General features: G+C 66.2%; 88 protein-coding genes and 2 riboswitches (2 of these 90 only partly in view). Of the genes, 54 read left to right on the top strand and 34 right to left on the bottom strand.

From position 1 onward, the window contains the following. The 3 genes from mfd to BMX78_RS07845 all read left to right on the top strand — a co-directional run. Positions 1–255, top strand: the final stretch of a protein-coding gene (gene mfd, locus BMX78_RS07855; protein WP_286138846.1) for a transcription-repair coupling factor. The gene continues 3465 nt to the left of window position 1, outside the view; the window shows 255 of its 3720 coding nt (coding positions 3466–3720); its start codon lies beyond the left edge, outside the window; the stop codon is at positions 253–255. Between the two features lie 6 nt (positions 256–261). Next, positions 262–1074: a metal-dependent hydrolase gene (locus tag BMX78_RS07850; RefSeq protein ID WP_091418390.1), complete on the top strand. Its 813-nt coding sequence runs from the start codon at positions 262–264 to the stop codon at positions 1072–1074. A gap of 555 nt (positions 1075–1629) precedes the next feature. Then, the gene (locus BMX78_RS07845; RefSeq protein WP_091418389.1) at positions 1630–2673 is read left to right on the top strand and encodes a LysM peptidoglycan-binding domain-containing protein; all 1044 of its coding nucleotides are present in this window, start codon (positions 1630–1632) and stop codon (positions 2671–2673) included. 1478 nt (positions 2674–4151) lie between these two features. On the opposite strand, the gene BMX78_RS07830 is transcribed toward BMX78_RS07845, so the two are convergent. The 8 genes from BMX78_RS07830 to nirB form a co-directional block, all read right to left on the bottom strand. Then, positions 4152–4325 carry a CsbD family protein gene (locus BMX78_RS07830; RefSeq protein ID WP_091418386.1) on the bottom strand — a complete coding sequence of 58 codons (174 nt, stop codon included), beginning with the start codon at positions 4323–4325 and terminating at the stop codon, positions 4152–4154. A 167-nt stretch (positions 4326–4492) separates the two neighbouring features. Next, positions 4493–5398: a hypothetical protein gene (locus BMX78_RS07825; RefSeq protein ID WP_139204897.1), complete on the bottom strand. Its 906-nt coding sequence runs from the start codon at positions 5396–5398 to the stop codon at positions 4493–4495. A gap of 366 nt (positions 5399–5764) precedes the next feature. Beyond that, the gene (locus BMX78_RS07820) at positions 5765–6028 is read right to left on the bottom strand and encodes a hypothetical protein (RefSeq protein ID WP_091418382.1); all 264 of its coding nucleotides are present in this window, start codon (positions 6026–6028) and stop codon (positions 5765–5767) included. A 52-nt stretch (positions 6029–6080) separates the two neighbouring features. Then, entirely contained in the window at positions 6081–6806 is a 726-nt protein-coding gene (gene deoC, locus BMX78_RS07815; protein WP_091418380.1) for a deoxyribose-phosphate aldolase, read from the bottom strand. Positions 6807–6950: 144 nt separating this feature from the next. Then, positions 6951–7838 (bottom strand): FAD-dependent oxidoreductase, encoded by an 888-nt coding sequence (locus BMX78_RS07810; RefSeq protein WP_091418379.1) that lies wholly within the window; start codon positions 7836–7838, stop codon positions 6951–6953. Positions 7839–8092: 254 nt separating this feature from the next. Then, on the bottom strand, positions 8093–9241 hold the full coding sequence (locus tag BMX78_RS07805) for a uroporphyrinogen-III synthase (protein ID WP_091418377.1): 1149 nt from the start codon (positions 9239–9241) through the stop codon (positions 8093–8095). A 14-nt stretch (positions 9242–9255) separates the two neighbouring features. Continuing rightward, positions 9256–10290, bottom strand: a complete 1035-nt coding sequence (gene cobA, locus BMX78_RS07800; protein WP_091418375.1) for a uroporphyrinogen-III C-methyltransferase — start codon at positions 10288–10290, stop codon at positions 9256–9258. A gap of 2 nt (positions 10291–10292) precedes the next feature. After that, complete coding sequence (nirB, locus tag BMX78_RS07795; protein ID WP_091418374.1) at positions 10293–12935, bottom strand: nitrite reductase large subunit NirB; 2643 nt, start codon at positions 12933–12935, stop codon at positions 10293–10295. Between the two features lie 268 nt (positions 12936–13203). Here nirB and nirD point away from each other — a divergent pair, with 268 nt between their 5' ends. Then, complete coding sequence (gene nirD / locus BMX78_RS07790; RefSeq protein ID WP_091418372.1) at positions 13204–13590, top strand: nitrite reductase small subunit NirD; 387 nt, start codon at positions 13204–13206, stop codon at positions 13588–13590. A gap of 73 nt (positions 13591–13663) precedes the next feature. Here nirD and BMX78_RS07785 read toward each other — a convergent pair whose 3' ends face one another. Together BMX78_RS07785 and BMX78_RS07780 are read right to left on the bottom strand one after the other, a co-directional pair. Further along, the gene (locus BMX78_RS07785) at positions 13664–15424 is read right to left on the bottom strand and encodes a phospho-sugar mutase (protein WP_170850732.1); all 1761 of its coding nucleotides are present in this window, start codon (positions 15422–15424) and stop codon (positions 13664–13666) included. A 155-nt stretch (positions 15425–15579) separates the two neighbouring features. After that, entirely contained in the window at positions 15580–16398 is an 819-nt protein-coding gene (locus BMX78_RS07780; RefSeq protein WP_091418368.1) for a purine-nucleoside phosphorylase, read from the bottom strand. Between the two features lie 106 nt (positions 16399–16504). Here BMX78_RS07780 and BMX78_RS07775 point away from each other — a divergent pair, with 106 nt between their 5' ends. The 7 genes from BMX78_RS07775 to BMX78_RS07745 all read left to right on the top strand — a co-directional run bounded on the left by BMX78_RS07775 (position 16505) and on the right by BMX78_RS07745 (position 21794). Further along, positions 16505–17920, top strand: coding sequence for an NAD(P)H-quinone dehydrogenase (locus tag BMX78_RS07775; protein WP_091418528.1), 1416 nt, complete (start codon positions 16505–16507; stop codon positions 17918–17920). 51 nt (positions 17921–17971) lie between these two features. Further along, positions 17972–18730, top strand: coding sequence for a prolipoprotein diacylglyceryl transferase family protein (locus tag BMX78_RS07770; protein WP_091418367.1), 759 nt, complete (start codon positions 17972–17974; stop codon positions 18728–18730). Beyond that, positions 18727–19056, top strand: coding sequence for a hypothetical protein (locus BMX78_RS07765; RefSeq protein WP_091418365.1), 330 nt, complete (start codon positions 18727–18729; stop codon positions 19054–19056). The genes BMX78_RS07770 and BMX78_RS07765 overlap by 4 nt, the downstream gene beginning before the upstream one ends. 45 nt (positions 19057–19101) lie before the next feature. Continuing rightward, complete coding sequence (locus BMX78_RS07760) at positions 19102–19464, top strand: hypothetical protein (protein ID WP_091418363.1); 363 nt, start codon at positions 19102–19104, stop codon at positions 19462–19464. Next, positions 19461–21065, top strand: coding sequence for a radical SAM protein (locus BMX78_RS07755; protein WP_091418362.1), 1605 nt, complete (start codon positions 19461–19463; stop codon positions 21063–21065). The genes BMX78_RS07760 and BMX78_RS07755 overlap by 4 nt, the downstream gene beginning before the upstream one ends. Before the next feature lie 17 nt (positions 21066–21082). Beyond that, the gene (locus BMX78_RS07750) at positions 21083–21457 is read left to right on the top strand and encodes a hypothetical protein (protein ID WP_286138845.1); all 375 of its coding nucleotides are present in this window, start codon (positions 21083–21085) and stop codon (positions 21455–21457) included. A 157-nt stretch (positions 21458–21614) separates the two neighbouring features. Continuing rightward, positions 21615–21794, top strand: a complete 180-nt coding sequence (locus BMX78_RS07745) for a PspC domain-containing protein (RefSeq protein WP_091418359.1) — start codon at positions 21615–21617, stop codon at positions 21792–21794. Between the two features lie 51 nt (positions 21795–21845). On the opposite strand, the gene BMX78_RS07740 is transcribed toward BMX78_RS07745, so the two are convergent. Genes BMX78_RS07740 through BMX78_RS07730 form a run of 3 tightly spaced genes read right to left on the bottom strand, consistent with a single transcriptional unit; the run spans position 21846 to position 27083 of the window. Continuing rightward, positions 21846–23402: an FAD-dependent oxidoreductase gene (locus BMX78_RS07740; protein WP_091418357.1), complete on the bottom strand. Its 1557-nt coding sequence runs from the start codon at positions 23400–23402 to the stop codon at positions 21846–21848. Beyond that, positions 23399–25612, bottom strand: coding sequence for a molybdopterin oxidoreductase family protein (locus tag BMX78_RS07735; RefSeq protein WP_091418356.1), 2214 nt, complete (start codon positions 25610–25612; stop codon positions 23399–23401). The genes BMX78_RS07740 and BMX78_RS07735 overlap by 4 nt, the downstream gene beginning before the upstream one ends. 1 nt (position 25613) lies before the next feature. Beyond that, positions 25614–27083, bottom strand: a complete 1470-nt coding sequence (locus tag BMX78_RS07730) for an MFS transporter (RefSeq protein WP_091418354.1) — start codon at positions 27081–27083, stop codon at positions 25614–25616. A 277-nt stretch (positions 27084–27360) separates the two neighbouring features. Between BMX78_RS07730 and BMX78_RS07725 the strand changes: the two genes are divergently transcribed. Further along, positions 27361–28770 (top strand): MFS transporter, encoded by a 1410-nt coding sequence (locus BMX78_RS07725; RefSeq protein WP_091418352.1) that lies wholly within the window; start codon positions 27361–27363, stop codon positions 28768–28770. A gap of 139 nt (positions 28771–28909) precedes the next feature. Here BMX78_RS07725 and BMX78_RS07720 read toward each other — a convergent pair whose 3' ends face one another. The 6 genes from BMX78_RS07720 to BMX78_RS07695 all read right to left on the bottom strand — a co-directional run bounded on the left by BMX78_RS07720 (position 28910) and on the right by BMX78_RS07695 (position 36028). Next, entirely contained in the window at positions 28910–29641 is a 732-nt protein-coding gene (locus BMX78_RS07720) for a glutamine amidotransferase (protein ID WP_091418351.1), read from the bottom strand. 99 nt (positions 29642–29740) lie between these two features. After that, entirely contained in the window at positions 29741–30181 is a 441-nt protein-coding gene (locus BMX78_RS07715; RefSeq protein WP_091418349.1) for a YybH family protein, read from the bottom strand. Between the two features lie 15 nt (positions 30182–30196). Beyond that, a complete protein-coding gene (locus BMX78_RS07710) occupies positions 30197–32008 on the bottom strand; it encodes an acetyl/propionyl/methylcrotonyl-CoA carboxylase subunit alpha (RefSeq protein WP_091418348.1) in 1812 nt (603 codons plus the stop codon). A gap of 129 nt (positions 32009–32137) precedes the next feature. Next, positions 32138–32782, bottom strand: a complete 645-nt coding sequence (locus tag BMX78_RS07705; protein ID WP_091418346.1) for a Maf family protein — start codon at positions 32780–32782, stop codon at positions 32138–32140. A 9-nt stretch (positions 32783–32791) separates the two neighbouring features. Further along, a complete protein-coding gene (locus BMX78_RS07700) occupies positions 32792–35314 on the bottom strand; it encodes an MMPL family transporter (protein ID WP_091418345.1) in 2523 nt (840 codons plus the stop codon). An 18-nt stretch (positions 35315–35332) separates the two neighbouring features. Further along, the gene (locus BMX78_RS07695; RefSeq protein WP_091418343.1) at positions 35333–36028 is read right to left on the bottom strand and encodes a TetR/AcrR family transcriptional regulator; all 696 of its coding nucleotides are present in this window, start codon (positions 36026–36028) and stop codon (positions 35333–35335) included. Between the two features lie 174 nt (positions 36029–36202). Here BMX78_RS07695 and BMX78_RS07690 point away from each other — a divergent pair, with 174 nt between their 5' ends. Further along, the gene (locus BMX78_RS07690) at positions 36203–36760 is read left to right on the top strand and encodes a hypothetical protein (RefSeq protein WP_091418341.1); all 558 of its coding nucleotides are present in this window, start codon (positions 36203–36205) and stop codon (positions 36758–36760) included. Between the two features lie 95 nt (positions 36761–36855). Here the strand turns inward: BMX78_RS07690 and BMX78_RS07685 are convergent, their stop codons facing one another. Continuing rightward, entirely contained in the window at positions 36856–38292 is a 1437-nt protein-coding gene (locus BMX78_RS07685; RefSeq protein ID WP_170850731.1) for a dicarboxylate/amino acid:cation symporter, read from the bottom strand. Between the two features lie 258 nt (positions 38293–38550). Further along, the gene (locus tag BMX78_RS07680) at positions 38551–38988 is read right to left on the bottom strand and encodes a winged helix-turn-helix transcriptional regulator (RefSeq protein WP_091418338.1); all 438 of its coding nucleotides are present in this window, start codon (positions 38986–38988) and stop codon (positions 38551–38553) included. Positions 38989–39150: 162 nt separating this feature from the next. On the opposite strand from BMX78_RS07680, the gene BMX78_RS07675 reads away from it, so the two are divergent. After that, positions 39151–39828 carry an FMN-dependent NADH-azoreductase gene (locus BMX78_RS07675; protein ID WP_091418336.1) on the top strand — a complete coding sequence of 226 codons (678 nt, stop codon included), beginning with the start codon at positions 39151–39153 and terminating at the stop codon, positions 39826–39828. A gap of 91 nt (positions 39829–39919) precedes the next feature. On the opposite strand, the gene BMX78_RS07670 is transcribed toward BMX78_RS07675, so the two are convergent. The 3 genes from BMX78_RS07670 to BMX78_RS07660 all read right to left on the bottom strand — a co-directional run bounded on the left by BMX78_RS07670 (position 39920) and on the right by BMX78_RS07660 (position 43534). Next, a complete protein-coding gene (locus BMX78_RS07670; protein ID WP_091418335.1) occupies positions 39920–41602 on the bottom strand; it encodes a DUF885 domain-containing protein in 1683 nt (560 codons plus the stop codon). Between the two features lie 61 nt (positions 41603–41663). Further along, positions 41664–41885, bottom strand: coding sequence for an acyl-CoA carboxylase subunit epsilon (locus BMX78_RS07665; RefSeq protein ID WP_091418333.1), 222 nt, complete (start codon positions 41883–41885; stop codon positions 41664–41666). Positions 41886–41950: 65 nt separating this feature from the next. Beyond that, positions 41951–43534: an acyl-CoA carboxylase subunit beta gene (locus BMX78_RS07660; RefSeq protein ID WP_091418331.1), complete on the bottom strand. Its 1584-nt coding sequence runs from the start codon at positions 43532–43534 to the stop codon at positions 41951–41953. Between the two features lie 221 nt (positions 43535–43755). Here BMX78_RS07660 and BMX78_RS07655 point away from each other — a divergent pair, with 221 nt between their 5' ends. The 20 genes from BMX78_RS07655 to BMX78_RS07560 all read left to right on the top strand — a co-directional run bounded on the left by BMX78_RS07655 (position 43756) and on the right by BMX78_RS07560 (position 81301). Beyond that, positions 43756–44655 (top strand): SDR family oxidoreductase, encoded by a 900-nt coding sequence (locus tag BMX78_RS07655; protein WP_091418330.1) that lies wholly within the window; start codon positions 43756–43758, stop codon positions 44653–44655. Positions 44656–44703: 48 nt separating this feature from the next. Then, positions 44704–45612, top strand: coding sequence for a biotin--[acetyl-CoA-carboxylase] ligase (locus BMX78_RS07650; protein WP_091418328.1), 909 nt, complete (start codon positions 44704–44706; stop codon positions 45610–45612). Beyond that, complete coding sequence (locus BMX78_RS07645; protein ID WP_091418327.1) at positions 45605–46204, top strand: PH domain-containing protein; 600 nt, start codon at positions 45605–45607, stop codon at positions 46202–46204. Before BMX78_RS07650 ends, BMX78_RS07645 begins: the two co-directional genes overlap by 8 nt. Then, positions 46194–47318 carry an adenylate/guanylate cyclase domain-containing protein gene (locus tag BMX78_RS07640; protein WP_091418325.1) on the top strand — a complete coding sequence of 375 codons (1125 nt, stop codon included), beginning with the start codon at positions 46194–46196 and terminating at the stop codon, positions 47316–47318. Before BMX78_RS07645 ends, BMX78_RS07640 begins: the two co-directional genes overlap by 11 nt. Before the next feature lie 131 nt (positions 47319–47449). Then, a complete protein-coding gene (locus BMX78_RS07635) occupies positions 47450–53623 on the top strand; it encodes an Ig-like domain-containing protein (RefSeq protein ID WP_286138844.1) in 6174 nt (2057 codons plus the stop codon). Between the two features lie 155 nt (positions 53624–53778). Next, positions 53779–59886 (top strand): Ig-like domain-containing protein, encoded by a 6108-nt coding sequence (locus BMX78_RS07630; RefSeq protein WP_091418323.1) that lies wholly within the window; start codon positions 53779–53781, stop codon positions 59884–59886. An 84-nt stretch (positions 59887–59970) separates the two neighbouring features. Further along, entirely contained in the window at positions 59971–60942 is a 972-nt protein-coding gene (locus tag BMX78_RS07625; protein WP_091418322.1) for an AAA family ATPase, read from the top strand. A gap of 52 nt (positions 60943–60994) precedes the next feature. Beyond that, a complete protein-coding gene (locus tag BMX78_RS07620; RefSeq protein WP_091418320.1) occupies positions 60995–62326 on the top strand; it encodes a DUF58 domain-containing protein in 1332 nt (443 codons plus the stop codon). Continuing rightward, positions 62323–64905, top strand: a complete 2583-nt coding sequence (locus BMX78_RS07615) for a transglutaminase-like domain-containing protein (RefSeq protein ID WP_091418319.1) — start codon at positions 62323–62325, stop codon at positions 64903–64905. The genes BMX78_RS07620 and BMX78_RS07615 overlap by 4 nt, the downstream gene beginning before the upstream one ends. After that, the gene (locus BMX78_RS07610; RefSeq protein WP_353615431.1) at positions 64902–66431 is read left to right on the top strand and encodes an RDD family protein; all 1530 of its coding nucleotides are present in this window, start codon (positions 64902–64904) and stop codon (positions 66429–66431) included. Before BMX78_RS07615 ends, BMX78_RS07610 begins: the two co-directional genes overlap by 4 nt. Continuing rightward, positions 66428–67468, top strand: coding sequence for a PP2C family protein-serine/threonine phosphatase (locus BMX78_RS07605; RefSeq protein ID WP_091418316.1), 1041 nt, complete (start codon positions 66428–66430; stop codon positions 67466–67468). The genes BMX78_RS07610 and BMX78_RS07605 overlap by 4 nt, the downstream gene beginning before the upstream one ends. Then, on the top strand, positions 67455–69455 hold the full coding sequence (locus BMX78_RS07600) for an FHA domain-containing protein (RefSeq protein WP_091418314.1): 2001 nt from the start codon (positions 67455–67457) through the stop codon (positions 69453–69455). The genes BMX78_RS07605 and BMX78_RS07600 overlap by 14 nt, the downstream gene beginning before the upstream one ends. Next, on the top strand, positions 69452–71155 hold the full coding sequence (locus tag BMX78_RS07595) for a serine/threonine-protein kinase (protein ID WP_091418312.1): 1704 nt from the start codon (positions 69452–69454) through the stop codon (positions 71153–71155). Before BMX78_RS07600 ends, BMX78_RS07595 begins: the two co-directional genes overlap by 4 nt. 69 nt (positions 71156–71224) lie before the next feature. Further along, positions 71225–71929, top strand: a complete 705-nt coding sequence (locus tag BMX78_RS07590) for a hypothetical protein (RefSeq protein ID WP_091418310.1) — start codon at positions 71225–71227, stop codon at positions 71927–71929. After that, complete coding sequence (locus tag BMX78_RS07585; protein WP_091418308.1) at positions 71926–76371, top strand: type VII secretion EssC family protein; 4446 nt, start codon at positions 71926–71928, stop codon at positions 76369–76371. The genes BMX78_RS07590 and BMX78_RS07585 overlap by 4 nt, the downstream gene beginning before the upstream one ends. A gap of 120 nt (positions 76372–76491) precedes the next feature. After that, entirely contained in the window at positions 76492–77106 is a 615-nt protein-coding gene (locus BMX78_RS22725) for a hypothetical protein (protein WP_139204895.1), read from the top strand. 110 nt (positions 77107–77216) lie between these two features. Continuing rightward, on the top strand, positions 77217–79436 hold the full coding sequence (gene ligA / locus BMX78_RS07575) for an NAD-dependent DNA ligase LigA (protein WP_286138857.1): 2220 nt from the start codon (positions 77217–77219) through the stop codon (positions 79434–79436). After that, entirely contained in the window at positions 79433–80263 is an 831-nt protein-coding gene (locus tag BMX78_RS07570; RefSeq protein ID WP_502686278.1) for an inositol monophosphatase family protein, read from the top strand. Before ligA ends, BMX78_RS07570 begins: the two co-directional genes overlap by 4 nt. A 104-nt stretch (positions 80264–80367) precedes the next feature. After that, complete coding sequence (locus BMX78_RS07565) at positions 80368–80871, top strand: GNAT family N-acetyltransferase (protein ID WP_091418303.1); 504 nt, start codon at positions 80368–80370, stop codon at positions 80869–80871. A 46-nt stretch (positions 80872–80917) separates the two neighbouring features. After that, positions 80918–81301: a RidA family protein gene (locus tag BMX78_RS07560; protein ID WP_091418300.1), complete on the top strand. Its 384-nt coding sequence runs from the start codon at positions 80918–80920 to the stop codon at positions 81299–81301. Position 81302: 1 nt separating this feature from the next. On the opposite strand, the gene BMX78_RS07555 is transcribed toward BMX78_RS07560, so the two are convergent. Then, complete coding sequence (locus tag BMX78_RS07555; RefSeq protein WP_091418523.1) at positions 81303–81965, bottom strand: response regulator; 663 nt, start codon at positions 81963–81965, stop codon at positions 81303–81305. Further along, on the bottom strand, positions 81958–83706 hold the full coding sequence (locus BMX78_RS07550) for a sensor histidine kinase (RefSeq protein WP_170850730.1): 1749 nt from the start codon (positions 83704–83706) through the stop codon (positions 81958–81960). Before BMX78_RS07550 ends, BMX78_RS07555 begins: the two co-directional genes overlap by 8 nt. A gap of 184 nt (positions 83707–83890) precedes the next feature. On the opposite strand from BMX78_RS07550, the gene BMX78_RS07545 reads away from it, so the two are divergent. The 5 genes from BMX78_RS07545 to BMX78_RS07525 all read left to right on the top strand — a co-directional run bounded on the left by BMX78_RS07545 (position 83891) and on the right by BMX78_RS07525 (position 89724). Further along, complete coding sequence (locus BMX78_RS07545) at positions 83891–85369, top strand: CitMHS family transporter (RefSeq protein WP_091418298.1); 1479 nt, start codon at positions 83891–83893, stop codon at positions 85367–85369. Positions 85370–85515: 146 nt separating this feature from the next. Continuing rightward, positions 85516–85812 carry an Asp-tRNA(Asn)/Glu-tRNA(Gln) amidotransferase subunit GatC gene (gene gatC / locus BMX78_RS07540; protein WP_091418296.1) on the top strand — a complete coding sequence of 99 codons (297 nt, stop codon included), beginning with the start codon at positions 85516–85518 and terminating at the stop codon, positions 85810–85812. 3 nt (positions 85813–85815) lie between these two features. Then, a complete protein-coding gene (gene gatA, locus BMX78_RS07535) occupies positions 85816–87414 on the top strand; it encodes an Asp-tRNA(Asn)/Glu-tRNA(Gln) amidotransferase subunit GatA (protein WP_091418294.1) in 1599 nt (532 codons plus the stop codon). After that, positions 87414–88922 carry an Asp-tRNA(Asn)/Glu-tRNA(Gln) amidotransferase subunit GatB gene (gatB, locus tag BMX78_RS07530; RefSeq protein WP_091418292.1) on the top strand — a complete coding sequence of 503 codons (1509 nt, stop codon included), beginning with the start codon at positions 87414–87416 and terminating at the stop codon, positions 88920–88922. Before gatA ends, gatB begins: the two co-directional genes overlap by 1 nt. 208 nt (positions 88923–89130) lie before the next feature. Beyond that, entirely contained in the window at positions 89131–89724 is a 594-nt protein-coding gene (locus tag BMX78_RS07525) for a DUF5666 domain-containing protein (RefSeq protein WP_091418290.1), read from the top strand. A gap of 57 nt (positions 89725–89781) precedes the next feature. Here the strand turns inward: BMX78_RS07525 and BMX78_RS07520 are convergent, their stop codons facing one another. Beyond that, complete coding sequence (locus tag BMX78_RS07520; protein WP_091418288.1) at positions 89782–90693, bottom strand: LysR family transcriptional regulator; 912 nt, start codon at positions 90691–90693, stop codon at positions 89782–89784. A gap of 144 nt (positions 90694–90837) precedes the next feature. Here BMX78_RS07520 and tdh point away from each other — a divergent pair, with 144 nt between their 5' ends. The 6 genes from tdh to BMX78_RS07490 all read left to right on the top strand — a co-directional run bounded on the left by tdh (position 90838) and on the right by BMX78_RS07490 (position 97270). After that, positions 90838–91884, top strand: a complete 1047-nt coding sequence (gene tdh / locus BMX78_RS07515) for an L-threonine 3-dehydrogenase (RefSeq protein WP_091418286.1) — start codon at positions 90838–90840, stop codon at positions 91882–91884. 8 nt (positions 91885–91892) lie between these two features. Further along, entirely contained in the window at positions 91893–93089 is a 1197-nt protein-coding gene (locus BMX78_RS07510; RefSeq protein WP_091418285.1) for a glycine C-acetyltransferase, read from the top strand. Between the two features lie 79 nt (positions 93090–93168). Beyond that, positions 93169–94281, top strand: coding sequence for an NAD(P)/FAD-dependent oxidoreductase (locus BMX78_RS07505; RefSeq protein WP_091418283.1), 1113 nt, complete (start codon positions 93169–93171; stop codon positions 94279–94281). A gap of 11 nt (positions 94282–94292) precedes the next feature. Then, positions 94293–95504, top strand: a complete 1212-nt coding sequence (hutI, locus tag BMX78_RS07500; RefSeq protein WP_091418281.1) for an imidazolonepropionase — start codon at positions 94293–94295, stop codon at positions 95502–95504. A 97-nt stretch (positions 95505–95601) separates the two neighbouring features. Next, the gene (locus tag BMX78_RS07495; protein ID WP_091418280.1) at positions 95602–96390 is read left to right on the top strand and encodes a DeoR/GlpR family DNA-binding transcription regulator; all 789 of its coding nucleotides are present in this window, start codon (positions 95602–95604) and stop codon (positions 96388–96390) included. A gap of 100 nt (positions 96391–96490) precedes the next feature. Further along, positions 96491–97270 carry a CPBP family intramembrane glutamic endopeptidase gene (locus BMX78_RS07490; RefSeq protein ID WP_091418278.1) on the top strand — a complete coding sequence of 260 codons (780 nt, stop codon included), beginning with the start codon at positions 96491–96493 and terminating at the stop codon, positions 97268–97270. Between the two features lie 334 nt (positions 97271–97604). Here BMX78_RS07490 and BMX78_RS07485 read toward each other — a convergent pair whose 3' ends face one another. Beyond that, positions 97605–99170, bottom strand: a complete 1566-nt coding sequence (locus tag BMX78_RS07485) for an HNH endonuclease signature motif containing protein (RefSeq protein ID WP_091418276.1) — start codon at positions 99168–99170, stop codon at positions 97605–97607. A gap of 443 nt (positions 99171–99613) precedes the next feature. Continuing rightward, positions 99614–100252, bottom strand: coding sequence for a VOC family protein (locus BMX78_RS07480; protein ID WP_091418275.1), 639 nt, complete (start codon positions 100250–100252; stop codon positions 99614–99616). A gap of 166 nt (positions 100253–100418) precedes the next feature. Then, positions 100419–100535, top strand: a riboswitch (SAM riboswitch). 44 nt (positions 100536–100579) lie between these two features. Between BMX78_RS07480 and BMX78_RS07475 the strand changes: the two genes are divergently transcribed. The 4 genes from BMX78_RS07475 to BMX78_RS07460 all read left to right on the top strand — a co-directional run bounded on the left by BMX78_RS07475 (position 100580) and on the right by BMX78_RS07460 (position 106036). Then, positions 100580–101905 (top strand): bifunctional o-acetylhomoserine/o-acetylserine sulfhydrylase, encoded by a 1326-nt coding sequence (locus BMX78_RS07475; RefSeq protein WP_091418273.1) that lies wholly within the window; start codon positions 100580–100582, stop codon positions 101903–101905. Positions 101906–102014: 109 nt separating this feature from the next. After that, positions 102015–102130: riboswitch (SAM riboswitch) on the top strand. Positions 102131–102142: 12 nt separating this feature from the next. Beyond that, positions 102143–103258 (top strand): homoserine O-acetyltransferase MetX, encoded by a 1116-nt coding sequence (gene metX, locus BMX78_RS07470; RefSeq protein WP_091418271.1) that lies wholly within the window; start codon positions 102143–102145, stop codon positions 103256–103258. Between the two features lie 177 nt (positions 103259–103435). Then, positions 103436–104818, top strand: a complete 1383-nt coding sequence (locus BMX78_RS07465) for an MFS transporter (protein ID WP_091418270.1) — start codon at positions 103436–103438, stop codon at positions 104816–104818. A gap of 99 nt (positions 104819–104917) precedes the next feature. Next, complete coding sequence (locus tag BMX78_RS07460) at positions 104918–106036, top strand: alcohol dehydrogenase catalytic domain-containing protein (protein ID WP_091418520.1); 1119 nt, start codon at positions 104918–104920, stop codon at positions 106034–106036. A gap of 22 nt (positions 106037–106058) precedes the next feature. Here BMX78_RS07460 and BMX78_RS07455 read toward each other — a convergent pair whose 3' ends face one another. Further along, positions 106059–106958 (bottom strand): LysR family transcriptional regulator, encoded by a 900-nt coding sequence (locus BMX78_RS07455; protein WP_091418268.1) that lies wholly within the window; start codon positions 106956–106958, stop codon positions 106059–106061. Between the two features lie 139 nt (positions 106959–107097). On the opposite strand from BMX78_RS07455, the gene mmsB reads away from it, so the two are divergent. Together mmsB and BMX78_RS07445 are read left to right on the top strand one after the other, a co-directional pair. Next, positions 107098–108000 (top strand): 3-hydroxyisobutyrate dehydrogenase, encoded by a 903-nt coding sequence (gene mmsB / locus BMX78_RS07450; protein WP_091418266.1) that lies wholly within the window; start codon positions 107098–107100, stop codon positions 107998–108000. A 13-nt stretch (positions 108001–108013) separates the two neighbouring features. Beyond that, positions 108014–109498, top strand: a complete 1485-nt coding sequence (locus BMX78_RS07445) for a CoA-acylating methylmalonate-semialdehyde dehydrogenase (RefSeq protein WP_091418265.1) — start codon at positions 108014–108016, stop codon at positions 109496–109498. A 94-nt stretch (positions 109499–109592) separates the two neighbouring features. Here BMX78_RS07445 and BMX78_RS07440 read toward each other — a convergent pair whose 3' ends face one another. From BMX78_RS07440 to BMX78_RS07430, 3 genes are read right to left on the bottom strand one after another with little or no spacing between them, the layout of a single operon-like run. Further along, positions 109593–110123 carry a hypothetical protein gene (locus BMX78_RS07440; protein WP_091418263.1) on the bottom strand — a complete coding sequence of 177 codons (531 nt, stop codon included), beginning with the start codon at positions 110121–110123 and terminating at the stop codon, positions 109593–109595. Between the two features lie 32 nt (positions 110124–110155). Continuing rightward, the gene (locus tag BMX78_RS07435) at positions 110156–111319 is read right to left on the bottom strand and encodes a winged helix DNA-binding domain-containing protein (RefSeq protein WP_091418518.1); all 1164 of its coding nucleotides are present in this window, start codon (positions 111317–111319) and stop codon (positions 110156–110158) included. A gap of 49 nt (positions 111320–111368) precedes the next feature. Next, the gene (locus BMX78_RS07430; RefSeq protein ID WP_286138856.1) at positions 111369–112166 is read right to left on the bottom strand and encodes an SGNH/GDSL hydrolase family protein; all 798 of its coding nucleotides are present in this window, start codon (positions 112164–112166) and stop codon (positions 111369–111371) included. Positions 112167–112315: 149 nt separating this feature from the next. On the opposite strand from BMX78_RS07430, the gene BMX78_RS07425 reads away from it, so the two are divergent. Continuing rightward, positions 112316–112966 carry an alpha/beta hydrolase gene (locus tag BMX78_RS07425; RefSeq protein WP_091418259.1) on the top strand — a complete coding sequence of 217 codons (651 nt, stop codon included), beginning with the start codon at positions 112316–112318 and terminating at the stop codon, positions 112964–112966. Between the two features lie 60 nt (positions 112967–113026). Here the strand turns inward: BMX78_RS07425 and BMX78_RS07420 are convergent, their stop codons facing one another. Beyond that, on the bottom strand, positions 113027–113254 hold the full coding sequence (locus tag BMX78_RS07420; RefSeq protein WP_091418257.1) for an RNA-binding S4 domain-containing protein: 228 nt from the start codon (positions 113252–113254) through the stop codon (positions 113027–113029). Positions 113255–113286: 32 nt separating this feature from the next. On the opposite strand from BMX78_RS07420, the gene BMX78_RS07415 reads away from it, so the two are divergent. Together BMX78_RS07415 and BMX78_RS07410 are read left to right on the top strand one after the other, a co-directional pair. Beyond that, complete coding sequence (locus BMX78_RS07415) at positions 113287–114288, top strand: DMT family transporter (RefSeq protein WP_091418255.1); 1002 nt, start codon at positions 113287–113289, stop codon at positions 114286–114288. Between the two features lie 146 nt (positions 114289–114434). Continuing rightward, positions 114435–115343 carry the 5' portion of a glycine--tRNA ligase gene (locus BMX78_RS07410; protein WP_091418254.1) on the top strand. It continues 477 nt past the right edge of the window, so the window shows 909 of its 1386 coding nt (coding positions 1–909); its start codon is at positions 114435–114437; its stop codon lies off the right edge, out of view.

Raw genomic sequence — 115343 nt, 5'->3', positions numbered from 1 at the left:
GCCGGCCTGTCCGACGTCGCACTCCAGGGCAACTTCATCAAGTTCTCGCCGGCCACCCTGCCGGAGTCCAAGGTGATGCGGCTGAACCGGATGTACCCGGGATCCCAGTCCAAGCCGGCCCTCGACGCCGTGCTGATCCCCAAGCCGAAAACGGCCAAGATCGGCGGCCGGGACCTGCAGGACGCGGAAATCCTGGAATGGGCCAACGGCGTCATCCGCAACATTTTCTCGGACGCACCGCTGGCGGTGGGATAGGACTTGATGGGAGGACATCACGCCGCGTCGGGAGCCGCGGCGTGGGTAGCTATTGCCTCAACGGGGCCGTACACCCTTGGCTGGTATCCGCTGGACGCCACCGGGATCCTGATCGGCGGGATGGCGACGGCGGGCACCGCCCTGGTCTGCGACTGGGACCACCGGCACAGCACGGTAGCGAATGCCCTGCCGCCGCTGTCGAATCTGATCGCCGTCGGAATTGAAAATGCCAGCGGCGGGCACCGGCAGGGGACGCACTCCGTCCTCGGAGCCGCCTTCTTTGTGCTGCTGGCCACCTTGGCCGGTCAGTTCCAGCTGCAGACCCAGTGGGGCCTGCTGTCCGTGGGCGCCGGACTGCTGTGCATGTTTATGATCAACATCGCGGCCAAGGCGCTCAAGCTGTTCCCGAAGGCGGGGTTCATCAGCAACTGGATCTTCGCGCTGACCATGGCCGGGCTTGTCACCTGGTTCGCACCGGACCAGTGGACCTGGCTGCCCGTCTCGATGCTCACGGGCGTGCTTGTGCACATTGTGGGGGACCTCATCACCACCAACGGGGTGCCCCTTCTGTGGCCGCTGGTGATCCGGCCGCCCAAGGTGCTGCGCCGGCTGCCGCTGCTGCGCCAGGTGTGGCGGCCCAACGGCGCACTGTCCCTGCCATTGCTCGGCCGGGCGGGGTCCAAGCGCGAATGGCTGCTGCTCATTCCCGTGAGCGCGTACGCAATGGTGGGGTTGTGCGTGGCCGGCTGGGCGATAGCCCGGACCCACTGGACCAGCGTGGCGGCGGCAGCCGAAGCCTGGACCCGCATCTGGTTCTAATGTCGTTTTCAGAAGCCGGCCGCACATAATCCGGCTGAATTCCGGGGGTTTGCGCAGGCGGGTTTTGATGAGTGGCTGGCTGGGACCGCGATGCCTCTCGAAACCTGGGGGATTCGGGGCGCTGAGGTTATGAGACATCCAGATGGGGAACGGATTACTGCCGTTTTCCTCAGCCGGAACCCCTCCAACGACCACGACGGATTGCCCTGAAATGCACATCCGAAATGCTCCAAGTCGCCTGCCCCGACGCTCTAAATCTGTCCGCCGCACGGGCGGGCGTGGCGAAATCCCCGGTGTAAGACAGAGGGTCCCATGCGCCATGTTAAGGAATGGCGACGCCATTGTCAGTTTCCGAAGTCGACTGCACAGAATGTCCGAAGTCATCTGCACAGCCCGTCAAAGGAATGAAAGGTCTATTGGGTATATAAGAAACAGTCCCGCATACGGCTGGCAGCAGGGACGGCCGCTACTGCGGCTCACGGTTTATCCACTAGGCTCGCTTTTGGTCCATTCTGGGCCTTGACTCGGCTACGCCGGACTTATGGGGGCATATCCATGGTGGGAACTGGCAATACAGCAAAGACGACGACTGGCCTGCCCGCGGTTCGGCCAGCGCTGCTTGTTGTGCTGTCGCTGGGACTGGCAGGGTGCACTTACGCGGATGCTCCAACCCAGGCGGAACCGGCCGCCCAGACCACCCCCGCTGCAGTTGCGTCGTCCGCTGCGAAGCCTGCCCTGAGTGGAGAAACCGTGCGGGACTCGTTTGGCAACGCGGACTTCTACACCACCGTTCCAGGAGACACCCTCCCGGCCGTGGCGGCGGCGTACAAGCTATCCGAGGCGAAAGTCGCCGCGTTCAACGGACTCCAGCCAGGAACTCCCCTCACTCCGGACACACGGCTCCGGCTGATTCCGACCGGTCCCATGCCGGGTGCCAAGGGGGCTGCAACGGTTGACGCAAACGGCATTCCAACGGGTTACACAATAGAGCCCGAAGACAGCCTGGCCGGCATCACCTACCGGTTCAACCTGACCTCTGAGCAGTTGGCGGAAGCGAACAAGGTCCCGTTCACCTACGAAAAGGGAAACGTCTTCTTCATCCAGGCCGGCAAGGTCATCCAGCTGCAGAAGAAGCCGGTAGACAGCAGGTCCGGCTCGGGTGCCTCGGTCAACAACTCATTCGGCCAGACGGTCTTCTACACCACGGTGGACGGTGACTCGTTCGACAGCCTTGGCTACAAGTTCCGCTCAACCACGGCACAGATCCTGCTGTACAACCCCTCGCTGTCGGCGGATCAGCCCATCCATGCCGGCACGAAGGTTCGACTGATACCCGGCGAACTGACCATCGAGGGCGCCCAGGGAACGTTCACCACCGATGCCCAAAATATTCCGCTGACCTATACCACCGCCCCAGGGGACACCGAGCGGCAAGTTTCGTTTCGATTCGGCGTGACTGACCTGCGCTCGGCCAATCGTCCGAGCACGGGCACGGCCGGGTCTTGGTATGAATACACAGACCTGCCCAATGGCGAACTTGCGCCAGGGCAGACCATCAGCGTGGCGCTGGACAAGCCCATCAACAGACCCGGGAGCTGACATCCGCCCCGCGGACTCCGGCAGGCATACGAATTGTCGTCATCGCGTAATCCTGTCACTACTCCAGGGCCGTCCGACTAACGTGCACCAACAGTGCGGTGATCGACCGGCTAGCGGGCGCTGGCGGAGCCACCTAGTAGCGCCTGCCAGTCCGGTGGTTCTAGGTGCTCAGATTGAGACCTGGAAACCCCGATATTTTGTTGCCCGCGTGTATGGTCGGTTCATGGACGCAAGTGCAGCGTATCGATCACAGCGGTTGTGGCCTTGGGCGATGGCGATCCTGGGCGTAATCGTCTTAAACGCCTTCTTCATCGGATCAGGGGGAGGTGAGTGCTTTGACTACGTTGTTGAGTCGGGCGCCATCGGTACCTGCACTAGTGGTCCGATGCTCGGGATCGAAGGGACATGGATCTTGGGCGTCGTGAGCGCGGGGGCCGTCGTTTACTTCGCACGTTGCGTCGTGCGCATAGTTAGCGCCCGAGGGACTAGGGAAGAACATCTCTAGCAATCACGTGTGGGACATCGTTCAGCGAGCCGGCTGTTGGCGGCACAAACGGACCCCATGCGCATCTATCCTGCGTATTCCGGGTAAGGATCCTCTACCGGCACAAACCGCCTATCCAGCGACAACGAAGCCAGTTATTGAAGGTCTTAGCCCCAGATGCGCCAAGGGCTTTGACGCGGGCTTATTGGCGAGTGCCCGGACTGCGGCGAGATCCCCACGGCGCGCTAAAACAGCGGCTGGTGGACCCAGCGTCCCCAGCCCCTTACATTCCAGGCAATACGTATACGGGGGAGGACTTCCGCGGTCCTTGTAGCGAAATGGGGCCGCGATTAGTACCAGTACCGTCTTCCGGCAAGGGGTCGTCCGATTGCACCGAGCACGAAAAGCACGAGTCCAATAACAACCAGAATCCACCCAATCGTTATCAGTATTCCAATGCCGAAAATATAACCGAGGATTAGTAGAACAACTCCGAGTGAAAGCACCTTAGTCCTTACCTTCCCAAATATTCGGACCAACCCTAGGCTGCAAGACGGTTGCTTGCGGTCGTCCCATTCGTACCACACCGGGTTCTCCAGGGGAACAGGAACCTTGTACAGGTGTGCCACGCACTTTGAGTGCAGGAAATGCCGGCTACATCGATAGAGCTGCGATGCCTACGGCAGAAGCCGTCCCCCCACCCATAAGCCGGCTCCCAGTCGCCCGCCACAGATTTCCGGCAGCACTCATCCCGCCCCACCACACTGTTGCTGGCCATAGTCCCTGCCATTCATTTATGCGGATTTGCGAGCTCCAGCGTCCTCGCAAACGATTGGCGCTGGGGCAATCTCGGCGAGGAACACCAGGCCGATTGCCGCTAACGGGGTGCATGCCGAAAGTCTAGGACTGTGCCGCGCGGGGTTTGAGGCGCAGCAAAATGAGGGCACGAAAAAGGTGCGCCCCGTTCGCTGAGCGCACCCTTTCGTAAAATCATTCAGTCTTTGAAGGCGTCTTTGACCTTTTCGCCGGCCTGCTTCACGTCGCCTTTGGCCTGGTCCGTCTGGCCTTCAGCCTTCAGGCTGTCATCGCCTGTGGCGTTACCGGCCGCTTCCTTGCCCTTGCCGCCAGCCTTCTCGGCAGCGTTCTCAATCTTGTCGCCTAGTCCCATGGTGTTTCCTCCTCTGGTTGGCAGCCGTTCGCATTCGGCTACACCCATACTAAGCATGCTTAGGATTGATCGCGCAAGTCGGACGAGCCGACTTGCATCCGTCAGTTGATGTGCACAGCCGCAGCGCGAGACGCTCGGTCAGGTGTCGCTGGGCCGTCGACGGGCAGTTATCGGTGACCAAGCAGATGCCTTTTCCAAGTTAATCGCTTGAGATCCTTCAGGCAGCGGCAGGACATCCCTGGGGCGAACTCTGTCCATGCCGGGTTTGCCGTGCCGGGATCAACGGTGGCAAGGAGTGCTCGGACTTCTTCTCCGCCGGTTGAGTCGGGGCCATGGCCAGCTTCCGGGGAGCTGATTTCCGCGATCTTCTCCCCGGCTTCCCGGAAGAGCGTACCGCGGACGAATCGTCCATTTTCAGATTCGAGGATCAGATAGGTGGCGTCCTCATAGGCAGCCAGAACAAGACGGGCGAGCAGCGAGACCTTGGACATCCCCAGTGCCGCGGACGCTTGGTCAAGCATCTGTCCGGTAGCAGTGATGGCCTGCCTGACTTCGTCATTGTCGAGCCGGCCAGGAATCATCTGCAACTCGGGGAAGCCGTGATCGCGCGTCCATTCCCACGCCGCGTCTTCGATACCCGCCCAGTCGTACCCGGGGGAGTTCTTCAGCTTCATGATCGGCCAGCCGCGCCCGTAGAGATTTGTCTCTGCCCAGAATTGAATTGCCTTCACGGTTGCCCAAGGAAGGCTGTAGGCCCATTCCGGGTGATCCTCGCCGGTCTGGTAGTTGTAGCATCTCGCCGCTAAATAGATCTGCACCAAATGCCTGGGCTCGAGCGCCCCGGTCAGGATCTCATCCACCGGGGTGAACGTGTACTCCGGCTCGGCACGTTCTTCCTGATAGTGGTCTGAGACCGCCACGATGTTGAAGTGGGACAATGCTTCCCCGATCGATTGTGCTGTGGCAGTGTCCTCGTAGTCGAAGAAAAGGTCCGGCATTCTGCCGTTTCGGATCCTTCGCGCGGCGGTCGCCAAGAGGTCAATCAGATCGGTGCCGACAATAAATGAGCTCAAAGCGGTCCCCCTGTCTTGCGAGCCGCGGCCGGCCCGGTTTCCGCAGCATATCCACCGCAAATTAGTCCTGAATAGGTTGGGACGGCTTGGAGAATCATTGTTCACTGGCCGCCAGTAGGCCGATCCACTTCCGGGCCAGGAACGGTTGTGCCGACGACTTCTGACATTCCGTGCGGACGACTTCGGAAAACGACTTTTTTCCCACGCCTAATGACACTTGTGCAGAGGACTTCTGACATTCTGTGCGGTCAGCTTCTGAAAATGACGTCTAATCCCGCAAACACCCGGTGCCAGCCTGCCAGCGCGTGCGCCAAATGCAAGAGACCCCCTGGACATCGTCCAGGGGGTCTCTTGTCTGCTGTGGGATTAGTGCTCGCCGGCGGAGTCCGAGCGGCCCAGGATGGTCTGCGGGATCCAGTACGCCAGGGCGAACAGCGCCAGGCAAACAGCCATGGGCCACGGGTTGCCGAGCGTCAGGAAGGACAGGGAATAGATGGCGCCGAGGAACAGGGCCATGCAGACCACAAAGAGGATGATGCTGGTGCCGAGCTTGTTCTCGTTCTGCGGGGTCCGGAGTTCCCCTTCGTGAGACGCCGGGCCGTGGCTGGAAGCCGTGATCTTGCTGGACATTCATTCCTCCTTGGCCGCGGGGGCCTTCAATCTGTGGCGGCTCCGGTTGCCGTCAGTAGGAGGATGAACCCTGTTCACCCTTGACGATGGCGATGCCGGAGCTGGCACCAATACGTGTTGCACCTGCTGCAATCATAGCCTGCGCGTCCTCGAGGGAACGCACGCCGCCGGAGGCCTTGACGCCAAGGCCGGGACCTACCGTGCGGCGCATCAGGGCGATGTCCTCGGCGGTGGCGCCTCCGCCGTTGAAGCCGGTGGAGGTCTTGACGAAATCGGCGCCGGCTTCCACGGCGGCCTCACACGCGAGAACCTTCTGGCTGTCCGTGAGCAGCGCCGTTTCGATGATGACCTTCAGGATGGCACCGCTGGCGTGGACAGCCTCCGCCACCGACGTGATGTCCTCAACCAGCGCGCCCTTGTCCCCGGCCCGGGCGGCTGCGATGTTGATGACCATATCCACTTCGTCGGCGCCGTCCAGCACCGCCCCGCGGGCCTCGAACGTCTTGACGTCCGTGGGCGTGGCGCCCAGCGGGAAACCCACCACGGAGCAAGTGAGGACGCCGGAACCCTTCAGGGCCTTCTTCACGGTCTTGACCCAGATGGGGTTCACGCACACGGACTTGAAGCGGTATTCAGCGGCTTCGGCACACACTTTGAGGACGTCGGACTCACCAGCTTCCGGCTTCAGCAGCGTGTGGTCGATGAATGACGCGATGCTGCCGGAGTCCGGGGCGCCGGATGCGGCTGTTTGAACGGAAGGGGTGGCTTCGTTGCTCATGATGGTCCTCTCGAAGGGGCCGATAGGCCAGGGCGTTGTGACGCCCTGCCTCGTTTCGGAACCATCTTGCCACAGAGCAACGCGGGGTCACTTCCGGCCCTATGCGGACGGATTATCGGGCCGTAAGTGACCGCGCGTTGCTGCTCAGGCGGCGGCCGGCAGTGCGGAGGGTGCGGAAGGAGCGGGAGGAGCGGACGGAGCGGATGCGGCAGTGAGCAGCTGCGTGGCGCAGGCGCCCGCTGCGGAAGCCGCGGCGACCAGCAGGCCCAGCCGGACGCCGTCGAACGCTGCCGCATCGCCGAGGGCCCAGATTCCCGGGACGGACGTCCGGAAGTCCTTGCTGATGACAATCCCGCCGCTGGCCGCTGTCTGCAGTCCCGCGCTGGCAGCCAGCCCGTCCCGGGACACCCGCTCCTCGGCCAGGACCACCAGGTCGCCGTACATGCTGCTGCCGTCTTCGAAGACCACACCGGAAGCCGCGAAGCCTGACTCTGAAGCATGGGGCATAACGGCGGCCGGCCGGGCCGTAGTGCGGATGGGCCGCACGCCCCTGGCACGGAGCACGGCTTCAGCCTGGCCGGCCGCGGCACCCGTGCCCACCAGGATCCCCAGCGGCCGCCGGCCCAGTTCCCGGGTGACTTCGCTGACAGCCTCGCCGATGCGGGCGGCGTCGTCGATGGTGGAGTAGCTCAGGCAGCGGCTGGCGCCCTCCACCGGGCTGGCCACCGGTGCGGATCCGGTGGCGATGACCAGCTGGTCGTAGCTGAATTCCATGCCGTCCGCCGTTGCCACCGTCCGGTTCTCCGGGTCAATGTGGCTGGCCGGCTGGCCAAACCGCACCGAGACCTGGGGGAGCAGCGCCAGCTCCAGCAGCTCCTCGGGAGTGTCGTCCCGGTTGCTCAGCACCGTGATGGTTCCCGTGAACCGTGCACGGTTGAGCTGGCTGACCAGAGCCTGGGCGGCAGGTCCTGCCCCCGCAATGACGATGCGGGTGGCGGGAACAGTGGAGGTGGAGGGTGCCGGAGCGGACATGTGCTGGCCCTTTCGCTGGCGGCCGGTGAACGGCCGGAACTTCGTGATGGACCCAGCGTAGGACCCTGCTTTTTCCGGGGTGTTTCCCCTCAGTTGCCGTTTAGCGGGTCCGTGTTCGCCAGTTTTTACCGGCCGGTAACAGAACCCGTGACGTGCCTCTCATCCAGGCAGAAACGGACACATTCGACGTGCACCCGCCATGTACAAAGTGCCCGGGGCAATGCCCGGGCACTTTGAGCGGTGCACCGCAGGCACTAGACGCGGATACGGTAGCCGCGCTTCACCACAGTTTCCACGAGGCGGCCGTCGGGCAGCGAAGAACGGAGCCGGCTCACGGTCATGTCCAGCGCGTGGACCGAACCTCGGAGTTCCAGCAGGTCGGACAGGGATTCGCGGGACAGGACCGCGCCGCCGGCACCCAGCAGCGCCCGGAGGAGCAGCAGCGGAGCGGGCGCCAGTTCCACCGGCTGGCCATCGATGCGCAGGCTCCTGCCGCGCAGCTCGATCTTGCCGGACCTGGTGTCCAGCCGCCGGACATGGTTCAGTGCGAGGTGCTCGCACACCAGCCTGATCAAGGCGCCCATCCGGAAGCGTTCCGGGATCAGGGGTGTGATGCCGGCGTCCAGCAGCGGCTGCGCGGTCACCGGACCCACCACGGCCGTGGTCACGTTCGTCTTCAGGCTCTCGATCAGCTGCTTGTAGACGCCCATCTCATGGGCAGTGCTCCACAGGGCGTCGACAGCAGGCGCGCTGGTGAAGGTCAGGACGTCCAGGTTTCCACTGCACACCGCCTCGATGAGGCGGGGAAGCTTGTCCTCGCCGTCGGGCTTCACCCAGCGGTATGGGGTGACCGTCAGGACGGTGGCGCCGGACATGCGCAGGCGCTCCAGCTGCCGGACATCCGTGTACCCGTGCAGCTGCACGGCCACGGTCTTGCCGCGGACGCCCTCGGTGAGCAGCATGTCCACCAGCGTTGCGGTGGTTTCGTCGCTGCTGATTCCGACGTCGGCAAGGCCGGCCGCGCGCACGGCACCGCGGGCTTTGGGGCCGCGGACGAACATCCGGCACGCTCCGAGGGTTTCCAGCAGCTCGTCGCCGATGCCGAAGGAATCCGCGGCTTCGCACCAGCGGCGCATGCCGTAAGCGGTGGTGGCGATGCACAGGTCCGGCTTGGCCGCGATGATGGCGCGGGTGTCGTCGATGAGGCGCATGTCCTCCTGCACCGGGGCGATCTTCAGGGCGGGGGCGTGCAGTACCTCAGCGCCGCGGCGTTCGAGGGCCTCGATCAGGTCCTGGGACCGCCGGTCCGAGGTGACACCGATGCGGAAACCCTCCAGCGGTGCTTCGGCTGCCTCTGGCGTTTCCTCGACCTGGGGTGCTTCGGCCGGTGCAAGAGCATTCATGGAGGTCAATCCTTTCACGAGCCCAGCAGCGAGGCCGCCAGCCTGTCCAGGTCGGCGGCGGCCTCAGCATGCCCGCGGTTGGCTTCCGCCACCCGCACCACCTCGCCGATGACCAGCACAGCCGGGTTGCTGCAGCCGGCGGCCGCAGTGGTGATGCTGCCGAGGTCCGCGATGGTGGTGCGCTGTCCGGGCCGGTAGCCACGTTCAACAACGGCCATGGGCATGTCCGTGCGCATTCCTGCCCGGCGGAGGCCTGCGGCAAGCTGGTGCAGGGTGCCGATGCCCATCAGCACAACGATGGTTCCGCCCAGTCCGGCCAGGTGCTGGTGCTCCTTTTCGGTCAGCGGGGCGTGCCCGGAGACCACGGTGAACATGTGGCTCACTTCGCGGTGGGTGACCGGGATTCCGGCCGCCGCGGGGACGGAGATGGCGCTGGTGACACCCGAAATGACGCGGACCGGGACGCCGGCTGCCACGCAGGAGGCGACCTCCTCGCCGCCGCGGCCAAAGACGTACGGATCGCCGCCTTTGAGCCGCACCACGTTGTTGCCCGCGAGGGCGCTTTCCACCATGAGCTTTTCGATGTCGGCCTGGCCGACTTTGTGGTGCCCGGGCTTCTTGCCCACATCCACGAGTTCGGCCGAGGTCAGCTGCGGCAGGTCCTGGCAGGGGGCCAGCCGGTCATAAAAGACGACGTCGGCATCGCGCAGCGCCTTGATGGCGCCCACAGTGAGCAGTTCGGTGGTTCCGGGTCCGCCGCCCACGAGGGTGACGTGGCCGACCGGTCCGGCAGCAGGTTCCACGGCCACGGGGATGCCGGCTGCACGGCACCGGTCCAGCAGCGGCTCCCAGCCCGGCTGGCCGTCGTCGACCGCTGCCACCAGGAAGGGGCGCTCGGGCAGGGGGCCGTCATGGCCTGCGCCCTGCGGGGTGCTGAGGCGGTAGACCACGGCGCCGGCCGCCTGGTAGCGGCGCACCGCCTGCCGGGCTGCGTGGTCCGAGCCGGCCACGAGGACGTCGCGGCCGGTGAGGTCGATGCTGAGCTGCATGTCTATGCCTCGTTCCTGACGGGTTCCGGCGAGCCGGGACGGACCGGGATGGATGCCCCGATCAGGACTTTGCCCTTCTCCTCCGGGGTGGCGGGGCGCATCTGGCCGCGCTCGTCCGGAACGAAGGTGATGGAGTCATCCTTCTGGTCGGGGGCGTTGACGAAGGAGCGGAACCGGCGCAGGCGCTCGGGGTCCTTGAGGGTGTCTGCCCATTCGTCGATGTAGGTGTCAACGTGCTTGGCCATGGCCGCCTCGAGGTCCGCGGCGATGCCCAGGGTGTCCTTGACCACCACGTCCTCGACGTGTTTGATGCCGCCGTCGAGCTCCTCCTGCCAGCGCGCCGTGCGCTGGAGGCGGTCCGCAGTGCGGATGTAGTACATGAAGTAGCGGTCGATGTACTTGATCAGCGTTTCGTCGTCGAGGTCCTTGGCCAGGAGCTGGGCGTGGGCGGGGGTGGCGCCGCCGTTGCCGCCGACGTACAGGTTCCAGCCGTCGGCGGTGGCGATCACGCCCACGTCCTTGCCGCGGGCCTCGGCGCATTCACGGGCACAGCCGGAGACCCCCATTTTGAGCTTGTGCGGGCTGCGCAGGCCGCGGTACCGCAGTTCCAGCTGGATCGCCATGGCCACCGAGTCCTGCACGCCGAACCGGCACCAGGTGGAGCCGACGCAGGACTTCACGGTGCGCAGGCTCTTGCCGTAGGCCTGGCCGGATTCGAAGCCGGCGTCCACCAGTTCCTTCCAGATCTCCGGGAGCTGTTCCAGGCGGGCACCGAACATGTCGATCCGCTGGCCGCCGGTGATCTTGGTGTACAGGTTGTACTTTTCGGCCACTGCCGCGATGACGCCCAGCTTCCTGGGGGTGATCTCGCCGCCGGCGATGCGGGGGACCACCGAGTAGGTGCCGTCCTTCTGCATGTTGGCCAGGGCGCGGTCGTTGGTGTCCTGCAGGGTGCCGCGGCCGGCATCGAGCACGTAGGCGCTGTTCTGGCTGGCCAGGATGTTGGCGATGGTGGGCTTGCAGATATCGCAGCCGGCGCCCGTGCCGTACTTGGCCATGATCTCTTCGAAGGAGGTCAGTTCCAGGACACGGATGGCGTCGAACAGTTCCTGGCGGGACAGTTCGATGTGCTCGCAGAGCGCCTTGGACACCTCGACGCCGGACTTGGTCAGTTCAGTTTCGAGCAGTTTCTTCAGCATGGGAACACAGGAACCGCACTGGGTGCCGGCGCGGGTGCAGCCCTTCAGCTCACCGAGCTCCTGGATCGGGGCGTTGCCATCGCAGGCGCCGCAGCCCTTGATGGCGTCGCGGATGGTCCCGGCGGTGACGTTGTTGCAGGAGCAGAGGGTGGCGTCGTCCGGCAGTTCGGTCTCGGGGGCCTCACCGCCGCCGGCCGCGCTGAGGAACGCGCCGGGCTCGGCGGGAAGTTCGCGGCCCAGGAGCGGGCGCAGGCTCATGTACGGAGAGGCGTCGCCGACGAAGATGCCGCCCAGGAGTGTCTTGGCGTCGTCCGTCGTCACGATCTTCTGGTAGACGCCGCGTGCCGGGTCGGCGTAGACGATTTCGAGGGCGTGTTCGGTCTTGGCGAAAGCGTCGCCGAAGCTGGCGACGTCGACGCCGGACAGCTTGAGCTTGGTGGCGGTGTCAAAGCCGGGGAAGGTGGCATCTCCGCCGTGGAGACGGTCGGCAACGATTTCCGCCATCGTGTTGGCGGGGGCCACCAGGCCAAGGCACATGCCGCCATAGTTGGCGACTTCGCCGATGGCCCAGATGCCGTCCACCTCGGTGGCGCAGTAGTCGTTGATGACCACACCGCCGCGCTGGCCCAGGCTGAACACCTGCTCCTCGCCTTCGGCGGCGCGGAACAGTTCATCGCGGGGCCGCACGCCGATGGCGACAATCACGATGTCCGCATCGATGACCCGGCCGTCAGCCATCAGGACGCCGGTGACCTGGCCGTCGTCGTCCGACAATACTTCCGACGGGAAGACGCCGCCGTGGACCTCAAAGCCCTTGGACTTGATGAGCCGGCCCATGGCCTGGCCCGCGCCTTCGTCCAGCTGCGTGGCCATCAGCCACTGGGAACCGTCAATAACAATGGGGTTGGCGCCAAGTTGTTCGGTGCCGGCCGCGGACTCGAGCCCGAGGAGGCCACCACCGATGGTCACCGCGTTGACCTTGCGGCCCAGCTTTTCCCTGAGGCCGGTGATTGCCTCGTTGATGGCCCACACGTCCTCGAGGGTGCGGTAGACGTGGGTGTGCTCGGCACCGGGGATGGGCAGGCGCGCTGCGTTTGAGCCGGTGGCCACCACCAGCTCGTCGTATTCGAAAATGTTGCCGGCAGCGGTTTCCACCGTCTTGGCTTCGGCATTGATCTTGACTACCCGCTCACCTGTCTTCAGCTCCAGGGAAGGATGGTCCCACATTGAGGCGGTGCCCAAGGTGAGGTCCACGTCCTTTTCGGTGAGGGCCTTGGACAGCGCCACCCTGTCGTAGGGGAGGTGGGCTTCTTCGGTGAGGACCGTGACATGCCAGCCATCGATGCCGCGGGCATGCATGGCGTCCGCAAAACGGTGGGCCGCTGGGCCGCCGCCGGCGACGACGATGCGGCGCGGAGTCTCTGTGCTTGAAGTCTGTTCGGTCACTGTGGGCCTTTCGCATGGGCCGCAGTGTTTCCTGCAGCCTTCTGGTGACGAGTGTCCATCCAGACTAGGGAGACGCAGTTTCGCTTCAGTTTCCCAATTGTTTCGTCAACTTAACTTCTGCATCACGAACGCATTTCCGGCCGCGTGAGGTGTCTTTTACGCACTGGACACATTCACTGCACCCCTCTGAAACACCCGCGGCCTAGCGTGGAACACGGCCGCAGAGGCAGCCAAAGGCAAGGAAAAACGCACAGGAAGAGGAGCCGACATGACGGCAACACTGGAACTTGGGGCACTCGCAGCAGCCACCGACGAGGTCGCACCGGGCATCACCGCCGGTTGGCACCGCGTCTGCCTTGTGGACGACCTGGAGCCCGCCTGGGGTGAAGCCGCCCTCGTGGCCGGCCGCCAGATTGCCCTTTTCCGCACCGGGCCGGCCGAGGTTTTCGCGGTGGCCCATGAGGACCCGGCCACCGGAGCGCACGTGATGGCCCGGGGGATCCTGGGATCACGCGGGGCGCGTCCCACTATCGCCTCGCCGCTGCACAAAGAGGTCTACGACTTGGAAACCGGGGAATGCTTCAGCACCCCGGGTCTGAGCATCGCAGCGTTCAGCACCCGCGTGGTGGACGGCTTCGTCGAAGTCGAGCTGTAGAAACACTGCCGGAAGTTACATTCAGGAAAAAGGGCGCCCGGCAGGGCGCCCTTTTCGCGGTTCGGGGATCCTGCTACAGGCCCAGCGCCTCGCTGACGTCCCGGAGTACTTCATCCAGTTTGGCGCGGACGGCCTGCCGGGCCTCCGGCAGTTCCGCCGCGGACCCAACGTAGTGGATCACCTCGAGGTAGCACTTGAGCTTGGGCTCGGTGCCGCTGGGCCTGATGATCACGCGGGTGAGGTCTCGGGTGAGGTAGAGGAGGCCGTCCGTGGGCGGAAGCTGCCCGCTGCCTTCGGCCAGGTCCGTGAAGACCTCGACGGCGGATGACCCGAACGATTCCGGCGGGCTCACCCGGAGCCGGTTCATCATCGCGTCCAGCAGGCCCAGGTCGGCCACCCTGATGCTGAGCTGGTCGCTGGCGTGCAGGCCGTGCTGCAGGTACAGCTCATCCAGGGTGTCAAAGACGGTCTTCCCGTCAGCCTTCGCGGCGGCGGCAAGTTCGGCGATCAGCACTGCTGCCGAAATCCCGTCCTTATCCTTCACCAGGTCCGGGGCAACGCAGTAGCCCAGCGCCTCCTCGTAGCCGTACAGGAGGCCCGGCACCCGGGAAATCCATTTGAACCCGGTCAGCGTTTCCTCATGCGCGTAACTGGCTGCGGCCGCGATCCGGGCCAGCAGCCGCGAGGATACGATGGAGTTCGCGAACACGCCCTCGCTGCCGGCGGCACTTCCGCTGCCTGCACTTTCGCCGGCCGCGGCCAGCCGCGCTGCCACATGCGCGCCCAGCAGCGCGCCCACTTCGTCCCCGCGGAGCATGCGCCAGGCGCCGGTGTCCGGGTCCTTGGCGGCAACTGCTGCCCGGTCGGCGTCGGGATCATTGGCGATAACAATGTCCGCGTCCAGCCGCCCGGCCGTCTCCAGGGCCAGGTCCAGCGCCCCTGGCTCCTCCGGGTTCGGGAAACTGACGGTGGGAAAGTCCGGGTCCGGCTGGGCCTGTTCGGCCACCAGCGTGACATCGCTGAAACCGGCGGCGTTCAGCACGGCCAGCGCAGTCTCGCCGCCGACGCCATGCATCGGAGTGAGGACGATGCGCAGGTCCCGGGCCGGGAAATATTCGGGCAGGGCCAGCGCGGCCGCCGCCTGCTGGTAACCGGCGGCCACGGACCCGTCCAGGACTGTCCAGCCCTCGGGGGCAAGGGCAATCGTGTCGAGCGGGCCAACGGCGTTGATCCTCGCCGCGATTTCGGCATCATAAGGTGCCACGATCTGGGCCCCGTTGCCGCTGTCCGCCACGGCGTGGCGGCCCAGATAGACCTTGTAGCCGTTGTCCTGCGGAGGGTTGTGGCTTGCCGTGACCATCACGCCGCCGTCGCATTCCAGCGCCCGGACGGCGTATGCCAGCAGGGGAGTGGGCAGCGCCGCCGGCATCAGGAACGTCTCGATGCCGGCAGCCGTAAAGACCGCCGCGGTTTCCGCCGCAAAGATGTCCGAGTTGTACCGGGCGTCATAGCCGACGACGGCGCGCGGCCGGGTCCACGGGGATGCCTCGCCTGTCGCGCGGACCAGGAAGTCCGCCAGTCCGGCAGCAGCGCGCCTCACCACCACGCGGTTCATCCGGTTCGGCCCGGGCCCCAGGGCCGCGCGGAGTCCCGCCGTGCCGAACTGCAGCGTTCCACGGAAGCTGTCCTCGAGTTCCTGGCGGGCTGCCGGGGAACCGTCTTCCACCAGCCGGACCAGCTCAAGCAGGGATGCCGACGTTTCCGGATCCGGGTCTTGGGCAGCCCATTTACGGGCCTCGGTGAGCAGGCGATAATCGGCATCGGAAGACGTCATGGGCACAAACCTATCGTCATTGCTCCCCTACTTCCCGCAACGCGGGGTCAGATGCGGCCCAAAGAACGCGACGGATGGGGCCTGAAGTGTCCCCACCCGCACCCTGGCCTCGCAAGCTCGGTCAGGGAACCCGGCGGGCGTGGCCCCACGCTGCTTTAGAGTTTGGCGATGATTTCGGCGAGCAGTTTGGAGATCCGAGGTCCCGCTGCCTGCCCTGACTCAATGACTTCCTGGTGGCTGAGGGGCTGCGGGCTGATGCCTGCGGCAAGGTTGGTGACCAGCGAAATGCCAAACACCTCCATGCCTGCGTGCCGCCCCGCAATGGCCTCAAGGGCAGTGGACATTCCCACCAGGTCGGCGCCGATGCGTTTGGCGTACTGCACCTCGGCCGGTGTTTCGTAGTGCGGGCCGGGGAACTGGGCGTAGACGCCTTCATCCAGGGTTGCGTCCACGTCGCGGGCGATTTTGCGGATCCGGGCAGAGTAGAGATCTGTCAGGTCGACGAATGTGGCGCCCTCCAGCGGCGAGGCCGCGGTGAGGTTTATGTGATCGCTGATCAGCACCGGAGTGCCCGGCGCCCAATTTTCGTTCAGGCCGCCGCAGCCGTTGGTAAGGACCAGTGTGTTGCAGCCGGCGGCCGCCGCGGCCCGGATTCCGTGGACTACGGCGCGTACGCCCTTGCCTTCGTAATAGTGGGTGCGGGCGCCCAGCACCAGGGCCCGTTTGCCCTCTTTGGTCAGCACAGAGCGGATGGTGCCCACATGCCCTTCCACTGCCGGAGCGTGGAAACCGGGGACTTCCTCGGCGGACAGGGTAGCCGTGGTCTCGCCGATGAGGCTGGCGGCGTCTGCCCAGCCGGAGCCGAGCACCAGGGCCACGTCGTGGCGGTCCACGCCGGTTTCCTCGGCAATGTAGTCGGCGGCGGCGCGGGCGGCAGCGAAGGGATCCGTGTTCAGGAAGTCTGTTGTACTCACTGGTACAAGTTATCCTGCCGCTCCTGCAGGGCCCAGCCTTTGGCGGTTTTCCCCAGAGAACGGTTTCTTTGGCGGTCCGGCCGGGGATGCAGGAGAATGATTGTTTGTGACTACGCATCCTGATTTCAGTTCACCCCGGATCGCAATCCTGGGAGGTGGTCCGGGCGGATACGAGGCCGCCATGGTGGCCGCCTCGCTTGGAGCGCAGGTCACCATCATCGAGCGTGCCGGGCTCGGCGGATCCGCCGTGCTGACCGACGTCGTCCCGTCCAAGACCCTGATCGCCACCGCGGACCTGATGACCCGCGTCGCCGAGGCGGGGGAGCTGGGAGTGAAGTTCGACGTCGACGGCGGCGACTTTGTGCCGGTGATGCGCGCGGACCTCAAGCACATCAACGACCGCCTCCTGAACCTCGCGCGCAGCCAGTCCAAGGACATCTCCGACGGTTTGGCGCAGCAGGGCGTGCGCATCCTGGCCGGATCCGGGCGGCTCCTGGATGACCACACCATCGAGGTCCTCACGGCGGAGGGCACCGAGACCGTGGAGGCGGACACCATCCTGCTGGCGCTCGGCGCCCATCCCCGTGAGCTGCCCACGGCCCGCCCTGACGGTGAGCGGATCCTGAACTGGACCCAGATCTACAACCTGGACGAACTTCCCGAAGACCTGATCGTGGTGGGCTCCGGTGTGACCGGGGCCGAGTTCGCGTCCGCCTACAACGGCCTCGGCTCGAAGGTCACCTTGATCTCCAGCCGTGACCGGGTGCTGCCGGGTTCTGACGTTGACGCGGCCGTGGTTCTCGAGGAAGTGTTTGAACGCCGCGGCGTGCGGGTCCTGTCGCGGTCCCGCGCGGAGCAGGTGGAGCGCACGGACGACGGCGTGGTGGTCACCTTGAGCGACGGGTCCAAAGTGACCGGCAGCCACTGCCTGCTCTGCCTGGGCTCCATCCCGAACACCGCCGGCATCGGGCTGGAAGAAGCGGGCGTTGCGGTCAGCGAAAGTGGCCACATCAAAGTGGACGGCGTCTCCCGCACCACCGCCCCCAATATTTACGCCGCCGGTGACTGCACCGGAGTCCTGCCGCTGGCCTCCGTCGCGGCGATGCAGGGCCGGATTGCCGTTGCCCACTTCATGGGTGACGCCGTTACCCCGCTCAAGCTGCACCAGGTGGCATCCAACATTTTCACCTCACCCGAAATTGCCAATGTGGGCGTGTCCGAGGCCGATATCGACTCCGGCAAGTACCAGGGCGACGTGGTGAAGCTCTCGCTCCGCAGCAATGCACGGGCCAAGATGCGCAACACCAAGGACGGTTTTGTAAAGATTTTCGCCCGGAAGGGCTCGGGAACGGTCATCGGCGGCGTGGTGGTGGGTCCCAACGCCTCCGAGCTGATCTTCCCCATCTCCATCGCCGTCAAGCAGAAGCTGCATGTGGACGACGTCGCCAGCACCTTCACCGTGTACCCGTCACTCACGGGCTCGATCTCGGAGGCTGCGCGCCGGCTGCACGTGCACATGTAGCCCCGGAGTGCCGGCGGGGAGGGCTTGCGGGGGCACTGCTACACTCTGCTCATGATCGGGCTTCCCTTCGCGGGAGACGGGTTGGTGCACGCCAGCCTGTTAGGGCTGGGAATCCTCGCAGCCTTGCTGTTCTACGCGTATGAGAAGCGCCGGCGCGGCCTGTCCGACCCACGGTTGTGGCCCATTGCCGGTTTTGCTCTCGCCTTCGGGGCCATCGGCTCACGGCTCCTCACCTGGGATGTTTCGCGCCAGGTCTCCTTGGCGGACTGGTGGGGCAACGGCGACCGCAGCATCCTCGCGGGCCTTGTGGGCGCGTGGCTCGGCGTGCATTTGGGTAAACGGCTGACAGGTTACCGTGAATCCACGGGGGACTTACTTGCGCCCGCGGTCGCCTTGGCGCTGGCCATCGGACGCGTGGGCTGCCTCCTCACGGAACTGCCCGGCACCCCCACCGGGGGAGGATGGGGTATATCGCTCACGCCCGGGCAGGCGGCAGTGCTGGGTGGACCCGCAGGGGTGGGACTCCACCCGTCCTTTGCTTATGAAATCGTGTTCCATGTGGCCGCATTGGCGCTCATGTGGCGTTATCGGGACCGCCTGCCTCGTCCTGGCGACCTCTTCATCTGCTACGTGACTTCCTACGCGTTGTTCCGCTTCGGCGTCGAATTCGTCCGCGGCAACGAGGTGCTCTGGCTCGGGATGAGCCGTCCCCAGTGGTTCCTCCTGGCGGTTCTGCCGCTGCTGTTCCGGCGGATGCTGCGGGTCTTCGGGGAACCACTCCGCCCGGAGTTGAAAGGAACGGCGGCGTGAGCAAGGACAAGTCGCCTCAAGAAGACGAGGAACTTCCTGAACCAGCGCTCGGCCCCATGGGCTTCGGAATCCTGTTGGGGACTGCTGCCCTTTATGCGGTCTATGTCGGGGTACCGATTGCTTTCGGTGGACCCGCTTCCATGCGTTTCCTCACGGGGCTCTCCGCCTTCATTCCCATCGCCGTCTACCTGGCGGTAGCCGTTGTTCTGGCGGTCCGGCCACGCACGTCACGGTGGGGTGCGGGCTTGCTGATTGGCCTGGGAATCTTCACCCTCCTCGGCGGCGGGATCTGCGTTGGAACACTCGCCGCGCAGACGAGAGCTTGAGATGAATCCTTCACCACTCCGCCCAAAATTGGAGGAAAGAGCAGCATGAGCGAGGACAACCCTGAAGAAGCCTGGAGCCCGCTGCCACCGCCCCATGACGAGGAGCCATCCCCTAAGCCAAAACGTGGCTCCATGGTGCTCGGAATCCTGCTCGGAGCTACTGCCCTTTATGCCCTCTATTTCGGGACGACAGCTGGTATTGCTCCGGATGAAGGCTACAAGACCGACCTCGCCGGGCCGGCAGCGTTAATTCCCATCGGCGCTTATCTTGCGGTCGCCGGTGCCCTGGCCATTTGGCCGCGCACCTCCCGCTGGGGTGCGGGGCTGTTGTTTGGCTTGGGGATCTTCATCCTGCTCGGCGGCGGGATCTGCGTCATGGCCCTCTCCCAGATGAGTAGCCGGATATGAATCCGTCTCCATTTACTTCCCGGCAGGCGCTGCCCGGCCCTGGCCAGCCGCTTCGCGGGGACCGCATCCACCGGTACGTCACAGCCTTCTGTCCCCACTGCCACGAGACAAACCCCCCGCTCGCGCAGGTCCGGCGCCTCTCCGGGGCGCTGCTGATCCGGGATGACCGGGTGTGGCTCGAACGCGGCTGCCCGGACCATGGCCTCGTCAGCACCTTGTACGACGAATCCCCGGAAATTCTGCGATACCTGGAGAAGTGGCAGGCGCCCACCAAACAGCACATCCCGGACCAGGCCGATAATTACCGCCAGGTACCGGAGGCCTACGCCTACGGGCTGCCCGCCATGCAGACCCAGCACACCTGCATCCTCCTGCAGGACATCATCGAGCACTGCAACCTGCGCTGCCCCACCTGCTTCACCGCCTCCGGCCCCCAACTGCAGGGAGTGGCGCCGCTCGGCGAGGTGCTCACGAATATCGACACCCGGCTTGCCCGCGAAAACGGGCGGCTGGACGTGCTGATGCTCTCCGGCGGCGAGCCCACGCTTTACCCTCATCTGGCCGAACTTCTCGATGAGCTCGTCGCCCGGCCGATCGTCCGGATCATGGTGAACAGCAACGGCATGCTCGTAGCCACCGACGACGAACTCCTCGCACTGCTGGCCAGGCACCGGGACCGGGTGGAGGTGTACCTCCAATACGACGGCCCGTCCAAAGCAGCCTCCATCCACCACCGCGGGGGAGACCTGACCCGCTTCAAGGACATGGCCATCGCGCGACTGTCAGAGGCAGGTATTTTCACCACCCTGACGATGACGGCGGCACTTGGCATCAACGACGGCGAGGTCGGCGCCGTCGTGATGAGGGCATTGGAAACCCCGTTCGTGGGTGGCGTTGCGCTTCAGCCAGTGTTCGGTTCAGGGCGCGGCCACGGCATCGATCCCACAGACAGGCTCACCCACACGGGTGTGCTGGAACGGCTCGCGGAGCAAACCGGAGGGGTGGTCTCATGGCACGACCTGACAGCACTGCCGTGTTCACATCCGCATTGCGCGTCCGTGGGCTACATGCTGAAGGACGATGCAGGAGTCTGGCGTTCGCTGACAGCCCTCATCGGGCACGACCAGCTGCTCGCCTGGCTGGAACTCAACCCGGACAGCATCGCCAACCGCATCGCCGACAGCGCGATCCCGCTGGAGTTGCGCAACCTCATGAAGTCCTCCCTGCTGGACCTGCTAAGCGAGCAGTCCTCGCTGTCCCACCCGCGGACAATGGATCTTTGGAAAAACATCTGCACCCAGTGCGACCTCGGAATCGGCACCCTCACCACACTGGCCGCCGGCAAACTTCCAGGCCAGCAACAACGGCTTCGCCGGCTCCTCGCCCAACGAATCACCCGCATCATGGTCAAGCCCTTCATGGACATCTCCACCATGATCGAAGAACGGCTCACCCAATGCTGCGTCCACGTGGGCACAAAGAGCGACGCCGGTGATCACCAGTGCGCTCCGTTCTGTGCTGTCCAGGCATGGCCGTCCCTGGCAAGGCAACGAATCAGCACAGCCACGGGCCGGGAGCTCCTCCCAGTCCGGCAGGTTTGATTAAGCGACAGGGAGGAATGATGAGTTCTGCTTCGGATGCGCGACGCATCGCAGCCGGATCGCTGCCGTCGGAATTCGTGCTTCGCACGCATGCCGGAAACCAGTCCGGTGGCGCGTCCGGTCCAGAGGGCCAGGCAAAAGCACCGTTCGATCCTTTGCGTCTGTGCATCTTTGCCACTATTGCCTTATTGGGTTGGGTGGCAGGTCCGCTGGCGTTGAGCGTGTTTGCAGCCGTCGGAGTCATTGGCTACTGGAAGGCCCGACGGCAAGGACTGAGGAAATCGAAGTGCTTCCTACGTGACACGAGGCTCGTGCTTGCTTATCTGGGAATCCTGCTCGCGCTTGGACTCTATGGAATATACGGGCTGGCAAAAGGACTCTTCAGTTTTTGAGACTGCGGTTGTTCATTGACGTTCGGTGGCCAGGTGTCCCCGCACGCCGAAGCCTTCCGGCGTGCAGACGCCGCGAGGGAGGACGCGGCAGGAATTCTGGACCCTCCCGCTACCATCTGGATAGACTCCTCGAAGGAACTGGGAGGACGGACATGTCATGGCACTTGTTCGACCGCGCCGCGGCAAACTCATCGGCGGCGTCTGCGCTGCCCTGGCGGCCCGGTTCGGGCTTCCGAAGGTCCTGGTCCGGCTGGGCTTCGTCGTTTTCGGATTGGTGGGGATCGGCGAGCTGGTCTACATCGCTCTCTGGATCCTGATCCCCAAGGCACCGGTGTAAACAGCCCAGGTTTCGACGGGCTCAACGACCGGGTGCTTGAGCCCCGGGAGGTCAGGGGACGGCTGGGGAGAAATGTTTTTCGATGAGCCCCTTGATGTCCTCGTGGCAGCCGCCGCAGCCGGTACCCGCCCGGGTGGCTTTGGAAACCTCGGCCACGGTGGAGCAGCCTTCTTCCACGGCCCCCTGGATGGTTGCCCCGCTGACGCCTGCGCAGCGGCATACGGTCCCCTGCGGATCGGCCGCCGCACCGGGCAGCTGGTCCGGCCCGTCAAGGCGCAGCAGCAGCGACCTGTCCGCGGGCAGCTCGGCGCCTCGCTCGAAAAGCCCCACCAGTTCGGCCGCCGTGCGCGGCATGCCCACGGCCACCAGCCCCTCCAGGACGCCGCCCCGGGTGGTCATTTTGACGTAGCGGCCATGCTCCGGGTCCGCCCACTGCGCAATCTGCAGCCGGGCGCGGCCGTTGCCGGCGCCGGCCGTGAGGACCTCCTCGTCCCACGGCTCAGCGGCGTTGTCCCCGGCCACAGCCATGTTCATGCCCCGGGCCTTGAGGACAACAACGCCTGCCTGCTCGGCCGGCAGCTCCGGAAGCAGCCCGGCTTCTTCCGAAGCCCCTGACGCCAGCAGGGTCAGGTATTCGGCCAGCCATTCGGCCTGCCGCCAGCCCGGCCCCACCAGGCCGGACGGGCCCTTGGCATTCCGGCAGCGGGCGCAGTCCGGTTCAGGGCAACGCACCTCCGCGCAGTCGCCGATGGCAAAGATGTGCGGTTCGTGGTGCGCCCGCAGCCGGTGGTCCACCAGGATCCCGCTGGCGGTGGAAAGCCCGCAGCCCTCGGCCAGTTCGGTGCGGGGGCGGACACCGCACGAAATGACCAGGAGGTCGCCGTCGATCGCCGACCCGTCGTCGAGCAGCAATGCCGAGAACCCGCCGTCGGCCGCGTTGTGCTCCACGCCGGTGGAGCGCGCGTTGCCGGCCATCCGGACTCCGCAGCGGCGCAGGCTCGCGGCAAGGACGGCGCCGCCGCCGCGGTCGATGTTGCGTCCCAGCGGGTGCGGTCCGTTGTGGACCACCGTGACCGTGGCGCCTTCTTCAGCCGCTGCCAGCGCCGTCTCCAGGCCCAGGACGCCGCCGCCGAGGACCACCACGCGCTTACCGCCGTCCACCGCCTGCCGCAGCACTTCAGCGTCGCGCAGGTCGCGAAGGGCTGTCACGCCGGCCGGCAGGACCGGCGAGGTGGGATCCGGGTTGATGCCGGTCAGGTTGGGGATCACCGGGCGGGATCCGGTGGCGAATACCAGCCGGTCGTAGTGCGCCACGGAGCCGTCGGTCAGCAGGACCTGCTGCCTTGCGCGGTCCACGCGGCGGACGCGGATGCCCAGCCGGACATCCACGCCGTCGGCGGCCAGGGCATCGGCGTCGGAAAGCGCCAAGGCTTCAGCAGTGGTCCGGCCCACGCCCAGATCGGCCACCAGCACGCGGTTGTAGGCTGCTTCAGCTTCCGCGCCCACCACCGTGAGATGCACATGGCCGTCCCGAACGGCGGGCAGGAGCTCATCAACCAGCCGGGCGGCCACCGGGCCGAATCCCACAATGACAATCTGCTCGCTCATGAGGCCTCCGTCGTTTGCAGCAAGTTGGTTGACAGGGGGGTGGCGGCAGGCCGCACCCACACCTTGTTGAACTTGAACTCGGGCATTCCGGACGTAGGGTCCGTGGCCGCTTCCGTGAGGCGGTTGGCGCTCTCTAGTTCAGGAAAATGGAAGGGCAGGAACACTGTGTCCATGCGGATCGCCGTGCTCAGCTCGGCCCGGCACAGCACCTCGCCGCGCTCATTCGCCACAGAGACGAGTGCACCTTCGTTAATGCCCATCGATGCCGCGGCGGCCGGGTGGACCTGCAGCTTCGCCTCCGGCCGGGTTTCCAGCAGCTCGGCCACCCGGCGGGTCTGGGCGCCGGACTGGTAATGCTCCAGGAGGCGGCCGGTGATGAGGGTCATGGTCGTGGCGGCCGGGTCAGGATTTGCGGCGGGCGTCCGACGGCGGCGGGGCGCCACCGGGACCATTACGGCTTTGCCGTCGGCGTGCGCGAAGGTGTCCCGGAACAGGCGCGGGGTTCCGGCGCTGCCTTTCGGGTACGGCCAGTAGGCGGCCTCGCCGCGGTCCAGCATGGCGTAGTCGATGCCGGAGTAGTCGGCCAGCCCGCCGGCGGAGGCCAGCCGGAGTTCCTCGAAGACCGTTTCCGGGTCCTCGCTGTAGGTGGACGGCGCATCAAGGGCCTCGGCCAGCCGTGCCATGATCCACAGTTCACTGCGGGCGCCAGCGGGCGGCGTGAGGGCCCGGCGGCGGCGCAGGACCCGGCCTTCAAGGTTGGTCAGTGTGCCCTCTTCCTCGGCCCACTGAAGCACGGGAAGAATGAGGTCTGCCTCGGCCGCGGTTTCGGACATAAAGAAGTCGCAGACCACCAGGAAATCCAGGCTGCGCAGTCCTTGAATCACCGCGTTGGCGTCGGGGGAGGCCACGGCAATGTTGGAGGCGTGGACGAAAAGGCAACGGACGCCGTCGGGCTGGCCCAACGACTTGAGAAGCTGGACGGCCGGCAGCCCCGGCCCGGGGATCAGCTGTTCCGGGACACCCCACACCTTGGCCACGTGCTCACGGGCGGCGGGATCGGTGATTTTGCGGTAGCCCGGGAGCTGGTCGGCCTTCTGGCCGTGCTCGCGGCCGCCCTGGCCGTTGCCCTGGCCGGTGAGGGTGCCGTAGCCGCTCCGGGCCGAACCCGGCAGGCCCAGCAGGAGGCTGAGGTTGATGGCAGCGGTGGCGGTATCGGTGCCGTCCACGTGCTGCTCCACGCCGCGGCCGGTGAGGACGTAGCTGCCGCCCGCACGTGCGCCGGAAGCGAGACGGCGGGCGGTTTCGCGGATGAGCTCGGCAGGCACTCCTGTGATGGACTGGACACGTTCGGGCCAGAAGGAGTTCACGCTGCGGACCACGGCGCTGTAGCCCGATGTGCGTTCCTCGATGTACGCGGCGTCTACCAGGTCCTCATGGATGACCACGTGCGAAATTCCCAGGAGCAGGGCGAGATCGGTGCCCGGCAGGGGCTGGAGGTGCAGGCCGCCGCCGTCGGCCGTAAAAGCCGCCGTGGCGGAACGGCGCGGATCCACCACAATCAGCCCGCCGGCGTCGCGCGTGCCTTTCAGGTGCTGGACGAAGGGAGGCATGGTTTCGGCAACATTGGAGCCCAGCATCAGGATGGTGCTGGCGGTGTCCAAGGCTTCGAGCGGGAACGGCAGGCCGCGGTCCACCCCGAAGGCGCGCATTCCGGCCGCCGCGGCGGAGGACATGCAGAAGCGTCCGTTGTAGTCGATGCGGGAGGTTCCCAGGGCGAGCCGGGCAAACTTGCCCAGCATGTAGGCCTTTTCGTTGGTGAGGCCGCCGCCGCCGAAAACGCCGACCGCGTCGCGTCCGTAGCGGGCCTGCGCGTCTTTCACTGCGCCGGCCGCGAGGTCCAGGGCCTGGTCCCAGCCGATGGGGCGGTGGACGCCGTCGGGGCCCTTCAGCAGGGGCTCGGTGATCCGGCCCGGGTGGTTCAACAGGGTGGCCGAAGTCCAGCCCTTGCGGCACAGGCCGCCGCGGTTGGTGGGGAAGTCGCGTCCGCTGACCTCAAGGGGTGCCTTGAGGGAAGGCCGTTCCCCGGCGGCCGGTGCGGACACGGGGACTGACCCCGGCTGGACGGCCGGGGTCAGTTCCGCTGGAGACGTGAGCGTCATGGCGCACTGCAAAGCGCAGTAAGGGCAGTGCGTGTCGGCGCTTTTGGTCATGTTAGACGTGTCCCATCGCATTTCGGTTGGCGTTGCGGATGTAGCAGAACCAGCAGACGGCCAGCATCAGGACGTACGCTCCGACGAAGCCGTAGAAGGCCGGGGTGTAGGAGCCGCTGGCGGTGTTGGAGGCGTTCAGTACCTGCGGGATCACGAACCCGCCGTAGGCGCCGATGGCGGAGATCAGGCCGAGGGCTGAGGACGCCAGGCGCTGGGTGGCCACCGAGCTTGCACCCTTGCGGGCGGCACGGCTGGAGGTGGCGAAGATGACCGGGATCATCCGGTAGGTGGCGCCGTTTCCGAAGCCGCTCGCGGTGAAGAGCATCAGAAAGAGGACCAGGAACAGCCAGAAGTTCTTCAGCGGCAGGGTCCAGATCATGGTGAGGGTGATGACTGCCATGGAGGCGAACGCGGTCACGGTCATCCGGGCGCCGCCCATACGGTCCGCCATCCGTCCGCCGTACGGCCGGGCCAGCGAGCCCACCAGCGGTCCGAGGAAGGCCAGCGACAATGCCACGGTGCCCACTCCGATGGAGGAGAAAGCGGGGAAGTAGTCCTTGATCAGCTTCGGGAACACACCGGCGAAGCCGATGAACGAACCGAAAGTGCCGATATACAGCAGCGCCATGATCCACAGGTGCGGTTCCTTCAGCGCTGCCACGGAGCCGGCGATGTCGCCCTTGGCGCTGGTGAGGTTGTCCATGTACTTGAAGGCGCCAAAGGCTGCCACCAGGATCAGCGGCACCCACATCCAGCCGGCCAGCGGCAGGTTGACAGTGCCGGCGGCGAGCAGGGTGATGGCAATGGGCACGGCGAGCTGAGCGACCGCGGCTCCCATGTTTCCGCCGGCGGCGTTCAGGCCCAGGGCCCAGCCCTTTTCACGGGCGGGGTAGAAGAAGGTGATGTTGGCCATGGAGCTGGCGAAGTTGCCGCCACCAAAACCGGCCAGGGCTGCCACCAGGAGCATCACGCCGAACGGCGTTTCCGGGTTGGAAACACACAGTGCCAGGCCCGTAGTGGGGATCAGGAGCAGGAGCGCGGACACGATGGTCCAGTTCCGGCCGCCGAAGCGGGGAACCATAAAGGTGTAGGGGATGCGCAGCGTGGCACCCACCAGGCTGGGCATGGAGATCAGCCAGAAGATTTCCGAGGTGGAGAGCGTAAAGCCTGCGGCGGGCAGCTGGACCACCACGATGGACCAGAGCTGCCACACAACGAAACCGAGGAATTCGGCGAAGATTGACCAATTGAGGTTGCGGCGGGCGATGATGCGGCCGCCGGATTCCCACTGTTCCTTATTCTCTGCATCCCAGTTGGCGATCCAGCGGCCGGGGCGGAAATCAAGGGCGGGGGCAACGGTAGTGCGGGTAGAGCCGGGCTGTGCGCTGGCGGATGCGTCTTTCGACCTTGCGGTCTCGTCAAGATCAAGGGAATTGCCGGGGCCGGCATCAGCGGTGCGGTCAACAGTCACGGGGTACCTCCTTCGGGGGGATGTTGTTCCTCCAAGGTAGGTAAGGCGCGTTTCACAGACCGACGCCGTGTGTTAACGGGCTGTGACATTTGCCTATCGGAGCCTTTGGGGGACCGTTAGGCTTGGTGGAGCGCGCAAAAATGAGACACACAGCACAGGTCCGAATAGTGGACCTTTCGTCCATTGACTGGACGACCGGAACTAATATTGAACTCTAACTATTTCGAGCCGGAGGCAATGCCAGCGTCCGGCCGGTTCAAGCGAAAGCGTTTACCCTATGTCATCCACCGATACGTCCACGGTGCCCGGTTCGCAGCCGGTGAACTCACGCGGCCGAGTCATCGTTGCCAGCCTGATCGGCACCACGGTCGAGTTTTACGACTTTTACGTCTACGCCACGGCTGCGGTACTGGTGTTCCCGCAGCTGTTCTTCCCCAGCCAGAATGAAACAACCCAGCTGCTGAGCTCCTTCGCAGTCTTCGGTGTGGCCTTCGTGGCCCGCCCGCTGGGATCCATCATCTTCGGCCACTTCGGCGACAAGTTCGGCCGCAAGGGCACCCTGGTGGCCTCGCTGCTGACCATGGGCATCGCCACCTTCCTGATCGGCTGCCTGCCCACGGCGCTGGTGCCCGGCTGGGAATTCCTGGCTCCGGCCCTGCTCGTGGTGATGCGCTTCGCCCAGGGCCTCGCCCTCGGTGGCGAATGGAGCGGCGCCGCGCTGCTGGCCACCGAAAACGCACCGGCCAACAAGCGCGCAATCTACGGCACCTTCCCGCAACTGGGCGCACCCATCGGCTTCATCATCGCCAACGTCATCTTCCTGGTCTTCAACTACGCCCTGAGCCCGGCTGACTTCCAGGCCTGGGGCTGGCGTGTGCCGTTCCTGCTCAGCGCAGTCATGGTGATCATCGGCCTCTACGTCCGCCTCAAGCTGATCGAGACCCCTGCCTTCACCAAGGTCCTCGAGTCCAACGAGGTGGCCAAGCTGCCCCTGGGCCGGGTGTTCAAGACCAGCTGGCGCCAGCTGATCCTGGGCACGTTCATCATGCTGGCCACGTACGTGCTCTTCTACCTGATGACCACGTTCACCCTGACGTTCGGCACCCGTCCCTCAAGCCTCGAGGCCGCCAGGGCCGCGGCGGAAAAGGCCGGCAAGCCGATGTCCGACGCGGCAGCAGCTGCGTTCGTCCCCGGCCTGGGCTACACCCGCAACGACTTCCTCTGGATGCTGATTGCCGGCGTCGTCTTCTTCGGCATCTTCACACTGGTGTCCGGACCACTGGCCGAGAAGTACGGCCGCCGCAAGATGCTCATCGCCGTCACCGCCGGCATCTTCGTTTTCGGCCTGCTGTTCGTCCCGCTGTTCAGCGGCGGGTTCATCGGCACCATGGCCCTGCTCATCATCGGCTTCTCCCTCATGGGCCTTACCTTCGGTCCGATGGGCGCCCTGCTGCCTGAGCTGTTCCCCACGAACGTCCGCTACACCGGCTCTGCCGTGAGCTACAACTTCTCCAGCATCCTCGGTGCCGCGGTGGCGCCGTTCATTGCCGTGGCGCTGTGGGAACTCGCAGACGGCAGCCCGGTGCTGGTGGGTGTGTACCTGACCGCCATGGCGGTGCTGACACTTATCGCGCTGTTCGTCAGCAAGGAAACCCGCGACCTGGACTACGAGAACAACGTGGCCTAAGTCCGCTGGCTGTTCCTTCCAGCCCGGTTGGCAGCAGAGGTGCCCGGCACAAATCCCGTAACTGCGGGGATTGTGCCGGGCACTTTTCTGCCTCTGCGGGAGTAACCGGGCGGGAACGCACGACGGCGGGCTGCCGCGGCTAGCGTGCGTAGCGGGCCACGAAGTTCTTGAGGATGTTCATGGGCTCCGTGACCGTGAACCGCCGTGCGCTTGCCATCAGGTCTTCGGCGGATTCCGGCGGGAAGTAGCCCGCGTGCCGGTAGATGTCGATGCGGGTGCAAAGGCCGTCGGCATCGAGCTCGGGGTGGAACTGGGTGGCGTACAGGTTCTGCCGGAAGCGGAACATCTGCACGGGGCAGGCCGCCGATCTCGCCAGGAGCACGGCGTGCCGGGGCAGGACGGTGCAGGCTTCCTTGTGGCCGGTGAAGGCGGTGAACCGGCGCGGCATGCCGCTGAGCACGGGGTCCTCCAGTCCGGCGTCCGTGAGTTCGATCTCCGCCGCGCCGAGCGGCTCGCCGTAGGTCCTGTCGATCACCGCCCCCTGGTGCGTACCCAGCGTCCCCACCCCGTAGCAGGCTCCCAGGAACGGGAAGTCCTCCGCAACCAGCTCGTCCAGGAGCCCGGCCAGTTCGTGTTCCACCCGCTGCTGTGTGGGCGTCTTGTGCTCGGGCGGGTCGCTGGAAGTGAACGGGCTGCCGCCCACGATCACCCCCGAATAGGCGGACAGGTCCAGCTCGGGCAGGGGAGCAGCTTCCAGCCTGATGCGCCGCAGCTCCGAGGGTTCCAGGCCGCCGTACCGCAGATAGGCGGCATACTCGTCCTCGGCGGCGGCGTCCTCGGCGCGTGATGCCAGGAGCAGGAAAGGCAACATGTGCTAAGTGTGCCTTCTTCGCTCCGGCCTGTCAGCCTCCTGGCCCAGCCGAGGAGACCAGACTCCCGGCACAACCTCACGGCCCGGTGCTGCGGCCTGTCAGCTGGCGGCGGGCTGGCTCAGCGACCGGCGGGACTGGGGACGGGCAGCGGGGTCGGCGTGCCGGTGCACCAGTTTCCAGTACCCTTCCTCGCGCCGGAAGACGCTGGTGACCCGGAGCGCGAATTCCTCGGCGACGGCGGCACCGTCCAGGCGGGCGCGGAAATGTTCCGTTTCCACCAGGAAGGCGGTGTCACGGGCGGTGTAGGAAGTGACAGTGTCAAACCCGAGCATCTCGCCGTCGTGGAACTGCCGTGCGGCCTGATCCAGCCGGGCTTCCACCTGCGCCCACCCGCGGGCGATGCCGCCGAACGGGTTGGCGAGGGTCACGTCGTCGAGCCGCGAATACAGCTCCTTGACGGGCTCCGGGTTGCCCTGGGTGATTTCCGGGACGGCGAGGTGGTAGCGGTCCACTTCTTCTTCAAAACTTGGTGCGAGCACGAGGGGCCTCCGGCGCTAGTCTTCGATGGTGGCGATGACGGCGCCTGCTGACACCGTTTCGCCGGCGGCTGCGGTGAGCCCGGTGACGGTTCCGGAGCGGTGCGCGGTCAGCGGCTGTTCCATCTTCATTGCTTCCAGGACTACCACCAGGTCACCCTCGGCCACTACGTCACCGTTGGCAACGGCCACCTTGACGATGGTGCCCTGCATGGGTGAGGTCAGGGCGTTGCCCGTGGCCGCAGCGGTGCCGCCTGCACGCAAGCGCTTCTTCGACTTGCCTGGCTTGGCAGTGGCGCCTGCGGTGCCGGCAGTCACGGAACCGAGCGAGGCCGGGAGGACCACCTCGAGCCGCTTGCCGCCCACCTCAACCACCACGCGCTGCCGGTCTTCGGCCGGGGTTTCGGTGCTGCCGCCATCGGGGGTCCAAGCGGGCAGGTTGTTGACGAACTCGGTCTCAATCCAGCGGGTGTGGACCCGGAACGGGCCCTCGGCCGGTGCGAAGGCGGGGTCGGAAACCACTGCGAGGTCGAACGGGATCACCGTGGGAATGCCTTCGACCACCATTTCCTCCAGGGCGCGGCGGGCGCGCTGCAGCGCCTGCGGGCGGCTGGCGCCTGTGACGATGAGCTTGGAGAGCATGGAATCGAAGTTGCCGCTGATCACATCGCCCTGCTCCACACCGGAGTCGATCCGCACGCCGGGGCCGGTGGGGTTTTTCAGGACCCGGAGGGTGCCGGGGGCGGGCAGGAAGTTCCGGCCCGGGTCTTCGCCGGTGATCCGGAATTCGAAAGAGTGCCCGCGTACTTCCGGGTCGTCGTAGCCGAGCTCCTCGCCGCGGGCCAGCCGGAACTGTTCGCGCACCAGGTCGATGCCGGTGACTTCCTCGGAAACGCAGTGCTCCACCTGCAGGCGGGTATTGACCTCAAGGAAGGAGATGGTGCCGTCCTGCCCCACGAGGAATTCGCAGGTGCCGGCGCCAAGGTAGCCGGCCTCTTTCAGGATGGCCTTGGAGGATTCGTAGAGGCGGCGGTTCTGGTCTTCGGTGAGGAAGGGGGCGGGGGCTTCTTCCACCAGTTTCTGGTTGCGGCGCTGCAGGGAGCAGTCGCGGGTGGAGACCACCACCACGTTCCCGTACGCGTCCGCCAGGCACTGGGTCTCCACGTGGCGGGGCGCGTCCAGGAACCGTTCGATGAAGCATTCACCGCGGCCGAAGGCGGCGGTGGCTTCACGGACGGCGGATTCGTACAGTTCGGGAATCTCGTCCCGGGTGCGCGCCACCTTGATGCCGCGGCCGCCCCCACCGAAAGCGGCCTTGATGGCTACGGGCAGCCCGTGCCGGTCCACGAAGTCAAGGATTTCCTCGGCTGATTCCACAGGATCGGCGGTGCCGGGAACGAGGGGCGCGCCGACTTTTTCTGCGATGTGCCGGGCCTGGACCTTGTCGCCAAGGGCCGAGATGGCTTCGGGCGAGGGGCCGATCCAGGTGATGCCGGCTTCAATCACGCGGGCAGCGAACTGGGCGTTCTCCGCCAGGAAGCCGTAGCCGGGGTGGATTGCGTCGGCTCCGGACTGGCGGGCGGCGTCGATGATCTTGTCCATTACCAGGTAGGACTCCGCGGCGGTGTTCCCGCCCAGCGCGTAGGCCTCGTCAGCAAGGCGGACATGCAGGGCATCCCGGTCCGCGTCGGCATAGACAGCAACCGAGGCGATGCCTTCATCACGGGCGGCGCGGATGATGCGCACTGCGATTTCGCCGCGGTTCGCGATCAGCACCTTTGTGAGGGTCGACTGCGTGGGATGTGCGGACTGCTCCAAATTTGCTGACAAGGCGTCTCCTTCTTTCCTTCAGGGAGCCTAGCGCGGTTTTGAGGGTTCCGCCGATATTACTTGCGGATTCCGCGTGTAAAGCGCCAAGCCTTTGTAGGGAAGCTACAAGAGTCGCCGAAATCGCTTCCTTTAGGACTCCGGCCAGAGTTCCGTGATCCGGACCTGCGCACTGGCCAGCAGGGCGCGGAGCGTGGAGACGGAAAGTCCGACGACGGTGTGCGGATCGCCGTCGACCTTCCGGATGAAGGCCCCACCCAGGCCGTCGATGGTGAAGGAGCCCGCGCAGTGCAGCGGCTCGCCCGTGGCGATGTACGCGTCGATCTCCACCGCGTCCATCTCCAGGAAGGAAACCTCCGCCGAGGCCACTGTCCCCAAGGTGGCACCGGTGCCCGGCGCGCCATCATCGTCCGGCTCGGTATCGCGGCAGTCCACCAGCCAGTGCCCGGTGTGCAGCACACCGGTGTTGCCGCTCATCCGGAGCATGCGTTCCCGCGCGACGGCGGCGGTGTACGGCTTGCCGTGCGCCTCGCCGTCGAACTCAAAGACGGAGTCGCAGCCAAGCACCAGCGCCCCGTCCGCCTCGGGAAGGGCTGCGACGGCCTCGGCCTTGGCACGCGCCAGCAGCAGGGCCGTGTCATGCGGATCGGTGACGCCGTACCGGGCCTGGACGGCGTCCTCGTCAACGTCCGATACCAGCACTGTATGCCGGATGCCGGCCTCGGTGAGGAGCTTGGTGCGGGCGGGGGACTGGGAGGCAAGAATCAGGCGGACCACGGATCCAGCCTAGTGGACCAGTTCTTCGGACGCCTTGGTGGCGGCGGGCCGGCTCAGCTGGGCGCCTTCCACATCCACGTCCGGGAGGATCCGGTCCAGCCAGCGCGGCAGCCACCAGGACTTCTCGCCCAGCAGGTACATCACGGCAGGGACGATGGTCATGCGGACCACGAACGCATCAAGCAGCACACCGAACGCCATCGCGAAGCCCAGCGGCCGCACCATGGTGAGGTGGCTGAAGATGAAGCCGGCGAAGACGCTGACCATAATGATCGCCGCGGCTGTCACCACGGCGGCCGCGTGGCGGAAGCCCACCCGGACCGCCTGCTTCGCAGTGGAGCCGTGCATGTAGGCCTCGCGCATTCCGGAGGCGATGAACACCTGGTAGTCCATGGCCAGGCCGAACAGCACACCGATGAGGATGATCGGCAGGAAGCTCAGGACCGCGCCGGGGTTGGCGACGTCGAACACGCTCCCCAGCCAGCCCCACTGGTACACAGCCACCACGGCGCCGAACGCCGCCGCGAGGGAGAGCAGGAAGCCGCCCGTGGCGAGGAGCGGCACCACGATGGAGCGGAAGACCAGCAGCAGCAGCACCAGGGAAAGGCCGACGACGATGGCCAGGTAGGGCGGCAGGGCGGCGCCGAGCTTCGTGGAGACGTCCACGTTGCCGGCGGTCTGGCCGGTGAGGCCCATGGCCACCCCGTATTCGGACTGGATGTCCTCGTTCAAGCCGCGGAGTTCGGCCACCACCTGGACGGTGCTGGCGCTGGCCGGGCCTTCCTTGGGGATGACCTGGAAGACGGCGGTGCGCCGGTCCTCGCTGAGGGCGACGGGCACGGCAGCCACCACGTTGTCCACGGCCCGGAGCTTGTCCGCGACGTCATACTGCAGGGCCTGCGCCTGAGCTTCGTCCAGGTTTGCCGGGAACTCGCCCACGGCAACAATCGGACCGGTGACGCCTTCACCGAAGCTCCGGGCGGTCAGGTCGTACGCCTGGTAGGCCTCTGACTCCACCGGTTCGGATCCGCCGTCGGGAAGTGCCAGCTGCAGTTGGGTGGCAGGGAGCGCGAGCGTGCCCAGCAGGAGCACACCGGCCAGGAGTGCCAGCACCGGGTGGCGGGTGACCAGGCCGCCCCAGCCGTGCGTGCTGCGCTCGCGGTCCTGGGCTTCATCGGCTGCTTCATGGCCGGGTTCGGCGTTGTGTGCCGCGGCTTTGGCCCAGGCACGCTTCGAGATAATGCGGCGGCCGATCAGCGACAGCATGGCCGGGGTCAGGGTGATGGCCACCAGTACGGCTACTGCCACGGTCCCGGCCGCAGCCAGGCCCATTACGGCGAGGAAGGGCAGGCCCGGCACCACCAGGGCGGCCAGGGCGATGATAACGGTGAGGCCGGCGAAAACCACGGCGTTGCCGGAGGTGCCGGTGGCACGGGCCACTGATTCCTCCTGGGCCATTCCGGCCAGGAGCTGCGTGCGGTGCCGGTTGACGATGAACAGGGAGTAGTCGATCCCGACGGCGAGGCCCAGCATCAGGGCCAGCATGGGGGAGATGGAGCTCATGTCGAACAGGCCGGAGAGCGCGAAGGTGATGCCGACGCCGATGCCGACACCCATGATGGCCATCAGCAGCGGCAGCCCGGCGGCAATCAGCGTGCCCAGCATGATGATCAGGACCAGGGCAGCAACCGCGATGCCGATGATCTCGGCGGCGCCGAAGAGTTCGGAGATGTCCTCGGTGATCTCCTTGCTGGCATAGGCGGTGACTCCGGCAGCGGATGTTTCATGGGCGATGTCCTGGACCTGCTGGCGGACCTCCGGGCTCAGGCCGTTGATGGAGGTGTTGAACTGCACCTGTGCCACGGCGGCACGTCCGTCTTCGGAGACAAAGCGGATGGCCGACGATGCTTCTGCCTGGCGCTTGCCCGCCTCCAGCTTGGCCTTGCCGGCTTCGAGTTCCCGGGCACCGGCGTCGAGCTTTGCCTGCCCCTCTGCCAGGGCCGCCTTCTGCTGGCCAAGCTGCGCCTCAATGAGGGCCGCGGGTGCGCCGGCTGCTGCCAGCTGCTGCTCGGCTGCCGCCAGCTGGGCTTTGCCGGCATCCAGCTGCGCGCGGGAGGCGTCCAGTTGTGCCTGGCCGGCGGCGAGCTGCTGCCCGCCGTCGGCGATGGCCTGGCCGGCCTGGTCCACCTGCGCCTGCGTGGCGAAAGGATCCACGGTGCCGCGGACGTTTGGCACGGACTCAAGCTTCTTCAGCGCGTCGGTCACCGCGGCCCGGCTCTCGGCGGTAAAACCGCCGTCGGGAGCTTCGAAAACGATGGTGGCCGTGCCTCCGGAAGCGGCCGGAAGCTCTTGCTTCAGCTTGTCCGCGATCCGTTGCGTTTCGGTGCCGGGGATCTGGAAATTGTTGGACAGAGTGCCATGGAAGGCGGCAGCCGACCCGCCAACAGCAACCAGAACGGCCAGCCACAGTGAGATGACCAGCCAGCGCCGGCGGTAGGAGAACTTGCCCAGGCGGTAAAGGAACAGTGCCATAACAGGAAGCCGATCTGATCAGGAAGAAACGGATGCGGAAGAGGTGGAACGGGATGCAGGACTGGTGCCTGCGGTGAAACCGGACCCCAGCAGCGCCATGGAGTCAATGAGCAGCTGCCGGAGCTCTGCCAGGGAAGCGGGGGATAGGTCCGCGCCGCGGCGCGTAAACCAGACCTCCAGGGCGGCCTTGCCGCAGGAGATCACTGCACCGGCCAGCGCACGGACATAGAGTTCGTCAACGCCTTCTGCCGCCCCCGTCACCCGTTCGCGGGCAACGGCGATGATTTGTTCGGTGCAGTGCTCCCAGGCCTGAAGCTCCGAGTGCGACATCAGCGTGCTTTGCTGCGTGAGCGTAAACAGTTCCGCCAGCGGCGCCACGGTCATGGGGTCGGCCAGTGCCATCAGTGCCGCTTGTGCCGACTGCAGGATCGGTTCGTCAGCCGGCCGCAGCCGGAACTGCTGGATGGCATTGTCCAGGAACCCGTGGGTGACGGCCGCGAGGGCGGCGTCGGTGCTGCTGAAGTAGTTGAAGAAGGTGCGCCGTGAAATGCCGGCGGTGTCCGCAATGTCCTCCACCGTGAAGCTTCCCGGGCCGTGGCTGCGCAGCAGTGACAAAGCAGCGTCCGTGATGGCCTGGCGGGTGGCGGCCTTGTTCAGCTCGCGCCGTGACGGGGTGGCTGCTGCCGCTGGGATGCTGCCTGTGCTGGTTGTCATGCTGATTACACTACGTGCAACTTTGCACGCTGAGCAAGTTTTTCCGCTCCGGATTCACAGGAAGATGAAAGGTTCCGAACAGCTGTTCCAGAACTGGCCTGGCGATGCTTGGAATGTCCCGGGAGGGATGAACCATCAGCAGCCGTTACTGACGGCAGATCCAGGAGACAAAGAATGTCACGCACAAAGAAAATGACCCTTGGCTTGTCAGCCGCGGCGCTGGCCCTCGGCGCCGGAATCGGTGTTGCCGGCATGGCCTCCGCCACCACCACACCAACCCCCGCTCCCAGCGTCAGCTCCAGTGCCTCAGCCGACGGAAGCACCAGCACCGCGCCCGGCAGCATGGGCAAGCACGGCGGACGCGGCGGTGAGCGGGGCGTAGCCCAGGCATCCGCGCTCGCGGCGAAGCTCGGCGTGGAGGAGGCCAAGGTAACGGAGGCGCTCCAGGCCTTCCGTGAGGCCAACAAGCCTTCCTCCCCGCCCGCCGATGGCGAGAGGCCTGACCCGGCCACCCGTGATGCTGCCTTGGCCAAGGCCTTGTCGGAGTCCCTCGGCATCGAGGAATCCAAGGTGACCGCTGCGCTGGACGAACTCCGCACCGAGAAGCAGGCGGAACGGGCTGCGGCGCTGAAGTCGAGGCTTGACCAGGCCGTGACGGACGGAAAGCTGACGCAGGCCGAAGCGGACGCCGTCACCAAGGCTGTACAGAATGGTGTCATCGGTGGCCACTGAGCCTGGGGCTTAAATACAGAAGAAGTCCCCGGGAGATTTCCCGGGGACTTCTTCTCACTGCCAGTTGTTTACTGCCAGTGGTGAGCAGAGGCCCCTTAGGCCTTCGCGTCCGCCAGCTCACGCGACGTGGTGTCGGTGGAGGTTCCGTCGGACGGGGCGGCTGCGGTGTCAACAGAGTCGTCAACAAACGGCGTGCCGTTGCGGGGTGCGTTGTACAGCTGCTCGTCCAGGATGCCCTGGCGCTTGGCGACGATGGTGGGCACCAGCGCCTGTCCGGCCACGTTTACGGCGGTGCGGCCCATGTCCAGGATGGGATCGATGGCCAGCAGGAGGCCGACGCCGGCCAGCGGCAGTCCCAGCGTGGAGAGGGTCAGCGTCAGCATCACCACAGCGCCGGTGGTTCCGGCGGTTGCGGCCGAGCCCAGGACGGACACCAGGGCGATCAGCAGGTACTGGCTGAAGTCCAGCTGGATGCCGAAGAACTGGGCCACGAAGATCGCCGAGATGGCGGGGTAGATGGCTGCGCAGCCGTCCATCTTGGTGGTGGCGCCCAGCGGCACGGCGAAGGAGGCGTAGGCGCGGGGGACACCCAGGCTGCGCTCGGTGACACGCTGGGTCAGCGGGAGGGTTCCCACCGAGGAGCGGGACACAAAGGCCAGCTGGACGGCCGGCCATACGCCGGAGAAGTACTGCTTGACGGACAGGCCGTGGCTGCGGACCAGGATGGGGTAGACCGCGAAGATGACCAGGGCCAGGCCCACGTAGATGGCGAAGGTGAACTTGCCCAGGGAGCCGATGGTGTCCCAGCCGTAGACTGCGACGGCGTTGCCGATGAGGCCGACGGTACCAAGCGGTGCGATGCGGATGATCCACCACAGGACCTTCTGGATGACAGCCAGTGCGGAGGCGTTCAGGTTCAGGAACGGTTCGGCAGCCTTGCCCACCTTGAGCGCGGCAACGCCGACGGCGATGGCGATCACCAGGATCTGGAGCACGTTGAAGCTCACGGAGGTGGTAACGGCGCCGGATTCGGCAACTGTGGAGCTGGCGCCCAGGCCGAGGAAGTTCTTGGGGAACAGGCCGATGAGGAAGGACCACCAGTCACCGGACTTGCCGGAGTACTTGGCTTCCTCGGTGATGCCGGTGTTGGCGCCGGGCTGCAGCAGCACGCCCAGGCCGATGCCGATCAGCACGGCGATGAGGGAAGTGATGGCGAACCACAGCAGGGTGTTCCAGGCGAGCTTGGCCGCATTGGAGACCTGGCGGAGGTTGGAGATGGAGCTGACGACGGCGGTGAAAATCAGGGGAACCACTGCTGTCTGCAGCAGTGACACATAGCTGGAGCCGATGGTCTGCAGCGTGGCGCCGAGGCCGTTGGGATTGGTCTTGGTGCTGCCGGTGTACTTGGCCAGCAGGCCGAGGCCAAGGCCGACGACCAGGGCGGCAATGATCTGGAAACCGAACGAGCCAGCCCACTTGGGGAGCTGGAAGCCGGTCTTGGCGGATTCTGAGGGGCGGGTTTGAGTGCTCACCCGAATACGCTAAGACCGTGCCGCATATCATGACGAACCAACATTGAGAAATATTACGCGGCCAGAACAGCGCCACGGCATAAGGAACCCCGTCATATCAAGGGTTTTACGGCGTTATGTTACTTATTCCCGGCTCGGATGTGCTTAATGTCTCGCGCCACCGAGGCAGCAGGCCCGACGTGACTGCCTTCCCGCAGCTTGCTCCCCGTCGCAGCGCCAGCCTCTGAAGCTGGCCGGGGTTCCACCGGCGCGGTGCAGTCAGGACAGGTGCAGGCTGCTGTCCTTGCGCTGGTTGAAAGCGGGCCTGGGGCTATCGTGCTCCAGGCGCGACGCCGCGACATCGTCCATGTTTTCCTCGGCCCATTCCTTCATGTCGAAAATGATCTTCAGCAGCGAGCGGCCGCGGGGAGTGAGCTCGTAGTCTGTGCGCACTGGAACGGCGACGGTGACGTGGCGCAGAACCAGGCCATCGCGTTCGAGCGAGCGCAGTGTGGACGTCAGCATTTTCTGGCTGGCCCCGGGAATGCGCTTGCGAAGATCGCTGTGGCGCTGCTGCCCGTCCTCAAGCGCCAGCATCACCAGGGTGACCCACTTGCTGCTGATGGCTTCCAGCAGCTGCCGGGCCGGGCACAGGTCAAGGGAAGCGTTGTAGTGGTCCTGGGCATTCTGGCGTTCTTGTTCGGCCGTGAGAGTCATATCCCCAATACTTTCCTCAACAAGTGGACTGGCGGCCCAGTTTACCGGGCACTTTGAGGTGCCTTAGGCACAAAAAAGTGCGTTCTTACGCGGCGCGGTGGTGTCGGCGAGGATCGATGACGGGGCACAAGCGCCCCGCAGCAAAGCCTCGAAAGGATGCCAATGCCTACCCTCCTCCACGTCAACGCCTCTCCACGCTACGCCAACAGCGACTCCCTGCGGTTGGCCCGACACTTCATCGATGCCGTCCAGACTGCCGGCCCGGAGAGCTTTGAGGTGGAGACGCTGAACCTGTTCGACGACCATGTGCTGCCCGCGTTCGGGCGTGTGGCCGCCGCCGCGAAGATGGCTGTTTTCACAGGCCAGGACCAGACGCCCGAGCAGGTTGCCGCCTGGGAAGCCGCCCGCGCAGTCTTCGACCAGTTCGCTTCGGCTGACGCCTACGTCTTCAACATCCCGATGTGGAACGCCGGCGTCCCCTATGTCCTGAAGCAGTGGATCGATGTCATGACCCAGCCCGGCTGGAGCTTTGGTTTCGACCCCGGGCAGGGCTACCGCGGCTTGCTGGAGGGCAAACACGCCCTCGCGGTCCACACCAGCGGCGTCTACGCTCCGGGTGTCCCGGCAGCCTTCGGCTCGGACTTCAGCAGCACCTTCTTCGCCGACTGGCTGAACTTTGTGGGCATCGAAGACGCCGTGCACGTCCGTTTCGCTCCAACCGTGCTGAACGGGGATGTGGACGGCACCCGCGAGGTTGCCGAGGCTGAACTCCTCGACGCCGCCATCGAGTTTGCCGGCAAGCTCAGCACCGCGGGAACCCTCCAGCTCGTCAACGACTAAGGCGTTCACGGTGCGCATCGGCATGTCGGGTACCGATTCCTGGACCAAGGCGTTTACGTTGAACAGGAAGCCGTGGTCCAGGTGTGTTCGGTCAGAGCAGGGCGCGCCTTAGGGTGTCCAGCCCCACGGAGCCGATGTTCAAAGCCCGGGTGTGGAATTCCTTCAGGTCGAAACCCGGCCGTGCTTCGAGCTCGGCGCGGATCTGTTCCCAGAGGCGCTGGCCCACCTTGTAGGACGGTGCCTGTCCCGGCCAACCAAGGTAACGGGTGAACTCGAAATTGAGCTGGCCTTCGCTGATGGGCAGGTTCTGCTTCAAGAAGTCGTAGCCCTTCTCGGGCGTCCACGTGCCGGAGCCCCACCGTTCGGGGACCTGCAGTTCGAGATGGACGCCGATGTCGAACACCACGCGGGCGGCCCGCATCCGCTGCATGTCCAGCATGCCCATGTGGTCGCCGGGATCATTAAGGTAGCCGAGTTCCTGCATCAGCTTTTCGGCGTAGAGCGCCCAGCCTTCGCCATGGCCGGAGGTCCAGCAGACGTTCCGTCGCCATTTGTTCAGCAGTTCGCGGCGGTACGTTGCAGTGGCCACCTGGAGGTGGTGGCCGGGGACGCCTTCGTGGAAAACGGTGGTGGTTTCGGCCCAGGTGGTGAAGGTGTCCTCGCCCGCTGGGACGGACCACCACATGCGGCCGGGGCGGCTGAAGTCGTCCGACGGGCCTGTGTAATAGATGCCGCCCTCGTCGGTGGGGGCGATAAGGCACTCGAGTTTCTTCATCACGTCCGGGATGTCGAAGTGAACGCCGGCGAGCTCCGCCACGGCCTTGTCCGAGAGCTCCTGCATCCACTCCCGCAGGGCCTCCTTGCCCTTGAGCTGGCGGGCGGGATCGTTGTTGAGGATTTCCTTGGCTTCATCGATGGTGGCACCGGCTTTGATGCTGTGGGCCACCCGTTCCTGCTCGGCGATCAGGCGGTCCAGCTCTTCCACGCCCCAGGCGTACGTTTCCTCCAGGTCCACGGTGGCCCCGAGGAAGGAACGTGAGGCCAGCGCGTAGCGGGACCTTCCCACGGCGTCCTTCTCCGGCGCGGCGGGCAGCAGTTCCCGGCGGAGGAAATCCGCCAACCCTGCGTAGGCGCTCCGGGCGGCGGCAGCACCGGCGTCGAGCTCTTCCTGGATAGCGGCAGGCAGGGGGCCGCCGGCAGTGGATGCTCCCGCGGCAAGCTTGGCGAAGAAGCCGTCCTCCGCCGCATATTTGGTGACCTGCTCGATGACGATCCTGACCTGCCGCGCGGCGGACACCCGGCCGGCGTCCCGGGCCTGTCGGAGAGACTCCATGTACCCGGCGATGGCTGCTGGAACGTTGGCTGCCCGGCCGGCGATGTGCTGCCAGTGCTGCTCCGTCTCCGTGGGCATCAGGTCGAAGATGGCGCGGATGTCCTGGGCGGGGGAGGCGATGTTGTTCAGGTCCGCGTACTCCCAGCCGGACGCGTGGATCAGCAGCTGCAGGCCCAGCCGCTCCCGCATGGCGTCAAGGGTCACGGCGTCCACATCGTCCTCGGGCTCCAGCCCCTCAAGTTCTTCCAGCGTGTGGCGGGCAGCCTCGGCGAATTCCGCGATGCCGGCGGGGGAGAAGTCCTGGTATTCCGTTTCGTGTCCGGGGACGCCAAGGGTGGTGGCGAACGACGGATTAAGCCTGATGAGGGTGTCCGTGTAGTTGTCCGCGACGGCGTCGATGCGGCTTGTCGGGCGGGCGGCAGGTGCGGTGTCTATAGTCACCCCACGACACTAACCGGGCACCCAAGGTTCCGGAAGGAGGCTGGGGTGGGGCGGAGAAGTTTCAGCCGCGGCTGCGCTTCCAGGCCCCGGGGCCGGGCGTGGGGGCGAGCCGAAGCTGCTGCCGGCGCACCCAGTGCCGGACGGACGGCTTGTTGTCGGGCTCCGGTTCGCCGCCACTCAGGGAAAGGACGACGGCGGTCAGTGCCGCCAGTTCCTCGGCCGTAGGCTGGCCCTTGGCAACAGACAGCAGCGGTGCGGCGGGTGCCTCGGCCGCCTCAACCATCGGATCAGGGCCCACGCCCGCAGGGTTCCCTGGCTGAGCTTGCGAAGTTAGGGGGCGGGTGGGGATCACAGCGGGATGTTCCCATGCTTCTTGGTGGGGAGGCTGGCGCGTTTGTCGCGGAGCGCGCGCAGGCCCTTGATGATCTGGGTCCGGGTTTCGGAGGGGGCGATGACGGCGTCAACATAGCCAAGCTGGGCTGCCTGGTACGGGTTCAGCAGCTCTTCCTCGTACTGGCGGATGACCTCGGCGCGCCGGGCTTCGACGTCTCCGCCGGCCTCGGCAACGGACGCCAGATCGCGGCGGTAGAGGATGTTGACGGCACCCTGGGCGCCCATCACGCCGATCTGCGCGGTGGGCCAGGCGAGGTTCAGGTCAGCGCCCAGTTTCTTGGAACCCATCACAATGTAGGCGCCGCCGTAGGCCTTGCGGGTGATCACGGTGAGCTTGGGGACGGTGGCCTCGGCGTAGGCGTACAGGAGTTTGGCGCCGCGGCGGATGATGCCCTGGAACTCCTGGTCCTTGCCGGGCAGGAAGCCGGGAACGTCCACCAGGGTGATGATGGGGATGTTGAAGGCATCGCAGTGGCGGACAAAGCGCGCAGCCTTTTCCGACGCTGCGATGTCCAGGGTCCCGGCGAACTGCAGGGGCTGGTTGGCCACGATGCCCACCGTGTGGCCCTCCACCCGGCCGTAGCCGATCATCACATTGGGGGCGTACAGGGACTGCATCTCCAGGAAGTGGCCGTCGTCCACGATCTGCTCCACCACGCTGCGCATGTCATAGGGCTGGTTGGCCGAATCGGGGATGAGCGTGTCCAAGGCGAGGTCGTCGTCGTCGATCTCCAGCTCCTGCTGGTGCTCCAGGACAGGTGCCTCGGAAAGGTTGTTTGACGGCAGGAAGTCCAGCAGTTCGCGGACGAACTCGATGGCATCGGCTTCATCCGAGGCCAGGTAGGTGGAGGTTCCGGTGGTGGCATTGTGCTGGCGGGCACCGCCGAGCGTCTCCATGTCCACGTCCTCGCCGGTGACCGTCTTGATGACGTCCGGGCCGGTAATGAACATGTGCGAGGTCTTGTCCACCATCACCACGTAGTCGGTGAGGGCGGGGGAGTAGGCGGCGCCGCCGGCGGAAGGGCCCATGATCAGGGAAATCTGCGGGACCACGCCTGAGGCGTGGACGTTGTTGCGGAAGATGTCGGCAAACATGGCCAGTGAGGCGACACCCTCCTGGATACGTGCGCCGCCGCCGTCCAGGATGCCCACCACGGGGCAGCCGTTGCGGATCGCGAACTCCTGGACCTTGACGATCTTCTCGCCGTTGACCTGGCTCAGGGAGCCGCCGTAGACGGAGAAGTCCTGGCTGTAGACCGCCACGGGACGGCCGTCCACGGTGCCGTAACCCGAAACCAGGCCGTCACCCAGGGGTTTCTTCTTCTCCATGCCGAACGCGGTGGAGCGGTGGACCGCCAGGGCGTCGAACTCAACAAACGAGTCGTCGTCCAGCAGGAGGCTGATGCGCTCGCGGGCGGTGTTCTTGCCGCGGGCGTGCTGCTTCTCGATAGCTTCGGGGCCGGAGGGCTGTTCGGCACGGGCCTGGCGGTCGCGGAAATCGGCGATCTTTCCCGCTGTCGTTGTCAGATCGTGGCTCATCAAATATCTCCGGCTCTGTAGCAGATTGGTCCAGTGGCGCTGTTGTTGCTGGCTGGTCTGTTGCGGGAGTTAAGTAGCATCCACACAAAAAACGAACCCTGCTGGCTAGTCTAGTGACGCTTCTGGCGGCGGCTGCTGTAGAAAACCTACAATTTTCTGCCGTGCCGCAGCCCGCCGCGATAAGTTACTCGCCGGTAACATAAGTGGGTTAGAGTGGCTCCATGACTTTGAGCAACGACGCTTCGGACTCTCCGGCTACTCCCTACCAAGCCAGCGGATCCCTGCGGGGACGCACCCTTTTGATCTCCGGCGGAAGCCGCGGAATCGGGCTCGCCATCGCCGTGCGCGCCGCGCAGGACGGTGCCAACATCGTGCTGATGGCCAAGACCGGCGAGCCGCACCCCAAGCTTGCCGGCACGGTCTACACCGCCGCAGAAGAGCTGGTGGCTGCCGGCGGCCAGGCGCTTCCCCTGGTGGGTGACGTTCGGAACGACGACGACGTGGCGCGCGCTGTCTCAGCTGCCGTGGACCGCTTTGGCGGCATCGACGTCGTTATTAACAATGCTTCCGCCATCGACCTGTCCCGCACTGATGCGGTGGACATGAAAAGGTACGACCTCATGCAGGACATCAATGTCCGCGGGACGTTCCTGCTGTCCAAGCTGGCCCTGCCCGCCCTGCGCGCCTCCGCCGCCGGCCAGATCCTGACCCTCTCGCCGCCGCTGAACCTTGACCCGCATTGGGCCGGCAAGCACCTGGCCTACACCATGGCCAAATACGGAATGAGCCTGACTACGTTGGGGCTGGCGGAAGAGCTGAAGGCGGATGGAATCCGGGTCAACTCACTGTGGCCCTGCACCTTGATCGACACCGCGGCAATCCGGAATATGCCCCACGGCGACCAGATGGTCCAGGCGGCGCGTGGGCCACAGATCATGGCCGATGCCGCCCACGCCGTCCTCACCGGCGCCAACCTCGCGGCCGGCGGCGCGGCCAGCGGCGCGGCCAGCGGCAATTTCTACACGGATGAGGAAGTCCTGGCGGCGGCAGGAGTATCGGACTTCCGTCCCTACAGCCTGGGTGCCCCGGAGGACCGGCTCGTAGCGGACATCTTCCTGTAGGGCGGGAACGGGCGCGGCCGGCACAGGTTGGCTCTGTAGGATTTAGCTATGGATGACGCACACACCCCCGGTACGCCCCTGAACCGGAGGGACCTGGCGGACGAGCGCTTCCTGTCCGCCACCGGCATCCCCCGGCTTGACGTGGTGGACTCCACCGGATCCACCAACGCCGACCTCCTCCGGTCAGTCACCGTTGAGCCTGCAGGCTGGCCAGACCTCTCCGTGCTCACCGCTGAGTACCAGACGGCTGCGCGGGGCCGGCTCGACAGGCACTGGGAAGCCCCGCCCCTGAGCTCCATCTCAGTTTCGGTGGTCCTTCGCCCGGCCAACGCCGAAGGCCGCCCGCTGCCCACGCAAAGCTACTCCTGGTTGTCGCTGATCGCGGCACTCGCGCTCCGTGAAACACTCCTCGAAACGGCCGGCGTCCCTGCCGAACTCAAATGGCCCAACGATGTCCTGGTCAGGGGGAAGAAGATCGCCGGCATCCTGGCCCAACTGGGACCCATGGTGGACGGCTCCGTGCCGCCGGTCATCCTGGGCACAGGCCTCAACGTCACACTCACCGCCAGTGAACTGCCTGTTCCCACCGCCACCTCGGTGGTGCTGGAGGGCGCCCGCACGGCGGACAGGACAGTGCTACTGAAAAGCTACCTGTCAAACTTCTCCGTGCTCTACCGCAGCTTCTGCAATGCCGACGGCGACCCGGCGGCAGGGATGGCGGGCGGCCCGTCCCTGCACAAGCGGGTAGAGGCAGTGATGGTCACCTTGGGCAAGCAGGTCCGGGCGCAGCTTCCAGGGGATCACGAGATCATCGGCCACGCATCCAGGCTTGACGAATACGGTTCCCTGCTGGTGGTTGACCGGGACGCGCGTGAACACGTGGTCACCGCCGGGGACGTGGTGCATCTGCGGCCGTGGACTTCCCCCGACGCTTCCGGCCAAGGCGGTTATGCGTAAAGACCTCCTGCCGGGCGAGCAGGTCATTGTGACCACCCGCCCGCAGCCGCGGCGGCTCGCCGGCGCCGGGGTTGCGTTTATCCTCGCGCCGGCGGTTGCGGCCTTTTGTTCCGCCTGGCTGATCCGCGGCGGGGCGGCGCGGGCCGTGCCCGCGCTCTCCGGCCGCTGGACACCGTGGCTGGTGGGCGGCTGCGTCCTTGCCGCAGCCGCGGTGTGGCTGGGCTTCTGCCTGCCCCGGCTTTTGCGCTGGCAAAGCACCCGGTACACGCTCACCAGCAGGAGGCTGGTGGCCAGGTCCGGTATGTGGAAGCGGCGTGACCAGCAGGTGAACCTGGCCTCGGTCCGCAACCTCACTGTCCATGAATCGGTCCTGCAACGCCTCTTCCGCTCGGGGAATATATCCTTGGAAGCCGGATATCAGTCAGTGGTGACGTTCCCGGACGTGCCGGAGGTGGCCAGGTTCCGGGACTTCATCCTCGATGCCATCGAGGACCTGCCGGACGGGCAGGATGTCCAGCCGGACGGGTCAACGGATGACCCTGACGAAGCTTTGCCGTGGGAAATGAGAGAAGGTGGACGGGATGAACGATGAGGACCAGCAGGAACGTGTCGGGTCCGTCGCGCCCGCTCCGGAGGCGGACGCCCATCCTCCCACCGGCACCATGTCCGCCGAGCGGCTGGCCATGAAAGCCCTCGAGGCCCGGCTCCTGGGCGGGGAACGCAAGCTCCGCCGTCGTGAAGTCGCTGCCGGCGCGGGGCTGTCCCTGCTCTCTGCACGCAAATTGTGGCGCGCCCTGGGTTTTCCCAACTTCGGGGACGAGGACGTGGCGTTCACCGAGCGCGACCAGGCGGCCCTGTCCACCGTGGTGGATCTGGTCCGTTCGGGCAAGCTGACGGAGGAAGCGGCCATTTCCGTCACGCGCTCCATCGGGCAGATGACGGACCGCATGGTGGTCTGGCAGATCGAGGCACTGGTGGAGGACATGGTGCACGAGCAGGGCGTCAGCGACGCCGTGGCCCGCAAGCGCCTGGTGAACGAACTTCCCGCCCTGGTGGACGCCCTCGAGGAAGTCCTGGTCTACTCCTGGCGGCGCCAGCTCAACGCCGGCGTCCAGCGGTTGGCGGTCCGCGCCGAGGCCGGCCTGCAGGCAAGCGAAGAAGGCCGCGACGGCGACGAGGACGATGCCCCGCTGCCCCTGGCACGCGCCGTCGGCTTCGCTGACCTGGTCTCTTACACCAGCCTGTCCCGGCGGATGAACGAGAAAACACTGGCCCGCCTGGTGCAGCGCTTCGAGAACAAGTGCGCGGAAATCATTTCCGTGGGCGGCGGCCGGCTGGTCAAGACCGTGGGCGACGAAGTGCTTTACATTGCGGAAACGCCCGCTGCCGGAGCGGAAATTTCGCTGGCACTGGCCCATGCCTTCACCGAGGACGAGATCCTTCCAGAGGCCCGGGTGGCCATGGTGTGGGGCAGGATCCTGTCCCGGCTCGGCGACATCTACGGGCCCACCGTCAACCTTGCCGCGCGGCTGACGTCCCTCGCGGATCCGGGAACCGTGCTGGTGGACTCCATGACCGCGTCAGCCTTGGAACAGGATGAACGTTTTGTGATGGTGCCCCAGCCCCCCGAAAACGTCCGCGGCTTCGGCGAAATCCGGCCCGTCCGGCTCACCCGGGGCCTGGGCAAGGGGCTGGTCCTGGACTGACCGGCGGCCTGTAGAAACCGTCCATCCTGACTTTATCCAGTTGATGGTGAATTCCGATATAGTCGGAAGACACCCGGCCACTGCATGCCGGAAACCGGCTCTGCCGAAGCCTTACTGGGGGAAACAACATCGTGAAACTTCGCAGACCTGCGCGCTCAAAAGGGCCGGGAATCTCTGAAGGGCGCTTCCGCTCGCGGCGGCTGGTCAGTGGCGCTGCGTTTGGTGCTGCTGTTGTTGTGGTGGTGACCGGTGCTGTGTTGTATCCGGGGTTTAAGACCACTGAGGTGGATTTGAACGACGGCGGCGTGTGGGTGGTCTCGAAGTCCAAGAACGCGGTGGGCCGGCTGAATTACCCGTCGCGTGTTTTGGATGGTGCTGTGACGCCGGCGTCGACGACGTTCGACATCCTGCAGGATGCGGGGGAGGTGTTTGTTGATGATGAGTCTGGTTCGACGTTGAACCAGGTGTCGCCGGCGAACATGCGCCTGGGCGGGGATAAGCAGTTGCCGGGTGCTGCTGATGTGAGTTTCGGTTCGGACGTGATTTCGGTGACGGATGCTGCGTCGGGCAAGGTGTGGGCGGTGTCGCCGTCGACGGTGAATGGTTTTGATGAGGAGGCCACCGAGCCGGTGCTGGTGGGTTCGGAGGGTACGGTGTCGGCGGTGGGGGCCGATGACCGGATTTACACGGCGGATCCGAAGTCCGGTGTGGTGACGGTGACCGGTGTTGATGCCAACGGTGAAGTCACGTCCTCGGATGCTGAAACCTGGGGGGAGTTGAAGGGCGCCGGGGATCTGCAGATCACTGTGGTGGGGGATCAGCCGGTGGTCCTGGATGCGGCGGCGGGGAAGCTGTTGTTGCCTGGTGGTAAGCGGTTGCAGTTGGAGAACGCGCGGGATGCGAAGTTGCAGCAGACCGGTCCTGGCAGTGATTTTGTTGCCATCTCCACGCCGAAGGCGTTGCTGAAGCAGCCCCTGGACGGTGGTACGGCGAAGACGGTGTCGTTCGGTGGTGAGGGTGTTCCGGCCAGCCCGGTGCAGTTGGGCGGGTGTGTGCATGCGGCGTGGTCGGGGGCGAACAAGTATGTCCGTGACTGCACGAATGATGCTGATGATAAGAACGTGGAGGTGCCGAAGGCGAGTGCGTCGCCGTCGTATGTTTTCCGGGTGAACCGGGACCTGGTGGTCCTGAACGATGTGAACTCCGGGAATGTGTGGCTGGTCAACCAGAACATGCAGCTGGTCAACAACTGGGACGACGTCATCCCGCCGCAGCAGACCTCAGACGACGCCGACAAGGACTCCGCAGACGAGGTGCAGCAGACCGTGCTGCCGGACCGCACCAAACCCAACAGTTCACCCGTGGCCAAACCGGACACCTTCGGGGTGCGCGCCGGAAAGACCACCATCCTCCCGGTGCTGGACAACGACTCCGACCCCGACGGCGACATCCTCACCGTCCGGACCCCTGAACCGCTCCAGTCCGGCCTCCTCTCACCCATCTACGGCGCCACCGGTTTCCAGGTAAACGTCGGCGCCGACAAGACCGGCGCAGAAGGTTTCAAGTACACGGTGGACGACGGCCGGGGGCTTTCCGGCTCCGCCGACGTCACGCTGAACATCATCCCGCCGGGGGAGAACTCCGCCCCGCGGCAGAAACCCAACCGGAACACCACACTGGTGGTGCAGGCGGGCAAGGTGGTCAGCCAGAACATCCTGCCCGACTGGATCGATCCCGACGGCGACGACCTTTTTGTTGTCGGCGCTGCCGGCAGTGATCCCCGCGACCAGGTCAAGATCCGGCCCGACGGGCTGCTCAGCTTCCAGGACTCCGGGTCCGACCCCGGGCGTAAAACCGTCACCGTCACTGTCTCGGACGGACGGTCCACCACCGAGGGTAAGGTCACCGTGGACGTGCGACCGGCCGGCGCACTGCCGCCGATCGCCAACGCGGACCACGTGGTGGCCGTTGCCGGGGTGGACACGGTGATCGCCCCGCTGAAGAACGATTCGGACCCGCAGGGCGGCGCCCTTCGGCTGGCCCAGATCACCCCGGACGGCAACTCCACCGCCGTTATGGGCGCCGACCAGCAAACGTTCACGTTCAACGCCACCGCACCGGGCGCCCACTACATCACCTACCTCGTCACCAACGGACCCGCCAGTGCGCAGCAGCTGGTGCGCGTCGACGTCGTGCCTGGCGGCGGCGACGCGGCCCCGGTCGCAGTCCGTGACACCGCCCTGCTGCCCAGCGGCGGCAGCGTGCTCGTGGACGTTTTGGGCAATGACTCCGACCCCTCCGGAGGAGTGCTGGTGGTCCAGTCGGTGACGGCCGCGGACGGGCTGCCGCTGAGCGTCGCCGTCCTGGACCACTCGGTGGTGCGGATCACCGACCTCCGCGCCCAGGGCCAGCTCAGCGTGAAGTACACCATCTCCAACGGCAAGTCCTCCGCCACCGGCGAAATCTCCGTGCTGGTGGTCCCCGCCCCCGCCAAGCTGCAGGCGCCGCAGGCCAAGCAGGACGAAGCCACCGTCCGCGCCGGCGACGTCGTCACCATTCCCGTGCTGGAAAACGACACGGACCCCAACGGCGGCAAGCTCACCCTGGAACCAGTCCTGGCGCAGACACCGGACACCGCGGACGGCCGGATCTTCACCTCCGGGCAATCAGTGCGTTTCATCGCCGGCGACATGCCCAAGACGGTCTACGCCATCTACAAGGTCACCAACGAATCCGGGCAGTCCGATTCCCAGCAGGTGACCATCCGGATCCGGGCCAGGGACGACCAACTCAACACCCGGCCCGAACCCCGCAACCTGACCGCCCGCGTCGTGGCAGGCATGACAGTCCGCATCCCCGTGCCCTTGGAGGGCGTGGACACCGACGGCGACTCCGTCCAGCTGACCGGCGTGGATAAGGCGCCGGCGATGGGAACGGCAGTGGTCAAGGACGGATACCTCGAATTCACCGCCGCAGGCAACGCCGCCGGCACGGACACTTTCACCTACCGTGTCCGGGACCGGATTGGTGCCGAGAACACAGGCACGGTGATCGTTGGCATAGCACCGCAGGAGACCAACAACCAGAAACCCATCGCCATTGACGACGCCGTGGATGTCCGCCCCGGCCGGAAAATCGCAGTGGACGCACTCACCAACGATTCGGACCCGGACGGCGACCCGGTCAGCCTGGTGTCCAACGGCTTCGAAGCCCGCCCCGAGCTTGCCGTCGAAGCAGCCGACGGCGGCAAAGTACTGCTCACGGCGCCCGCCGCCGCAGGCAACGAAAGCGTCAGCTACAAAATCCAGGACGACAAAAAAGCCCAGACAGGTGCGGTGATCCGCGTCCGGGTCAGCCCCGATGCCGCGTTGAAGATTCCGCTCGCCAAGGATGACGTGGTCACCCAGGCCGAGACGCTGGGCAAGTCCGCGGTGGATGTTCCCGTGCTGAAGAACGACGCCGATCCCGACGGCGTCGCCTCCGAGCTGAAGATCAGCCTCCCTGACGGCAACCCCAACGCCCGTGCCACCGGTGACGGCACAGTCCAGGTCACGCTCGCGCCGGAGGACCAGCTGGTGCCCTACACCGTCACCGATGTTGACGGCCAAAGCGCGACGGCGGTCATCTGGGTTCCCGGGCAGGGCGAACAGCACCCCACCCTGGCCAGGACCGACGTCGTAGAGGTCATGTCCGGCAAGGAGGTCACCCTTGACCTGGCCGACTACGTCCGGGTCCGCAACGGCCGCACACCCCTCATCACCCAGGTGGACAAGGTCCGTGTCCAGGGTGCGGAGCCGGATGACGTGGTGGCCGGGAGCGGCGGCGCCCTCCGTTACGCCGCCCTCAAGGACTATGTGGGACCCGGGTCCCTCACGTTCGAAGTGACTGACGGTACCGGACCGGAGGACCCCGCCGGCCTCAAGTCCACCCTCAGCATCATCACCAAGGTGATTCCGGATCCGAACGCCAACCACGCACCTACCTTCAGCGGTGCCACCCTCGACGTGCCAAAGGGCGAATCCGCCACCCTGGAGCTTGCAAACCTAGCGAAGGACGTGGACTCAGGCGACCAGGAAAAGCTCAAGTACGAAGTCGACGGTTCCTTGCCCGAGGGCTTCACCGCCAGCGTGGACAAAACAACCCTCAAAGTGACTCCGGAATCGGCCAGGGACGCCGGCTGGAAGGGAAGCATCCCGCTCAAAGTCACCGACGGCCGGTCCGAGCCGGTCCGTGCCACGGTGACAGCAACGGTCGTCGCGTCGAACCGGCCGTTGCCGGTGGCTAACGAGGACGTAGTGGACAAAGCCAACGCCGGCAGTTCCGAGACCATCAATGTGCTCGGGAATGACTTCAACCCGTTCCCGGAGACCCCATTGCGGATCACGTCCGCCACCGTGGAAACCGGCTCCGCCGCCGGGCAGCCCGCCGTCGCGGGGGACTCCATCACCGTCACCCCGGCCACTGGTTCCAAAGGCGTGATGGTGGTGCGCTACACCGTGATGGACAAGACTGAGGACGTTTCCCGGCAGACCGACGGCCGGATCCGCATCACCGTCCGCGACCGGCCCGACGCCCCCTCCGCGCCTACGGCAACGGACGTCCGGAGCCGGACGGCCGTGCTCAAGTGGACACCGCCGTCGGACAACGGCGCGGCCATCACCAAGTACACGGTGCGCTCCGGCAACGGCTTCATCCAGGACTGCCCCACCACCACCTGCACGCTGACCGGCCTGACCAACGACGTGAAGTACGTCTTCACCGTCACGGCCACCAACGAAGTCCGGGAATCCGATCCTTCGCCGGTGTCCAACGAGATCCGGCCGGATGAAAAACCGTCCCCGCCGGACGCCCCCACGGTCAAGGCCGGCGACAAGAACATGGAGATCAACTGGGCCCCGGCCAAAACCGAGGGCTCCGCGGTAAAGGCCTACAACCTGGAAATCTCTCCGCCGCCGGCCAACGGGATCGCCGTCAAGAACGGCGTCACGGGACTCAGCTATAACTGGCCCGGCCTGACCAACGGTGTGCGCTACAAGGTCCGCGCCCAGGCCGTCAACGAGCTCGGCCCGTCCGACTGGGGCCAGTACTCCGCTGAGGACAATCCGGCGGGCGTCCCCGCCGCTCCGGCGGCGCCCACATCCTCCGTGGCATCCTCGGTAGGTACGTCCAACCAGCTCAAGGTTGACTGGAGCGAGCCGAACACCAACGGCGACGCCATCAGGAACTACCACGTCACCATGAGCGGCGGCGGCGGCGCGGCCCAGACGCAGGCGGTTGCGGGCACTGTCCGGACCGCCAACTTCACCGCCAACAACTCCGAAGCCTCGTACACCTTTACCGTCCAGGCCGAGAACAAGGCCGGCAAGGGTGCAGTCAGCGCCGCATCGGCTCCGCGCCGGGCCACCGGCAAGCTCGCCCAGGTGACCGGCGTGTCCGCTACCGAAGCCAACACAGGTGGTGCCGGCCGATCCGTCACCATCAACTTCCGGGAGCTCACCGCCGCGGAACGCAACGGCTCAACCTACGCCGAGGTCAGTTACACCTACCGGGCCAGCACCGGCCAGGCCGGGCCCATCAAGCCCGGCCAAACCGTGGGCGGCTTCACCAACGGCACCAGCACCGCCATCACGGTGATCGCCAATTCCGCCGTCGCGCCGAGCTCCGATGCCAGCGCCCCGGCAACCGCGAACCCCTACGGCTGGCCGGGCACACCGTCGGCCTCCGGAACGGACGGCGCCGAAAACCAGAAGAACCTGACGTTGAGCTGGGCCTCGCCCCCCGCCGGAAGCTGGGACATCGCCTATACCCAGATCAGGATCGACGGCGGCAGCTGGGAACGGGTGGCGGCCTCGGGCAGCCGCACGATCAACACCGGCGGCTTCAGCGAGCGGCACTCCATCGAGGTCCAAGGCGTCAACTCGCGCGGCACCGGCGGGCCGCTGGCCTCGGCGTCGGCACAATCAGGTGCGCAGAAGACCCGCTGGACCACACGGCTCAATTCCGGCATGTCCCGCAGTTGCACCGACCTGCCTGGGGCCACCTCCTACGACAACAGCCAGCCGGGAAATTTCACGTGCGACGGACAGGGCGGCACCAACCGCCCCTGGATGGGTGCTGCAGACGTCTTCGACATCATGTGCTGGAAGCCGCACGGCACCTACTACAGCGGGGACGGCCAGTGGTACTACATCATGCGGGGCTCACCCAACCAGACGCGCTGGATCGATTCGAGGCACACCACCATCGGCCCGCCCGCGCAGAGCGGCGTCCCGTTGTGCACCTTCCCGGTAGGAGCGACGCCATAGCCGGGCCGGGCCGGGCAAGGACCCGGCAACGGGGAGGGCTCCCCATCGCGGGGCCGGTAAGGGTTGGGTAGGCTTGCGCCGGGGAAAAGAGAGTCTCATGCCAGTACGCGGACGCGCTGCCGTACGGCCACACAAACTGAGGGAAACGTAACGCTGTGACAAGTCTGCTGGGGAAGCTTGGGCTCAAAACGCGCCATAAGAAGCTCGTGAGTGGTACTGCGTTTGGTGCTGCTGTTGTTGTGGTAGTGACCGGTGCTGTGTTGTATCCGGGGTTTAAGACCACTGAGGTGGATTTGAACGACGGCGGCGTGTGGGTGGTCTCGAAGTCCAAGAATGCTGTGGGCCGGTTGAATTATCCGTCCCGTGTTTTGGATGGTGCTGTGACGCCGGCGTCGACGACGTTTGACATTTTGCAGGATGCGGGGGAGGTGTTTGTTGATGATGAGTCTGGTTCGACGTTGAATCAGGTGTCGCCGGCGAACATGCGTCTGGGCGGGGATAAGCAGTTGCCGGGTGCTGCTGATGTGAGTTTCGGTTCGGACGTGATTTCGGTGACGGATGCTGCGTCGGGCAAGGTGTGGGCGGTGTCGCCGTCGACGGTGAATGGTTTTGATGAGGAGGCCACCGAGCCGGTGCTGGTGGGTTCGGAGGGTACGGTGTCGGCGGTGGGGGCCGATGACCGGGTTTATTCGGCGGATCCGAAGTCCGGTGTGGTGACGGTGACTGGTGTTGATGCCAACGGTGAAGTCACGTCCTCGGATGTTGAAACCTGGGGGGAGTTGAAGGGCGCCGGGGATCTGCAGATCACTGTGGTGGGGGATCAGCCGGTGGTCCTGGATGCGGCGGCGGGGAAGCTGTTGTTGCCTGGTGGTAAGCGGTTGCAGTTGGAGAACGCGCGGGATGCGAAGTTGCAGCAGACCGGTCCTGGCAGTGATTTTGTTGCCATCTCCACGCCGAAGGCGTTGCTGAAGCAGCCCCTGGACGGTGGTACGGCGAAGACGGTGTCGTTCGGTGGTGAGGGTGTTCCGGCCAGCCCGGTGCAGTTGGGCGGGTGTGTTCACGCGGCGTGGTCGGGGGCGAACAAGTACGTCCGTGACTGCGTGAATGATGCTGATGATAAGAACGTGGACGTGCCGAAGGCGAGTGCGTCGCCGTCGTATGTTTTCCGGGTGAACCGGGACCTGGTGGTCCTGAACGATGTGAACTCCGGCAATGTGTGGCTGGTCAACCAGAACATGCAGCTGGTCAACAACTGGGACGACGTTGTTCCACCCAAAAACGAATCCGACGAACAGGACCAGGAATCGGCGGACAACAACACCATCAACGTCCTGCCGGACCGCACCAAACCCAACCGTCCGCCCGAAACCAAGCCCGACGCCGTCGGCGTCCGCCCGGGCCGGACCACCATCCTCAGCGTCCTGGACAATGACTCGGACCCCGACGGCGACGTCCTCACTGCAGCCGTGACTGACTCCGGCCCCAAGGCCGGCACCTTGGAGAAGATCTACGGCGGCACCGCGTTCCAGGTCTCCGTCCCGGCCGACGCGAAACCCGGGACGGAGACGTTCAGCTACAACGCCTCTGACGGCCGCGGCCTCTCCGCCGCAGGGCAGGTGACTCTCAGCGTGGTGGGTCCGGAGGAGAACAAGCCGCCGCAGTTCAAGCGCGGCGATTCCACCACCATGCTGGTGGAACAAGGCAAAACCGTCAGCCAAAACATCCTCACCGACTGGATCGACCCCGACGGCGACGACCTGGTCCTCCTCGACGCCAAGGCAGACAACGAACAGGACCAGGTCAAGGTCCGCCGCGACGGCCTGCTCACATTCCAGGACTCCGGCGCCACCGCCGGGAAAAAGAACGTCGAAGTCACCATCTGGGACGGCCGCGCCACAGTCAGCGGGAAAGTAGTGGTCAACGTCCAGCCCCCGGGAGCCCTGGCGCCGGTGGTCAACGCCGACCACGTCACCGCAGTGGTAGGCCAGGACCTGGTCATCTCGCCGCTGAAGAACGACGTCGACCCCAACGGGGGCGCCCTCCGCCTGGCCCAGGTGGAAGCCAACGGCCCGGCCGAGCTGGGCCCCGTCACCGACGGTGGCACGTTTACCTTCCGCAGCACCACCCCCGGGCCCGTCTACCTCACCTACATCGCCAGTAACGGGCCGCAAAGCAGCCAGGGCCTCATCCGGGTGGACGTGGAATCCGGCGACGACACCGGCAACCCCGTGGCCGTCCACGACGTCGCGCTGATGCCCACGGGCGGAAGCGTGCTGCTGGACCCTCTCGCCAACGACTCCGATCCGTCCGGCGGCGTCCTGGTACTGCAGTCGGTGAAGCTCCCGGAGAATTCCACTGCGTCGGTCAGCGTGATCAACCACAGCGTCCTGCGCATCACGGACATCCTGGGAACCAAGGACCCCATCCTCTTCGAATACACCATGTCCAACGGGAAGAAGCCGGCCACCGGCAGCGTCTCGGTGGTTCCGGTCCCGGCGCCCGCCGTCGTGGAAGCACCCCAGCCCAAGCCGGACGAACTGAATGTCCGGGTCAACGACGTCGTGACCATCCCCGTACTGGATAACGACACCCACCCGCAGGGCCAGGAACTCACGGTCGATCCGGTCCTGCCGCAGGGTGTGGACCCGGCGGACGGGAAAAGCTTCGTCTCGGAGAACACCCTCCGCTTTATCGCCGGCAGCCAGCCCAAGACGGTCCGGGCCATCTACAACGCCGTGGACCCGCAGGGCCAAAAGAGCGCCGCGGCCGTGACCATCCATATCCTGCCGCTGGAAGGCGCCGAGAATTCGCGTCCGCAGCCGCGGAACCTGACGGCACGGGTGGTTGCTGGCGGCACCGTACGGATTCCTGTCCCGCTGGACGGAATCGATCCCGACGGCGACTCGGTCCAGTTGACCGGCATCGACAGCACCCCGGCCATGGGTACCGCCACGGTGGGCAGCAACTTCATCGACTTCACGGCGGCCGGCGACGGCGCCGGTACGGACACGTTCCGCTACAAGGTGGTGGACCGGCAGGGCGCGGTCAACACCGGCACGGTGACTGTCGGGATGGCCCCGCGCGGCGAGGTCAACCAGAAACCCACGCCCGTGGACGACGAAGTCCGGGTCCGGCCAGGCCGGCAGATCGCCGTCGACGCCACCGGAAATGACACCGACCCGGACGGCGACCTCATCCGCATCCTGACCGACGGCATCGAAGCTGATCCGGCACTGCAGGCTACGGTGAGCAAGGCCAGCGGCAGGATCATCCTGCTGGCGCCGGGCGAAGCCGGAACGGTCAACGTACGCTACACCATCGCCGATGACAGGGACGCCTCGGCGCAGGCTGCCATCCGCGTGGTGGTGGACAACGAGGTGCCCCTCAAGGCGCCGATCGCCCGGGACGACAGGGTGACGTCCGCCCAGACCCTGGGAAAGACCGCTGTTGATGTCCCCGTCCTGAAAAACGACGAGGACCCCGACGGCGTGGGCGAAAACCTCAAGATCAGCACCGAGGCCACCACGGCCCGGCCCGGCGCCGAGGGCAACATGGTGGTGGACCTGACCGAGCAGCCGCAACTGATCCCATACACCGTGGAGGACGTGGACGGCCAGCAGTCGACGGCGGTCATCTGGGTCCCGGGCCTGGGACAGCAGGTGCCCACCCTGGCCAAGGACGAAGTCATCGAGGTGATCGCGGGCCAGTCCGTGGACGTTGACCTGGACGAGTGGGTGAAAGTCCGCGAGGGCCGTTCCCCACGGCTGACCCAGGCGGACCGGATCAAACTGATCGGCGCCGACGGCGGCGATCCCGTCACCGGGGACGGCACCGGCCTCAAGTACACGGCAGGCGCCGACTACGTTGGCCCGGGCTCGCTGACCTTCGAAGTGACGGACGGTACCGGCCCGGATGATCCGGCCGGCCTGAAGTCCACGCTCAGTATCCGCACCAAGGTGCTCCCCGATCCCAACAAGAACAACCCGCCAGAGCTCCTGGGCGCCACTGTGGAGGTCCCGAAGGGCGACTCCGCCAGCACCGACCTGGCGAAGCTGACATCGGATCCGGACCGGGACGACGTTGAGAAGATGAAGTACGAACTGGTGGGCGGATCACCAGCGGGTTTCAACGCCAGCATCGACGGCAAGGCCCTGAAAGTCTCCGCGGCGGATTCCAGCGGCACGGGAACCACTGCCGCCGTCCAGGTCAAGGCCCGGGACCCGCGCGGTCTCGAAGCCACGGCCACCTACCAGCTCGCCGTCACCGCCTCGAACCGGCCCAAACCGGTGGCGAACGACGACCTGGAACCCAACGCCGCGGCCGGAAAACCGGTGACTGTCAACGTCCTGGCCAACGACGCCAATCCCTTCCCGGAAACGGCCCTGAAAATTATTGCGGCCGCGACGGAAACCGGTAGCGGCAACGTGGAGGTCAGCGGTGATTCGGTGACCGTGACGCCCGCACCGGGCTTCACCGGAACCATGGTGGTGTCCTACACGGTGGCCGACAAGACGGGGGATTCTTCCCGCCAGGCGACAGCCCGCATCCGGCTCACCGTCAAGGACAAACCGCAGGCGCCCACCACCCCGCAGGCTCAGAGCGTGGGGGACCGGACGGCACTGCTGAACTGGACGGCGCCGGCGGACCGGGGCTCACCCATCACCAAGTACACCGTTTACGGCGAGGGCGGGTTCCTGCAGGACTGCCCCGCCAACACCTGCACCCTCAACGGGCTGGTCAACAACACCAAGTACCACTTCCAGGTGACGGCCACCAACGAGTTCGGCGAGTCTGACCGGTCGCCCGCCTCCGCAGAGGTGCGTCCGGACGTCAAACCCGATACACCGCTGGCGCCGTCGCTGAAGTTCGGCGACAAGGAGCTGTCCATCAACTGGACCGCCCCGGCCAGCAAGGGGTCGCCGGTGAAGTCCTACGACCTGGAAATCTCGCCGGCGCCGCCCGGGCAGAACGCCCAGATCCAGAACCTGACCGCTGTCAGCTACGTCTGGAAAGGCTTGCAGAACGGGGTGTCCTACAAGGTCCGGGTCCTGGCGCGCAATGATGCCAAGGAGCCGTCGGAGTGGAGCCCGTACTCGGCTGCGGAAGTTCCTGCCGGGGTCCCGGCAACTCCTACCGCGCCTACCGCTGCCCAGGCGGGTTCACTGGGTTCGCAGAGCCAGTTGAAGGTCAGTTGGGCTGCGCCCAACAACAACGGTGACGCCGTTTCGGCCTACACCCTGACCACCCTCCGCGGCGGGGCTGTGGTGTCCAGCCAGCAGGTTGCCGGCACCACCCAGAACGTGACGGTGGATAACTCGGAAACCAACTACACGTTTACGGTTTCCGCCACCAACAAGGCGGGAACCAGCGGTACCAGCCCCCAGTCGGCTGCCATCCGGGCAGCAGGCAAGCCCGGCCAGGTCAGCAGCGGAACAGTGGCGGCCACCGGCACCAGCGGCCAGCTGAAGGTAACCTTCACGCCGCTGACCGAAGCCCAGCGGAACGGCTCCACGGCCAGTGAGATCGCCTACAGCTACAACGCCGACGGCAAGAGTGGCGCCATCACCGCAGGCGGGGGAGTGATCGGCGGCATGACCAATGGCCGTGACATCACCGTCACCATCATCGCCACGTCCACCAAGAACAACGTGTCCGGCGATGCCAGCGCTATCGGCACCGGCAACCCCTACGGGCCGCCCAACGCCCCCAACGTTGACGGAAGCACGTCCGCGAAGGGCGATGGCGACGTCCACTGGACCTGGAACAACCCGGCAATGAACGGCCGGCCCCTGAGCCACTTTGAAGTGAGCTACGAGGGCGGCGGCTGGATCAACGTGGGGACAGCCAACCGCTATGACCGGGCAGCGGGCGGATGGGACCAGGTACGGACCCTCCGGGTGCGGGCGGTGACGGTTGACCCCGGTCCTCCTGGCTCAGCGAATTCACGATCCGGTGCCGATCCGACGCCTCCGCCGCCCACCTCCTGGAGCATCACAGCGAGCCCGGTCCGTAGCTGCACCGAACCCCGCAAGGGAACGGACAGCTATGTTGCCGGAAACCCGTCGCAGTGCAACGGCGAGGGCAAGTGGCTCGACGCCGGCGCCGGCGCACAGACGGACCGCTACCAGGTCTGGTACAAGACCTCGAACAACCCCAGCGGCATCTGGTACCACCTGACCTCCGGCATGGCGACCGGCAACTGGATCCGCTGCGATACCAGCAGCCTCGGCTGCAACCCGCCGCCAAACATGCCCAACCGCTAGGCCGGCACCACCGGCGCACCAGCGGGACCGGTACTCCCGGTCCCGCACCACAACCTGACCATCACAGAAGGAAGAGCAAACCCCATGACCATGACCACCGAGCAGGCCGCCTGGTTTGCTGAAACCTTCGAAAAGCTCGTCGCCAACGTGGGGAAGGCCGTCCTGGGCAAGGAGCACGTCATCCGGCTGACCTTCACCGCCATGCTGGCGGAGGGGCACGTCCTGTTTGAGGACGCGCCCGGCACCGGCAAGACGTCCCTGGCCCGGGCTTTGGCGGCCACGGTGCAGGGATCCAACAACCGCATCCAGTTCACCCCGGACCTGCTGCCCTCGGACGTCACCGGCGTGACCATCTATGACCAGAAGACGCAGAAGTTCGAGTTCCACAAGGGCCCGATCTTCAACAACATCGTCCTGGCTGACGAAATCAACCGCGCCTCGCCCAAGACCCAGTCGGCCCTGCTGGAAGTCATGGAAGAATCGCGCGTCACGGTGGACGGGGTCACCTACGCTGCGGGGCGCCCCTTTATGGTGATGGCTACGCAGAACCCCATCGAACAGGCGGGCACCTACCGGCTGCCCGAGGCACAGCTTGACCGCTTCCTGATCAAGACGTCCATTGGCTACCCGGACCACGCCTCCACGGTCCGGCTCCTGGGCGGCTCGAACCTGAAGGACCGTTCCCTGGAACTCACCGCCGTCATCACCACCCAGGCTGTGGCGGACATGGCCGACCTCGCCGCCACCACCCACGTGGACACCGCGGTCCTGGAATACATCTCCCGGCTCTGCGAGGAGACCCGCAGCGTACCGGAAACCCGGCTGGGAGTCTCCGTCCGCGGCGCCCTGGCCATGGTGCGTGCCGCGAAGGTCTGGGCAGCGGCCCAGGGCCGGAACTTCGTCCTCCCCGATGACATCAAGGAACTCGCCCCCGTGGTGTGGACCCACCGCTTTGTGATGGACCCGGAAGCCGAGTTCTCCGGCGCCACCGCCGAAGCCGTCCTGACCCGCATCCTGGCGGACGTGGCCGCGCCGCAGCAGCGCACCAACGCCTGACCGCCGCACCCGGCTAACAGTCCATCCCCAGCAGCACAACGAAGGTTCACATATGTCCACCGGCACCCCGTTGACCCGGATCGCCGAGCGCCTCAGGCAACCCTTCCACCGGAACGGCCAGCCAACGCGCCTGCACCCGTCCGCCGTCTGGGCTGAGGCCAGCAGCACTGCCGGACTTGCCCTGGCACCCGCCTGGCGAACCGTCAAAGAAGCATGGCTCAAGCACGCTTGGCCCGTCCTCTCCGTGATCAGCGTGCTGGGCTGGTCCGTGCTGGCCGCCGCCATCCTCCTTTGGGCCGCAGGGCAGGCCTACGGCTGGCAGGAAGCAAAGGCCGCCGCCGTGGCAGCCTTTGTGATGTTTGTAATCGCCGTTGGCTTCATCCTCGGGCGCTCCACCTATGGCGTGGTCCTGGACCTGGCCCGCACCCGCGTTGCCGTGGGGGACAGCGCCGTGGGCAGCATCGCCGTCACCAACACCTCCAACCGGCCCCTGCTGCCCGCCGCCGTCGAACTGCCCGTGGGAGGTGTCACCGCGGTGTTCCACCTGCCCCGGATGAAACCGCAGCAGGTCCACGAGGACCTCTTCACCATCCCCACGGCCCGGCGTGCCGTGATCGTCGTCGGTCCGGTGCGCTCGGTCCGCGCCGACCCCCTGCACCTGTTGCGCCGCCAGGTCCTGTGGACCGAGCCCGAGGACCTTTTCGTCCATCCCCGCACGGTGGCCCTGGCCGGATCGGCTGCCGGCTTTATCCGCGACCTCGAAGGCATGCCCACCACCGATCTGTCGAGCGCCGACGTTTCCTTCCACGCCCTGCGGGACTACGTCCCGGGCGATGACCGGCGGCACATCCACTGGAAAACAACGGCGCGGACCAACAAGCTCATGGTCCGCCAGTTCGAAGAGACCCGCCGCGCCCACCTCGCCGTTTCCTTGTCCATCAACACGGACGAATACGCCTCGGAAGAGGAATTCGAGATGGCGATTTCCGCCGCAGCCTCCATCGGCCGGCAGGCCATCCGCGAGCAGCGCGAACTGGACGTCCTCACCCAGAAGGGGCCGCTGAGGTGCGAAACCGGCCGCAACATGCTCGATGACATGACCCGGATCGTGGGCGCCCCCATGCGCCGCACCGCCGTCGACCTCGCCAGGACGCTGGCCGACACCGTCCCCAACGCCTCCGTGGTGTTCTTTGTGGTGGGCAGCAACGTCACCGCCACCCAGCTCCGGTCCGCCGCCGCCTCCGTGCCGCCCGGGGTGCGCAGCCTCGCCGTCCGCGTGGAAGCGGGCGCCGCGTCCAGCAGGGCGAACATCGCCGACCTGACAGTACTCACCCTTGGCGACCTCGCCGACCTCGGCATCGTCCTCCGGAAGGCGGCAGCATGACCTCCGCACCAGGGCTGCGTCCGCGCACCACATCCGCCCGGCAGCAGACCCGCAGCGGCCTGCAGTCCGGCTTCGCCGACGGCCAGCCGCTCTGGCATTTCCTGCTCGACGCCGGCGCCCTGACCATCCTCCTGGGGCTGGGCCTGCTCGGCTTCGGCCTCAGTTTCGGCGGCGATCCCTACTATCTGGTGTCCGGCTTCGGCGGGATCATCCTGGGCCTGGCCATCGGCGTGGTCAACGCCCACCTGCGCCTTGGGCTGCTCATCACCTCGGCCCTGGCGCTCGGGGCCTACCTCGTCTTCGGGACCCTGCTGGCAGTGCCCGACTCGGCCATCGCCGGCTTTGTGCCCACCCTGGACTCGCTCCGGATCCTCCTCCTGGGCATTGTGTTCGCCTGGAAGGACATGCTCACCGTCGGGGTCCCGGTGGGAACTGCCGGCGGCGTGCTCATTGTCCCGTTCCTCAGCTCCATGATCACTGCACTGGTGGCAGGGATCCTCACCTGGCGGGCCAGGAGCCCGTACCTGCCGCTCATTCCGGTACTGGTCCTCTTCATTACGGGCATCGCTTTCAGCACCAACGCCGCCTTCCTTACCCTCGAACGCGGCATCGGCCTGACGGTGCTGGGCATCGCCTGGGCGACATTCCGCCGGGACGCCCTGCGGCGCAGCAGCAGCCGCAAGGTGGCCGTCAACAACCCGCAAACCGACTCCGCCACAGCCCAGCGGGCCAAGCTGCGCAGGTTGGGCATGGCCGCCGGCGTGATCGCCGCCAGCGTGGCTGTCACCGCTGTGTCCGCCCCGCTTGTGACCGCCGGGGGAGACCGGAAGGTCCTCCGCAACGTTGTGGTCCCTCCGTTCGATCCCAAGGACTACATCACCCCGCTGGCAAGTTTCCGCACGTTCGTCAAGGACAAAAAGGACGACACCCTCTTTGTCGTCAAGGGCCTCCCGCGGGACGGCCGCGTCCGGCTCGGTGCCCTGGACGCGTTCAACGGCACCAACTACAACATGGATCCCAACGGCTCGGGCAACTTCAGCAAAGTAGGCGACACCGAGTCCATCAACACCCTGGCCGACACTTCTGGAGTGGTCCCCACCAACGATTACTCCATCGGCATCACCATCGAGGACTACCAGGGCTTCTTTGTCCCAGGAGGCCGCAAGACCACCGGCATCAGCTTCGACCAGGGCGCCTCCGCCGCCGCTTCGGGCCTCTACTTCAACTCGGGCACTGATACCGCAGTGACCACCAACGGGCTGTCCAAAGGCGATTCCTACAGCGTCCAGGTGTCCGATCCGGTCAAGCTGGAACACGGGCAGCTGACGCAGTACGACTTCGCCCAGGTGTCACTGCCGGCCCCTGCCGAGGTGCCACCGGTGGTGGGATCCCAGGCCAACGACCTCTCTGCCGACGCACCTACGGCCATCGACAGGGTGCGCCAGATTGAAGCGCACTTCCAGAAGACCGGCGCCTTCAGCAACGGCCTGGTCAGCGAAGGGCAGCTGCCCAGCGTCTCGGGCCACGGGTCCGCCCGCATCAGGAACCTGCTGACGGCCAAGCAGATGCTGGGGGACGACGAGCAGTACGCAGTGGCGATGTCCCTGATGCTCCGGCACCTGGGCATCCCGTCCCGCGTGGTGATGGGCTTCTACCCCGAGCCGACCAGCCCCGAAAACGGGGCAGGGGAAGTAAAGATCACCGGCAAGGACGTGCACGCCTGGGTGGAGGTCGCGTTCGAGCGGGTGGGCTGGGTCAGCTTCGACCCCACCCCGCCCAAGGACAACGTGCCCATCCCGCCGGATCCCGAGAACAAGTCCAAGCCCAAACCGCAGGTGCTGCAGCCGCCGCCCCCGCCGCAGGAACCAGCGGACCTGCCGCCGGATTCCTCGCCGGACGCGCTGGACGCGGACCAGAAGAAGAACAACCCCTGGCTTTTCTGGGGTGCGCTGCTGGGCGCCCTGGGCGTGGCGCTGATCCCGCTGTCCATCCTCGCGTTGCCGCTGCTGCTGGTTGCGTTGCTGAAATCACGACGCCGGAAGTCCCGTTTCCGGGACGGTGACCCCGCGCAGCGGGTCGGCGGAGGCTGGAGTGAGGTGGTGAGCCTTGCCACGGACATGGGCGCCGCCGTCGACACCCGCTCCACGCGCCGCGAAAGCGCCGCCGTGCTCGCCGAGGCGTTCCCCGCCAGCGGCGGCACCACCACCATGCTGGCCAGGCGGGCTGACGCATCGATCTTCGGTGCCGGCCAGCCCAGCGAGGACGAGGTCCGGGAGTACTGGACCATCGTTGACGGGTCCTTGAAGGAGATGACCTCCACGGTGGGGTTCTGGCGCCGGCAGCAGGCACGGTTCTCGCCACGTTCCCTGCTCGCGGACGCCCGCACCCTCCTGGGCCGCCGCGGCGCAGGGCTGGCACTGCCTGTTCTGCCGTCCCTCAAGGGGAGCGGCCGCCGTCGTCCTGCCGGGCCGGAAGCGCCAGCGGGGCCCGCCGGACCCGACGCAGCGGCCGCACCCGCCGCAGCAGCTTCTGACGCAACAACCCCCGAGACCCCAACGCAAGGATCCGGAACCCAGTGATAGACGACGCAGGACGTTGCCCGCACTGCCGGCAACCCATCCGCGTCGGGGCTGCTTTTTGCAACGCCTGCGGCGCGCCCTTGCCCAACCGGTCGGCCCGCAGCCTTCGCCAGCCCCACCTGGTGGCTGAGCAGCACGCCGGTACCCCCGCCGCGCACCCGCCCCGGATTCCCGGTACTATCCCGGTAGTAGAAAGGCCGCAGGCATTTCCGGCGGCGGGCATCAACGCGGGCACAGGCCGGGGGAGCGCCGGCGGGTCCACCGTGCAGGTGGGGGCCGGTCCAGGGGGAGGAACGGGAATGGCAGTGAATCTTCAGCTTGTTCCAGCCACGGCGGGCAAGCGCCTTGGCGCTGCCGTGATTGACTGGCTCCCGCCCCTGGCTGTCCTCGTGGTGACATTTGCCCTCGGTTTCGCAGGCATCACCCGGACCCGCAGCGGCGGCTTCATCATCTACGACACCGCCTCATTGGTGCTGTTCGGCGGGATCGGGCTGGGACTGACCCTCGTGTACCTCTTTGTGGTGCTGGGGTGGGAAGCCCGGACCGGCAAGACCCTGGGGAACCTGTTGATGGGGATCCGCAGTGCGGACAATGACGGCTACGCGCCGGGCGCCGGTCCTGTTTTCCTGCGCGGCCTGGTCACCGGGGCGGGCATCCTGCTGGCGCTGCTGGCGGCCATCCTTGTGGTGGTCTTCCAGTGGTTCGCGGTTGCCTTTTTTGTGCTCGGACCGCTGATGCTGGCGGGAACGGTCTGGGCTGTGCTGGTGGTGGTCTCCAACAGCTGGGACAAAAATGGCCGGCTCCGGGGCTGGCATGATACTGCCGCGAAAACCCTCGCCTTCGACGTCAAGGCGGGCCGCAACCCCATCGCCACCGGCGGAATCCAGGGGCCGTACAGCTTTGCCCCGCTGGACCTGCCGCCGGTGCAGCAGGTGTTGTCGCCGGTGGCAGGCGCCAACGCGCCAAAGGTCATCGACGTCCGGCAGCCAGGCGCAAATTCCCTCCCGCACGTCCCCGGCCCCGCTGGTCCTGCCGCGGCTTCCGGAGCCGCTCCTGCCGCAGCGGCTCCGGCCCGGACGGTCCCCGCTGCGGTGCCTGTCCAGACAGTTCCGGAACCGCGCATCCAGCAATGGCACCCGGACGACGACGTGGACCGCACCCAGGTGCGCCCCGGCTCCGCAGCACCTGCACCGGTGGCGGTCCTGCGGATCAGGCTCGACGACGGCCGCGACTTCCAGCTGGACCGCAGCGTGCTGGTGGGCAGGAACCCTGTGGGCCAGGCAGGCGAACAGCAGGCCCAACTGCTCGCCGTCGATGACCCCGGCCGGTCCATTTCCAAGACCCATCTCCACCTGCTGACGGACGGGGCGGGCGTCTGGGTGACGGACCGGAACTCCACCAACGGCAGCGCCGTCACCACCCCCGACGGCCACCGCACGCCCCTTCAGCCGGGAGTGCCCGCATTTGTTACCCCGGGATCCAGTGTCCATTTTGGAGACCGTACCTTTTACCTAGGACAGGCATGAACCAACAGCCCGCAAGCGTTCCCTCCAGCACTAAACCGGGGGCAGGGCTCAGCCTGAGCGTCGGCCACGGGACGGACCGGGGACTCCGCCGGGAGTTGAATGAGGATTCGTACATTGCCTCCGATCCTGTCTTCGCCGTGGCGGACGGGATGGGCGGACACGAAGCTGGTGAGGTTGCCAGCGGAATGTGCGTCCGCGCACTGGCGTCGATACCCCAGCTCACTACGGGGGAGCGGAGCGTCACGGCTGCGGTCCTCCAGCAGTATCTGGTGAAGGCGGACGACTCCATTCGCGAGGCCACCGGCGCACGCGCCGGCACCACCCTCACAGGTGCCGTCATCGTGGAACAGATGGGCATGCCGTACTGGCTGGTGATGAACATTGGCGACTCGCGGACCTACCGCCTGAGCCAGGGCAGGTTCGAGCAGATCAGCGTGGACCACTCCGAAGTCCAGGAACTCGTTGACGCCGGGGAGATCACCGCAGAGCAGGCCACCATTCACCCGCGCCGGCACGTGGTCACGCGGGCGCTGGGGACCGGAGACGAAACCGAGGCTGACTACTGGCTGCTGCCCGTGGAGGAAGGCGACCGCATCCTCATCTGTTCCGATGGGCTTACCGGCGAGCTGACGGATGACCACATCTACCGGATCCTCAGCACGGTGGGCCACCCCCAGGACGCGGCGGACGCCCTGATCCAGGCTGCGCTTCGCAGCGGCGGCAGGGACAACGTCACGGTCATTGTGGTGGACGTCCGGAACGTCCTTAACGATGCCGGTGCAGCAACCACTGCGCCGCGCCCGGAGACGGCCGAAGACGAAACAACACTGCCCCGTACGGGCGCTGTAGATCGCACGGGCACCGTCGATTCAAGCACTGGGGAACCAGAGGCTGCGGAACCGGGAACTGTTGAAGCGGGCACGGTTGACGCGGGCGGTATTGAAGCGGGCACTGTTGACGCCGGCGGGGTGGAGCCGGAAGCCGTGGAATCGGGCCAAGCCGACGAGAGTGGGGAACCGGGCGATGACCGCCGTTAGTTACATCCCCGGGACCTGGCTGGGTATCGTCCGCTCCCACACGGCTGTCCTCCTGGAGCCGGACACCAAGCCGGCCCTCATTGCCGCACTCTGGGGCCTGCTCGAAAGCCGGCCGGAAGTGCACGAAGTCCTTCATGCGGTGACCAGCAGTTCCGGGGGATCGCTGGCCAACATCCCGTCCTTCGGCATCCTCGACTTCCAGGGACCACTGCGCGTCTTCCTGCGCGGGGACCTGGACGTCACTGTCCAGTCGGCCGACGGCCCGGTGGAGCTGAACGGCCGGGACGTGACCACCTGGACCGAGCGGCGGCTCGATCAGTCCGGGCTGTGCCGGCTGGTGATTCCCGCGGCGGGCCGGAGCCTGCACCCCGAGCCAGCGTCCCTGCACGCCGACCTGCCGGACCTGCCACTGGCGGAGGGCGTGGTGCTGCTGCAGTCCCTGGTCCTCACCCTCGGGGCCAGGGCCAGCGGCGCCGCCAGGCCTGCTCCCGCAGCAGTTGAGCCCGCTGTTGCTGCCGGAACCGCTGCTGCGGCGCCCTCTGCAGCCGACCCGGACGCGCCGGTTTTTGTAGCACCTCCGCTAGCGGAGCCCACCTCCGCGGTCCCGGGCCCCGTGATTGAAGCGTCCGAAGAGGCTGACCTTCCGGAGATCACTGTTGCTCCCGAGCATGGGGCGTCGGCGGAGACCGTTTATGCGGTCATTGATGAGGACTTCGAGGACGACGGCCTGGCCGAAACCGACGCTGCCCCGGAGTCAGGCGCTGACCCAGATTCAGGCGTTGACCCGGACCCGGAAGCTGCCCGGGAGGATGACGGCGGCGTCGGGACTGATGCTGCCCCTGGAACTGGTGCTGCTCCCGCGACTGAAGCTGGCCTCAGTGCGGCGCGGGAGGACACTACGTCCAGTGCTTCCGAACAGCCAGTGGCCAGCGAGATGACCAGCTCGTATGACCACCTGTGGGAACGGACCGTGGTCCGCAGGATCGAAGATGCCGCCGTCCGGGAAGAGCCGGAGCCAGCAGACCAGCCGGAACCTCAGGCGCAGGACCCCGAAGCCGCTGAACTGCGGGCCGTTGAAGATCAGGCCGTTGAACAGCAGGTGTCCGGGGAGTCATCGGAATCTGGCCCGGCCGATACCCCTGCCCGCCCGGAAGTATCCCCTGCGACGGCAGGCGCTCCGCCCGCCGTCGTTCCGGAAGCACCCTCCGCCGGTTCACCCAACTCCGCACCCACGGCCCCAACCAGCGGGCTGATCAACTCCGTGCCATGGCGGACGGCGGCCGGGGGCAGCAGCGAACCGGCGCCGCCGCCTGCAGTTCCCGCCCCCATGTTGCCGGCGGCACCCTCCACAGCCTCGGTGGCCCGAAGTGCAGCCGCCCCTGTTGTATCGGTTCCTGTTGCGCCCGCGGCGGAAGCAAACCATCCGGAATACGACGCCGACCACGACGGCCAGACAGTGATGAAGGGCAGCCTGAAAGGGATGGCCGCCCGGCCCGTCCGCACGGTGACAGACTCCTCTGAGGCGGCCGGGCCGCTGGTGCTTGCACGGCTCTGCCCTCAGGACCACCCCAATCCGCCCACCAGTGCCACTTGTGCGGCGTGCGGCGCGGGGCTTCTGCCCGACGCAGTCCAGGTGGCCCGTCCGCGCCTGGGACGGATGCGCATCTCCACCGGAGAACTCGTGGACCTCGACCAGTCGCTGGTGATCGGCCGGCAACCCTCGGTGTCCCGGGTCCAGGGCGGAGTGATGCCCCGGCTGGTCCAGGTGGCAAGCCCGGGAGGGGATATCTCCCGCTCGCACGTCGAAGTCCGGCTGGAGGGCTGGCACGTGATGCTCTGCGACCTCAAAGCCACCAACGGCACCGTCCTGGTGCGCGAAGGCCAGCCCCCGCGCCGCCTGGCCCAGAACGAGATGGCCATCCTTCTGGACGGGGACATCGCTGAACTTGGCGACAACATCTCTCTGCGTTTTGAGGAGATTCCTTGAGTTCCAAACGGCCGCCTGCGCCGCCGCCCCGTATCGCGGGGTTCACCTACATCAGCCTGCTGGGATCCGGCGGGTTCTCCGACGTCTACCTTTACGAACAAGACCGGCCCCGCCGAAGGGTGGCCGTCAAGGTGCTGCTCTCGGACCTGAAAACCGAAGGTGCGCGCCGCCGGTTCGAGTCCGAGGCCAACCTCATGGCCCAGCTGTCCTCCCACCCGTACATCGTCACCATCTTCGAGGCGGAGGTCACCGACGACGGGCACTCCTACCTGGCCATGGAGTACTGCTCGCGGCCCAGCCTGGACGTGCGGTACCGGCGGCAGCGGTTCAGCGTTGATGAGGTGCTGGCCGTCGGCATCCAGGTGGCGTCCGCCGTCGAGACCGCCCACCGCGCGGGCATCGCGCACCGCGACATCAAACCCGCCAACATCCTGGTGACGGACTACAACCGCCCTGCCCTGACCGACTTCGGCATTTCCGGGACCCTGGCCGGCGACGCCGACGAGGACTCCGGCATGTCCATCCCGTGGTCCCCGCCGGAACAGTTCACCGACGGCACCGTGGACGGCGTGATGGTGGACGTGTGGGCGCTTGGCGCGACGCTGTACACGCTGCTGGCCGGGCGGTCGCCCTTCGTGATGCCCGGCGCCGACAACTCCCAGCGCGAGCTGATCAGCAGAATCAGCAACATGCCCGTGCCCCGGCTGGGCCGCGCCGACGTCCCCGAATCCCTGGAACTGGCACTGTCCACGGCCATGGCCAAGTCACCCCAGTCCCGGTACTCCTCGGCCCACGCCTTCGCCCTTGCCCTGCAGCGCATCCAGGCTGAACTGAACCTTTCGGTCACGCCCTTCGAAGTTCTCGAAGAGCCGCACCAGGAGGACAGCCACCCGGACGACGGCGCCGAGGAAACGCGGGTTCGGAGCATCGCGGCCATCGACCCGGAGCGGACCGGCAGTGCGCCCACTTTCCCGGCCCGCACCCGGCCGCAGGTCCCCGCACAGGAGGCGCCGCCGTCGCGCTTTACCCCGCCGGCAGCCCTGGCGCCGCCAACGCCTGCTGCCCAGCCCCAGGACTGGACCCCGGCCACGGTCCTCCGTGGCGCTGCCGGCAGTGCGCCGGTTACCCCCGGACTTTCCCCGGACGGCAGGATTCAGGCCGGCGGGCCCCAGGACGGCAGGCTTCCCGACGGCGGAGACGTTGCCGATACGACGCTCCACCGGCCCGCAAAGGTGGACGAACCGGCCGAAGCCGCCGCTTCCGGCACTGACCACGGGAAACGCAACCTCTGGCTTGCCATCTCCGGCGGTACCCTGCTGGTCCTCGCCGCGGTGGTCGGCATCGTGATCGCCAACGCCGCACCGCAGGCGCCCAAGGCTACGCAGAGCCAGGAAGCCAGCAAGCCGCCGCCCGATGCGCTGGACAACGGCACCGTGCCCGACGTCGAAGGGCTCACCGGAACCCTGACCCCCGGCGGCGCCTCGTTCACCTGGAACAATCCGCAGCCCAAGCCCGGAGACACCTACAAATGGCGTGTCTACACCATCGGGGGCGGCGGCGAATACCAGTCCATCGCCCAGCCCCCCATCCAGGTGACGCCGAACCCGTCCGGGCAGACCTGCGTCCAGGTGATGATCGTCCGCTCGGACGGCGCCTTCTCACCGATGGAAGAAGCCTCCATCGCCTGCACCGGCCCATGACGGCGCCCCGATCCAGACACTTACACCAGCACGATTTACAGCGCTTTGCCCAATGAGGAGGCACAGAAAATGGGGGATCTAGCAATAGATTTCTGTGGTGAATGGTACGAACCCTCGGACGAGGATGTCTTCAACATCGGCCGCGAAGGCGACCTTGAAGTGGACGACAACCCGTACCTGCACCGGCAGTTCCTGCAAGTGGCCCGCTATGACGGGATCTGGTGGCTCAGCAACGTTGGCAGCATGCTTTCCGCCACCGTGGCCGACGCCTCCGGCGGCATGCAGGCCTGGCTCTCGCCCGGCGCCCGGATCCCGCTGGTGTTCAGCCACACAAACATCATTTTCACCGCCGGACCCACCACGTACGAATTCGCGGTCCACCTGAAGACGCCATCCTTCCGGCAGCAGGCGCGGGAGGAGGACAGCAACGGGGACACCACCATCGGCCCCGTGGTGTTCACGGATTCCCAGAAGGCACTGATCGTGGCGCTCGCCGAGCCGATGCTGCGGCGCGAAGGGACCGGCTTCAGTGCCATCCCGTCCTCCGCTGCCGCCGCCAAAACGCTGGGCTGGGCCCTGACCCGCTTCAACCGGAAACTGGACAACGTGTGCGACAAACTGGACCGTGTGGGCGTTGTTGGCCTTCGAGGCGGCGGCGGCAAACTCGCCACCAACCGGCGGGCCCGGCTGGTGGAGCACGCAGTCACGTCGCACCTGGTCACGGCCGATGACCTGTACCTGCTGGAAAAGATGAGGGGTGTGGACGAAGGATGAGGATCCGGCTGACACTCCGCCGGGACCCTGCCGACGCCAAGGACCTCGCCGTCACCGTGGACGGCCTCGCCACGGTGGCCGACGTTGCTGCAATCCTCTGGGCCGCCGACCCTGCCCGCAAGGGCACGCCCGTCCCGGACAACCTTTCGCTGAAGATCGATGAGGCCTTTGTGGGCGGCGGCATGCGCGGCAACGTCCTCGCCCGCGAGGACAACCTCCTCGAATCCGGCCTCCGGCCAGGCTCCGTGGTGTCCCTGGCGCAGGTCAGCGCGCAGTTCGGTGACTCCGGTGCCCCCCGCGGCCCCGCGGCCGCCACACTGCGCGTGCTGTCAGGGCCCGACATCGGCCGCGAATTTTCGCTGCCATCCGGCACCAGCTACATCGGCCGGGACCGGGACGTGGACATCCGGCTCTCCGATCCGCTGACCTCCAAACGCCATGCCCGCATCACGGTGGGCGAAGGCGTGGAAGTCGTTGATACGAACTCCGCCAACGGGCTCCTGATGGATGGCCTGCCGGTCACCCGGGCCACGTTGAACTCCTCGGACACCGTCACTCTGGGCGACACCACCATCACCGTGGTGCCGCTGGGACACAACCAGGCCGCCGCGCCCACCTCGCCTTTGGTGGACTTCAACCGTTCACCCCGGGTGGTTCCCCGCTTTGAGGAACCGAAGCGCGTCCTGCCCGCCGGACCCAAACGCCCCGAAGACCATCCTTTCCCCTTCATCATGCTGCTCATCCCGCTGTTGATGGGTGCGGTGATTTTTTCGGTCAGCAACAACCCGCTCTCGGCGGTGTTTATGCTGATGATGCCGCTGTTCGTGGTGGGCCATTTCGTGGACCAGAAGATGAGGACCAAGCGCCAGCAGAAGGACCAGCTCAAGCATTTCCGCGCCTCCATGGCCGCCTTCCGCGAGGACATCACCGAACTGCAGCACGTGGAGCGTGCCGTCCGGCTGCAGGAGGCACCCTCCGTCAGCGACACCGTTAATGCCATCTACAAACTGGGTCCGCTGCTGTGGACCCACCGCCCGGAACACAGCGGCTTCCTGGGCCTGCGGTTCGGCCTGGGCACCGTGCCGTCGCGGGTCCTCCTGGAGGAGCCGGCGAACAACGACACCGAGGTGGAGTACGCCCGCGAAATCCAGGACTGCATCAAGCAGTTCCGGGACATCGAAGGCGTGCCGGTGGTATCCCAGTTCCGGACAGCCGGGTCCCTGGGCATCGCCGGCGCCCGCGGGCTGGTGGACGATATTGCCCGCGGCATGGTGCTCCAGCTCGCAGGGCTGCACTCACCGGCCGAGGTGGTCCTCACAGCCATCACCTCCGCCCAGTCCAGGGACCGGTGGAACTGGCTCCAGTGGCTGCCGCACGTCGGCTCCGGCCACAGCCCCCTGTCCGGCGACCACCTGGCCGCCGGTTCGGCAGGCGGCGCATCCCTGGTGGCCCGCCTCGAAGACCTGGTGGAAGCCAGGGAAGCCGCCGCCAAACGCTCCGGCCCCGCCCTTCGCCCCGCCCTGGATCCAGCCAAGGACGAGGTGGAGGCACCGGTGGTGCCTGCCGTGCTGGTGGTTGTGGAGGACGATGCCCCCGTGGACCGGGGGCGTCTTACCCGGCTCGCCGAACGCGGCCCGGATGCCGGCGTGCACGTGTTGTGGGTGGCCACCGATGTGCAGGCCCTGCCCGCTGCCTGCCGCGACTTCATGGTGGTGGACGGCGACCACGGCACCACCACCGGACAGGTCCGGCTGGGCCGCCACACCTACCCCGTCAGCTGCGAGAGCGTTGACGCCGAACTTGCCGGGCAGCTGGCCAGGATGCTGACCCCGGTGGTGGACGTCGGCAAACCTGTCACCGATGATTCCGACCTCCCGCGGGCCGTCTCCTATGCCACCCTGATCGGAAAGGACTTCCTGGACAACCCCCAGGCCGTCGCCGAACGCTGGACGGAAAACAACTCCGTTCACAGCAGCGCCGTAGCAAACCGCAAGGACAACGGCACGCTCCGCGCACTGGTGGGCTCCAAAGGCGTGGAACCGCTGTACCTGGACCTGAAGAACGAGGGCCCGCACGCCCTGGTGGGCGGAACCACCGGTGCCGGCAAGTCCGAATTCCTGCAGTCCTGGGTGATGGGCATGGCGGCGGCGTACAGCCCGGACCGGGTCAGTTTCCTGTTTGTGGACTACAAGGGCGGGGCCGCTTTCGCTGACTGCATCAACCTGCCGCACACGGTGGGACTGGTAACGGACCTTTCGCCGCACCTGGTCAGGCGAGCGCTGACCTCGCTGCGCGCCGAACTGCACTACCGGGAGCACCTGCTGAACCGGAAAAAGGCCAAGGACCTGCTGGCGCTCCAGCGCGAAGCCGATCCGGAAGCGCCACCCTACCTGATCATCATCGTGGACGAATTCGCCGCGCTCGCCAGCGAGGTCCCCGAGTTCGTGGACGGCGTGGTGGACGTTGCCGCGCGCGGCCGGTCCCTGGGCCTGCACCTCATCCTGGCAACCCAGCGCCCGGCCGGGGTGATCAAGGACAGCCTGCGCGCCAACACAAACCTTCGGGTGGCGCTGCGGATGGCCGACGAAGACGACGCCACGGACATCCTGGGCGTCCCGAACGCCGCCTACTTCGACCCCGCCATCCCGGGACGGGGCGCGGCCAAGACCGGTCCCGGCCGGATCCAGGGCTTCCAGACCGGCTACGCCGGCGGCTGGACCACGGACAAACCCCAACGGCCGCAGATCGACATTGTGGAGATGGCGTTCGGCTCCGGCCCCAACTGGGAGGCTCCCGCCCCGGAAAAGCCCATGCTCGAGGCGCCGGCAGGCCCCAACGACATCGCACGGATGACTGCCACCATTGTCCGCGCGGCCGGCTCGCTTGCGATCGAGCCCCCGCGCAAACCGTGGCTGGATGAACTGGCCAAAACCTACGATTTCTCCAGGCTGCCCAATCCCCGTACGGACGAACAGTTGCTCCTCGGGGTGGCTGACGATCCTGCCAGGCAGGCCCAGCCCACCGTGTTCTACCAGCCGGACAAAGACGGCAACATGGCCATCTACGGCACGGGCGGATCAGGAAAATCTGCGGCTTTGCGCGGCATCGCGATCGCCGCTGCAGTCACACCCCGCGGCGGGCCAGTCCACGTCTACGGAATCGACTGCGGATCCTCCGGGCTGCGGATGCTGGAGGAGCTTCCGCACGTGGGCGGGATCATCAATGGCGACGACGTGGAACGGGTGGGCCGCCTGCTGCGCCTGCTGCGGGACATCGCTGAGCAGCGGTCTGCTGCTTTCGCCGAGGTACGTGCCTCCACCATCGTGGAGTACCGAAAGCTCGCCAACCGGCCCCATGAGAAGCGGATCTTTGTCCTGGTGGACGGTATGTCGGCCTTCCGCGAGGCGTATGAACACAGCAGGCTGTCCGGTCTGTGGGACATTTTCCTGCAGTTGGCCACCGACGGCCGTACCCTCGGCATCCACCTGATGGTCACCGGGGACAGGCCCAACTCGGTCCCGGCCTCATTGCTCGCTTCCATCCAGCGGCGCCTGGTCCTCCGGCTCTCCTCTGAGGACGACTACATGTCCATGGATGTTCCGCGGGACGTGCTCGGCGCCGGCTCCCCGCCCGGCCGGGGGCTGCTGGACGGGCTCGAAGTGCAGCTTGCCGTGCTGGGCGGGAACTCCAACCTTGCCCTGCAGGCCCGTGAAGTGCATAAGCTCAGCGAAGCCATGCTGCGCCAGGGCCTGGAGTCCGCCCCCGGCATCGAGAGGCTGCCGGAGCAGGTGGATCTGGACGTCCTTCCCGCCGGCGGCCCGGACCTGCCCGTGATCGGCGTCGACAACGAAACGCTCCGCCCGGCTGAGGTCATGGCACGGGGACCGCTCCTCCTCGCCGGCCCGCCGGGCGCCGGGCGGACCGTCGCGCTCGTGACCCTGGCCTACGCCCTCCGACGGTCCAACCCCGGCACGGAGCTCATCTACATCGGGGCCCGCCGGTCCGCCGTCGCCTCCCTGCCCATCTGGAACCGCTCCGTGGTGGGACCGGACGACGTAGCCGAGGTAGTGGAAGACCTGGTGGAGCACTCCTCGGGTAACCCGGGGGCTCTGGCCATCTTCATCGAGGGGCTGACGGAATTCACCGACACCATGGCAGAGTCCGGCGTGGGCCGGCTGGTGACAGCGTCCATTAAGGCGGACCAGTGGGTCATCGGTGAATCCGAAACCTCCACCTGGTCCTCGGCCTGGTCCCTGGCCCAGCCCTTCAAATCCGGCCGGCGGGGCCTGCTGCTGAACCCCGGCGACATCGAAGGCGACAGCCTGCTGAACACATCGCTGGGCCGGACCGGCACCGACTTCATCCCCGGCCGCGGGTACGTGGTGGGGCGCGGAAAGGCGCGCAAAATCCAGGTTGCGCTGCCGCCCGAAAACAGGGACTGACACGCCTAAAACAGCAGGGCCGCGGATCCGGTGGATTTGCGGCCCTGCTGCGCGGTGTAGAAGACTACCGGGGACACCAGAAAGCCGCGGTGGGGGACTGCGCGCATCGAAAGGTAGCAAATGACCCCGTCCTCACCGGTTCTCCGCGTTGCTTCGACGACGGCATCAGCAGCAGTCCTGGCCATCACCCTTGGCCTCTTTCCCGCCGGCCCGGCTTCCGCCCAAACTACGGAACCCACGCCCGCATCCACAACATCTCCGGACCAGTGTTTCCTGGTGTTCTGTGGGGCAGAGCCCGCCGGCGATCCCAAGCCCGCGGAGCCCACCCGGACCCGGAAACCGAGGGAACCGCAGAGCCCGCCGGCTCCGCCCGCGGATCCTGTGACGGCGGCTCCCGAGCAGCCGGCTCCGTCGGTGGCTCCTCCGGACCACACTGTTCCCGTGCCTGTTGCCCCGGCGGCGGAACCGGAAGAATCCACCAGCCCGTCCGCCGTCACCGCCACCGGATCTTCTGTTTCTCCGCCGCCCACCGGCGCATCCAGCGGCCAGGACTGGAATACGCCCGTCACCCGTTCTGCGCGGGCCAGCCGGGTGGCTGCTGTCACCCCTGGCCGTGATCCCGGTTCCGGTGATCCTGCCGTCCTGCCGACCATCGCCGGCGTCCTGTTGCTGGGCGCCGCCGGTTCCTCCTTCCTGTGGTGGGGCAGGAACCGGTCCCGCCTCCGGGCCCACTAGGTAAAGGGTCATGGGTTCGAAACCCCGCTGACGTGCCTTGATGGCAAGATAGGTCTGTGAGTACAGGACCAGGCCCCGCAGAACAGACCGCCACCCGCACCACCGAACCCGTGGAACCGGAAGAAACCCCCACCGACTCAATCCGCGAGGAATACGAGAACCTCGTGGACCTGGTCCGGAAATACCGGTTCGCGTACTACCAGGAAGACGAACCCCTGGTCTCCGACGCCGAATTCGATGACCTGTTCCGGCGGCTGGAGGAAATCGAGGCGCTGCATCCGGAACTGGTGTCCAACGACTCGCCCACCCAGGAAGTGGGAGGGGAAGTCTCCGCCGCCTTCGCTGCCGTGGAGCACCTGCAGCGGATGTACAGCCTCGAGGATGTTTTTTCCCTCGATGAACTTGAGGCCTGGCTCACCAAAGCGTCGGCCAGTATCGGGAAACTCGGTGACGGATCGCAGCAACCGGCCTGGCTGACCGAATTGAAGATTGACGGGCTCGCGGTCAACCTGCTGTATCGGGATGGCAAACTGGTCCGCGCCGCTACCCGCGGCGATGGCACCACGGGGGAGGACATTACCCACAACGTCCTCACCATCAAGGAGATCCCGCAGGAGTTGAGCGGGGAAGGGTTTCCGGCGGAGATGGAAATCCGGGGCGAGGTGTTTATTCCGTCCCAGGCCTTCGCCGAGTTCAACGAAGCGCTGATCGAAGCAGGCAAAGCGCCCCTCGCCAACCCGCGCAACGCCGCAGCGGGTTCATTGCGCCAGAAGGACCCGGCCGAAACAGCCAAACGGCCCCTGAAGATGTTTGTCCACGGCATCGGCGCCCGCGAAGGGCTCCAGGCGCGCAGCCAGTCCGAAACGTACGCCGCACTGAAGGCCTGGGGCCTGCCGGTGAGCCCGTACTCCGAAGTGCTGGGGAGCCTTGACGAGGTCCTTGACTTCATCAAGCGGTATGGGGACAAGCGCCACAAACTGCTCCATGAGATCGACGGCATCGTGGTCAAGGTGGATGACTTCGCGACCCAGCGGGCCCTCGGCTACACCACTCGGGTGCCGCGGTGGGCCGTCGCCTACAAGTACCCGCCGGAGGAAGTGCACACCAAGCTGCTGGACATCCAGGTGAACGTGGGCCGCACCGGCCGCGTCACGCCCTTCGGCATGATGGAGCCGGTCAAGGTGGCCGGGTCCACCGTGGAAATGGCCACCCTCCACAACCAGGACGTGGTCAAGGCCAAGGGCGTGAAGATCGGCGATATCGTGGTGCTCCGCAAGGCCGGCGACGTCATCCCCGAAATCGTGGGCCCGGTCCTTGCCCTGCGCGATCAGCAGGATCCTCCGGTCCGCGACTTCGTGATGCCCACCGAGTGCCCCTCCTGCGGCACGCCCCTGGCTCCGGCCAAGGAAGGCGATGTGGACATCAGGTGCCCCAACTCAAAATCCTGCCCGTCGCAGCTGCGGGAGCGGGTGTTCCACCTTGCCGGCCGTGGCGCCTTCGACATTGAGGCCCTCGGCTGGGAAGCTGCCATCGCCCTCACCCAGCCGGCCGAGCCCGAGGTTCCGCCGCTCACCACCGAAGCTGCGCTGTTCAGCCTCACCCCGGAGCTTCTGGCTGACGTCCGCATCAGGCGTGAGAAGCGCAGCAAGGGGGTGCCCACCGGGGAGTTCGAACTGGTGCCCTACTTCTACAGCAAGGGCACGGCGAAGTCTCCGTCCAAGCCCACCGCCACCACCGAAAAGCTGTTCAAGGAGCTGGAAAAGGCCAAGACCCAGCCGCTGTGGCGGGTCCTGGTGGCCCTGTCCATCCGGCACGTCGGCCCCCGGGCATCGCGGGCGCTTGCGCAGGCCTTCGGCAGCATGGACGCCATCCGTGCTGCTTCGGAGGAAGACCTGGCACATGTTGACGGTGTGGGCCCTACCATTGCAGCCGCCCTGAAGGAGTGGTTTGCCGAGGACTGGCACGTTGACATCGTGGACCGCTGGGCTGCAGCCGGTGTCCGCATGGAGGACGAGCGGGATGAGTCCATGCCGCGGACCCTGGAGGGTCTCACCGTGGTGGTGACTGGCTCCCTGCCGAGCTTCAGCCGGGACGAGGCGAAGGAGGCCATCCTGCTGCGCGGAGGCAAAGCCGCAGGTTCCGTCTCCAAAAACACCAGCTATGTGGTGGCCGGCGAAAACGCCGGAACCAAGCTGGACAAGGCTGAACAGCTGGGCGTCCGCGTGCTGGATGAGGACGGCTTCCGGCAGCTGCTGGCCGGGGGTCCCGCTGCGCTGGGGGATGGCACTGGTGCCGCGGCGGAACCGGCAGAGGCGGAGGCAGCCTCATGAGCGGCGCCGGGGCAGCACTGATATCGCCGGCCGAACTGTTGGAGGTGGCCAGGGAAGCCGCGGCGGCGGGCGCCCAAGTCCTTGCCGGCCGGAACGGTGACGCGCTCCAGGTCAGCAACAAGGGCGATGCCGGCGATTGGGTGACCGCATTCGACGTCGCCGCTGAAAACGCCGTCCGCGACGTCATCGCGGCTGCGCGGCCGGGGGACAGCATCACCGGTGAGGAACACGGGACCACCAGGCCGGCGGAGGCCAGCGGCTACCGCTGGTCCATCGATCCGCTGGATGGCACCACCAACTTCATCCGCAACATCGTCTACTACGGCACCTCCGTTGCGGTGGCGGATGCCGACGGCGCCTGGCTGGCCGGCGTCGTCAACGCCCCTGCACTCGGCCGCATCTACTACGCTGCCCGCGGCCAGGGTGCGTGGCTCGAAGAAGCCGGAACCCGGACGCGGCTGGAAGGCCCCGTACCTGGGCGCAAGGGGCAGATCCTTGCCACCGGCTTCAACTATGATCCGCTGGTCCGCTCCGAGCAGGCCGCCCAGTTTGCCGGACTGCTGGAGGGGTTCGCCGACGTCCGCCGGCTGGGATCCGCCGCGCTGGACCTGTGCATGGTGGCGGACGGCACGCATGACGCCTTCGGCGAACGGGGGCTGAACGAGCATGACTTCTCGGCCGGCGCACTGATCGCGGAGGAAGCAGGGTGCTGGGTCCGCCGCCCCCGGCTGACCAGCCCACTGGATGGCGGGCCCACGGACGAGGAACGGCTTGACGCCTGGACCTGCGCGGCCAGCCTGGAGCTGTCCGGCAAATTTCCGCTCTGACTGCCGGTGCCCGCCAGGACTGCCGGTCCGCCCTGAATGATAGTTCAGTCACGGAAAGCCGGGTTTAGCAGGGTGGTACTGGTCAGTACCACTACCATTGATGGGTGCCTTCGCAGATAACCGTCCGTCCTGCCGTCGAATCCGATTTCGACGCCGTTGCCCGCATCACCAGGGATTCCTACCTGGCTGCCGGGTACTTTGACGACGCCGGGCACCCGTATATGCGCAAGGTCCAGGACGTCGCAGAGCGCGCCGGCCAGGCCACGGTCTGGGTGGCTGAGCGGGGCGGAGACGTGGTGGGGTCGGTGACCGTGGCGTTGGCGGGCGAGCCGTACGCGGACATCGCCCTGCACGACGAGTTGGAGTTCCGCATGCTCGTGGTGGATCCGGCTGTGCAGCGCAGCGGCGCGGGAAAGGCCATGATGGCTGCCATCGTGGACCACGCCAAGGCGCTGGACGGCATCAACGCCGTCTCGCTGACCACCGGAAGCACCTGGGAAAGTGCCCGCGGCCTGTACAACAAGACCGGCTTCGCCCGGGTGCCGGACCGTGACTGGTTCGTCCCCGGAACTGACATAAAACTGCTGGTTTACCGGCTGGACCTGTAGCCGCCCTAAAGTGGTGCCGACTCATTCCAGCTTTGAAAGGCCCACCATGCGCAAAACCTTCGGCACCGGCTCCGTCTGGGAACAGACCCTCGGCTACTCTCGCGCCGTCCAGGTGGACAACACCCTGTACATTTCCGCCACCGCAGCCAGCGGCGAGGACGGCATCGTGGGGAACGATTTCTACACGCAGACCCAGTTCATCCTGCAGAAGCTCGGCAAGGTCCTCGCGGATGCCGGCTTCAGCTTCGAGGACGTGGTGCAGTCCAAGCTGTACCTGACGGACATCAGCAAGTGGGAAGAAGCCGGCCGCGCGCACGGTGAAGTGTTTGGCGACATCCGGCCCACCCTGTCCCTGGTCCACGTCCTGCCCTTCCTGGACCCCGAAATGCTCGTCGAAATCGAACTCGTAGCCCAGAAGAGCGCGAACTAATTTAGCCCGCCGGCAGGCCGTAGCGGTGCTCCGGCCTGCCGGTGGTCCCGTAGCGCAGCTGGATGTCCACGGCGCCGTCGTCGGCCAGCGAGGACAGGTACCGCTGGGCCGTCGCCCGGGAAACACCCACCCGGCCTGCCACCTCCGCCGCGGAGTACTGCTCACCGGGAACCAGGGACTCAAGCACCGCCGCCTCCGTGGCGGATCTGGGCCTTGACGACGGCGAAACGTCACCGGGGATGAGCGAGCGCTTGGCCCGCTCCACCGCATCCTGGTCCAGCGCTCCCGGCTGGGACAGCAAGCGCCGGTACCGCGCATAGGACCGCAGCTGCTGGGACAGGGACTCCGAGGTAAACGGCTTCAGCAGGTAGCCCAGGGCACCTCGGCGGAAGGCCACGCGGATGGAGGCTGCGTCCGAAGCGGCGCTGAGGATCACGGTGTCCACATCCAGCTGCTGCAGCAGGTCCAGCCCGGAGGCGTCGGGCAGGTAAACGTCCAGCAGCACCAGGTCCGGCCGCAGGCTGTGTATAGCCTGCAACGCCAGCGACGCCGTTCCCACCGGCGCCAGCGCCAGGAACCCCGCCACCGAATCCACATAGGCGGCGTGCAGCTTGGCCACGTGGAAGTCGTCATCCACGATCAGCACCCGAAAATCATCAGCCATGGTGGTCCTTTCCTGCGGCATCCCGGGACGCCGCATCATTGAGCCGGGAATCCTTGGTCCCCGCTGTAGTCCCCGCGGTGGTGCCGGGGAGGGTTGCCATAAAGACTGCTCCGGGGCCGCCCCGCCGTCCGCGTTCGAGCAACTTCACGTCCCCGCCGCGGCGCCGGGCCAGCTGGCGGGCGAGGGCAAGCCCGAAGCCCTGGCCCCCGCCGGCACGTACAGGGCCGGAAGCGGTGGTGAAACCTTCGGCGAAGACCGCTTCGGCGTCCGTTTCCTCCGCCAGCCCGTCGCCCGAGTCGGCGACCACCACGTGGAGGGTACCGCCGTCGTCGCCCGGCTCATCCAGCACCTCCAGCTCCACCCAGCGGTCCTCCGCAGAGCCGGCCACGGCGGCATTCACGGCATTGTCGATCAGGTTGCCCAGCACTGTGGTCACGTCCTGGGCGTCGGTGACCTGCCCGCGGACCAGGGTCTCGGGCCCGATCCGCAGGGCCACCCCGCGCTCGTCGGCCTCCACGCCTTTGGCTCCGACGAAGGCCTGCAGGTACGGGTCCTGGAGCAGTTCGGCCTGGTCCACTGGGAATTTCAGCGGCCCGGTGGCGGCCAACCGGGCAAGGTACTCGCGGGCCTGCTGGTGCTGGCCAATGCTCATGAACCCCGCGATGGTGTGCAGCTGGTTGGCGAACTCGTGCCGCTGCGCCCGCAATGCGGTGGACATGGTGCCCACGGCGTCCAGTTGCCGGGTGAGCTGCTGCAGCTCCGTGCGGTCGCGGAGCATCACCACCCAGCCCAGGTCCTCCCGCCGGTGCAGGGCTTTGCGTGCGTTGGCCACCAGCACCCGGCCGCCCGCCACGAGTTCAACGGCGGAAGTATCGCCGGAGCCAGGCCGGGTCAGGGACTTCAGCAGGTCCGGTACGGGGGCGTCCGCCCAAGGGGTTCCGGCGAGGCCGCCGAGCCCCAGCAGGCGCTGGGCGGCGGCGTTGAAAACGGTGATCCTGCCGTCGGCGGAAACACCGATTACGCCGTCGTCCACACCCTGGAGGACCGCCACCTGGTCATGGACCAGGGTGCTGATCTCTTCCGGCTCCAGGCCCAGGGTGAGGCGCTGCAGGCGGCGGCGCAGCAGGAAGGATCCCAGGACGCCGGCGAGCAGGGCGCCGGTAGCAGTCAGCGCAACCGGGCCGATGTCCCGTTCCACGCTCTGGCCCACGGTTTCCATGGAATACCCCACGCTGACCTCGCCCACTACGGTGCTGCTGCCGGGGGCGTAGACGGGAACCTTCGCGCCGGCGGACGGGCCAAGTGTTCCGGTGTTCCGGGTGGTCACTTCCTGGCCGGAAAGTGCCTCGGACGGATCGGTGCTCACCCTTTCGCCGAGCCGCTGCGGATCCGGATGGGCAAGCCGTAGACCTGTTTCGTCGGTGATCACCACAAACAGTGCACCGGTCCGGGTGCGTACCGCTTCGGCGGATGCCATCAGCGGTCCGGCGGCGAGTTCGGAGGGCGGGGGAGTGCCGGGCTGTTCACTGATGGCCAGTACGTCGGCCCGGACGGACGGATCCGAGGCTACGGTCCGGGCCAGCGTCAGTGCCTGGTTCTCCGCTTCGCGGCCCACCCGGTCATAGGTCAGCCAGGCATGGACCGCGGCGCTGAGCAGAACCACCAAAAGCACCACCGCCAGCTGCAGCAGCAGCGTCTGCGTGGAGAACCGCAGCGGCGCGCGGGGACTGGAACGCGGCATGATCCTCCTCGATCGGGGTGGGTGATTCGGGCCCGCAAAGCCCGTGAGCACAATGAGCTAAATGCTCGCAATAAGCAGTATGCCAATCAATTGAGCCAAAGGCACTGCCGTGACGGCGGCCACCCTAAAGTCTGTAGCACGCGTCACACCGCTGTGCCGCTGTTCACAAAGAAGGAGCCCAGCCGTGCTGGTATTACTTGGATTCGCCATGATCGCGGTATTCATGGTGCTGATCATGACGAAGAAGTTGACGCCAGTGCTGGCGTTGATCATCGTCCCCACAGTTTTTGGCCTTTTCGCCGGCGCCGGCCTGGGCATTGGCGACATGGTGATGGACTCGATGAAGTCCATGACTTCCACAGCAGCCCTGCTGATGTTCGCCATCATCTACTTCGGCCTGATGATCGACGTCGGGCTGTTTGATCCGCTGGTCCGTTTCATCCTGCGCAAGCTGGGCAACGACCCCGCCAAGGTGGTCCTGGGCACCGCCCTGCTGGCAGCTGCGGTATCCCTGGACGGCGACGGATCAACCACCTTTATCCTCACCACCGCCGCCATGCTGCCGATCTACCTGCGGCTGAAGATGAGCCCCGTGGTCCTTACCTGCGTTGCGGGCCTGGCCAACGGCACCATGAACATCGTGCCTTGGGGCGGCCCCACCGCCCGTGCCGCCAGCGCCCTGAAGATCGACGTCAATGAGGTCTTCGTCCCCATGATCCCGTCCCTGGCCGCCGGCCTGGCCGTTGTCCTGGTCTTCGCCTGGGTCCTGGGCCTCCAGGAACGCAACCGTCTCCGCGCCACCCAGCCCGAAATCTGGGGAGTGCCTGACACCGCTGAAGCGTTCGACGGCGGCACGCCCGCCCCCGGCACTGGCACCTTCAGCGGCGGCGCAGGACGCAAGGGGAACAACCCCGGCGGAGCAGTTCCCGCCGTCGACGGTTCCGCCGGCTCCTCCGTTGCAGTCCTGGAACGCACCGAAACACTCGTGGACGAAGACAACACCGCCATGGCAGGCACTGCCCTGGATCCGAACCGCACCACCCTGCGCCCCAAGCTGCAGTGGTTCAACCTGGCCCTCACGGTGGCCGTGATGGGCATGCTCATCGCGGACCTCGTGCCCCTGCCGTACGTCTTTATGGTCGGTTCGGCCATCGCCCTGCTGGTCAACTTCCCCAAGGTCAAGGACCAGGGCGCCCAGCTGATTGCACACGCACCGTCCATCGTTGCCGTGGTCAGCATGGTCATGGCCGCCGCTGTCCTCACCGGTGTCCTCAAGGGCACGGGCATGGTGGAAGCGATGTCCGCCTGGCTGGTCCAGATCATCCCGTCCTGCATGGGCCCGTTCATGGCCGTTATCACCGGCCTTCTGAGCATCCCCATGACGTTCTTCATGAGCAACGACGCCTTCTACTTCGGTGTGCTTCCCGTCCTGAGCGAGACTGCTGCGCACTACGGCATCAGCGGCGCCGAGATGGCCCGCGCTTCCATCACGGGCCAGCCGTTCCACATGCAGAGCCCGCTGGTTCCCGCCATCCTGCTCCTGGTATCGCTGGCCAAGGTTGACCTGGGCGACCACCACAAGAAAGTCCTGTGGCGCGCGGCAGTTGTTTCGCTGGTCATGCTGGGAATTGGAGTGCTGACTGGAGCCATTGGTATCGGCTAGTCTGTACCTGCCGCGTGTTGCCCCTTGTGGGCAGTACCCCGGCATGAAGGTGCCCGTCTGACGCCCGCTGGGGGTCGTCAGACGGGCATCTTCGTTTCCCCACTAGAATGGATCGGAAATCAATTCGAACTTTGCAGGGGAGATCCATGGCTGCGATCAACCGTGACGATGTTGCGCATCTCGCGCGGCTCGCTCACATTGAGATGAGTGCTCAAGAGCTGGACAGGATGGCCGGAGAACTCGCCGTCATCGTTGATTCGGTCAAATCCGTCAGTGAAGCCGCCGGTGACGACGTACCGGCCACATCCCACCCCATCCCGCTCAGCAATGTCTTCCGCGAGGACGTTGTGGGGCACACCTTCACAGCGGAACAGGCACTTTCCGGTGCACCGGACTCGCTCGAGTTCCGCTTCAAGGTTCCGGCAATCCTGGATGAGGCATAAACCATGACTGACAACAACGAACTCATCCGCCTCTCAGCCGCTGACCTGGCTGAAAAGCTGGCTGCCGGCGAGGTTACCTCGGTGGAGGTCACCCAGGCATACCTGGACCGGATCGCCGCGGTTGACGGCGGAGAACGCGGCGTCAATGCCTTCCTGCACGTCAACGCCGAAGAGGCGCTCGCCGTCGCCGCCGAGGTGGACGCCACCCGCGCCGCCGGCGGAGCGGAAGCCGAAGCACTGCATGTGCTGGCCGGTGTGCCTGTCGCCGTTAAGGACCTCATCGTCACGGTGGGCCAACCGACCACCGCGGGGTCGAAGATCCTCGAGGGCTGGCACAGCCCCTACGATGCCACCGTGGTGGAGCGCCTGCGCGCCGCGAAGATGCCCATCCTGGGCAAAACCAACCTGGACGAGTTCGCCATGGGCTCCTCCACGGAGCACTCGGCCTACGGCCCCACGCGCAACCCGTGGGACCTGGACCGGATTCCGGGCGGCTCCGGCGGTGGCTCTGCTGCGGCGGTTGCTGCCTTCGAAGCACCCCTGGCACTCGGTACGGACACCGGCGGGTCCATCCGCCAGCCCGGCGCCGTCACCGGCACCGTGGGCGTGAAGCCCACGTACGGCAGCGTGTCCCGCTACGGCGCCATCGCGATGGCCTCCTCGCTGGACCAGATCGGCCCCGTTTCGCGGACCGTCCTGGACTCGGCACTCCTGCACCAGGTCATCGGCGGGCACGATCCCCACGACTCCACTTCGCTGCCGGACCCGCTGGCGGACCTCGTCGCCGCAGCGAAGACCGGCAACGTTGAGGGCCTGCGGATCGGCATCATCAAGGAACTCCATGGCGAGGGCTACCAGGCCGGCGTAGAAAACCGCTTCAACGATGCCCTGGAGCTCCTCAAGGAGGCAGGCGCGCAGATCGTTGAGGTTTCCTGCCCCAACTTCCAGTACGCCCTGGGCGCCTACTACCTGATCATGCCCTCCGAGGCGTCCTCCAACCTCGCCAAGTTCGACGGCGTCCGCTACGGCCTGCGCGTCCTGCCCGAGGACGGGCCCATGACCATCGAACGTGTCATGGGTGCCACCCGCGCCGCCGGCTTCGGCGACGAGGTCAAGCGCCGCATCATCCTGGGCACCTACGCCCTGTCCGCCGGCTACTACGACGCCTACTACGGCTCCGCACAGAAGGTCCGCACCCTGGTCCAGCGTGACTTCGAGGCGGCCTTCACCGTGGCGGACGTCCTGATTTCGCCCACGGCCCCCACCACCGCTTTCCGCCTCGGCGAGAAGCTGGACGATCCGCTGGCCATGTACCTGAACGACGTCGCCACCATCCCCGCAAACCTCGCCGGCGTTCCGGGCCTGTCCCTGCCGGGCGGCCTTGCGGACGAGGACGGCCTCCCCGTGGGCATCCAGCTGCTGGCCCCGGCCCGCGAGGACGCCCGCCTGTACCGGGTTGGCGCCGTGCTGGAAGCACTGCTTGAAGCGAAGTGGGGCGGCCCGCTGCTGGCCCAGGCACCGGACCTGATTGCTGGCGTGGCCGGATCCGCCTCGTCGGTGGTTGAGCCTGTCGAAACCCTCGAAGCCCAGGAGGCAAAATAATGAACACCGACGCAATCCTGAGCTTCGAAGAGGCTATGGAGAAGTATGATCCCGTCCTGGGGTTCGAGGTCCACGTGGAGCTCAACACCAAGACCAAGATGTTCTCCTCCGCCCCGAACGTTTTCGGCGACGAGCCCAACACCAACGTCAACGAAGTGGACCTCGGCATGCCCGGCGTCCTGCCCGTGGTGAACAAGGCCGCGATCGAGTCCTCGATCAAGATCGGCCTGGCCCTGAACTGCAAGATCGCCGAATCCTGCCGCTTCGCCCGGAAGAACTACTTCTACCCGGACACCCCCAAGAACTTCCAGACCTCCCAGTACGACGAACCCATCGCGTACGACGGATACCTGGACATCGAACTCTCTGACGGCACGGTGTTCCGGGTGGAGATCGAGCGCGCCCACATGGAGGAGGACGCCGGCAAGCTGACCCACATGGGCGGCGCCACCGGACGTATCCAGGGAGCAGACTTCTCGCTGGTGGACTACAACCGCGCCGGCGTGCCCTTGGTGGAAATCGTCACCAAGCCCATCGAGGGTGCCGGCTCCCGCGCGCCTGAGCTGGCCAAGGCGTATGTGGCCGCGGTGCGCGAGATCGTAAAGAACCTCGGTGTGTCCGACGCGAAGATGGAGCGCGGGAACGTCCGCTGCGACGCCAACGTCTCGCTCCGCCCGCATGGCCGCGAACGGTTCGGCATCCGGTCCGAGACCAAAAACGTGAACTCACTGCGCGCCGTCGAACACGCTGTCCGTTACGAGATCCAGCGGCACGCCGCCGTGCTGGACTCCGGCGAGCCCGTCATCCAGGAGACCCGCCACTGGCACGAGGACACCCGCACCACCACGTCCGGCCGGGCCAAGTCCGACGCCGACGACTACCGCTACTTCCCGGAACCGGACCTGGTTCCCGTGGTTCCGTCCCGCGAATGGGTGGAGGAGCTGCGGGCCACGCTGCCCGAGCCGCCGGCCGCCCGCCGCAAGCGTCTCCAGGCGGACTGGGGCTACTCCGACCTGGAATTCCGCGATGTAGTGAACGCCGGCGTGATGGACGAGATCGAGGAAACCATCGCCGCCGGTGCTTCCGCCTCCGTCGCCCGCAAGTGGTGGATGGGCGAGATCGTGGGCCGCGCCAAGAACGCCGACGTGGACCCCGGCCAACTCGGTGTCCAGCCCGCCACCATCGTGGAGCTCGCCCGCATGGTGGAGGAAGGCAAAATTAACAACAAGATGGCCTCTGAGGTGCTGGACGGCGTGCTCGCCGGCGAAGGCACCCCCGCGGACATCGTGGAGAAGCGCGGCCTGGCCGTGGTCTCCGATGACGGGCCCCTACTCGAAGCCATCGACGCCGCCCTGGCCGCGCAGCCCGACGTCGCGGACAAGATCCGCGGCGGCAAGGTGCAGGCCATCGGTGCCATCGTGGGCGGGGTGATGAAGGCCACCCGCGGCCAGGCTGATGCCGCCCGGGTCCGCGAGCTGATCCTGGAGAAGCTGGGCGTGACCGTCTAGCCCGCCAACCCCAACTGGGTAGCGCCAAGTGTCGTTTTGAGTGTTCATAACGACACTTGGCGCTACCCAGTTTTGTTTTAAGTAGTACTCAGGTCACCGTCGGCCGCTGACTACTCGTGTGCAGCGGCATGCGGCGGTCCTACACTGAAGCTCCAGGGCGCCGGTTCCAGGGAGGCCGGCCCTGCCGCCGTTATGGGAGGTATGTTCAATGTCTGTCCGGGGACCGTTCAAATACCGCAAAGCCGTGCTCGCGGGGGTCGTGGCGCTGGGTCTGACCGGGACGGGGGCGGCCTTTGTGTGGGCAGCGAGTGACCCCGCGCCGCCGTCGCCCTCGCAGTCACAGTCCGAGCGGGGCAAGTCCGATGATGCTCCGGGGCAAAAAAAGCCGGACAAACCGCAGCGCCCGCAGCATCTCCACAGCGAAGGCGTGGTCAAGAAGGCAGACGGAACTTTCCAGACCATCCTTGAACAGCGCGGCACGGTGGAGGCCGTCAGCGACACCTCGATTACCGTCAAGAGCGAGGACGGCTACTCCCAGGAGTACACGGTCAACGCCGACACAAAGGTCACCAAGGCTCCGGCCGCTGAGCCGGACAACTCCCAGGGAACGGACGACGGCGGCAAGCGGCTTAAGCGGACCGAGGGAACCATTGCGGACATCGCCACCGGGGACACCGTCCGGATTTCCGGAGTCAAGGACGGCGACCAGGCCACGGCGGAGCGGATCGCGGAGGGTGCCGGCGACGGACCCGGGTTCGGGATGGGCCGCGGGCACGGCCACGCCAAGGGCCACTCAAAGTAGGTAGCACTAAGTGTCGTTTTGGACGCTCACAACGACACTTAGTGCTACCCAGTTGGGTCAGCCCTGTTCCACCAGCCCGGCCATGATGCCCTGCAGCGCTTCCGAGACGATCATGACCGACCGGCGCTTCAGGTTTTCCGGCCGGGCGAGCAGGTCGATCCGGCGCCGCGTGCTGATGCCCTCAAGTGGGCGCAGCACAATGTCCGGGTTGAGTACCGGGCCCGCCGTGTACCGCGGCAGCAGCCCCACCACCCCGCCGGCAGCCACCAGCGCGGCCACGGTGGAGTAGTCGTTGATCCGGTGGACAATGTTCAGCTCGCTGCTGGAGACGGCCGCGACGGCGGACAGGACATCGGCGGGGGAGTAGCCGGCGTGGCTGGTCACCCAGGCTTCGCCGCCGACGTCGTCCGCCGTGACGGCAGGCTTCCCTGCCAAAGGATGGCCAGCCGGCAGGGCAACATCCAGCGGCTCGTGCGCGAGCGGTATCACCGTGACCCGTTCCGCAGGCCAGCGGGGGCTGTGGTCCATCCGGTGCGCCAGGACCAGGTCGTAGCGCGCCGTCAGGGCGGGGAAATCCTGCTGCGCCACGTCCTCGTCGGACAGTTCGATCCGCGGCTGGCCCGGGGCATCGAGGATCCTCGCCAGCGGTGCAAAGACGGCCTGCCCCACACTGTGGAAACCGGACAGGGTGACCCTGCCGGCCGCCTCGCCGTGATAATTCCCGATGGCACCGCGGGCGTCCGCCATGGCACTGACGACGGCGGCACCGGCGTCCGCCAGCACCTGGCCTGCCTCGGTGAGCACCAGGTTACGGCCCTCTTTGCGCGTCAGCGGGACGTCCACAGTGCGCTGCAGCAGCGCCAGTTGCTGGGATACCGCCGAGGGAGTGACCATCAGTGTGTCTGCTACCGCCTTGACGCTTCCCAGGGCGCCGAGTTCGCGCAGGATTTCGAGCTGGTGTATCTCCATGCTTTCAGTCTATGCGTTAGCTTTTGCTACATCGTTGATTGAGAAATTAGCGGTTGTGCTAAAGCTTCTTCCTCGCTGTAATGAGGAGGTCAGCACCCGCCGACGACGCAGAGAACGTGACGCAGACAAAGAGTAAGGAAGCCGATGAAGGCTTTGTACAAGGCCGGCCCACAGGCCGGTTTCGAGTTCGTGGACCGCCCCGAACCGGTGGCAGGCCCCGCCGACGTGAAGATCCGCGTGATGACTACCGGCATCTGCGGTACCGACCTCCACATCCAGTCCTGGGACTCCTGGGCGCAGGGGATCATCGAAGCTCCCCTCATCCCCGGTCACGAGTTCTACGGTGAAGTGGTGGAGGTGGGTGAGGATGTCCGCGACGTCAAGGTGGGGGACCGGGTGTCCGGCGAAGGCCACGTGGTCTGCGGAATCTGCCGGAACTGCCGGGCGGGCCGTCGGCAGATGTGCATCCACACGGTCAGTGTGGGCGTGCAGCGGGACGGCGCGTTTGCCGAATACGTGGTGATCCCCGAAACCAACGTCTGGGTCCATCACGATCCCTCCGTGACTCCTGAACTCGGCGCCATCTTCGACCCCTTCGGCAACGCCGTGCACACGGCCCTGAGCTTTCCGCTGGTGGGCGAGGATGTGCTCATCACCGGAGCCGGGCCCATCGGTTTGATGGCCATCGCCGTCGCCCGCCACGCCGGTGCCCGCAAGATCGCCATCACCGACGTGTCCCCGCACCGGCTCGAACTGGCCCGCCGACTGGGCGCAGACCTCGCCATCAACGTCGCCACCACCAGGGTCCGCGATGCCCAGCGTGAGCTGGGCATGCGGGAAGGATTCGATATCGGCATGGAGATGTCCGGCCACCCCACCGCCCTGCCGGAGATGATCGACAATATGAACCACGGCGGCCGGATCGCGATGCTGGGGCTGCCCAGCCAGGACATCACGATTGACTGGGGCAAGGTGGTGACCCACATGCTGACGCTCAAGGGCATCTACGGCCGCGAAATGTACGAGACCTGGTACGCCATGAGCGCCATGCTCTCGTCCAACCCCGTGCTGCACGCCGGCATCTCCGCCGTCGTTACTGATACGCTCCCTGCCACCGACTGGGAAAAGGGTTTTGACCTGGCCCGCAGCGGCGCCGGCGGAAAAGTTGTCCTCGACTGGACCCGACTCTAAGGAACACCATGTATACCTCGATCAAGGACCAGCTGGGCGCCGAGCTGGAGGAGATCCGCACCGCGGGGCTCTTCAAGACCGAACGCAGCATCAACTCGCCGCAGTCAAGCCACATCAACGCCGGCGTGCTTGGCCAGCCGGGCGCGGATGTATTGAACTTCTGTGCGAACAACTACCTGGGGCTGGCTGACCACCCGGACATCATCAATGCAGCCAAGGAAGCCATGGACGAGCGCGGCTTCGGCATGGCCAGCGTGCGCTTCATCTGCGGCACCCAGGACCTGCACCTGGAACTCGAAGCCCGCGTCTCCAGGTTCCTCGGAACCGAGGACACCATCCTGTTCTCCAGCTGCTTCGACGCCAACGGCGGGGTCTTCGAATCCCTCTTCGGCCCGGAGGATGCCATCATCTCCGATGCCCTGAACCATGCCTCCATCATCGACGGCATCCGCCTCTGCAAAGCACAGCGGTACCGGTACGCCAACCAGGACATGGCGGACCTGGAGGCCAAGCTGGTGGAAGCAAAAGATGCCCGCCGCAAGATCATCGTCACCGACGGCGTTTTCTCCATGGACGGGTACCTGGCGCCACTGGAAGCGATCTGCGACCTCGCCGAGAAGCATGATGCCCTGGTGATGGTGGACGACTCGCACGCGGTCGGCTTCATGGGGGCAACCGGGGCAGGCACTCCCGAACACGCCGGCGTTTCGCACCGGGTGGACATCTACACCGGCACATTCGGTAAGGCACTGGGCGGCGCCTCGGGCGGATACGTCTCCGGCCGCAGTGAAGTGGTGGCCATGCTCCGGCAGAAGGCCCGCCCCTACCTGTTTTCCAACTCGCTGGCCCCGGCCATCGTGGCCGCCACCATCAAAGCCCTGGACCTGGTGGAGAACTCGGCGGATCTCCGTCGCCAGCTCTTTGAGAATGCCGCACTGTTCCGGCGCCGCATGACGGAGGAAGGCTTTGACCTGCTGCCCGGCGAACACGCCATCGTCCCGGTGATGTTCGGCGACGCCGTCCTGGCCGCGAAGGTGGCGGACCGGATGCTGAAGCACGGCGTCTTCGTCACCGCCTTCAGCTTCCCGGTGGTTCCGCGCGGGGCGGCAAGGATCCGCGTGCAGCTTTCGGCCGCGCATTCAGCGGACGACGTCGAGGCATGCGTGGGTGCCTTCGTCGCCAGCCGTGCCGAGGTGGCAGGCTGAGGACGCAGCCTAAGGACGCGGCCTGAGGATGCAGCCTGCGGGCGGTCACAGCCCGGCATAACTCTGCAAGGATGAAGGCATGGCAGCACACTACGACGTCCTGATTGTTGGCGGCGGCATCGCCGGGTTGTCCCTTGCCTCTGCCCTGGCAGGGAATTGCACTGTTGCGCTGGTGGAGGCGGAGCAGGAGTTGGCGTACCACACGTCCTCCCGCTCCGCCCGCCAACTCATCCCCAGCTACGGCCCGGCAGTGGTCCAGGAACTGACAGTCCGGACCCTGGAACTGATCGCAGCGCGCGATGCCGAACTGCCCGAGCCGGTGCTCTCGCCGCGCAGCTTTATGCTGATTGGTACGGAGGACGCGGTGGCGGCCGAAGCGAGCGGGCACATGCGGTCCATCACCCCGGCCGAAGCGCTGGAGCTTTGCCCCGCGCTCATCCCGGGAACATTCCGCGCCGCCGGACTTGATACCGGCTCCTTCGGCTGCAACGCACCCCTGCTGCTGGCGGACCACCGCCAACGGGCGCTCGCCGCCGGCGTGGACATCATCACCGGAGCCCGGGTCCACTCCGCCCAGCGCGTGGGCTCCGGCTGGCAGGTGGGCGCTGGCATGGAAGCCTTCGAAGCCGGTGTCCTGGTGAACGCTGCCGGCGCGTGGGCGGACGAACTGGCCGTCATCAGCGGGGTGGAAAAGCTCGGGCTGCAGCCGTACCGGCGCACTGCGGCGATTGCCGCCGTCGAACGCCCCCTGCCTGAACGCAGCCCCATGGTGGCGGCAGCGGACAACTCGTTCTACTTCCGCCGCGACGGCGCGGACGTCCTGATTTCGCCCTCCGAGACCGTGCCCAGCGGGCCCGAAGACGCCAAGCCCCGGCCCGGGGACATGGAGCGCCTGGTGGCCCGGCTGAACCAGGTGACCACCCTGGGCATCACCGAGGTCCGCAGGGCGTGGACGGGGCTGCGGACGGAGGCGGCCGACGGCGTGCCGGTGGCCGGTTTCGACGCAGAAGCGCCGGGATTCTACTGGCTCGCCGGCCAAGGGGGTTACGGCTTCCAGACTTCAGCGGCAATGGCGGAACTGGCCGCCGCCCAGATCCTTGCGGGCCAGAGTACAACGGAAACAGCGGCGACGGGTCCGGCATCCCGGACAGCGCAGGCGCTGGCGGCCACCCGCTGGTCCGTCCGGCGCTGAAGAATGGTCCTATGAGCACCCTGATCACCAATATCGCCGAGCTGATGACCCAGGACCTGGACCACCGGGTCTTGAAAGATGCCGCTGTGGTGATTGAAGGCGAGCGCATTTCGTGGGTTGGTGCCGCAGCCGACGCTCCCGCTGCGGATGACGCCGTCGACGCCGGCGGACGTGCCGTGCTCCCCGGGTGGGTGGACTCGCACACCCACCTGCTGTTCGCCGGCGACCGGACGGCCGAATTCGAGGCGCGGATGGCGGGTGAGTCCTACTCCGCCGGTGGCATCGGGGTGACCATGAACGCCACCAGGGCAACGTCCGACTTCGACCTCACCCGGCTGGCGCTGGGCCGTGTGGCCGAAGCTGTCTCGCAGGGAACCACCTACCTTGAGACCAAGACCGGGTACGGCCTGGACGTTGAGCATGAAGCCCGGAGCGCGCGCATCGCCTCCACGATTGCGGACCAGGTGACATACCTTGGCGCGCACCTTGTCCCCGCCGGGCAAGATCCGGACGACTACCTGGATCTTGTGTGCGGACCGATGCTCGCCGCCGTGCGTCCATATGCGCAGTGGGCCGACGTGTTCTGTGAGACGGGGGCGTTCGACGCCGAGCAGTCCCGCCGGGTCCTGCTGGCCTGCCGTGACGCCGGCCTGGGACTGCGCGTCCACGGCAACCAGCTCGGCGAGGGGCCCGGTGTCCAGCTCGCGGTTGAGTTCGAAGCCGCCAGTGTGGACCACGTGAATTACTTGGCCGACAAGGACGTGGATGCCCTGGCCGGGACCTGGGCGGGGTGGGATGCCGCCACCGGAACCGGTACCCGCGGCACGGTGGCAACATGCCTGCCTGCCTGCGACCTCTCAACCCGCCAGCCCCTTGCCCCGGCACGGGAACTCCTCGACTCCGGTGTCCAGGTGGCGCTCGCCTCGAACTGCAACCCGGGCACGTCCTACACGAGCTCCATGGCCTTTTGTGTGACGACCGCGGTGCTGCAGATGCATCTGAGTGTCCACGAAGCCGTCCGGGCTGCAACCTACGGCGGGGCTCTTGCGCTCGGGAAGGACAAGGGGAACGACGCCGATGGCGAACGGGCGGTGGGTTCCATCGCCGTCGGACACCGTGCTGACCTCCACCTGCTGAACGCGCCGTCCGCGACGCACCTTGCGTACCGCCCCGGCATGCCGCTGACGTACGCTGTATGGCGGGCCGGAGCCCGGGCTCGCTGAAACCATCCCTCAAATTGACGTTAGATGATCATTTGGGTTCTGTTATGATCAGAAAACGTCATCGATGCTGGTGGCGGGAGTATCTGGAGGCACTTGCATGACCCGCACCGACCGTCTGACGGCAATCCTTGACCTCCTCGCCAAGACCGGCCAAGTGGAGGTCGATGAGATCGTCAGCACCCTCCACGTCTCGCCTGCCACGGCCCGGCGCGACCTGGACAGCCTGGCCAAACGCCGGCTGCTCACCCGGACCCGGGGTGGCGCCACAACGGGTGCCCTTGCGTACGACCTGCCCGGCCGGTACAACCGGGATGATCACGCCGAGGCCAAGCAGCAGATCGCCCAGGCCGCGTCCCGCCTCATAGCTCCCGGCGCCGTCATCGGCCTCTGCGGTGGCACCACTAGCACCGTGCTGGCACAGATCCTGGCTACCCGCGAGGACCTCAACGCGCCCTCCAACCAGCCCACCCTGACGGTGGTGACCAACGCCATCAACATCGCAGGGCAATTGGCCGTGCGGCCCAACATCAAGGTCATGGTCACCGGCGGAATCCTGAACCCGAGGTCCTACGAACTGGTGGGCCCCTACACTGACATCATCATGCAGAAGGTGGTGCTGGACATCGCCTTCATCGGTGTCAACGGCATCGATCCCGAGGTAGGGCCAACCAATACGGGGGAGGGCGAAGCCTCGGTCAACGCCCTGCTGGCCAGCCGCGCGCGCGTTTCCTACGTGCTGGCCGACTCCTCCAAGGTTGGCGTGCGTGCCTTCGCCACCATGGACGGGTATAACTTCACCCGCCTGATCACGGACTCGGGCATCTCGGCGCGGGACAAGGCGGCATTCGAGGCCAACGGCACGGAAGTGATCGTCGCCGGCAGCTGAAGCTTTGAGCTGGAACCATACTTAGGCGCTGATCCCGCGCCGCCACGTGTGACCGCCGGCCAATCAGCCTGGATCCAGAAACTGCAGGCAAGATGGGTACATGCTGGTTCCCTCCCGCCGTCGTCTGCGGATCGAAGTCTGGATTGTCTTAGGCCTGTCCTTGGGGCAGTCTGCCGTGTACTCAGTGGTGCAGCTCCTGGACAAGATGACCCGGGCGCCGCTGGCGGAAGGTACCTCCACTCTCAACCGTTCGCAGAGCACGCGGGAGTATTTCGACCTCACCTACCAGCTGCTGGACATCATTTTCGCGCTGGTGCCGGTGCTGCTGGTGATCTACTTCCTCACCGACCAGCGGCACGCGGCGGCAGGTGACGGCGGCAACCCCGGTTCCGCATTCCGCAAGCTGGGCTTCAACTTTGCACGCCCGGGCCGGGACATGTTCCAGGGGCTGGGACTGGCGGCGCTGATCGGCATCCCGTCCCTTGGCCTGTACGCCGCGGGCAGGGCGCTGGGAATCACCACCGCGATCATTCCGAGCGCACTGGGCGCCTACTGGTGGACGGTCCCGGTGCTGATCCTGTCCGCGATCCGCCACGCAGTGGTGGAGGAAGTCATTGTGGTGGGGTACCTGCTGGACCGGTTTGGGAAGTTCGGCTGGAGCGTACCACTGTCCATTATGGTGAGCTCGCTGCTGCGCGGCAGCTACCACCTGTACCAGGGCTTCGGACCATTCATCGGCAATTTTGTGATGGGGGTGGTCTTTGCGTGGCTGTATACCCGGACGCGGCGGGTGATGCCGCTGGTGATCGCCCACGCACTCCTGGACATCGTGGCGTTCGTGGGATTCAGCCTCTTCGGCAGGGCCGTCGGACTGGGTTAGGGCAGGCAAGCTGACGCAGCAAGGTTGAAGCGCCCAGGCTGACGCGGCCCAGTTGACGCGGCCCAGCTCACACGGTTAGGCCTGACGCGGCCCGGTTGACAGGGCTAGGCCTGATGCGGCCCGGTTGACAGGGTTAGGCCTGAAGCGGCCCAGTTGACACGGTTAAGCCTGAAGCGGCCCAGCTGACACGGTTAGGCCTGAAGCGGCCCAGCTGACAAAGCAAGGTTCGGTCGACCACTGTTGAGCCTTGTCGGAGTGCTTCACCCGCCCAGCCCCGTATGCCGGCATGCGTGATCTGCAGGTCGTCGGGCGGCCCTCTTAGATTCCGGGTTCGCTAAGAGCGGCCGTGGAGGAACCGCTCGAGTTCTTCTTCTCCTGGGGAGGGGCAGTAGACAAAGTCCGGGGGCAGGCAAGTTGGATTGAGGCGGACAGGCAGCAGTTGCTCTGGCTGCTGTTGTCCTGGCTTCGATTGTTGTGGCCAGTGGGGTGGTTCCCAGTCCTGGTGTTCGCTTTTGTAGTGCCGGCCTGTGGGTGAGGTCCAGCCGGGTGGTTCGGTTTTCGTGGCCGGGGTGGGTTTCCAGCCGCTGGTGTGGCGGAGTTTGTGATGCTTCGGGCAGGGTTGTCCCAGGTTCGATACCCCGGTGCTGCCGCCGTTGGCCCAGGCGAGAATATGGTCAGCCTCGTTGTCCAGGGATGGGTTGTTGCAGCCGGGGAACGGGCATTTGCCGTCCCGCAGCCTCAGCCATTGGCGCATCGCCTTGCTCACCCGGTAGCTGGTCCGGCCAATCTCCAACGGTGCGCCGTCCCGCGGATCTACCAGCACACGGTAGAACGAGGCGGCACCATCAGCGATGAGCCTGCGCGCCATCGAGGGTGGAATAGGCCCATACCCGTCCAGCATTGCCGGCTCATCAGTCTGGCCCATCAGGGCGAGGGCCGGCACGGTGACCAGCACCTGCGCCCGGATCCCCGACAACGGGCCCGGCGCCGCATCGGCGCTGGTTCCGGCATCGGCACCGATGCCGTTGCCGTTGCCGGGCAGAGCATGGGTTCCGTCGGCACCGCCTGCATGGGCACGCCCGGAGTGGTTGCCGCTGCCAAGAATCGCTTCGGTAAAGTTGTCGGCCGTTAACTGGGTGAGGGTGCGGGACTCGTCGGGTCCTTGCATCCCGCGGGCGAGGGCGGTGAGCCGGTTCCAGCCCGCCATCGCCTGGTCCGCGGGCAGGCAGGCGGACAGCCAGGCCATCCCGTCCCGATCCGGCCGGTATTCCACCCGCCGGTCCGCCACACCCTTGGCATGGCGTTTCTCGATGGATTCGGGGTGGTGGCGTTCCCGCCAGTTCCTGGCCTTGGCACGGAACCGGTACGCGGGCAGCTCCCCGATCGGGGCAGCCGCGGCCGGCCGGGGCACGTCCGGGTCCAGGAAGTGGGCCTCAAATGCGGCGGCACCGGCGGGGTCAAGGCCGGCTGTTTCCTCCACCACGACCAGGGCATGCGGCCAGGTGATCGTCCCGGACTGCAACGCCGAGAACGCCAGCGGCAACTCCTTGGACACAGTATGGGACGCGGCCAGGAACGCACCGGCTGCCCGGGGACCGAGGGCCAGGAGGGCTCCGATTTCCGCGGCGACAGCCATTTCCACTCCCTGCACCGGGGCGTCCGGCCCCGCAATGGCGTGGGCAGTGTCCGCATACGTCACGGCAGCCCGGGCCTTCACAGCGGCGATCCCGGCCTCAGCGGTCCGCGCCCCGGCGAGGATGTCCAGGCACCCATCCGCCAGCCCGGCTAGCGGATCAGCATCCGAGAACGGCTCCGACCCACACCCATCCACCTCGGAATTGAGCACAGCAAGGGCGGCCTTGATGTCCTCAAATGCCTTCACCACTGCCGCTTTCCCCATAAACCAATCATCGTGAGGGGGTCTGACAAAACAGGGTCTTCAGAAGCTGTCCCAGGAAATTTCTTCAAACGTTTTTTGACGCTTTCCATGGAAGCCCAGGACACCAGGTGGTGGCGCGTTGCGGGGAAAGCTGCGGGAGGTGGTGGCGCGTTGCGGGGAAAGCTGCGGGGGGTGATGGCGCGTTGCGGGGAAAGCTGCGGGGGGTGATGGTGGGTTTCTCTTCAACCCGGAAATCGGGATCCTTCAGACGATCGGGGAATATGGCTGCCGGCCCAGACTCAATCCCGGACGGGTTCGGGACATGGATTCGGCCGCCATCAACTGGTGACGCCGTTGTCACCGGCTGATGGCGGCCGAAGTTTGGAAGGACAGGGTGCCCAGGCGATAACCGGGGCGCACCACTACGATGCCCGGGCGGGGCGGCCCGGGCATCGGACGGAGGGTCAGATGGTGACGGCTCCGCTGGCGGTTTCGAAAGTGACGGACAGGATGCCGGGCGTACCGTGCGGCGCCACCCAGTCAACGGCCACGTCTTCGAGGGGCTTTTCCACCGGCTCGCCCAGCCACTCGGTGACCCGTGCAGCCGACCCGGCAATGGTGAGGCAGCTCATCTTGACGTTGCTCTCGTAGGCGTTGGACGGGTGCAGGGACGGATCGCCCTCCCACTTGAGCATGTAGGGAACCTGGGGGTCGGCGATCAGGCCGAGGATCCCGATCTGCTTCCAGACCAGTTCGCGGCCGTCAGGAAACTTGCGGTTGCCGTTGACGGCCGAGCGTCCAAGCCGCTCTTCAAACGGGGCGAGGTCGTCCACTTCGACGCACCAGCCCATCCAGCCGCCGCCCGCAGCAGACCGGGCACGCACTGCCTGTCCAAACGGCGCCTTGTCCGAAGCAGGGTGGTCCAGGACCTCCACGACTTCGAGGTATTTGTGCCCGGCGAGGGGGATGATCATGTTTCGGGTGCCGAACCGGGGGTGTACCCCGCCCTTCACTGCCTCGACGCCGAGGGCAGAAGAAATACGTTCGGTGGTGGCCGCCAGGCCATCGTGTTCACAGGCGTAAGAGACGTGATCCATGCGCATGCCATCATCTTGGCACTTTGTGATCGGGCTCTCAGCTAAGGGTACCCTTACTGGGATTTTCGCTGGTCAGGCCCCACAAATTCGCACCAGGGCACGTAAAGATGTCCAGGACCATGTTCGTCACAATGCTGTCGGGCGTACTCTGCGTGTTCCTACACTGGGTTCAGGTCATGAGTGCCAGCGTCAAGCCCCGGCTCGCTGGCCGGCAACCCTCCACCCGCGGTGGGGTGCCCCGGGTGAGGACCTGGCTGTCCGGCAAGAGGCCGGATTGCAAGCGCGGCCCGCAGTGCTTCGAGCATGCCGGGCCCATGTCAAAGGAGCCTTGAAATGTCCAACGGATGGTCCTTCGAAACCCGCCAGATCCACGTCGGCCAGGAGCCGGACAGCGCTACCGGCGCCCGCGCCCTCCCGATCTACCAGACCACGTCCTTTGTGTTCCCCAGCGCGGAAAGTGCCGCCAACCGCTTCGCCCTGGCCGAACTGGCTCCCATCTATACCAGGATCGGCAATCCGACCCAGGAGGCTGTGGAACAGCGGATCGCCAGCCTTGAAGGCGGCCTGGGGGCCCTGCTGCTCAGCTCCGGACAGGCCGCAGAAACATTCGCCATCCTGAATATCGCCGAGGCCGGAGACCACATCGTGGCGAGCCCAAGTCTGTACGGCGGTACTTACAACCTCTTCGCCCACACTTTGAAGAAGTTCGGCATCTCGGTCACCTTCGTTGCGGACCCGGACAACCTGGACCAGTGGCGCGACGCCGTCCAGCCCAACACCAAACTCTTCTTCGGCGAAGTAGTTTCCAATCCCCGCCAGGACGTCCTGGATATTGAGGGGATCTCCGAGGTGGCCCACCGGGCAGGCGTGCCGCTGATCGTGGACAACACCCTATCCACCCCGTACCTGATCCGCCCGCTCGAATGGGGCGCGGACATCGTGGTGCACTCGGCCACCAAGTACCTGGGCGGGCATGGTTCTGCCATCGCCGGCGTCATTGTGGACTCCGGGAAGTTCGATTTTGGCAAAGACCCGGAGAAGTTCCCGGGTTTCAACACTCCGGACCCCACCTACAACGGGCTGGTCTACGCCCGCGACCTTGGCGCCGATGGAGCATTGGGCGCCAACCTCTCCTACATCCTCAAGGCACGGGTCCAGCTCCTGCGAGACCTGGGCTCGGCGGTATCGCCCTTCAACGCCTTCCTCATCGCCCAGGGCTTAGAGACATTGAGCCTGCGGGTGGAACGTCACGTGGCCAATGCCACCGAAGTTGCGCGCTGGCTGGAAGGAAGGGACGACGTCGAATCCGTCGCCTACGCGGGCCTGCCCTCCAGCCCCTGGTACGAACGGGGCCGGAAGTACGGACCCAAGGGGACCGGTGCCATCGTCTCGTTCAACCTGGCCGGCGGGGCCGAGGCGGGCAAGCGCTTCGTGGACGCGCTGGAACTGCACTCCCATGTTGCCAACATCGGCGACGTCCGCTCCCTGGTGATCCATCCGGCGTCGACCACCCACAGCCAGCTCTCGCCGGAACAGCAGGCAGTTGCGGGCGTCACCCCCGGCCTGGTGCGCCTTTCCGTGGGAATCGAGCACATCGATGACATCCTGGCTGACCTCGAAGCCGGCTTCCGCGCGGCCAAGGAGGCCAGCGGCGCCTGACCACCGGCACCAGCGGCGCCCGACGATGGCCACAGCGGCGGCAAGCCGGCAAGTCACAACCAGTCACACTCTTGGCGGCAGGCGGGGGCTGTTTCGTACACTCAATGCAGGTCATGAGTGCCAGTGACAGCCCCGGCTTGCTGGCCGGCAACCCTCCTTCCGCGGTGGGGTGCCCCGGGTGAAGACCTGGCCTGCCGGTCAGACGACGGCAGGCAAGCGCGTAGAAGAGGTCTTGCCATGACGGTTACCGTCACCCGTACAACTGTCCCCGAACATGGGATTGTCCGCTATGCCTCCATTGGGGATTTGAAGCTGGAGGGCGGCGGCTACCTGCCGGATGTCACCCTGGCCTACGAAACCTGGGGCACGCTCAACGCGGACGGCAGCAACGCTGTCCTGATCGAGCACGCGCTCACCGGCAGCACGCACGTGACCCGCGGCGACACCACCGAAGAAGGCTGGTGGGAGCAGCTCGCAGGCCCCGGCGCTCCAGTGGATACCGACCGGTTCTTCGTTGTCTCCATCAACATTGTGGGCGGCTGTTACGGGTCCACCGGGCCGTCCTCGCCGGCACCCGACGGCAAGCCGTGGGGCTCCCGTTTTCCGCTGGTAACCCTCCGGGACAGCACCGTTGCGGAGGCCCGGCTGGCGGACCAACTGGGTATCAGCAGCTGGTTCGCGGTGCTGGGCGGATCCATGGGCGGCGCACGGGCCCTGGAATGGGCCGTGACGTATCCGGAACGCGTGCAGCGCTGCGCCGTGATTTCCGTGGGGGCCGCGAGCACCGCTGAGCAGATCGCCTTCGCCCAGGCGCAGACGCTCGCCATCCGCCAGGACGCCAACTTCAATGGCGGCGACTACTACGGCGGCCCACTCCCGGAGGCGGGCCTGGCCCTGGCCCGGCGCATAGCCCACATCACGTACCGCTCACCGGGGGAGCTGGACGGCCGCTTCGGCCGGACACCCCAGGCCCCGGAATCGCCGCTCCAGGGCGAGCAGATCGCGGCCCGCGGCCGGTACCAGGTGGAGAGCTACCTGGACCATCAGGGCAGCAAACTCGTCCAGCGGTTCGACGCCAACAGCTACATCGCCATTACCGAAGCGCTGATGAGCCACGACGTCTGCCGCGGCCGCGGGCCGCTTGAGCAGACCCTGTCCCGTGCCGGTGCGCGCTTCTTCGTGGCTGCCGTGGATTCGGACCGGCTCTACTTCCCGTCCCAGTCCCTCGAACTGGCCCGCGCGCTCCCAGGGGACGTGGAGGTCCACTTCATCGAGGCACCCATCGGGCATGACGGATTCCTCACTGAAATCGGCCAACTGGGCAACCAGCTCCGGGTGCACCTCTCGGCATAACCGGCCTGCCATCCACAGGATGTGCATAAATGCAGATAGGCTCTGCAGGATTCGCCGTTGAGCTCTACGGATTGGCGGACGATACTCATTTGGACCCGGCGGCGCGTGGCCAAAATCACACGTACCCGCCTTAGCCTGTCCCAGTGGCGTCGAAGAGGACGCCGAAGGAGTTCATGAATGAGTACGGAAAAGTCCGCCGCACAACGGTCCGGGGAAACCGATGTCAAGGCGTCAGGCCTGCGAAAAGTTGTAGCAGCCTCCATGGCCGGAACGGTGGTGGAGTGGTATGAGTTCTTCCTGTACGCCTCAGCAGCCACTTTGGTGTTCGGGAAGATGTTCTTCCCCAATTCCGGAACCGAGCTGGACGGCATCATCGCGGCATTCGTCACGTACGCCGTCGGCTTCGTTGCCCGGCCTGTAGGCGGCATTGTCTTCGGCCACTTCGGAGACAAGTTCGGCCGGAAGCAGCTCCTGCAGCTGAGCATCATCCTGGTAGGCGTGGCCACCTTCCTGATGGGCTGCCTGCCTGGTTTTGCCCAGATCGGTTACTGGGCTCCGGCGGCACTGGTGTTCCTGCGCTTCGTCCAAGGATTCGCCGTAGGTGGCGAATGGGGCGGGGCTGTTCTGCTCGTCGCCGAGCACAGCCCCAACAAGTCGCGCGGTTTCTGGTCCAGCTGGCCGCAATCCGCCGTCCCGATGGGCAACCTGCTAGCCACCGGCGTGCTGTTCATCCTGTCCTCCACCCTTTCGCAGGAGGCGTTCCTCGGCTGGGGCTGGCGCGTGGCCTTCTGGCTCTCGGCAGTGATCGTCGTTATCGGCTACTACATCCGCACCAAAGTCCAGGATGCCCCCATCTTCCTGGAGGCCCGCAGGGAGGTCACGGAAGAGAAAAAGGGTTACGGCGTGGCCGAGGTCTTCCGCCGTTACCCGAGGGGTGTCTTCACCGCCATGGGCCTGCGTTTTGCCGAGAACATCCTCTACTACCTCGTGGTGACTTTCTCAATCACCTACCTGAAGGTCGTTGTCCAGACCGACACCTCCCGCATCCTGCTGCTGCTGCTCGTGGCCCACTTCATTCACTTCTGTGCGGTCCCGCTTGTTGGCAAAATGTCTGATGCCTTCGGCCGCCGCCCGGTCTACATGGCGGGAGCTGTCCTGGGCGGAACGTGGGGCTTCTTCGCGTTCCCCATGATGGACACCGCCAACGACCTCGTCATCCTGGCCGCGATCACCATCGGCCTGCTGTTCCACGCACTCATGTACGCCGGGCAGCCGTCCATTATGGCTGAAATGTTCCCCACCAGGATGCGGTATTCGGGCGTTTCGCTGGGCTACCAGGTGACCTCTATCGTGGCCGGTTCGCTGGCACCGATCATCGCCAGCTCGCTGCTGGGCAGCTTCAAGTCCTCCACACCGGTGGCGCTGTACCTGCTGGGTGCCTGCATCGTCACAGCGGTCTCTGTCCTCTTCCTCAGGGAAACCCGCGGAATCTCGCTGCGGGATGTCGACGCCGCGGACGCCCAGGGCACGGCTGACCTTCTGGCAGCCACCAAGAAGTAGTCCTCGCGGAACAGCAAGACGGAAATGGCAGCTGCCCGGACCGCACGTCCCCGCCGGTCCGGGCAGCTGCCTGCCCCCAATTTCAAGGTAAGGAACCTCATGCGAGCAGCCGTCCTTTATTCCACCGTTCCCGCCGGCACCAGCTATGGCAAAGCGCAGCCGCTGGTGGTCCAGGAGCTCAGCCGGCCCGAACCCCGCGCCGGCGAAGTGGGCGTAACCATCGCCTACTCCAGCCTGTGCCACTCGGACCTTTCGGTAGTGGACGGTTCCCGCGTCAGGCCGCTTCCCATGGCGCTGGGCCACGAGGCCGTGGGACGGGTCGCCTCTGTAGGCGAAGGCGTCACGGACGTGTCCGTGGGGGACCACGTGGTCCTCGTGTTCGTCCCGAGCTGCGGTTCCTGCCGTGCTTGCCGTGCGGGGCGGCCCGCCCTGTGCCACCGCGCAGCCGAGGTCAACGGTTCCGGCGACCTTTTGCATGGCGAGGCCCTGCTGCGCACGCCCGAAGGGGAGCGGATCAACCATCATCTGGGGGTTTCGGCGTTCGCGGATTATGCCGTGGTGGCCCGTGAATCGGTGGTGGTGATCGACGACGACGTCCCCGACACCATCGCGGCGATGTTTGGTTGCGCCGTGCTCACCGGGATGGGAGCCGTCCTCAACACCGCGGCGGTTCAACCAGGTCAGTCCGTAGCCGTTTTCGGCCTCGGGGCCGTGGGGCTTTCGGCAGTCATGGCTGCGGCGCTCGCAGGCGCCTCAGCGGTGATCGCCATCGACCCCAACACCAGCAAGCACGGGCTCGCCTTGAAGTGCGGGGCAACAGCGGTGGGAACTCCCGACGACGCTGCCCGGCTGATCGCGGAAGCTGCAGGTGATGGTGTGGATACGGCCATAGAAGCTGTGGGCTCAGCCCGGGTCATCGCATCATGCCTCGAGCACGTGACGCGTGGGGGCGCCGTGGTCTCGGTAGGGCTGCCGCATCCGACGGCGGAACTGACGGTGCCTGCGCTCCAGTTTGCCGGAGCGGGCAAGCGGCTGCTGGGCTCGTACATGGGCGACGCCGTACCGAACCGGGATATCCCTCTCTACCTGGGGTACTGGCGTGAAGGCCGGCTTCCCGTTGAGCTGCTGCACACCGACACGAGGCCCCTTGCCGAGATCAACGAAGGCCTCGACGCGCTCGCCGCAGGGCAGGTGGTGAGGCGCCTTTTCCAGGCCTGACAATGTGCTGCGGGTGACAGGGCTAAGCTGCCAGAAGATCCTGCCGTTCCGCCACTTCCTCCTTCAGCGCAGCAATCACGGCTTGAACCCGGGCGGACCGCAGCGATTCCGGCCGTGCCACGGCCCAGACGGGAATCTGGCGCTGGAATGCGTCCGGGAGCACCGGAACGAATTCCGGACTCTGCGCCACCATAAAGTTCGGGAGCAGTCCGATCCCGCCGCCGCGGCGTACCGCCTCCACCTGGGCAAAGATGCTGGTCGCCTGGAAGCTGGATTTCGGCACCGGAAGCTGCGAGGACCGGTGGCCCAGTTCGGCAACCTGGAGTGCCGACTCAACGTAAGAGACGAAGCCGTGCTGCCCCACGCCGTCGGGCGTTTCCGGCAAACCCCGCTCCTTGGCGTAGGCGGGGCTTGCGTAAAGCCGCAGGAAGTAGTTGGTCAGGAAGATGGCCTGGGCATTGCTCACGTCCGTGCGGCCCACCACCACTTCCAGGTCCACGCCGGAGCGGTTCTGGCTGACCTTGCGTGTGGCGCTGAGCATCTCCACATTCAGCAACGGGTGCCGCTGCTGGAGACGGACCAGCGCAGGAGTCACGAACTCGGCGCCGAAACCGTCAGAGGTGCTGATGCGCACCATGCCGGACACGGCGTCCCGGTCCTGGCCCACAACGGCGGCCAAAGAACCGAGCGTTTCCTCGATCGTTTCCGCCGCGGCCACCGCCGACGCGCCCAGCTCCGTCAGCTCCCACCCGTGCGGACTGCGCTCCAGCGTGCGGCCGCCCAGTTGCTTGTCGAGGGCAAGGATCCGCCGCGAGATGGTGGTATGAGTGGTGCCCATCGTTTCGGCGACGGCGTTGAAGCGGCCCAGCCGGGCCACCGTGAGCAAGATCAGCAAGTCGTCCGGACTTGGAAGCCGCGCCACCCGGTATCCCTTCTTTCGTGTGCATCAGTGCACATACCGTCTGTGAATTTTCCCCTTGATTGCACTGTAGCAGGGTGTGATGGTGGACACAGACCTTCCGGCTGCTCCCGGCCGGAGGCACAGCAAAGGAGCTTGGGCGATGGCAGTAATCGGTTGGATCGGTTTGGGAAACATGGGCGGATCCATGTCGGCGAACCTCGCAAAAGCGGGGCATGACGTCCGCGGATTCGACCTCAACCCGGCCGCCCTCGCCGCTGCGGAGGCCGAAGGGGTAAAGCCGGCGGGGAGCATCGCGGAGGCAGTCACCGGCGCGGACGCCGTGTTCACCATGCTTCCCAAAGGTGAGCACGCAAAGGCCGTCTACCTGGGAGTGGACGGCGTGCTGGCACACGCCGATGCGCGCACACTCCTGGTGGATTCCTCCACCATTGACATTGCGGCAGCAAAGGAACTGCACGACGCCGCCGCTGCCGCCGGCTTCCGCTTCGTGGACGCCCCTGTCTCAGGCGGGATGAGCGGCGCCAAGGCAGGGACACTGACGTTCATGGTGGGCGGTGAACCGGACGCCGTGGCTGAGGCCACCACGTACATCGGGCCGATGGCCGCCAACATCATTCCCACCGGCGGAGCCACCACCGGCCAGGCGGCCAAGATCTGCAACAACCTGATGCTCCTGATCAACCTGGCTTCCACGGCCGAGGGTGCAGTGCTGGCGGACCGGCTGGGCCTGGACAAGAAGGTGTTCTGGGACATCGCCTCCGTGTCGTCCGGGGACAGCTGGGCCCTGCGCACCTGGTACCCCGTTCCCGGCGTGGTCCCCACCGCCGCATCCAACAACGACTTTGCTCCCACGTTTACTGCCGAGCTGGCGAACAAGGACATTGGCCTGGCCATCAGCGCTGCGGAGGACACCGGCACGCCGCTCGAAATCGGCAGGCACGTTCAGCAGCTCTACCAGCGCCTTATCGACGCGGGCGAGTCCGGCAAGGACTGCTCCATGATCATCAAGCTCGCCGACGGTTCCCTGGATTCAGCAAAGTAGAAGAGAGACTTCCATGCAAACCATTCCGCATTACATCAACGGCAGCCGGGTTGCCGACGCCGAGCGCTTCGGCCCCGTCTTCAACCCCGCCACCGGGGAGCAGGAGAAGCAGGTGGCCCTGGCTTCCGCGGCCCGCGTAGAGGAAGCCATCGCCGCGGCCAAGGCGGCGCTGCCGGCGTGGCGGGCAACGAGCCTGGCCAAGCGGACCAATATCTTTTTCCGGGTCCGGGAAATCCTGACCCAGCGCAAGGCCGAACTGGCCGCCATCCTGACCAGCGAACATGGCAAGGTACTTTCCGACGCCGAAGGCGAGATCTCCCGCGGCCTCGAGAACATCGAGTTCGCCACCGGACTGTCCCATATGCTCAAGGGCGAACGCTCGGAACAGGTCTCCAGCGGCGTGGACGTCCACAGCGTCCGGCAGCCGGTGGGCGTGGTCGCCTGCATCACCCCGTTCAACTTTCCGGCCATGGTGCCACTGTGGATGATCGGCAGCGCCTTGGCCTGCGGCAATACCGTGCTCCTGAAGCCCAGCGAAAAGGATCCGTCCTCAGCGGTGTTCATCGCGGAAGTCTTCGCGGAGGCAGGCCTGCCTGCCGGCGTACTGAACGTGGTCCAGGGCGACAAGGAGGCGGTGGACGTCCTGCTCGAACACCGCGACGTCAAAGCCGTCAGCTTCGTGGGCTCGACGCCCATTGCGCAGTCGATCTACAAGCGGGCCGCGGACCACGGCAAGCGGGTCCAGGCCCTGGGCGGGGCCAAGAACCACATGGTGGTGCTGCCTGACGCGGACCTGGACATGGCCGCGGACGCCGCCATCTCAGCCGCCTATGGCTCGGCGGGGGAGCGCTGCATGGCGGTCAGTGTGCTCGTCGCCGTCGGGAGCATCGCCGACGACCTCGTGGCCGCCATCAAGGGCCGGATGGCCACCCTGAAGATCGGCCCGGGCACCGACCCGGCGTCGCAGATGGGCCCGCTGATTACTGCCGAACACCGCGACAAAGTGGGCTCCTATGTGGCAGGTGCTGAAAACGAAGGCGCCATTGTGGTGGTGGACGGCCGCGAACAGCGGTTTAATTCAAACGGGTTCTTCATCGGAGTCAGCCTGGTGGACCACGTGAAGCCGGGCATGAGGGTGTACGACGACGAAATCTTCGGCCCGGTCCTGTCCGTGGTGCGGGTGGATACCTACAGCGACGCCGTCAGCCTGGTCAATGACAACGAGTTTGGCAATGGGGTTGCCATCTTCACCCGCGACGGCGGTGCCGCACGCCAGTTCGAGTTCGACGTCGAAGCAGGCATGGTCGGCGTCAACGTGCCCATTCCGGTTCCCGTGGGCACCTTCTCGTTCGGCGGCTGGAAGAACTCGCTGTTCGGCGACACCCATATGTACGGGCCGGACAGTATCCGGTTTTACACCCGTGGCAAAGTGGTCACCACGCGGTGGCCGGACCCGGCAACGTCCGTCATCGACCTGGGCTTCCCCCAAGTGGATTAGTTCCGTTTTCAAAGGGCAACGCGGGGTCACTTCCGGCCCGAAAATCCGGAGTTATCGGGCATCTAGTGACCCCGCGTTGCTCTGAAAAGAGGGCCTAGCCGTTCATGATGTCGCTGCGGCGGCTCATGTACTCCTCCATGGAGAGCTCACCGTTGCTGTACTGCTGATCCAGTTCGGCGAGCTTGCGCGCGCGGTAGCCTTGCGGGGCCGACGGCGGCGGGGGAGTCGCGGGGGCAGCGGGCTGCTGCGGGGCTTCTTCGCGCTGACCGTAGCCGGGTTGTCCAGGCGTCGGCAGCGGCTGGCCGTAAGGCGGGAACTGCTGGCCCATGGGCGGGACCGGCGGGAGCGGCTGGACCGGCGGCAGCGGCTCGCCCGGGAGCGGCTGCGGCCGGTCAAGCTGCCGGAATCCGCCGCCGAAGTAGTCCTGCTGGGTGAACCCGTCCCGGGGTTGATTGCTCTGCGGGCCATTGGAGCCGGGATACATCCCGCCGCCGGGAAACTGGTCCGGGTAGCGTCCGGAGAAGCTTTGTTCGTGGTTCCTGCGGGCGACGGACTTCCGGTACATCCGCATGGCCATCGGGATCAGAAATGACAAAATGATGATCCAGAAAAACAAGTTGCTCACGGTGCCGTGCCTCTCATTGGTGTCCTTCCAGCTTAAGCCCCGGACTCCAGGCGGATGGTGGGAAGCCCTATAAAGGCGCTGTACCTCTCCACGGCGTCCTGCACCGCCGCGGCCAGGGCAGACCCGGGAGTTTCAGCCCGGGAGAGCCGGATATCGAGCTCGCAGCGGCCAGGGAACAGCGTGTGCCGCCACGAGCCGGCCATCCGCCCGTCCAGCAGCACCACATGCATCGGCTCGCCCTGGAAGGGGAAGGCCGGCGCACCGCCGCCCATATAGTGCCGCGTGGCGGAATAGCCCATCACGTACTCGTCGTAGCACTGGATCAGGTCGATCCGGGGGCGGGGTTCCGAGGTACTTTCGGCTTCCCCGTCGCTGCCACCGGGACGTCCGGCGGCGTAATAGTGCACGACGCCGTCAATTGCTGTTTCAGCCAGGGCTTCCGGATATGCCTCGCTAGCAAGTTGCAGGCCCTTCCGGACGTCCGTCATGGTCAGCCCGGACCAGTCGGCGCAGTCCTTGACAGTCGCCGGGCCGCGGCTGGTGAAGTAGCGGCGGGCAAGTTCCGCCGAAGCTTCCGGCCGGGTCACCCCGGGGCTGGCGGGCACCCGTTCGTCAAAGAGCGCGTACGTCTGTTTCAGTGCCCCGCCCGGGCTGCGCACCGGCGTGCCGCTGGCCAGGACGCCGCTGATTTCGGCGTGCATGATCAGGTAGGCGAGCTCCAGGCCCTTAGCCGGGAACCCGGCGTCGTGGAGCCTTGCTGCCAGTCCGTCCCGGGTCAGATGGTTACCGCCTGACACCGCGCTGCCCAGGACTTCCGCGCTACGGGCGGCCGCGGCCGCGTCAATACCCGTACGGCGATAGGTTGCTGCGTTGATTTGTTCCAGCCGTGGCTCGGAGAGTGCACGGAGCCAGCGGAGATCGTCCCGGTGGACAAAATGCCAGGTGGGCCGCAGGATGTGGGTCCGCAGGATCCGGCCGTCCGCAACCGCCTGCTCGAGGTCCGCCGCGCCGGCGCGGACGGCTCCGGCATCCCCGGCCGCGGCCCCCACGCGCTGGACCAGACTCCACCTGGCGTAGGGAAACTCCTGCGCCTGCACCGCCAGCAATGACTGCAGGGCGGCTTCCGGCGAGGCAGCACCGGGCCCGTGAAGCATCTGGGACCGCAGCCGCAGCCGCACCACATCGCGCGGTTCCATGTCCACCACGCTATTTCAACTGCCCGCCCCGCCGGCCGCCATCACTACGCTAGCGCCGGGCCGCCTCGGTGGTTCCCAGCGGACCCTCGCCCGAACCCAACGGAACACCCGGGCCGAACACAGGTCCCGGCGTCGGCCGTTTTGGCATGATGCCGTCCCCGGAGGACTGGTGCCGCAGGCGGCGCAGAACCCAGGGCACAAAGTACTCGCGGGCCCACACCAGGTCACCGGACCGGGCCTCGCGCCAGGTCCGCGACGGCAGCGGTTTGGGCACCAGCGGTTCCAGGGTGTGGTCAACGTTCAGGGAATCCAGGACCATGGCCGCGATGGTGTGGTGGCCCAGCGGCGAGAAGTGCAGCCGGTCCACATCCCACATCTGGGGGTCGCTGAGCTGGCGCAGGGACCACATGTCGGCAATGATGGCGTCGTGCAGGGCCGCCACCGTCCGCAGGTTCTCGTTGTAAATGGCCACCTTGCTGCGGATCCTGCCCAGCACCGAGGACCCCGTGTCCGGGCCGTTGAAGAGAACCACGGTGGCACCGTCCATGGCCAGCAACTGGACCACTGAATCGAGCTTCTCGGCCAGCGCATCGGGGTCGCCGCCCGGGCGCAGCAGGTCGTTGCCGCCCGCGGACAGTGTCACCAGGTCCGGCTTCAGCGCCAGGCACGGTGCGAGTTGCTGGTCCACGATCTGCTGCAGCAACCGGCCGCGCACTGCCAGGTTCGCGTAGGCGAAGTCGGGCTTGGTGCGGCCCAGTTCCTCCGCCACCCGGTCCGCCCAGCCGCGGTAGCCGCCGGGGCTGGAGGGCTCGGGGTCGCCAATGCCCTCGGTAAAGGAATCGCCCATGGCCACATACCGGGTCCAGGGGTGGGATCCGGCCGGGGCAGTGGACGTTGGGATGCTGGTTGTATCAGTCACGGTCCTATCCTGCCTTCCGTTTCGCGGGCTACGCGAACGTAGGTTGTTACCTTTGGGTAACTGTAAGAATGGAAACCATGACTGAAGCCGAAGTATTTCCTGCCCCTGTTGTTCTGTGGTCCCATCCTGAGGACCAGCGCGACGGAAAGCCGCTGCTGGTGCTCCTGCACGGTTACGGCGCCAACGAACAGGACCTGCTCAGCCTGGCCGACCTGCTCCCGGGTGACTTCACCGTCGCATCGGTCCGGGCCCCGATCGCCATGGGCCCCGGCTTCACCTGGTTCCCGCTCACCGCATCCATCGACTACTCGCTGGACCGGGTCAAGGCCGCTTCGTCCTATGTGCTCGACTGGATCGACGCCATCCGGGTGGGCCACCCGTCGGTGACCCTGCTCGGCTTCTCGATGGGCATGGCCATGGCCACCACGCTCCTGCGGCAGCGGCCCACTGACTTCGCGGCCGTCGTCGGACTCTCAGGCTTCGTGGTGGACGCCGGGGACGATCCTTCGTTCAAGGACGACGAACTGGACGGCACCATCCCCCTGTTCTGGGGACGGGACCAGCAGGACCCTGTGATTACCCCCGACAAGATCGAATACACCATGGGCTGGGTCCGCAAGCACGTCAAGCTCACCAAAGTGCTGTACACGGGCATGTGGCACGGGATCAACCAGCAGGAGATCGGGCACGTGTCCGAGTTCCTCACGCACGAGGTACTCAAGAAGTAGGAGTACGACGGCGGGCGGCGGCTTGAGGCAGCCAGGCCCGCCGGGTGCCGAGTCGGTGCGTCAGGCCTCCGGCGCGACGACCTTCACCGTCTGGTTGTTCACGGTGACAGTGTCCCCGTGGTGCAGCTGGCGGCCGCGGCGGTCATCGATCTCACCGTTGACCTTGACGAGCCCGTTCTTGATCAGGTCCGCCGCCTCCACACCGTCCTCCACGAGGTTGGCGAGCTTGAGGAGCTGGCCAAGGCGGATCATGCTGTCGCGGATGGGTACCTCTTCAACGTTGCTCATGAAGCAATAATGCCTGACGTAATGTGGATTCAATGACCTCCACCCACCGCCTGCCACTGCTCGCAGGCCTGCCGCTGGCGGTGGGCTCGGGCCTTGCCATTCCCGTCCAGGGCCGTATCAACGGTGCGCTGGGAGCCCGGTTGGACGACGGCATCGCCGCGTCCGTGGTGAGTTTCAGCACAGGCCTCCTGCTGATGATCCTGATTTCGCTGGTCCTGCCGCGCGGCCGCGCCGGGCTGGCCAGCATCCTCCCCGCCGTCCGGAGCAGGGCCTTTCCCCGCGTCTACGTCCTGGCCGGCGGCATCGGCGCGCTGTTCGTTTTCGCCCAGTCCTTCACGGTGGGCATCCTCGGCGTTGCCCTCTTCACCGTGGCCACCGTCACGGGCCAGACCGTCAGCGGACTGCTGGTTGACCGGCTGGGCATCGGGCCGGCGGGCAAGAAATCGGTCACGGGGATCCGGATCATCGGCTGTGTGCTGACCATCGCCGCCGTCGCCTGGGCCGTTTCGCCGCGGTTCACAGGGGCCGCGGCGGCAGGCGGCACGGGAGCAGGTGCACCCGACGCCGGTCCGTCGGCCCTGCTGCTTCCCCTCCTCCTGCCCGTGCTGGCAGGGTTCCTGATGAGCTTCCAGCAGGCCATGAACGGAACGGCCACCATCCATTACGGCACTCCCATTGCCGCCACGCTGGTCAACTTCGTTGCCGGCGGCCTGGTGCTGTGGACGGCCTACGGCATCAAGCTGGCCGTGGCCGGGCCGGGCAACCCGCTGCCGGGGGAGTGGTGGTACTACGTGGGTGGGCCCATGGGTTGCGTGTTCATTGGCCTGGGTGCACTGCTGGTCCGCAGCCTGGGCGTGCTGGTCACTGGCCTTGGCATGATCGCCGGCCAGCTGCTGGGCTCGCTGGCGCTGGACGTGATCCTCCCGGCGCCGGGAACCGTGGTGGCGCCGGCCACCGTGCTGGGCACCATCCTCACCCTGGCCGCCATCGTCCTGGCAACCCTGCCCTGGCCGCGGGGAGCGCTCCACAGGTAGGCACCGGTAGGCTAGGACACGCAGCTTTTCACGCATCTTTCCTTCATCCGCCCCTCCCGGCAGCCACTGGTGCACACCTGTGGCGCACCGGGGCCTGAAAACCGCGGACCGCACCCAGCGGCCCTGTAGAAATTGGAGTTACCCCCATGGCAGCAAAATCCGTTCTCGACCAGGTCATTTCCCTCTCCAAGCGGAGGGGCTTTGTGTTCCAGGCCGGTGAGATCTACGGAGGTTCGCGTTCTGCCTGGGACTACGGGCCCCTCGGCGCCGAACTGAAGGAAAACATCAAGCGCCAGTGGTGGCAGTCCATGGTCCGCGGCCGCGAGGACGTGGTGGGCCTGGACTCCTCGGTCATCCTGCCGCGCCAGGTCTGGGAAGCCTCCGGCCACGTGGAGGTCTTCTCCGACCCCCTGGTGGAGTGCCTGTCCTGCCACAAGCGCTACCGCGCGGACCACCTCGAGGAAGAGTACGAAGAGAAGAAGGGCCGCGCCCCCGAGAACGGCCTGAAGGACATCGTCTGCGCCAACTGCGGCACCCGGGGCCAGTGGACCGAACCCCAGGAATTCTCCGGCTTGCTCAAGACATTCCTGGGCCCGGTGGCCAGCGAAGAAGGCATGCACTACCTGCGCCCGGAAACGGCCCAGGGCATCTTCGTGAACTTCAACAACGTCCTCACCACTTCCCGCAAGAAGCCGCCGTTCGGCATCGGCCAGATCGGCAAGTCCTTCCGCAACGAGATCACGCCCGGCAACTTTATCTTCCGCACCCGGGAGTTCGAGCAGATGGAAATGGAGTTCTTCGTCGAGCCCGGCACCGATGAGGAATGGCACCAGTACTGGATGAAGGAGCGCATGTCCTGGTACACCGGCCTGGGCATCCGCGAGGAAAACCTGCGCTTCTTCGAACACCCGCAGGAAAAGCTGAGCCACTACTCCAAGGGCACCACGGACATCGAGTACCGCTTCGGCTTCCAGGGCTCGGAGTGGGGCGAGCTGGAAGGCATCGCCAACCGCACCGACTTTGACCTCTCCACCCACGCCAAGGCCTCCGGCACG

This window comes from Arthrobacter sp. OV608 (assembly GCA_900110595.1).
Lineage (GTDB): Bacteria > Actinomycetota > Actinomycetes > Actinomycetales > Micrococcaceae > Arthrobacter.
Note: the sequence above shows the minus strand (reverse complement) of the source record. Positions and strands in the feature narration are given on the sequence as shown.

Excerpts from the sequence above, each read along its gene's own strand:
- BMX78_RS07850 (WP_091418390.1), top strand. The coding sequence starts at position 262 with ATGGGAGGACATCACGCCGCGTCGGGAGCCGCGGCGTGGGTAGCTATT.
- BMX78_RS07845 (WP_091418389.1), top strand. The coding sequence starts at position 1,630 with ATGGTGGGAACTGGCAATACAGCAAAGACGACGACTGGCCTGCCCGCG.
- BMX78_RS07830 (WP_091418386.1), bottom strand. The coding sequence starts at position 4,325 with ATGGGACTAGGCGACAAGATTGAGAACGCTGCCGAGAAGGCTGGCGGC.
- BMX78_RS07820 (WP_091418382.1), bottom strand. The coding sequence starts at position 6,028 with ATGTCCAGCAAGATCACGGCTTCCAGCCACGGCCCGGCGTCTCACGAA.
- deoC (WP_091418380.1), bottom strand. The coding sequence starts at position 6,806 with ATGAGCAACGAAGCCACCCCTTCCGTTCAAACAGCCGCATCCGGCGCC.
- BMX78_RS07810 (WP_091418379.1), bottom strand. The coding sequence starts at position 7,838 with ATGTCCGCTCCGGCACCCTCCACCTCCACTGTTCCCGCCACCCGCATC.
- BMX78_RS07805 (WP_091418377.1), bottom strand. The coding sequence starts at position 9,241 with ATGAATGCTCTTGCACCGGCCGAAGCACCCCAGGTCGAGGAAACGCCA.
- cobA (WP_091418375.1), bottom strand. The coding sequence starts at position 10,290 with ATGCAGCTCAGCATCGACCTCACCGGCCGCGACGTCCTCGTGGCCGGC.
- nirD (WP_091418372.1), top strand. The coding sequence starts at position 13,204 with ATGACGGCAACACTGGAACTTGGGGCACTCGCAGCAGCCACCGACGAG.
- BMX78_RS07785 (WP_170850732.1), bottom strand. The coding sequence starts at position 15,424 with ATGACGTCTTCCGATGCCGATTATCGCCTGCTCACCGAGGCCCGTAAA.
- BMX78_RS07770 (WP_091418367.1), top strand. The coding sequence starts at position 17,972 with ATGATCGGGCTTCCCTTCGCGGGAGACGGGTTGGTGCACGCCAGCCTG.
- BMX78_RS07760 (WP_091418363.1), top strand. The coding sequence starts at position 19,102 with ATGAGCGAGGACAACCCTGAAGAAGCCTGGAGCCCGCTGCCACCGCCC.
- BMX78_RS07755 (WP_091418362.1), top strand. The coding sequence starts at position 19,461 with ATGAATCCGTCTCCATTTACTTCCCGGCAGGCGCTGCCCGGCCCTGGC.
- BMX78_RS07750 (WP_286138845.1), top strand. The coding sequence starts at position 21,083 with ATGATGAGTTCTGCTTCGGATGCGCGACGCATCGCAGCCGGATCGCTG.
- BMX78_RS07745 (WP_091418359.1), top strand. The coding sequence starts at position 21,615 with ATGGCACTTGTTCGACCGCGCCGCGGCAAACTCATCGGCGGCGTCTGC.
- BMX78_RS07740 (WP_091418357.1), bottom strand. The coding sequence starts at position 23,402 with ATGAGCGAGCAGATTGTCATTGTGGGATTCGGCCCGGTGGCCGCCCGG.
- BMX78_RS07735 (WP_091418356.1), bottom strand. The coding sequence starts at position 25,612 with ATGACCAAAAGCGCCGACACGCACTGCCCTTACTGCGCTTTGCAGTGC.
- BMX78_RS07725 (WP_091418352.1), top strand. The coding sequence starts at position 27,361 with ATGTCATCCACCGATACGTCCACGGTGCCCGGTTCGCAGCCGGTGAAC.
- BMX78_RS07720 (WP_091418351.1), bottom strand. The coding sequence starts at position 29,641 with ATGTTGCCTTTCCTGCTCCTGGCATCACGCGCCGAGGACGCCGCCGCC.
- BMX78_RS07700 (WP_091418345.1), bottom strand. The coding sequence starts at position 35,314 with ATGGCACTGTTCCTTTACCGCCTGGGCAAGTTCTCCTACCGCCGGCGC.
- BMX78_RS07695 (WP_091418343.1), bottom strand. The coding sequence starts at position 36,028 with ATGACAACCAGCACAGGCAGCATCCCAGCGGCAGCAGCCACCCCGTCA.
- BMX78_RS07690 (WP_091418341.1), top strand. The coding sequence starts at position 36,203 with ATGTCACGCACAAAGAAAATGACCCTTGGCTTGTCAGCCGCGGCGCTG.
- BMX78_RS07680 (WP_091418338.1), bottom strand. The coding sequence starts at position 38,988 with ATGACTCTCACGGCCGAACAAGAACGCCAGAATGCCCAGGACCACTAC.
- BMX78_RS07675 (WP_091418336.1), top strand. The coding sequence starts at position 39,151 with ATGCCTACCCTCCTCCACGTCAACGCCTCTCCACGCTACGCCAACAGC.
- BMX78_RS07665 (WP_091418333.1), bottom strand. The coding sequence starts at position 41,885 with ATGGTTGAGGCGGCCGAGGCACCCGCCGCACCGCTGCTGTCTGTTGCC.
- BMX78_RS07660 (WP_091418331.1), bottom strand. The coding sequence starts at position 43,534 with ATGAGCCACGATCTGACAACGACAGCGGGAAAGATCGCCGATTTCCGC.
- BMX78_RS07655 (WP_091418330.1), top strand. The coding sequence starts at position 43,756 with ATGACTTTGAGCAACGACGCTTCGGACTCTCCGGCTACTCCCTACCAA.
- BMX78_RS07650 (WP_091418328.1), top strand. The coding sequence starts at position 44,704 with ATGGATGACGCACACACCCCCGGTACGCCCCTGAACCGGAGGGACCTG.
- BMX78_RS07645 (WP_091418327.1), top strand. The coding sequence starts at position 45,605 with ATGCGTAAAGACCTCCTGCCGGGCGAGCAGGTCATTGTGACCACCCGC.
- BMX78_RS07640 (WP_091418325.1), top strand. The coding sequence starts at position 46,194 with ATGAACGATGAGGACCAGCAGGAACGTGTCGGGTCCGTCGCGCCCGCT.
- BMX78_RS07625 (WP_091418322.1), top strand. The coding sequence starts at position 59,971 with ATGACCATGACCACCGAGCAGGCCGCCTGGTTTGCTGAAACCTTCGAA.
- BMX78_RS07620 (WP_091418320.1), top strand. The coding sequence starts at position 60,995 with ATGTCCACCGGCACCCCGTTGACCCGGATCGCCGAGCGCCTCAGGCAA.
- BMX78_RS07615 (WP_091418319.1), top strand. The coding sequence starts at position 62,323 with ATGACCTCCGCACCAGGGCTGCGTCCGCGCACCACATCCGCCCGGCAG.
- BMX78_RS07605 (WP_091418316.1), top strand. The coding sequence starts at position 66,428 with ATGAACCAACAGCCCGCAAGCGTTCCCTCCAGCACTAAACCGGGGGCA.
- BMX78_RS07600 (WP_091418314.1), top strand. The coding sequence starts at position 67,455 with ATGACCGCCGTTAGTTACATCCCCGGGACCTGGCTGGGTATCGTCCGC.
- BMX78_RS07590 (WP_091418310.1), top strand. The coding sequence starts at position 71,225 with ATGGGGGATCTAGCAATAGATTTCTGTGGTGAATGGTACGAACCCTCG.
- BMX78_RS07585 (WP_091418308.1), top strand. The coding sequence starts at position 71,926 with ATGAGGATCCGGCTGACACTCCGCCGGGACCCTGCCGACGCCAAGGAC.
- BMX78_RS22725 (WP_139204895.1), top strand. The coding sequence starts at position 76,492 with ATGACCCCGTCCTCACCGGTTCTCCGCGTTGCTTCGACGACGGCATCA.
- BMX78_RS07570 (WP_502686278.1), top strand. The coding sequence starts at position 79,433 with ATGAGCGGCGCCGGGGCAGCACTGATATCGCCGGCCGAACTGTTGGAG.
- BMX78_RS07560 (WP_091418300.1), top strand. The coding sequence starts at position 80,918 with ATGCGCAAAACCTTCGGCACCGGCTCCGTCTGGGAACAGACCCTCGGC.
- BMX78_RS07555 (WP_091418523.1), bottom strand. The coding sequence starts at position 81,965 with ATGGCTGATGATTTTCGGGTGCTGATCGTGGATGACGACTTCCACGTG.
- BMX78_RS07550 (WP_170850730.1), bottom strand. The coding sequence starts at position 83,706 with ATGCCGCGTTCCAGTCCCCGCGCGCCGCTGCGGTTCTCCACGCAGACG.
- gatC (WP_091418296.1), top strand. The coding sequence starts at position 85,516 with ATGGCTGCGATCAACCGTGACGATGTTGCGCATCTCGCGCGGCTCGCT.
- gatA (WP_091418294.1), top strand. The coding sequence starts at position 85,816 with ATGACTGACAACAACGAACTCATCCGCCTCTCAGCCGCTGACCTGGCT.
- gatB (WP_091418292.1), top strand. The coding sequence starts at position 87,414 with ATGAACACCGACGCAATCCTGAGCTTCGAAGAGGCTATGGAGAAGTAT.
- BMX78_RS07525 (WP_091418290.1), top strand. The coding sequence starts at position 89,131 with ATGTCTGTCCGGGGACCGTTCAAATACCGCAAAGCCGTGCTCGCGGGG.
- BMX78_RS07520 (WP_091418288.1), bottom strand. The coding sequence starts at position 90,693 with ATGGAGATACACCAGCTCGAAATCCTGCGCGAACTCGGCGCCCTGGGA.
- tdh (WP_091418286.1), top strand. The coding sequence starts at position 90,838 with ATGAAGGCTTTGTACAAGGCCGGCCCACAGGCCGGTTTCGAGTTCGTG.
- BMX78_RS07510 (WP_091418285.1), top strand. The coding sequence starts at position 91,893 with ATGTATACCTCGATCAAGGACCAGCTGGGCGCCGAGCTGGAGGAGATC.
- BMX78_RS07505 (WP_091418283.1), top strand. The coding sequence starts at position 93,169 with ATGGCAGCACACTACGACGTCCTGATTGTTGGCGGCGGCATCGCCGGG.
- hutI (WP_091418281.1), top strand. The coding sequence starts at position 94,293 with ATGAGCACCCTGATCACCAATATCGCCGAGCTGATGACCCAGGACCTG.
- BMX78_RS07495 (WP_091418280.1), top strand. The coding sequence starts at position 95,602 with ATGACCCGCACCGACCGTCTGACGGCAATCCTTGACCTCCTCGCCAAG.
- BMX78_RS07490 (WP_091418278.1), top strand. The coding sequence starts at position 96,491 with ATGCTGGTTCCCTCCCGCCGTCGTCTGCGGATCGAAGTCTGGATTGTC.
- BMX78_RS07485 (WP_091418276.1), bottom strand. The coding sequence starts at position 99,170 with ATGGGGAAAGCGGCAGTGGTGAAGGCATTTGAGGACATCAAGGCCGCC.
- BMX78_RS07480 (WP_091418275.1), bottom strand. The coding sequence starts at position 100,252 with ATGCGCATGGATCACGTCTCTTACGCCTGTGAACACGATGGCCTGGCG.
- BMX78_RS07475 (WP_091418273.1), top strand. The coding sequence starts at position 100,580 with ATGTCCAACGGATGGTCCTTCGAAACCCGCCAGATCCACGTCGGCCAG.
- metX (WP_091418271.1), top strand. The coding sequence starts at position 102,143 with ATGACGGTTACCGTCACCCGTACAACTGTCCCCGAACATGGGATTGTC.
- BMX78_RS07465 (WP_091418270.1), top strand. The coding sequence starts at position 103,436 with ATGAGTACGGAAAAGTCCGCCGCACAACGGTCCGGGGAAACCGATGTC.
- BMX78_RS07460 (WP_091418520.1), top strand. The coding sequence starts at position 104,918 with ATGCGAGCAGCCGTCCTTTATTCCACCGTTCCCGCCGGCACCAGCTAT.
- mmsB (WP_091418266.1), top strand. The coding sequence starts at position 107,098 with ATGGCAGTAATCGGTTGGATCGGTTTGGGAAACATGGGCGGATCCATG.
- BMX78_RS07445 (WP_091418265.1), top strand. The coding sequence starts at position 108,014 with ATGCAAACCATTCCGCATTACATCAACGGCAGCCGGGTTGCCGACGCC.
- BMX78_RS07435 (WP_091418518.1), bottom strand. The coding sequence starts at position 111,319 with ATGGAACCGCGCGATGTGGTGCGGCTGCGGCTGCGGTCCCAGATGCTT.
- BMX78_RS07430 (WP_286138856.1), bottom strand. The coding sequence starts at position 112,166 with ATGGGCGATTCCTTTACCGAGGGCATTGGCGACCCCGAGCCCTCCAGC.
- BMX78_RS07425 (WP_091418259.1), top strand. The coding sequence starts at position 112,316 with ATGACTGAAGCCGAAGTATTTCCTGCCCCTGTTGTTCTGTGGTCCCAT.
- BMX78_RS07420 (WP_091418257.1), bottom strand. The coding sequence starts at position 113,254 with ATGAGCAACGTTGAAGAGGTACCCATCCGCGACAGCATGATCCGCCTT.
- BMX78_RS07415 (WP_091418255.1), top strand. The coding sequence starts at position 113,287 with ATGACCTCCACCCACCGCCTGCCACTGCTCGCAGGCCTGCCGCTGGCG.